Below are 95,393 nucleotides of genomic sequence, written 5' to 3' on the forward strand. Positions count from 1 at the left end.
GTCAAGGTAATCGGCCGCCTTGTTTTCAGCCGCCCTTTCGAGCAAGAGACGAAGGTCATGCCGGCTACCGAACGGGTAATCCCGATTGGATGGAACATGAAGCCGTGAGATCCGTTGCGTATGTCCATCTCTCTAGCGGAAGCTCCGATTGCTGTATCCAGCCGGCCGCCCAGTTCGGGACAACACTGAGAGACGAATGTCAGCTGCCGAAGTGCATCGGCCATATGAGCGTCCATTTGCTCAGGTAGAGGAATGACGGGAACTGGCAGGACACACCCATTGCGATCGGCGGAGGCCGCTCAAGTTGCGACGGCCGCCCGTTTGATCCTGTTCGTCTGCCGCCGGCTGGGTTGATCTCGGTTCGGTGGCGAGGTTGTCACCAATCAACGGGCGAAGCCGCGAGACGTTTGAAGGTGGCTCGCCGACGACGCCAAGGGGCCGCGCAAGACGACCTATATTCATTTGCCGAAGGCGGAGGTCATGCTCCATGTCGCGGAGCCTCAGAGCTCGGGCACCTACCAGGGTACGCGCTCCCGGCCGGTCAACCAGTCGCGCAACGAGGCGCCGGGTCTGTCGCGTGGTCAGCCCGAGCCGTTCCGCCGCCCGCCACGGCTCGAGCCTGCCGTCGGCAACATCCTGAATGACCTTGAACCTGTCGAGTTCGCGCATCGTCATCGTTATCCGTTCGGTCGCAGCCATCAATGCCTCCAGCGCCGGGGTACCGGCCGCTGGTCAGCATACGCACCGCGAAAGCGGACATTACTACTTGGGGCCTACAGCCAGACTGTTGATAATTTATATTATGTCAAACAACAAGCAATCGACGACACCATCACGCCAAACATCTGGCATGGAGGTGTGTTCACGCTTAGAGGGACACAGCGGTAAAGCGCAGACAATCGGCGTTTTTATGCGGCGATTCGGCCATCGAGCGACCGGTTCAAACCCTCAAATCAGCCAGAATCTGTTCAGCAAGAAAATCGCAGGGCGGTCGCCCAGACCGCGCACTGCGGGCCAAAACGACTTCGAGGTCATTCAATGCCGGCAACCCTTCGTTCTGCGATAGCTGAACGAGGTGCGCCGGTACGCTGCATCTTGCAAGAGGTGCGATCGCGAGCCCTGCTTCGACCATGCTGATAAGGCCCAACAAACTCGGGCTTTCGTAGGACATCCGGTATTTGATATTTTCGCGCTGGAGCGCGCTGATGGCGTGGGCACGCGCAGTACTGCCATGTGCGAAAACGGCAATCGAAAGCGGGCGCTCTTTCCACACTTTTCTTGCTGGCGACCCGACCCACACCATTGGCTCGAATCGGATGAATTCGCCCGCGACGCCCCTTGTTTTTGTGAAGCAAGCCAGGTCGAGCGTGTTGTCTTTGAGCAATGGAACAAGCTCACTGCTTGGCAAACCGATCACCCGAATTTCCACACGCGGATGAGCAACCGCGAACTTTGCCAGAACCTGCGGCAGCAACGATGAAGCGTAGTCGTCAGGAACACCGATGGTTACGCGGCCCTTCATCTCCGGGCGAACTACCGACGCCCATGCTTCCTCGCGCATCGCGAGCATTCGACGGCCATAGTCCAGGAGCGTCTTGCCCTCTGCGGTAATCGCTACGTTGCGGGTGCTTCGCACGAAGAGCGGTTTTCCCAGCGCTTTTTCAAGCGCCTTTATCTGCATGCTCACCGCCGACGGCGACCGACGCACGGACTCCGCACCTCGAACAAACGATCCTGTATCGGCGACCGCCACCAACATTTCAAGCACGTCCAGATCGAGTTTTTTCACTTTAGTCAGAAAATCTGAGTAATAGATTCAATTTAATGCGTTTTACTGGAGTATGCATCAAAGCGATACTACGACCGATGACCACTTGGGGGAGCCCGGGAAAATGCACGGTACGGTTTCGATTTACGGATTTCTGGCGGTCGGCGGAATGCTTGCTGTGACACCGGGGCCGAACATGATCTACGTGATGTCGCGCTCGATTGCGCAAGGACGCACGGCCGGGCTTATTTCGCTTGCGGGCGTCATGCTCGGATACCTCTTCTATATGTTTGGGGCAGCGTTCGGCATCACCGCCTTTTTCCTGAGCGTGCCTTATGCAGGCAGCGTTCTGGGCGCAGGGGGCGCTGCGTATCTGTTCTATCTGGCATGGCAGGCTGTGAAGCCTGGTGGCCGCTCTCCCCTGGAGGTTCGTGAGTTGCCTCGCGAACAACCTCGCCGGCTCTTCGCGATGGGCGCAACGACTAGTCTGCTGAATCCCAAGCTCGCGATGATCTTTCTGTCCCTGCTGCCGCAATTCATCAACTACCAGGACGGCAGCGTTCTCAGGCAATCGCTCGTGCTCGGTTCGTCGTTGATTGTCGCGTTCGCATCCGTCAATGGTTTCGTGGCGGTCTGCTCTGGGAGCATGGCGACGTTCCTCTCCAGTCGCCCGGGACTCCTGCAGGCTCAACGCTGGACTATGGGCGTTGTTCTGGTTGCCCTCGGCGCACATATGACCATCGATGCATTGAAGCTGGGCGGCATCATCTGATTGCTGCTCTCTGAATAGATTTGCCGCGAGCACGCGAGGTGGGGCATCTTCGATATAGAGCTACGCCTCGCGCCAGGTCGAGAGCGACCGCTACGCCCGGCTCTGTCACCGCCCTTCCCCGGCGACATATTGAACGCTGCGTCTGTATTGGCTGGGTGTCACGCCTTGCTGACGAACAAAGAAACGCGTGAAATTTCCCGGCGAGTCAAAGCCCAGATCGAGCGCGATATCCCGAAGTGCCATTTCCTGCTGCGAAACACTTTCGATCGACAGGTCCATCCTCAGCATGCTGCTGAAAGTCGCGGGCGTCATGCCTGTCTGCTTGTGGAATAGATGGAAGAAATGCGGACGCGATAGCCCAACCCGTTGTGCAAGATCGTCGAAGTCGGGTGTAAGGCCCATCGCCTGTTTCATTGCTTCGATCGCACGACGAATCCTGATGTCGTACGCGATACCGCCAACGAGTCCGGCTGCTGAAAGTACGTTCCCGTGGGGCGATTTGCCGACCAGTTCGCCTGTCATCTCGGCGATCAGCCCTTGGACCGCTTCAAGCGACCGGCCCTCACGGTCGGTCAGAATATCGAGCAGGTCAGAATGAAGGCGGCTGAGCTTCCCCTGCAACAGCACGGAAGAACTCGGAAAGAACCGGGGATGAATACTGTACGCGAAACGCCGGTCGACATCCCTCAACCAATCCGGCTCGAGATAAAGTGCGAGCAGCACCGTCGACTGCGATTGTGGGCGATGCTCATAGAAATGCGGCTCCCACGCATTCACGAGTAGCACGTTCTTGTCTGACAAAACATACTCACGATTGCGGACCCCGAACTGGATGTCAGGACCGCCTTCCTTGAAGATGACGTGGGAAACCCGATGTGCATGGAGGACCATGCTCTTGTCCAGCAGCAGCAACGCCACCCTTCCGAACGGCCCGTGAATGATTCGTAAAGGTTCCGACATGTAATGCCTCCTGCCGTCCTGATGAATTCAAAGCGTTCGCAGTGTCTCGGCCGCATCGCGCAAAAAAGTCACCATACGGAATGATAAATCGGCCTCGTCTGTGACAAGTCTGCATACGGCCGGAGCCACTGCAAGTGGGACATTCGCCTACTCTGCGTACAGGCCTTCCTGCACCGCAGCTATCGAAGTACGGCCTGACGGCCGACCAACACGTTTTGAAGTCCGAACGTGAATGGCGTTTGCTGCAATGCAGGATGCCTCTCGCTACATTCGCACACTCAAGGAGACGATCATGGCTGGTGTCGGCAGTGAAAAGGTATTTGAGAATGACAAAGTCATTGTATGGAACTTCGTTCTCGCTCCAGGCAAGGAAACGCCGGTACATACCCACACGCTTTCATACATGTGGTACGCGATCGAAGGTGCGCCCTTGCATATCTTTGACGAAAACGGCGGGGACCTCGGCATCTTCGAAGTGCCGACGGGCGCGATTTACTCACTCAAATGCGAGAACGGGTATCTGGAAGTGCTGTCCGAAATCGGCAAGGGCGCCAAGGTCCCCGCGACGCACAAGGCACGCAACGAGGGTAGCAACCCATACCGCGAAGTGCTGGTCGAGTATAAATAGCAGTACACCTGACTGAGTCTGTCTTGGCAGTATTCCCGAACGCCCCTTGATGCGAGGCGGCGTTCGGGCGATGCTGCAACTCCGCAGAAAACGCCATGCAAGCTTCACGCGCCGCTCGATGACGCGATATGGAAAACCGGTGGCTCCAGATCGGACAATGACTTAAGCGCGATGCTGCAGCAATGCGGTTATGTTGCGAGTCTCGAGTTCCGTGAACTGCTCCACGGCCTCGGCACCCGCCAGCGACAGATCCGGGTCGAGCCCGTCTGCCAGACGCTCAAGCTGCATGTTATTCCATGGCAGAAGATGAAACGGATGGAGCGCAGCCTCGGGACTAAGCGCACGATCAACTTCACCAGCGAGAATGCGTTTCGGAATCTCAGGATCGGCAATGATCGGACGGCCGAGCCCGATGACATCCAGTTCACCACGCTCCAGCGATTCGATCATGGCTGCCGTCGTGCGAAATCCGCCGACCACCATCACGGGCATCTTCGCTGCGGCACGAACGGAGGCGGCAAAATCCACGAAAAAGGCTTCACGCTTGACGGTGCTTTCGCGCGGTGCGTCTTCCCCCTCGTCCATTAGCGTAAGGCCCGCGATCTTCGGCTGCTCAAGCGAACCGCCCGATAGCTCGAGCAGATCGAGCGAAGAATCGTTGAGCTTCTTCACGAGTTCGATGCACTCGGCGTTGGTGAACCCGCCCTTCTGAAAATCAGATGAATTGAGCTTCAGCGCAACCGGAAAGTCCGGACCAACGGCGGAGCGAACCGCAGCCAGCACCTCGAGCACGAAACGGGAGCGGTTTTCAAGCGAACCTCCCCAGCGGTCCGTGCGCTTGTTGGCGAGCGGGCTAAGGAACTGCGAAATCAGGTAGCCGTGCGCCCCATGCAACGAGACACCGGTGAAACCCGCCTCGCGCACTTTCCTGGCTGCGAAGGCGAATTGCCCGATGGCCTGCTGAATCTGCTCTTCCGTCATTTCGCGCGGCGTGGCGAACGAAAAGCCGGCGCCCCGCATCACGTCGATATCCACTGAAGAAGGCGCAAGGGGTGACGTGTTGATCGCGTCTTGCACCTGCCGTCCGGTATGACTGAGTTGAGCCCAGAAATGCGCGCCTTCCGACGTCCCCGCAGCGGCGAGCCGTGCGAGTTGTTCCTGTCCACTGTCATCGTCGATCACGATATTGCCCGGGCGCTCGAGATGCCACCGGTCCACCTGAATATTGCCGGACAGAAGCAGCCCGGCGCCAGAACGCGCCCAGCGCCTATACAACGCTTCAAGGCGCGGCGTGGAATGATTGTTAGCGTCGGCCATGCCTTCGCTCATGGCCGCCTTGACGAGGCGGTTTGCGAGAATCGCGCCGCTGGGCAGCCGCAACGATTGTGAAAGAGGATTACTCATCTGAATGTCCATCGGGAAACGGTCACATGTAAGCCGAGCCCTTGCCCAGAAAGGCAAAGTTGACCCGGCACAGTAACGACAGCGATCGCTGTCGTTTGTTGTATAGTGATCGCTGTCGTATCATTCGTCAAGCAGATAAAAGAGGGACACTTATGGTCAAGACCTGGTCGGACGACAATCCGAAAGCCGCGCTGATGTCGCGCAAGCGAACGATGATCGTCGACGCTGCGCTGCGGGCCTTCCTTGAAAGCGGCTATGCCGAAAGCTCGGTCAACCGCATTGCCGCGGACGCCGGTGTGTCCATCAAGACGCTATATCGTCACTTCGAGAGCAAGGACGATCTGTTCAGTGCAGTGATGCAGGCGGCCTGCTCGCCTTCCGGCGCTCAATCGGCTGACGCGTCGGAACCCGCAGAACCGGGCGAACCAACCTGGTTTAGCGAACCTCCGGCCGTCGCATTGCCAATTGCGGGCAGCGATTATTTACGACACGCTCTTTCGAAAGAGCAGTTGGACCTTTATCGCGTCGTCACGCGGGACGCACCTCGCTTCCCCGAACTGGCGCGCCGCTATCGCGAGGAGGTGACGGGCACGCGCGACGCATTGTTCACGAGCTATCTTGATCGATGGCTGCCTGTCACGGGCTGGGAAGTAAGAGATAAGTACGGCGCCGGCGCAACCTTCGCGGCACTCCTGAAAGCCACGCTTTTCGACGATGCATTGCTTGGTTTAAAAAGCCCCAGCGAAGAAGATATCGCCGAATGTGCGGGTGATGCGGCCGTCCAGATGCTCGCGCTCATGGAAGCCGGTCGGCTCTAGCCTAGTAATCCGCCCAACCGTCCTCACCAATTAGCGGCACGAAGCTCACTTCGCCCAACCAGCACTCGTGATAATCCTGTTCGCCGTGACGCACCAGTTTGATCAATCGTTGATGATGACGCTCGCGCCCTACCGGCATCACGATCCGGCCACCAATCGACAGTTGCAAACACCACGTCCGCGGGATACGCGGGCCGCCAGCCCCGGCAATAATCGCGTCATACGGCGCATAGTCACTCAAACCGACCGTGCCGTCGCCAAGATGAACGGTCACGTTAGAAATGCCCAACCGCGCGAGCGTCTCGCGAGCGGAGTCGGCGAGCACCGGATCGCGTTCAACGGAATGGACGTGCTCCACGATTGCCGCCGCAATTGCGGCGGCATACCCCGACCCCGTGCCGACGTCGAGAACCCGGTCGCGCGGACCCAGTTCGGCCGCCTCCATCATCTGCGCGACGATTGCGGGCTGCGAAATCGCTTGCTGGCTCGCGATAGGCAACGCGCTATCGTCGTACGCGAATTCACGGAGTTGCGCAGGTACGAACTCCTCGCGCGGCACACTGCGCATCGCGGATAGCACGTTGGAATCGCGGATGCCCCGCCCTGCGATTTGCCGTACAACCATCCGCTCCCGGGCTTCCCTGAAATCGATCATTGTGGCCTCCGTCTGAGGGTCGACGCAGACTTTGCAGCAGGCTGCGCATAGCTTCCACCGGACGATTCAATTTTGCGCCTCGTTCGACGTTGGCGAACGCGCATCGGCCTTGCGTTCAACGCGGCCAGACGAATCACGTATTCGATGGCCACGCGCCTAAGGGTCCGCACTGATGGCGTCGTATGGCACACCGGTCCGTTTTCGCCAATAATGGCCCCACATCCACTACTGGACGAGGGCGGCCATGCATTACAGCCCCGACGCCATCCGCACCATCGCTCTGGTCGGCCATGCCGGATGTGGCAAGACATCGCTTGTCGAAGCCCTGCTCCACCAGGGTGGTGAGTTACGCGCCCCCGGCAGCGTGGAACGCGGCAACACGGTCTGCGATTTCGACCCGCTCGAACGCAAATATCACCACTCCCTTAACTCCGCCGTCGCCCATCTGCACTACCGGGATACCCGCATCTATCTGCTGGATACGCCCGGCTATCCGGACTTTTCCGGGCTGTCGATCAGCGCCCTGCCCGCTGTAGAAACCGTCGCCATTGTCATCAACGCGCAGACCGGCATCGAAATGACCACCCGGCGCATGATGGCGTGGGCGGAAAAACGCAAGCTCTGCAGAATGATCATTGTGAATGGTATCGATCGCGAAAAGGTCGATCTTCCGGGGCTTCTGACGCATATCCAGGAGGCCTTCGGCAAGGAATGCCTGCCGATCAACCTGCCGGCGCAAAGCGGCGGCCAAGTGGTGGATTGCTTTTTCAACCCCGCCGGCGAGGCCGACTTCCTGTCTGTTGCGGCGGCGCACAATGCGCTGGTCGATCAAGTGGTCGAGATCGATCCTGCTTTGATGGAGCTTTACCTGGAACAAGGCGAAGCCATCAGCCCGGAGCAGTTGCATGAGCCCTTCGAGCGGGCGCTGCGCGAAGCTCATCTGGTGCCGATCTGCTTCACGTCAGCGGCCAACGGTGCCGGCATCGCGGAATTGCTCGACGTGTTCGTCCGGCTTCTGCCCAATCCCATGGAAGGCAACCCGCCCCTCTTCTACCGCGATGCCCGCGGCCGCCAGGAAGTCGTGCGTGCCGAACCGGTCGCCGACAAGCATGTATTGGCCCACGCCTTCAAGATCGTCATGGACCCTTACATCGGCAAGATGGCCGTGTTTCGCGTCCATCAGGGCACGATCAGGCGGGATAGCCAGCTCTATATCGGTGACGCGCGGCAATCGTTCAAAGTCGCCCATCTGATGATGCTGCAGGGCAAGGAACACGTGGATGTTCCACAAGCCGGCCCAGGCGATATCTGCGCCACGGCCAAGATCGACGAGATCGGCTTCGATGCCGTCCTGCACGACGCCCCTGAGGACGGCAACATCCACCTGACCCCGCTCGACTTCCCCACGCCGATCTATGGACTGGCGATCGAGCCTGCGCGCCGAGGCAACGAGCAGCGCCTCTGGGAGATTCTGCAAAAGCTGAGTGCGGAGGACCCATGTCTGCGCATCGACCACCCGGTCGGCACCAACGAGACGGTGGTGCGCGGTCTGGGCGAGTTGCACCTGCGCCTCATGCTGGAGCGACTATCCGAGCAGTACAAGCTCGAGGTCGTGACGCGGCCACCTAAGATCGCCTATCGGGAAACCATCGGCGCCAAAGCCGAGGGACACCATCGCCACAAGAAGCAAACCGGCGGTGCCGGTCAATTCGGCGAAGTGATGCTGCGCGTGGAGCCACTGCCGCGCGGTACGGGTTTCGAGTTCGTCGACGCCGTCAAGGGTGGCGCCATCCCCGGCCAGTTCATGCCCGCCGTGGAAAAAGGCATCCTTCAGGTTATCGACAGTGGGCCGCTGGCCGGCTTTCCGATGCAGGATGTGCGCGTCACTGTCTTCGACGGCAAGAGCCATTCAGTCGACTCCAAGGAAGTGGCATTCATTTCCGCCGGCCGCAAGGCCTTCATCGACGCGGTGCTGAAAGCTCAGCCCGTCCTGCTCGAACCTATCGTGGACATCGAGGTGATGACGCCGGAAGCCGCGATGGGTGACATTATCGGCGACCTGTCCGCGAAGCGCGGGCAAGTCCATGGCACACGCTCGGCCGCGGGCAACACCGTAGTCGTCGCAGGCCAGGTGCCGTTGTCCGAACTCAACGACTATCAGTCGCGGCTGAACGCCATCGCGGGCGGGCACGGTAACTACAGCATCCAGCTCAGCCACTACGATCCGGTACCTCCCGCCCAGCAGGAGCGGATGGCGTCGCAACACAAGAAACAGGGTGACGGCGCGGCGCAGTGACCGGGCGCGCGTGCCCTTCCCCATGCTTCTGCACGACAACAGAAGGTCCGCAGGTGGCCGACCTGAACATGTGGAATCTGCACAACCCGCGCGAGCGCATGTGGGCCTCGCGCACGCGTCAGTTGCAGCAAGCGCACGCGCCAGTCACAGCGCAAACAACCTCCCGCGCTGAGGTTCGCGGTCTTCCACGCCCGCGAGTCGCAACGCGTGCCAGGCCATCGCGAAGTTGCTCGATATCACCGGCTTGCCGATCCTCGTTTCAAGTTCTGGAACGAGTTCGGCGATCCGCAAGCTCGTGCACGACACGAAAACGGCGTCCACGTCCGCGTGCCGTGCAAGGCGCTCGACAGCAGATTGCAGAGACGCAGTGTCGATCCGTGCCACTTCGTTATCGTTTGCATGCTCGAACGACGCCATGCGCGTAATGCCGACGCCGCGCGCCTCGATGTAGTCGCGCATATAGTCGTTGATCGAACGCACATAGGGCGTCAACAGTGCCGCGCGCTGGGCACCCAGCGCGCGTAGCGCAGCAAGCGCAGCGGTAATCGGCGTGGTGCACGCCACGCCCGGGCGCGCTTCGCGGATGCGCGCGAACACGTTTTCCTCGCCGATCACCATCGAGGCCGACGTGCAGCCAAACGCCACGACATCGATCCGCTCCGCCGGACGAATCAGCGCGACCGCCGAAGCGATGCGCGCATCCATTTCCGCAAGGCGTTCGGGCGTGATGTCCGGCGAGTTGAGCACGCGGCTCTCATAGAAAGCCACCCCATCCTGAGTCAGCAGCTTGCGCCACTCGTGTTCGATCGTATGATCGGTGGCGAGCACCACCAGTCCAATCGCGGCGCGCCGGCAGATGCCGTCGTCCAGCGCGAATTCGAGCCTGACGTAGGCATCGTCCTGCAGTGGATTCGTGCTCATTTCAGTGTCATCCCTGTCATGTCGAGTTCGGGCTGGCGACCGGCCATGATGTCGGCCAGCAGTTTTGCAGTGCCGCACGACATCGTCCATCCCATGTGCCCGTGGCCGGTGTTCAGGTACAGGTTCCGGTGACGCGTGCGGCCGATCAGCGGTGTCCCTTCGGGGGTCATCGGGCGCAGACCGGCCCAGTAGGACGCGCGGCTGTAGTCGGCGCCGTCGGGGAACAACTCGCGGGCCGCCTGCAGCATCTGCGTGAAATCAGCGGGCGTGTGGCGAGTGTCGTAGCCGGCGAACTCGGCGGTCGCGGTAAAGCGCAGCCGTTGGCCAAAACGCGCCCACGCCACGAGATTGTTTTCGTCGACGCCTCCCAGATCCGGCGGACGATGCTCGGGTCCGACAGGAAACGTGGCGGAATAGCCCTTTACCGGGTACACCGGCAACCGGTAGCCCAGGCGGCGCGCCAGGAAGGGCGACCAGGAACCGAGTGCGAGGACGAACTCGTCGCCCTGGATGAGGCCCGTCGGCGTGTGCACGCCAACGACCCGATCGCCGGACGCTTCGATCGCGCTAATGGGTGTATCGAATTCGAAACGCACGCCGACACGCTCACACGCCGCCTTCAGCTCGCGGGTGAACAAATGCGCATCGCCGCTTTCATCGGTTGGACAATAAATCGCGCCCGCGATCCTGTCACGGGCATGCGCGAGCGCCGGCTCGCGCGCGGCCACCTGCGCCGCATCGAGCGTTTTGAGCGGCAGCCCGTTGTCCGCCAGGATCGACATGTTCTGCGTGCCTCGCGCGAAAGAAGCTTCGTCGCGATACAGGTACAACAGGCCGCGACTGATGCGATCGTATTGCAGGTGTTCGGCCGCAGTCAGTTGCTGCAGTTGACTCTGTGCGTAGCGGCACAGCTGCACCTTACGCGTGGTGTTCTGACGTGAACGCTCCGCCGTGCAATTGCGCAGGAACTGAAAGCACCAGGCCCACATGTGAGGGTCCGCGTTCAGCTTCAGGCGCAGCGCCTGCCCGTCGACGAAGAGCGATTTCAGCAGAATTTTCGGCGCCCGCGGAGAAGCCCACGTGTACGAATGTCCGGGCGCGACCAGCCCGGCGTTGGCAAAGCTGGTTTCGAGCGCGACGCCCGGCTGGCGGTCGATCACCGTCACCTCGCGGCCCTCCCTGGCGAGGTACCAGGCGGCCGTGACGCCCGCAATTCCGCCCCCCAGCACAACGGTTTTCATGGCTGACTCAAGCCCCATGCAGAGCACTTACTCAATATAACGTGGTCGCTACGTTTTTGTACGGTGTCCTATACGCGGATACCCTATACCAGCGAAAGGTGCGGCGAGTTCTATCATGAAAAAACACGCTTTCATGGTAGCGCTGCGATGAGACCGCGAGTCGGGCCGTTGAACTGGCAGATTACAACTTGCATGCGACGTACGTTTCCATCCGTTTTCTGATGCCACCGGGATAGCCGTGTGGTGGATCGCTCCGATCCCTTTCACAATAAGGAGTTTCCAACATGATTGCTCAGAAGAATGGCAGGCCGGCCGCAAGTCGCGTCCTGCGCCAAACGACAATCGCGGCATCGGTGGCTCTGGCCGCGCTCGCCGGCATGGCCCCCAGTCCGGCACAAAGCCAGACCATCAAGATCGGCGTGCCCGTGCCGCTATCGGGCAGTTCCGCCAATGCCGGCACGGACATTCTCAACGGCGCCAAGCTTGCCGCCGCCAAGGTCAATGCCGCGGGTGGCGTGCTCGGCAAGCAGATCGAACTGGTGCCCGAGGACGACGCCTGCGACGCGCAGACTGCCGTGCAGGCGGCACAGAAGCTCGTGGACGCGGGCGTCGTTGCAGTGGCTGGCGGGTACTGCTCCAGTGCGGCGCTGCCGGAACTGACGACCTTTCATCGCGCCGGAATTCCCTATGTGCTGGACGCGTCGACCAATCCCAAGCTGACCGAGATGGGCTACGACAACGTGTTCCGCACGATTGGCCGAGACGACGAACAGGGGCCGTTTGCAGCCAGTTTCATGAAAAACTCGCTACACGCGAAACGCGCGGCCGTGATCAACGACAACACGACCTATGCCAAGGGCCTCGCCGACAACACCGTGGCCGCCCTGAAAAAGGACGGTGTCGAGGTCGTCTACGACGACGCCATCACGCCCGGTCAGATGGACTACTCGCCAACGCTGACCCATGTCGCCTCACTGAAGCCGGACGTGATCTACTACACCGGCTATTTCTCCGAAGCTGGCCTGCTCGTGAAAGAGGCTCGGCAACTCGGCCTGAAGATGACCTTGATGGGCGGCGACGGCACCAACGACCCAACGCTGATGAAGACAGCCGGCCCCGCGGCCAATGACATGATCATCACCACGGCGCCGCTGGCGCAGTTCCTGAGCGGCGCGCACAGCTTCGTCGACGACTATACAAAGGCCTACGGGCAAGGGCCTGGACCGTATTCGGTCTACGAATACGATGCCGTCGGCGTCACGGCGAAGGCGATCGCAGACGCAAAGTCGGCGACGCCCGCCGCGATCACGGCCGCCCTGCACAAGATCTCGAACTACCAGGGCGCAACTGGGACGATCGGCTTTAATCCGAAGGGCGACCGCAGCGTGGCGGTGTACATCACCATCATCGTTCGCGGCGACAATTTCGCCCCCTACCAGAAGCAGGATGCCGCGGGGCACTGGATGGCGATGAAATAGGCCCCGTCGCGCCGCGCGCCTCGCCATGAGCAACTTCTTCCAGTTCGTCATCGAAGGGCTGACGATCGGCTCGTTCTATGCGCTCGTCGCCCTCGGCTACACGATGGTCTACGGGATTATCCGGCTGATCAACTTCGCTCACGGCGACTTGTTCATGGTGGGTGCGTTCATCGGTTGGACCGGTCTGACGGTGCTTGCCGCAGCACACCTGCCGCTCGCGCTGGCGCTGCTGATCGCCCTTGTGGCCGCGATGACGGTCACGGGCGCACTCGGCCTCGCCATCGAACGCGTGGCCTACCAGCCGCTGTTGCGCGCGCCGCGGCTATCCATTCTGATCACCGCACTCGGCGTCTCGCTGGCACTGGAAAACGGCGTGCTGCTGCTTTACGGCGCCGGTTTCAACACCTATCCCCATGTGCTCAGCCAGGCAGGACTCGAATTCCAGGGCGTACAGATCACGTTCGCCCAGGTCAGCATCATCGTCGCCAGCTTTGCGTTGATGCTCGCGTTGTATTTCTTCGTTCACCGCACCTTCGTCGGCACCGCGATGCGCGCGCTGGCGATCGATCAGGACGCGGCGCGTCTGATGGGTATCAATGTCGAGCGACTGATCCAGTTGACCTTCTTCCTGGGCTCGGCGCTGGCCGCCGTGGCCGGCGTCATGGAAGGGCTCTACTACACGCAGATCAATTTCTTCATGGGCTTCGTGCTGGGCCTGCGCGCCTTCACCGCTGCCGTGCTTGGCGGCATCGGCAATATCCCGGGCGCAATGGCGGGCGGCATCCTGATTGGCCTGCTGGAGTCCTTTAGCGCGGGCTATGTCTCATCGCGGTGGACCGATGTGCTCGTGTTCGGCGTCCTGATCGCCGTGCTCGTGATCAAACCGACGGGTTTGTTCGGCGAGCGCGTCGTCGAGAGAATGTAGCGCTATGAGCGCCATGCAGGGGTTATCGCATCGAGCTCGTCCTGCCGGCGTCGCGCTGCTTATCGCCGCGATGGCGCTACCCGCTGTCGCCAGCAACTATATCGTCGATGTCGGCCTAACCATCGCCACCTATTCGATCCTGGGCCTCGGGCTGAACATCGTGGTGGGGTATGCCGGCTTGCTGGATCTGGGCTATGCCGCCTTCTTCGCCATCGGCGCCTACACGACGGCGCTGCTGGAAACGCTGTTGCACTTCTCGTTCTGGGAAACGCTGCCGTTCAGCCTCATATTTGCCGGTGCTTCCGGCATCGTCATCGGCTACCCTACCCTGCGCCTGCGCAGCGACTATCTGGCCATCGTCACGCTCGGGTTCGGCGAGATCACGCGCATCGTTGCCACCAATCTCAACATCACGGGCGGCCCAAACGGGATCTACGGCATCGCCAGCCCCAGCCTGTTCGGTTATGAAATCAGCTCGCCGGCTGCGGTCTACGAACTGGGCATCGCGTTCCTCGTGTTGGTGCTCGTGTTTGCGATCCGGCTTGGCCAGTCGCGGCTCGGGCGCGCCTGGACGAGTATCCGCGAGGATGAGGCGGCTGCCGAGGCCGTCGGCGTGCCGACACTGCGCGTCAAAATGCTGGCGTACATCCTCGGCGCGTTGATCGGCGGCCTCGCCGGAAGCCTGTTCTCCGCACGCTTCGGGACCATCGACCCGACCGGCTTCACTTATCTGCAGTCCGTGACGATCCTGATCGTCGTCGTGCTGGGCGGCCGGGGAAGCATTCCGGGCGTGATACTCGGTGCAGTCATCGTCGCCGGCCTACCCGAGGTGCTGCGTTTCCTCAACCTCTGGCGCATCTTCGGTTTTGCGATCGGGCTCGTGATCCTGATGCTGCTCAGGCCGCAAGGGCTATGGCCGGCACCGCTGCGCCGGGTGGCGGCACCGCGCGCGAGTACGGGCGATCCCGAAGCCCTGCCGCCCCGGGAAAAGGTCACCGATGAAATCCTGCTCGAGGTGCGCAACATGCAGCGCCGCTTCGGCGGCGTGCAGGCGGTCGGCGGTATCAGCTTCACCGTGCGCAACGGGGAAATTCTTAGCCTTATCGGCCCTAACGGTGCGGGCAAGACGACGGTGTTCAACTGCCTGACCGGTGTGATCCGCCCGACCGGCGGCCAGGTGCTTTGGCGCGGGGCCTCGCTGGCAGGCGGCGCGCCGCATCGCATCGTCCACGCCGGGATGGCGCGCACCTTCCAGGGCATCCGTCTGTTTGCCAACATGACGGCCTTCGAGAACGTGCTGATCGGCATGGATCATCGCCTTCATACGCCGCTCGTCGCCGAATTGCTGGCGTTGCCCTCCGCTCGCGCCGAAGAAGCGGATCATGCGGCAGAAGGCCTGCGCTGGCTCACGTTTGTCGGGCTCGAGGCGCGCGCGGGCGAACGCGCGGCCGACCTGCCCTATGGCGATCAACGCCGGCTGGAGATCGCCCGCGCCCTTGCCAGCAACCCGCACCTGCTGCTACTGGACGAGCCGGCAGCGGGGATGAACCCGACCGAGAAGCACGCGCTGATGGAATTGATCCGGCGGATCCGGGATTTCGGCGTGACTGTGCTACTGATCGAACACGACATGATGCTGGTGATGAGCGTGTCAGACCGGATCATCGTCATGGACCACGGCGTCATCATCGCCGAGGGGACGCCATCCGAGATCCAGGCCGACCCGCGCGTGATCGACGCCTATCTCGGCACGGCCGAAGCCGACGAAGCAGCCGACGATGCCGCCGGGGAGAAATCGCTGTGGGACTCCTAGAAATACGCGATCTGCACGTGGGCTATGGGAACGTGGAGGTTCTCCATGGCATCTCGCTGGACGTCGGAGAAGGCGAGATCGTGGCATTGCTCGGCAGCAACGGGGCGGGAAAGACCACGACACTGCGCGCCATTTCCGGCCTGATTCGCCCCCGTGCGGGACAGATTGTGATGGCCGGGCACGCTCTTGCCGGACTGCGCGCACACCAGATCGTGGCGCTCGGTCTTGGTCATGTGCCGGAAGGCCGCCGCATGTTCGGGGCACTGACGGTGGAGGAAAATCTGCGGCTCGGAGGCTATCTGATCCGGCGCGACAGCGCGGTACTCGAGCAGCGAATAATGGACGTGTATCAGACGTTCCCGCGGCTTGGCGAGCGGCGCAGCCAGCTTGCGGGGACGCTGAGCGGCGGCGAGCAACAGATGCTGGCGATCGCCCGTGCACTGATGCTGCGGCCACGCATCATCGTGCTCGACGAACCGTCCATGGGGCTGGCGCCGAAGCTGGTTCGAGCGATTTTCGGCATGATCGCCGACATCTGCAAGGAAGGCACGTCGATCCTTCTTGTCGAACAGAACGCGCGCCAGGCGCTGCGCATCGCGCAGCGGGCCTACGTGCTGGAAAGCGGCCGCATCGCCCTCGCCGGCCCGGCCCACGAATTGGCACAGGACAACCGGGTTCGCGCAGCCTATCTGGGCGGCAGCGCTGTCGCCACGGAGTGACGCCGGCGCTGATGGGGTGTTGCTCCGAGATCCACAGCGCCTGGCTGGCACTTGAGTGCCAGCCCCACCGCAGATGCGTCAGAACGAATGCCGCATCCCGATCCGCACATCGGACTGCGTATTCGACGACGACGGCGCGAAGCTATAGCCGATCACCGCGTTCACGCCATTCGACGCACGCAGATAGTCGCCGGAAATATACACATCGGTCCGTTTGGACAACAGGTAGTGCAGTCCGAGCGAGCCCTGGTTCCAGTGATTGCCTTCGAAGCTCGTGTGCTGATAGCCGCCATACAGCGAAAGCGCAGGCGTGAAGTTATACGACGCGCCCCCTTCATAAACCTGCATGTGCGAAGTCTGTCCGAAGCCCTTGATCGTCGTGTAGGTGAAATCGCCGGTGAGCATCAGGTCGCCGATCGTGTAGGCGGCGCCGACCGCAAACGCGCCTTGCTTGTCCACCGGGAATGCCGACGAGCTAAACAGATCCGTCACCGCGCCAGTGGCCGGATCGACGGAAACGGTCGGCTGGCCGAGGAAGGTGCGCGTGCCGATCATCGCGTACGGGTCGAACGCATAGATGCCGAACGGATTGTTCAACTGGGTATACGCCAAGCCCATGTTGAACGGACCGTGGTCATAATGCGCGCCCACGCTCCATGCGCTCTTCTGATGGAAGTTGCCGGCGGTGTTGCCGAACGAGTACATGCCGCCGAAGGTGAAGCCGGCGAAATCATTGGACAGGAACTTCACCGAGTTCGGCAGACGGTCGCCGTTCATCCGGTCGAAGTCGCCCTGGTGAATCGCGTAGCCGCTCGCCCATGCGGAGATGTTGTACAGATAGACGAACTCTTCGGTCATATCGAGCTGGTTACCGAACGAGAATGTCCCCCACGAGTTCTTGATGCCGACATAGGCCTGACGTCCGAATTCAGCACCGCCGAATCCCAATTGCCCATTGCCCAGGTGGAAACCCGATTCGAGTACGAAAACCGCTTGCAGGCCGCCGCCGAGATCTTCCACGCCTTTGAAGCCGATCCGGTTGCCGTACGAAATGCCGTCGTCGAATTTGAACTGGTGTGCGCCACCGGCATTGTTCACGTAGGTGATACCGGCGTCCAGAATCCCGTACAGGGTGACGCTGCTTTGCGCATGGACCGCCGTCGGTGCGCATACCGCGCTTGCCGCGAGGGCGAGTCCCGAAAGACTAACGGCATTTCTCTTCTTCATCTAATTCTCCCCTGCTCTTTGCCTGCGTATTTCGTTAGATAAAGCGATCCCTGCTGCGTGCTGTCTTCCAACGCGCGGCGCTTCTCGCATGACGGGCAGTTCGAAATCGGCTGAGACTGATTGAAACGATTGAAGCTCACTAACGCTGACCAGGCCGGCCGAAACTGACTCAGCCGGCCAGGCTGATTGAAGCTATCGGCACTGCATACGATCATCTGCATGCCTGCATCGACGGGTCAAGAATAAGTGTCCAGATTTAAGAGGATTCGACCGGATGCGACATGAATCTGTCGAGTAGCGACCTCGTAGTCGGGAATGCCGGGGTTATTTCACACCGAGTGCGGTTTGCACCGCTTGCAAGCCATTGGCGCCGCTGGCGGTGTTCACGCCGTCGAGCCATGACTTCAGCAATTCGGGGTGGCGCTTGAGCGCTTCGGTGGCGGCCGTGTCGACACCGGTCTTCTTCTCGAGCACCTCGGTGATCACGCCGTTTTCCAGATCGACATTGAATGTGAGTTGCCTGAACAGGCGGCCGACATTCGGACACTGCTCGGCGTACCCGCTACGCGCAACGGTATTGACCGTGGCGCCGCCGTAGTTCGGCCCGAAGTACCTGTCACCGCCGTCGAGGTAAGTCAGCTTGAACTTCGTGTTCATCAGATGCGGCTCCCATGCAAGGAACACGATCCATTTCTTCTCACGCACCGCGCGGTCGACCTGCGTGAGCATGCCGGTCTCGCTCGATTCGACGAGCTTCCAGCTACCGAGCCCGTATGCCTTGTCGTCGACCATCTTCTTGATGTTCTGATTGGCCGGCGCCCCCGGTTCGATGCCATAGATCTTGCTGTCGAACTTGTCGGCGTTCTTCGCAAGGTCCGCGAAGGAATGCACGCCCGCGGCCGCCACGTAGTCCGGCACCGCGAGCGTGAACTTCGCGTTGCTCAGATTCGGATGCACGACCTCAATCGATTTTTCATCCTCGAACGGCTTCACGACCGGTGCTTGCGCCGGCATCCAGTTGCCGAGAAACACGTCGATCTGCCCTTTCTTCAGGCCTTGATAGGTGATCGGCACCGACAGGTTCGACACGTTCTGATGGTAGCCGAGCGCCTTCAACAGCACACCGGTCATCGCATTGGTCGCGTCGATGTCGGTCCAGCCGGGCCCCGCCATGTTGACCTGCGTACAGGACTGCGGTTCGGCGGCCGCGGCAAAGGTGGCTGCCGCGCACAGCAGCGCAACGCCGGATACAGCCTGTTTGAAGAGCTTTTTCATCGTGTCGGCTTCCTGTAGATGGGTTGAATCGTGAGCGGAGACATCAGCGCGTTACAGCGGGAAAACGCGCCATCGCTTCGAGCGTGTCGAGGTCGATGTGATTGCGCATGTAGCGCTGGCTCGCATCGACATGCGGCTGCCAGTCCCATGACGCGACCGTGCCCTGCGTCGTGGCCTCGAAATGGAAGCGGCGGCGGTGCTGGCTTTTCAGTACGTCGTTGTGCAGCGCGGCGAGGTTCCAGCGTTGTGCGATCTCCTCACGAAATGCTGAGACCTGTGATGCATATTCGGCGCGCGCGGCGAGGTTCTCGCGTTCGAGCGGGTCCGTTGCCACGTCGTACAGTTGGTCAGGATCGGCAGGTGTGTGAATGAATTTGAAGCGCCCGCGTCGCAGCATCACGATCGGCGCTATAGCGCCTTCCGCCAGGTATTCACCGATCGCTTCGTCGTGGCCGCCGTGGGTGCCTTGTGTGCCACGCAGATGCGGTACGAGACTTTGACCATCGAGCGAATCCGGCCAGACTTTTGGCTGTTCGCCGCGCGCCAATTCCACTAACGTGGGCAGCAGATCGAGATGCGAGACCGACTCGTGCACACGATGCGCGTCGAAACGCTGCGGCGCATGAACGATCAAGGGTACGCGGCAGCCGCCTTCGAAGAACGTCATCTTGTACCAGAGCCCGCGCTCGCCGAGCATCTCACCGTGGTCGGACGTCACCACGATAACGGTGTCTTTCGCGAGCCCTGACTGTTCGAGCGCCTCGAGGATCGCACCGAACTGGTCATCGACGTAAGAGATCGCACCGTAGTAAGCGCGTCTTGCATTGCGGATCTGCTGGTCGGTCGGGGGCGTGCGGTCGGTTTCGCACACGTGGCGCAGGCGCTTCGAATGCGGATCGACTTCATCGAGCGAGTCGCGATGCGCGGGCAGATCGATGTCTTCATCCGCATACATGTCCCAGTACTTCCGCGGAATCGCGTATGGGTCATGCGGATGCGTCAGCGAGGCGACCATGCAGAACGGCCGTGCATCTTTGCCGGCATGCCGCTCACGTGCGATATCGAAGAGCTTCTGCCGCGTGGTGAAAGTGACTTCATCGTCGAAGTCGAGTTGATTCGTGCGCACGCATGGGCCCGCGTCGATCACCGAACTCATGTTGTGGTACCACGTGGGGCGCGTTTCGAAATCGTCCCAGTTCGGCGTCCAGCCGAAATCTGCTGGATAAATGTCTGTGGTGAGCCGCTCTTCAAATCCGTGCAATTGATCGGCGCCGCAGAAATGCATTTTGCCGGACAGGATCGTGCGATACCCGTCGGCGCGAAGATAATGCGCGAACGTCAGCGTTTGCGACGGAAATTCTGCTGCATTGTCATAGGCGCCGATCGCGGACGGCAGCTTGCCCGATAGAAAAGAAAAGCGCGACGGCGCACACAGCGGACTGGCGCAGTACGCCGAGTCGAATACCACGCCCTGCTTCGCGAGGCGATCGAGATTGGGAGTCTTCGTTAGACGATGTCCGTATGCGGCAAGCGCAAACGGCGTCATCTGGTCGGCCATCAGAATAAGGATATTCTGTTTCGTGTCATGCATTGGAGCGTGCCTCGAATAGAATCGCAAATAGAGGTGCGGGTGTCGCCGCAAGCGGGAAACCGGTGTGCCGGTCCCCGCGTGAACACCACTATTGCCGTCCAATTCGCCGCTGTGAAGACGGCAAATCGTTATGTGCCTATAAGGGGGCCTTATGTCGAGGCAGGATCGCTTGCCGCCGATGCAGGCGTTGACGATGTTCGAATCCGCAGCGCGTCTCGCGAGCTTCACAGCGGCTGCACGCGAGCTGGGCTCGACGCAGCCAGCGGTTAGTCAGCGTGTGGTGCAACTCGAAGAAGCACTCGGTGTACCGCTGTTCGAACGCGGCCATCGCGGCGTCACGCTGACGGAAGACGGTGTGCGCCTCTTCGAAGCGGTGCGCAATGCCCTCGACACCATCCGCGTCGCCACCGCCGAGATTCGCGCTCGGCGCACGCCGCAAACTCTCACGCTCTCCACCGACTTCGGTTTCGCGACCTACTGGCTGATGCCGCGCCTGTCTCAGTTCAAGGCGCTGATGCCGGACGTCGACGTCAAGATCATCACATCGCAGAGCGTATTCGATCCATCGCACGATCAGGCGGACATTGCGATTGCGTTCGGCGATGAAGATGCGGACCTGAGCGCGCGAGGCGCGCTCAAACTATTTCCTGAGCGTGTCACGCCGGTGTGCAGTCCGGTTTTTCTCGCGGCGCATCCGCAATTGCGCACGCCGTCGGACCTGTTGAGCTTGCCGCTGCTGCATCTCGAACCTACCCAGCCGGCGCGCTGGCTGTCGTGGGCCGACTGGTTCGCCGCGCAGGGTCTCGATGCGCCGGCCGCACATCGCGGCATCACGTTCAACAGCTTTACGCTCGTGGCCCACGCGGCGATCATGGGCCAAGGCGTCGCGCTTGGTTGGGCGCCACTGGTCGACGAGCTTCTTGCCACGGGGCAACTCGTAGAACTATTCGACACGCCGGTGGTGACTGAGCGGGGTTATCTGCTCGTCACCCAGCGCGCGGCGACACTCGCCGTCAGCGCATTTCGTCAATGGTTGCTCTGCGAATGTGGGCGCGATGCCGAATGAGCACGGCAAGCCGTCAATGCCGCCCGCCGTGCGCCATCGCCCCGCACCAACCGCCCCTGACGCTCCCATTCCAGCGCGACGGCGGTTAGCTTCTATCCCCCTGTACCGCTGATTTGCTCTACTGCGATGATGCATGCCGCGTCCCGCGGCGTTGCCCTATTGCCTAAGTGGAGAGCGCATGTCCGCCGATTCCCGTCCCGATCAACTGGTTCTCACGGTCGCCTGTCCGAGCGCGGCGGGCCAGGTTGCCGCCGTCGTCGGCTTTCTCGACCGGCATCATTGCTATATCGACGAACTGACCGTTTTCGACGACGACCTCAGCGAGCACTTTTTCGTACGCTGCGTGTTTCATGGCGTCGACACCAATGAGACCCTGCACATCGCTGCACTCAGGCGCGAATTCAAATCGATCGCCGAGCGCTTTCGGATGACATGGGCGATGCATGACGTCGGCACGCGGCCGAAAGTGCTGATCATGGTGTCGAAACTCGAACACTGTCTTGCCGATCTGCTGTTCCGCTGGCGCATGGGTGAGTTGAAGATGGATATTGTCGGCATCGGCTCGAATCATCGCGATCTCGAACCGCTCGCGCAGCAGCACGGCTTGCCGTTCCATCATCTGCCGATCAGTGCCGATACGAAGCCGCAACAGGAAGCGCGCTTGCTCGAGCTGTTCGAAACGTCAGGCGCTGAATTGATGATCCTTGCGCGCTACATGCAGATTCTTTCCGGCGAAACGAGCCGTGCACTCGCGGCACGTGCGATCAACATCCACCATTCGTTTCTGCCCGGCTTCAAAGGCGCGAAGCCTTATCACCAGGCGCATACGCGCGGCGTGAAACTGATCGGCGCAACGGCGCACTTCGTCACCGACGATCTCGACGAAGGTCCCATCATCGAGCAGGTTGTGGAGCGCGTCGATCATTCATACAGCCCGGAGCGACTGCTGGCGACGGGACGCGACGTCGAATGCATCACGCTTGCGCGGGCCGTGAAGGCGTTTATCGAGCGACGGGTATTCATCAACGGTGATCGGACTGTCGTGCTGCAATAAACAGAAACGCCGCTCGAGAGCGGCGTTTTTTTGCAGGGGTTGCCGCTCAAAACAAGCGGCAATTCACTCACCTGAAATACGAAATCACTTCACCCAGCTATCCACACGATCTCCGTGCGCACTAATCCACGCATCGGCAGCAGCCGTCGGCTTCTCGCCGTTTTGCGTCGCCAGCATCACGCTGTCGATCTCGCCCGGTTTCCATTGGAACTTCTTGAGGAACGCGACGACCGTCGGCGCCTTCGTCTCTAGTCCAGGATTGACGACGCTATCCACGTGCTCCGCTTCGCCGAACACCTTCTTCGGATCGTCGAGGAATTTGAGCTTGTACTTCGCGAACATCCAGTGCGGCTTCCAGCCGGTGACGATGATCGGCTTGCTTGCCGCTTCCGAACGCGCCAGTTCCGCAGTCATCGCGCTGCCCGAGCTCGGCATCAGTTGATAGTCGAGCCCGTATGCCTTGATCGCTTCGCTGGTTTTCTGCATCACACCCGCGCCGGCATCGATACCGACAATGCGTGAGCCGAATTCCGTCTTCTTCGCCTCCAGATCGCCAACGCTCTTCACGTCAACGTTATCCGGCACGATCAGACCGATCTTTGCATCGTTGAAATTGGCACCCAGGTCGACGACTTTATCCTTGAAGTTGTTCCAGTACGCGCCATGCGTGACCGGCAGCCATGCGGACAGCGTCGCGTCGAGGTCGCCGCGCGCCACGCCTTGCCACATCACACCGGCCGCGACCGGCACGAGCTGCACCTGATAGCCGAGGCGCTTTTCGATCACGCGCGCGGCGACATTTGTGGTTGCAACGCTGTCGTCCCAACCCTCCACATAGCCGATCTTGATGGTCGGCTTGGAATCGGCCGACACACTCACGCTGCTTGCCGCCAGCGCAGCACTCAACGCGCTCAACACGAATATCTTTCTGATCAGTCTCATCACCGTTCTCCCGTTCGCCATCCAAACTACCCATTGAGCATTTAGAATCGCCAACCAGAATTGCCGGGTAGCGTTGTTTTCCGACATCCAGTTGTCCGCAGGCGACTTCGACCGCGACCGCGAGTCCGGGTCCCGCTCTTGTCTTACTTATCGACGACGAGATCGCTCAACGGCTTGCTGCAGCACAGCAGCACCATGCCCTGATCGACTTCGCGCTGACGAATCCCGCCGGCGTGTTTCATTGCGACTTCGCCGGACACCAGCTTCACCTTGCAGGTACCGCACATACCCTGCGTGCACGAGGACGGAAGCCGTATGCCGGCCTTCTTCGCCGCGTCGAGTACATGCTGGCCGCTGCCGCATTCGATCTCGCGGTTGCTTTTGGCGAAACTCACCTTGAACGTCGTTTCTATTTCCACCGGCGTGACCGGCACCTGCGCGGGTGCAAATCCAGCCGCGTGTTCACGCGCTTCGACAAAGCTCTCCGCGCTAGCTGTGGGTGCCTGCAATACATCGCCGACATGCGCAGTCGTCAATTGCGCGGCCACTTCGCTGATCGTCTCGAACGAGAAGCTTTCCTCGTGGTAATGGCTGCGATCGAAGCCGCCTTCGTCCAGGAGATGACGGACTGCCTGCATGTACGGCGCCGGACCGCAGGTGAAAATCTCGCGTTCAAGAAAATCCGGCGCGATGAGTTTAAGCAGCGGCAAGGTCAGAAAACCGGTGACGCCTGGCCAATTCGTGCGCGCACCAAGCCGCTCACAGACAAACGCCGTGCGAAAATTGGCCTGATTCGATGCAATCAGATCGAGTTCACGCGCGAAGATGATGTCGTCCGGCGTGCGGGCGCTGTGCACGAACACGATGTCGCTATCTTCGCCGAGTTCGTGATGTGCGCGACTCATCGACATCAGCGGCGTAACGCCGGAACCCGCCGACAAGAATAGAAACTTACGCGCCGGATGCCGCGCACAGGTGAACTCGCCGGACGGCCCCAGCACACGAACCTCCATACCCGCGTGCAGATTGTCGTGCAGCCAGTTCGACACCTTTCCGCCCGGCACGCGCTTCACGGTGATGGAGATGGTGTGCGGACGCGTGGGCGGCGAGGAGATCGTATAGCAGCGATTCACCGCCTCGCCGTCTATCTCCAACTCCAGCGTGATGAACTGCCCCGGCTCGAACACGAACGCCCGCTCGGACGGTGCGCGAAAGAACAAGCTCTTGACGTCGTGCGTTTCCTGACGGACCTGGCAGCACACCAGCGTCTCGTCGGTATCGCTGTTCCAACGTGCCGGCAACGTCTCCCAGAACCGCGGCCGCGTGACCCGGCTTGAAGTTCCGCGGCTTGAAGCCTCATGGTTCGGAGCCGGCTCGGGGCTGAGCTGAAGCGTCGCCTGATCGCGCATCATTATTTTCTCCCGCTCCTGGTTGCGGTATCGCGCTCAGCGCATGAAAGACACGACTTTTTCGCCGTGCGACACCGGCGTATCGCCGGCATCATGGGTTTGGGGCGCATTGCTGTACTCCGCAATACGGCCGATGTACCACTCGCAGAACTTCTCGACGAGGCCTTCGGTGAACGGCGAGTACGGACCCGGTTCGTAGGCGCTGCTGGTTGCGCCGCGTTGCGAGTACTCCACAAGCGCGCGGTCCTGGTCATTGGTGGCGCGCCACACGGCCGTGAGATTGTTCACGTCGTAATCGATGCCTTCGCGTGCATCCTTGTGGACAAGCCACTTGGTGCGCACCAGCGTTTTTCCTGCCGACAGCGGAATCACCGAAAAGCTGACGATATGGTCGCTCATGAAGTGATGCCACGAATTCGGTTGCGTCCAGAACGAGAGGCCACCGAGGTCGGCCTGCTCGAAACCGCCGAGCAACTTCTTCGAGGCCACCTTCGCGTCCATGGTCTGCGATTCGCCGTCGCGATCGAGCGGCAGGCGTTGCGTGCGGAAACCCGTCACCAGATCCGCCAGACGGTCGATTTCCGCCGACGGCAGTTTCATCGCCTCCCATTGCGCGGTACGGCGCGCCACGGTCTCTTCGAACGCGGCCATGCCTTCTTCGTTGGCGGGCGTGCGCTGATACCCAAAACCGTATTCGTAAAGCGAAATCGTCAGCTCGGGATGATTCGCGACGCAGTGGTAGCACTCGCGATTGTTCTCCATCGTGAGCTTCCAGTTGCCCTCTTCGATGATATCGATCGTCGCTGCGACCTTGCAGCCGGCGAGATCGTGCGGCAGCAGGTACGGTTCCATCGCGGCGCGCATCACGGCGAAGTCGGCGGGTGGCTCATCCGCGAGACAGATGAAGATCAGACCGGCGAGATTCTGGAGGTGCACCGCTTTCAGGCTGTGCTTGCAGCGGTCGAACTGATCGCCCATATGCTCGGCGAACATCAGATCGCCGTTCAGGTTGTAGGTCCAACTGTGATACGGGCAAACGATATTGCCGAGCGAACCCTTGTCCGTATTGCACAAACGCGCGCCACGATGGCGGCAAACGTTGTGGAACGCCCGCACCTCCATGTCGTCGTCGCGTACGATCAGAATCGAATCGTTACCGATTTCCACCGTGATGTAGTCGCCCGGTTCCGGGACATCCGGTTCCACCGCGACCTGAATCCAGTGCTTGCGGAAGATCGCCTCCATGTCGAGCGCGAAAATCTCGTCGCCCGTATAGAACGGCGCTTCCAGCGTGTGATTCTTTTTGCGGCGTTCGATCATTGCGCGAACGTCTGCCGAAACTTTCATTGTGTGCTCCGTTGCATGTCACGTCTGGCGCTGCGCCAGGCCCTCCTGGTCGCATGCTGGCCCGAACCGGAAATCAGTAATCCACAAGTTGATGCTCGCGCAAATACGCGAGGATCACTTGTGCTTTTTCGACGGAACTCCCTTCAATTACGACGCTGCCACCGCGGCTTTCGGTCGTCGTCGCCGAGAGCATGCGGGCATGACCCGAGCGCTTCTCGGCGGCGGCGAGACGCACCGGTTTGGCGGTCGCGGGACGGATTGTCCAGGCGGGTTCGTCGGGGTTGGCTGAGGCCGCGCGTCCGGACGCATCTGTCGCGACTGGACGGATCGTGCCTTCGCGCAACCTTGCATAGGCGTAGCTCGGCGCCGTGTTGGCCATCGGATGCACGGCGATCAAGGCCGGCAGCCGCACTTCGACGCGGCGGCGCAAGCCTTTCGGCATGAATTGCCGGACTTCGGCGCAGCCGTCGCGAATCGTCAGATCAACCGCTGCGCCGACCAACGGCAACTCAAGCGCACTGGCGACGCGATACGGCAGCATGCCGCTATCGAAGGCGCCTTCGGCACGGGTGCCGGTCAATACGAGGTCGTAGCCGCGTAGACGTGCGGCGAGCGGTGCTAGCGCATCGCCTCGCCATTCAGGCGTTGCCGGCACTTCCAGCACCTCGACAGTGCGCGCGCCGAGTGCCAGATATTCCTTGAGCGCCGGATTCGACGGATCGCCCGCGTGCAATACGTCGAGCGTCGCGCCGTGCGTTTTGGCGAGCGAGAGCGCTATCGTCAGCGCGGCGGCGTCGTTGCGGCTGTAGCGCGCGGTGCCGCTGACCGGGTGCCGCCCCACAGAAACCAGTACGGCGATTTTCATGCAAGCGCTCCTTCCGCAACAGCCGTTGAATTCAATAGCGCAGCCCCCGTGCCGCGTGCCGTGCGTGCAGCCGCCGCGGCTTCATTCAGCGCCGCGATGGTTTCTTGCGCGTCGGCGATGACGGTCAGATTGGCGCGTTTGGCGATTGGCGCGCTGGCGTCAAGATTCACCGCGATCACGTGCCGGCAATCCTTGATGCCCTGCAGGTGCTGAACCGCGCCGGAAATGCCGAACGCGATATAGACGCTCGCTTCGACGGTCTTGCCGGTGGCGCCAATCTGCTTGTCGCGGGTGAACTTGCCGTCGTCCACGGCGACGCGGCTTGCGCCGATCGCAGCGCCTAATGTGGCCGCGAGGCTCTCGAACGCGTGCACATCGCTGACGCCGTTGCCTGCCGAGACGATGAAATCCGCCTCTTCGAGCGCGAGCTGGGCGGCGTCGATCTCCTCGATGCCAAGATCGCGCACGATGCCTTTGGACGACGCCGGCTCGCCATCGAAACGCCACACCACTCGCTCACCCGCACCGACAAATGGCAACTTCGGATCGACCGCGTTCGGTGCGAGCAAAACGACCTCAGGAAGCGCGCGTGAGGCGAACGTCGTATTCGTCTGAATATAAGCCGCGACATGTGCTGCATCGATTTCGACGACATGTGTCGCGACGCTTGCGTTCGCGGCGGCCGCATAACGGCGGCCGAGATCGCCATCGCCAGTGGCGTTGTCGGGCAGAAAAATGTGCGCCGGCGCATAGGCCGCGACGCACGCGGCCAGTGCGTTCAGCTCGTCGAGCGGCGCGAAAACGCGGCGGTCGAACATCGGCAACTCGATCAGCTTGTCGGCACCGAGCGCGGCGGCGTCGCCGCTGAACTCACCGAATACGAGCAGTACGACTTCGGTTGTCGCGTCCGCGATCAGCGCAGCGGCGGCCAGGGTCTGGCGCGCGTGATCGTCCAGCGCGCCGCGGTCCGCGTGGGCAGCCACCAGCAGCACACGCTGCGCTGCAGCCGTCGTGCGGCGCGGTTTTGCGTGCTCGCGATGCGCCGACCCCGTCGAGCCATGCGCCACGAGTTCCGTCGAGCCGGCAACAGCCGTCATGCCAAGCGTAATGCGCCTGAGCCCATCGGCCGTAATCGTGAACGGCCGGCGCGGATCGATTCGTTTGAGATTGTTCATGGCGTTACTCCAGCGCCGCTGCAACCAGTTCGGCGACGTCCAGCACTTCCGGACGCGGGCCGACCACGCCTTCGAGCATCGCCGTGCAATTCGGGCAACCCACCGCGACGATCTCCGCGTTTATCGCGCGGGCGTCGTCGATACGGATGTCCGGAATGCGTTTTTTCCCGGGGATGTCAGTCAACGGTGCACCACCGCCGCCTCCGCAGCAACGTCCGCGCATACCATTGCGTTCCATCTCGACCACCTTGATGCCGATGGATTTCAGCAAACGGCGCGGCGCTTCCGTCTCACCGTTATAGCGGCCCAGATAGCACGGATCGTGATACGTGATCTTGCGGTCCGCGAACGCAGCGACCGCCTTCGGCGACAGCTTGCCGCTCGATACCAGTTCTTCGATCAGTGCCGTGTGATGCTGGACCTCGTAGAAACCGCCGAGTGCGCGATATTCGTTGCGCAGGCTGTGCAGTACGTGGGGATCGGCGGTAACGATCTTGCGGAACGAGTACTGCGAGAGCGTGCCGATCAGCCGTTGAGCGAGTTGCTGGAAGGTCGCTTCGTCGCCGAGACGCCGTGCCGTGTCGCCAGTATCGGTTTCGACGCCGCCGAGCACCGCGTAGTCGACCCCCGCCCGGTTCAGCACTTTGATCAGCGCCCGCAGCGTGCGCTGATAGCGCATATCGAACGCGCCTTCGCCGGCGATCAACAGCACGTCCACCTGCCGTCCCGGTTGCGCGACCTGTACTTGCAGATCGACAGCCCAGTCGTAACGCGCTCCGATGTCATAACCGTTCGAACTGCCGGTCTCGCGCAGATTGGCGAGCGTAATCGGACCTTTGCCAGGTACGCTGCCTTCAACCAACGTCTGGTTGCGGCGCATATCCACGATCGCGTCGACGTGCTCGATCAGCATCGGGCACTCCTGCACACAGGCACGGCAAGTGGTGCACGACCACAGCGTGTCCGCTTCGATCAGGCTCGATACGAGCGGCTTGCCCGGCGCGCCGCCGTGTTTGCCGATCGGAATGCCGGGCGTCGGGCTGCCGGCATAAGCTTCGTCCGTGCCACCGACCATGCCCGTGACGAGATCCTGAATCAGCTTCTTCGGATTAAGCGGCTGCCCGGCGGCAAACGCGGGGCACGCCGCTTCGCACTTGCCGCATTGCACGCAGGCGTCGAAGCTCAGCAACTGGTTCCAGCGGAACTCGACCGGCTTGCCGACGCCGTATTCCTTCGTGTCGAGCAGCGGCGCCTTCAATGCGGTCGGCGGCACGACATCGTTATCGTTGCGCTCGGCAAAACGCTCCTGACGCGGGTGAAAGGCAAGATGCAGCAGCCCGGCGAGCGCATGTTTCATCGGACCACCGCGAGCCGCTCCGAAGGTCATCGTGAACGCGCCGACTGCGATCAGCAACGCGACGATAATCGCGAAAGCACCCGACATCGCCGCAGCCGGCAACGCGATGAACAGCGCCAAACCGAGTGCGAATGATCCAAGCAGCAGCGGCAGATGATCCCAAGGCCCACGCGAGAGCCGTGCCGGAACCGCCTTCGCGCCATGCCGCCGGCGCCAGACGAACACCGCGCCGACCAGCATCACCAGCGCGGCCAGAAAGATCAGCTTGTCGAGCCACGGCGAGTAGATCGCGAGACCGTAGTTGACGAACACCAGCGCCATCGCGAGGATCGCCCCGCCCGCCGTCGCGACGTGCGTCTTCGCGATATACGGGTCTCGCGCGACCACATGGTGGAGGTCGACGAAATAGCGCTTCGGGATCGCCAGCAGATTGGTCCAGCCGTACGCGCCCGCTGGCGTGGCGCGGCCTTCGCGCCAGTAGGCAGCGCGTTTGGCGAGCGCGAACGCGAGACCCGCTACCGACAACCACAGCAGGACGGTGATGACAAACACGGGGCTCATCGTCAGAAATCCTTGCAAAGGCGCAGCGCGTCGTAGATAGCGCCGTGAATGTTATGCATGGAAATGCAGTCGCCGACGCGGAACAGCAGGAAGCGGCCGTTGCCGATTTCTTCGCTGAGCGACGGTTGCGGCTCCGACGCGAAGAGCTTGTGCACGTCCACCTGGCCGCGATTCACCGACTCGGGCTTGAGCGTCCAGTAGAGCTGGTCGTTCGGCGTGCTGCCGTTCTCGATCACCACCTGATCGACCGCGCGCTCTTCCTGCTCTTCCGTGTACTCGTTGCGGATCACGGCGATCTTCTTGCCGTCTTCCTCGTACACCTTGTCGAGCCAGTAGTTCGGCGTATGAATCACACCTTGCGCATAGAGACGCCGATAGAAAATCGGGAACGTGGTGCCGCCGACATCGTCGGCCACCTTCACGTCAGGCGTCACGATCTCGACATTCGAGCCGCGGCTCGACATGAAATCCGCTACGCCCGCGCCGGCGTGCGTGCTGACGCCGTCATAAACCAGCACGTTCTTGCCTGGCTCAACCTTGCCCGACAGCACATCCCAAGAACTGACCGCAAGCCCTTCTTCGACGCCCCACGCCGCCACTGGCGACGTGAACGACGAACCGCCCGTGGCCAGCACGACGATGTCCGGCTTCTCCGCCATGATGGTTTTTTCGTCGGCGGCGACGCCGAGACGTCGATCGACACCGAGGCGTTTCGTTTCCATATCGAACCAGCGCACGATGCCCGCCATCTGCTCGCGCTGCGGCGCTTTCGCGGCCAGCATGATCTGACCGCCGACGTAGTCGTTCTTCTCGAACAGCACCACGTCATGACCGCGCGACTTCGCCACGCGCGCCGCTTCCAGTCCAGCCGGACCCGCACCGACCACGACCACCTTGCGCTTCGGCCCACTTGTCTTCGCGATCACGTGCGGCATGGTTTCTTCACGCGACGTCGCGGCGTTCTGCACGCACAGTACATCCAGCCCGTTGTACTGGCGGTCGATGCAATAGTTTGCGCCGACGCATTGTTTGATCTCGTCCTCGCGGCCGTCGCGGATCTTGATGACCATATGCGGATCGGCGATCTGCGCGCGCGTCATGCCGACCAGATCGACCATGCCGCTTGCGAGCAGACGTTCCGCCTGGCCCGCGTCGCGGATGCTTTGCGCATGCATCACAGGCAGCTTCACCACCGACTTGATCCCGGCCGCGAGATGCACGAACGGCTCGGGCGGCAGCGCCATCGGCGGCATGCAGTTCGCCAGCGTGTTGTGCGTATCCGCGCCGGAACCGATCACGCCGAGGTAGTCGATCAGACCGCTTTCGCTCATCGCCTGGGCGATCTCTTTCAGTTGTTCGTGATCGAGACCGTCTTCATGGAATTCATCGCCACACATGCGCAAACCGACGCAGAAATCCGCGCCTACCGCTTCGCGCACCGCCTTCAACACTTCCGTGCCAAAGCGCAGGCGGTTTTCGAGCGAGCCGCCCCATTCGTCGGTACGGAAATTCGTGCGCGGGCTCCAGAACTGATCGATCAGGTGCTGGTGGGCCGCAGAAATCTCGATGCCGTCCATGCCGGCATCTTTCACACGCTTGGCAGCCGCGGCAAAGTCCGTGATGATGCGGCGAATCTCTTCCACTTCGATGATCTTCGCATTGCCGCGGTGTACCGGCTCACGCACGCCGGATGGCGACATCAAATGCGGCCAATGCTCGCCATGAAACGCCGAGCGGCGGCCCATATGCGTGGCCTGAATCATGATCTTTGCGCCGTGCTGATGCATGGCTTCGGCGAGCCGGGCGAGCGGATCGATGATCTTGTCGGTCGAGAGATTCACCGACTTCCACCAGCCTTGCGGACTGTCGATCGACACCGGGCTCGAGCCGCCGCACACGGCGAGGCCGACGCCGCCCTTGGCCTTCTCTTCGTAGTAACGGATATAACGATCGCCGGGCAGACCGCCCGGCTCCGCATACACCTCGGCGTGCGCGGTGCTGACGATGCGGTTGCGCAAAGTCAGTTTGTTCAGCGTGAGAGGCTTGAAAAGGTTCGGGTAACGCATCGCGATCGACCTCGGAATGAATAGGCTGTGTGCGTTGTTGTTACGACGCGAGCGGCGACACTTCGAACACGCAGTGATCGTGGCCTTCGGCCGCGCAGCGCGCTTCCTTCGAATGGGACGGCGGACCCTTGCGCTGTCCATCCGGCGCGGTGTCGTTGACCCAGTCCATCGCGCCCGCGAACCAGCCGGCGAACATGTAGCAAAGCTTGCCTTCCTTGCCCGGCTGCGCAAGCACGAACGACGAGTGGTGCAATTCAATGCGGGCGCGCGAGCTGGACGGATCGGCTTCCGTAATCGTGAAGAGGCCCCAACCGCGTTGCGACAGGCGGTTCAGGTAATGCTCGAACACCGCCATACCCGCAATGCCGTGCTGTTTCGCTTCCTTGTCGCACCAGAAATACGCGGACTTGTAGCCGGCCTTGTAGAGAATCTCGGCATACGTGTCGATGCCGAGCGCTTCCTCGACAGCCGTGTGGTTATTCGTGAAGAAGTGGCGCGGCACGTAAAGCATCGGCAGCGCGTCGGTGGTCCAGACGCCGGTGTTCGGATCGACGTCGATAGGCAGTTGGGGTTGCATGTGGGGCTCCGTTTTTATAGGTTCAGGTTCTGTGAATGGCGAATCAGACCTTCCAGACTTCGCCGAACACGCGCACCCAGTTTTCACCCATGATCTTCTTGATGCGCGTCTCGCTCCAGCCTGCGCGTTCCATCGCGGCCGTCAGGTTCGGAAACTCGCCGATCGTGCGAATGCCTTCCGGATTCACCACTTTGCCGAAGTTCGTCAACTGGCGATAACGGCCCTTGTCGTGCGTGATCCAGTCGAAGAACTCAGTGCTATAGCCTTGCGTGAAGTCCGTACCAATGCCGACCTGGTCTTCGCCGATCAGGTTCACCACGTATTCGATTGCTTCGATATAGTCTTCGACGGTCGCGTCCGGGCCGCGCTTCAGGAACGGCGCAAACATCGTCACACCAACGAAACCGCCTGCATCGGCGATCTCTTTGAGTTGCTCGTCGCTCTTGTTGCGCGGATGCTCTTTCAGGCCCGACGGGCAGCAATGCGAGTAGCACACCGGCTTGTTCGAGGCCGCGATCGCTTCGGACGACGTCTTGCCGCCCACATGCGAGAGGTCGACCATGATGCCGACGCGATTCATCTCCTGAATCACTTCACGGCCATAGCCCGACAGACCGCCGTCGCGTTCATAGCAGCCCGTGCCGACCAGATTCTGCGTGTTGTAGCAAAGCTGGACCACGTTCACGCCGAGGTCCTTGAAGGCCTCGATATAGCCGAGGTTGTCTTCGAACGCATGCGCGTTCTGGAAACCAAAAATGATGCCGGTCTTGTTCTCTTTCTTCGCACGCAAGATGTCGTCGGTGGTGCGCACGAGGGTCAGGATCTCGCCGTATTCGCGGATCTGCTGCTTCATCTCGGCGATGTTGTCGACGGTTTTCTGGAAGCTTTCCCAGACCGACACTGTGCAGTTCACTGCGGTTACGCCGCCCTTGCGCATGTCCTCGAACACCGAACGCTCGAACTTCGAAATGTTCAGGCCGTCGATGATGATGCTGTTGTCGTGCAGAGTGCTCATCGTTTGCTCCAGGCGTGCTTAGTAGATGGGAAAGCGTTCGCACAGCGCGAAAATCTCGCGGCGCACGCGTTGTTCTGTTGCGGCATGGCCTTCCGGGTGATCACGCAGCGCGTCGAGCACCTCGACGATCAGCCGCCCGACTTCGCGGAACTCACTCACGCCAAAGCCGCGCGTCGTGCCCGCCGGGGTGCCGAGGCGAACGCCGGAAGTGACAGTCGGCTTCTCGGTGTCGAAAGGAATGCCGTTCTTATTGCAGGTGATGCCTGCGCGTTCCAGCGCCTGTTCGACCTGATTGCCTTTGAGGCCCTTCGGGCGCAGATCGACCAGCAGCAGATGGTTGTCCGTGCCGCCCGTGACCAGATCGACGCCACCCGCCTTCAACACTTCGCCGAGTGCCTGCGCATTCGCGAGCACGTTATCGATGTAGGTTTTGAAACCCGGTTGCAGCGCCTCGCCGAACGCCACCGCCTTGCCGGCGATCACATGCATCAGCGGGCCACCCTGCAAGCCCGGGAACACGGCAGAGTTGATCTTCTTGGCGATGTCTTCGTCATTCGTCAGAACAAAGCCGCCGCGCGGCCCGCGCAACGTCTTGTGCGTGGTCGACGTGACGACATGCGCGTGCTCGACCGGATTCTGGTGGCGGCCGGCCGCGATAATCCCGGCGATGTGCGCCATATCCACCATCAGCTTCGCGCCCACGCCATCGGCGATCGCGCGCAACCGTGCGAAATCCAATGCGCGCGGATAAGCCGAAAAGCCCGCGATCAGCAGCGCCGGTTTGTGCTGCTGCGCGAGTTCCTCGATCTGCTCGTAATCGATCAGCATCGTGTCGCGATTCACGCCGTATTGGACCGCGTTGAACCACTTACCCGACATTGCCGGCTTGGCGCCGTGGGTCAGGTGGCCGCCCGCGTCGAGCGACATGCCGAGCACCGTGTCGCCCGGCTTCACCAAGGCGAGCATCACGGCGCCGTTGGCCTGCGCGCCGGAATGCGGCTGCACGTTGGCGAATTTCGCGTTGAAAATCTGCTTGATGCGATCGAGCGCCAGCGTTTCGACCACGTCGGCGTATTCGCACCCGCCGTAATAGCGCTTGCCCGGATATCCTTCCGCGTATTTGTTGGTCAGCACCGAGCCCTGCGCTTCGAGCACCGCGCGCGACACGATGTTTTCCGACGCGATCAATTCGACTTGCGACTGCTGGCGCTCCAGCTCTTTCAAAATGGCGCCGCGCACCGCCGCGTCACGCGTGGCCAGCGATTCTTCGAAGAAAGGATTCGGGTTCGACATGGAAAGTCCGTGGGGTGGTTGGCGAAGGACCGGAAGCGGCTGTGAAGCCTGGCTATGAAGCGGGCTGCTGATCGGGCTGTGAAGCCCTGCTGCCACCGGTCTGCATTGGGTCTATTCTTGACTCTCGCCCCGCGCGCCAATTTACGAATTCAGACGCGTTCTTTGCCTTTTCCGCCATGAGCGACCTTTTTCGACAAGTCACGATGGCAGGTTTCGAACGATCGTTAGCTGTTCGCGCTTTTGCTGCACTGCAGCTGATCGTTGTGCGCAGTTCGGGTGCGCGTGTGGACTCAGGTAGCTCCGTTCTGGTGCCGTTCGTGTAGCGATCCGACTGTATTGATGCGCAACCGAGGGTTTAGCCTGATGGCACGTTAGTTGCGCTCGTCCTCAAAATTGCAGGAGTCGCCGCCCCCCACGGCGACGCGACATTACAGATTCGAAGGATTCATTTCCCCCATGTCCACCGATCGCACGGCGTCGCTGTCGCACTTTGCATTCATGCCGGTGCCGAACTTCACGATGATCGCGTTCACCAACGCGATCGAAGTTCTCCGCATGGCGAACTACCTGACTGGACAAACGCTTTACCGCTGGTCGATTGTGAGTCCCGAAGGCGGCCCGGTGATGGCGAGCAACGGCCTCTCGGTCGATACCGGTCCGGTCGAGTGTGTCGGTCAGCCGGATATCGTGTTCGTGGTCGGCGGTATCGACGTGCAGCGCGCCACCACCCCTGCCCACCTCGTCGCGCTGCGCCGCTTCGCCCGCATGGGCAGCGTGCTCGGCAGCCTGTGCACCGGCACCTATGCGCTGGCGCGTGCCGGCTTGCTGGCCGGTTACGCGTGTGCGATTCACTGGGAGAACATGTCGGCGCTCAAGGAAGAGTTTCCCGACACGCGCTTTCTGAAAGAACTGTTCGTGATCGATCGCGATCGCGTCACGTGCACGGGTGGCGTGGCGCCGCTCGACATGATGCTCAACCTGATCACGCCGCGGGTCGGTACAGCGCGCGTCACACAGATCGCGGAGCAGTTCATCGTCGAACACGTGCGCGATAACAGCGCCCAACAGAAAATGCCGCTGGTGGCGCGACTTGGATCGGCCAACAAGTCGCTCTTCGAAGTGATCTCGCTGATGGAAAACAACATCGAAGAGCCGCTTTCGCGCGAAGAACTCGCACGACTCGCCGGCATGTCACAGCGGCAATTGCAGCGCCTGTTCCGCGAACATCTCGGGATGACGCCGACGCATTACTATCTGACGCTGCGCTTGCGGCGCGCCCGCGAGTTGCTGCTGCAGACCGACATGTCGATCATGCACATCACGATGGCTTGCGGCTTCCAGTCGGCTTGCCACTTCTCGAAGAGCTATCGCGACGCGTTCGGCACCGCGCCGACGCGCGAACGGCGCAAGCAGGCGCCGTCGCTGGCGGCAGCGCCCGTCATGGCGGCTTGAGTCGATTGCCTCACTGATTGATAACTTCACCGCCTGAGAACACAACACATGCGTCGAACGGGAACCCGCTCAGCGCATGCGTCGTGATCACGCTGTTCTGCCTTGCGTGACAAAGTCTCAGGCAGGACCGCGAAGGCGGTCCCTTTCCGCCCTTAAGCCGCTTTCAACAGCCCGTGCGGGTCGATCACAAACTTCTTCGGCGCGCCGCCATCGAACTGCCGGTAACCGTCCGGGGCCTGGTCGAGCGAGACAACCGTCACGTTCACGATATCCGCAATCGGCAAGCGGTCCCACAGGATCGCCTGCATCAGATTGTGGTTGTACTTCATCACCGGCGTCTGCCCGGTGTGGAACGAGTGCGACTTGGCCCAGCCGAGGCCGAAACGGATGCTCAGGCTGCCTTTGCGGGCGGCGGCATCGGTGGCGCCCGGATCGTCCGTTACATACAGACCCGGAATGCCGATCGCGCCCGCAGCTCGCGTGATTTCCATCAGCGAATTGAGCACCGTGGCCGGCGCTTCCTCATGCGAACCGCTGCTGCCATGACCATGCGCCTCGAAACCGACGCAGTCCACCGCGCAATCCACTTCGGGCTTGCCAAGAATCTGTTCGATCTGCTCGCCGAGCGTCGCGTCCTTCGAAAGGTCGATGGTCTGGAAACCCATCTTGCGAGCATGCGCCAGACGCGCCTCATTCATATCGCCGACGATCGTGCAGGCCGCGCCCAGCAAGCGCGCCGAAGCGGCGGCGGCCATTCCCACCGGCCCCGCGCCTGCAATGTAGACCGTAGCGCCGGGCTTCACACCCGCCATCACCGCGCCGTGATAGCCGGTCGGCAGAATGTCGGACAGGCACGTCAGGTCGCGGATCTTCGACATTGCCTGAGCGTGGTCGGGGAATTTCAGCAGATTGAAGTCGGCGTACGGCACCAGCACGTACTCGGCCTGGCCGCCGATCCAGCCGCCCATGTCGACGTAGCCATAAGCGCCACCCGCCCGCGACGGATTCACGTTCAGGCACACGCCGGTGTGCTGCGCCTTGCAAGTCGGACAGCGTCCGCAAGCGACGTTGAACGGCACCGACACCAGGTCGCCGACCTTCAACGTTTCAACGTCGCGGCCCACCTCGATCACCTCGCCGGTGATCTCGTGACCGAGTACGAGGCCGACCTCGGCGGTCGTGCGGCCGCGCACCATGTGCTGATCGGAGCCGCAAATATTCGTGCTGACCACCTTCAGGATCACGCCGTGACCGATTGACCGGCCACGCGGATCGACCATCTTCGGGAAGTCGATCGACTGAACTTCCACCTTGCCCTGCCCTAGATACACGACGCCGCGATTGCTGCTCATTTGTCTGTCTCCATGTCTCGTGAGCGGCGCGCCTGACTCTACGTGACGCGCCGTTCAACGAGCGTAGCGCCCGCTGAAACAAAGGACATGTACCGAACACGACACCGGTTTGGCAGGAACCGACACGCCGGGCGCAACCCATGCCCACGCTGATGCAACCCGGTTTTTATTGATTGACCGTTCAATATAAAAAAACTAGTATTCCCCATCGAACACTTGGGCGGCCGGCCTGCGCCTGCCGCCTCCAGCACCATGCCCAAACTTGGAATGCGCGAAATCCGCCGCGCCCAACTGATCGACGCAACCCTGCTGACCATCGACCAGACGGGCCTCGCCGGTGCGACGCTCGCTTCGGTCGCGCAGCGCGCGAGCATTTCCACCGGCATCGTCAGTCACTATTTCGGCGACAAGGACGGTTTGCTCGAAGCCACCATGCGCCATGTGCTGCGCGATCTGTGGCAAGCCACGTCAAGACGTCGCCGTGCAGCGAAGGCGGATCCGCGCTCGAAATTGCGCGCGGTCGTTGCGGCGAATTTCGACGCCGAGCAGACCAGCGGCCCGGTCATGAAAACGTGGCTCGCTTTCTGGTCCGAGAGCATGCATAAGCCGCAATTGCGGCGGCTTCAATACGTGAACACGCGGCGTTTGAACTCGAACCTGTGTGCGGATTTTTCTAAAGCGCTGCCGCGTCCGGCGGCGCGCCGTGCGGCGAGCGGCCTCGCGGCGTTGATCGACGGGCTGTGGCTGCGCGGTGCTTTGTCCGGTGAGCCGTTCGATACCAAGGCGGCGCTGCGCGTCGCGAACGAATACATCGATCTGGTGCTGGAAGCACGCAGCTAGACCGGTGACATTTACAGAAAAGGAGCAACTCATGGCGGTATTCGAAACGCAACGTCTCTACATAGGCGGCGCCTACGTCAACGCGACCAGTGGCGAGACCTTCGACACGCTCGACCCCGCCACGGGCGAAACGCTCGCCGCCGTGCAACAAGCCTCAGCGGCCGACGTGGATCGCGCGGTGCAATCCGCACGCGACGGCCAACGCGAGTGGGCCGCGCTCACGGCGATGCAGCGCTCGCGCATCTTGCGCCGCGCGGTCGAGATCCTTCGTGAACGCAATGACGAACTCGCCGCACTCGAAACACGCGACACCGGCAAGGCGATTGCGGAGACCCGGGCGGTCGATATCGTCACCGGCGCGGACGTGATCGAGTACTACGCAGGGTTGGCGACCGCCATCGAAGGTCAGCAGATTCCGCTGCGGCCTTCGTCGTTTGTCTATACGCGGCGTGAACCGCTGGGTGTGTGTGCTGGAATTGGTGCATGGAATTATCCGATCCAGATTGCGTGCTGGAAATCGGCGCCCGCCCTGGCAGCCGGCAACGCGATGATCTTCAAGCCGAGCGAGATCACGCCGCTGTCCGCGTTGAAACTCGCCGAGATTTATACCGAAGCCGGTGTACCGGCCGGCGTGTTCAACGTCGTGCAAGGCGACGGCCGCGTGGGGGCGATGCTCGCCGCGCATCCGGACATCGAAAAGATTTCATTCACCGGTGGCGTTGAAACGGGCAAGAAGGTGATGTCGCTGGCGGGCGCCTCGTCGCTGAAAGAAGTGACGATGGAACTGGGCGGCAAGTCCCCCCTGCTCGTCTTCGACGACGCCAACCTCGAACGGGCCGCCGACATCGCGATGAGCGCCAACTTCTTCAGCTCCGGCCAGGTCTGCACGAACGGTACACGTGTATTCGTGCAGCGTAGCGTGCTGGAACGGTTCGAAGCGCTGGCGCTGGAACGTGTAAAGCGAATTCGCGTCGGCGCGCCCACGGACGTCGACACCAACTTCGGCCCGCTGGTCAGCGCCTCGCAATTGCAGAAAGTGCTCGGCTACATCGAGAGCGGCGTGCAGGAAGGCGCGCGGCTCATTGCCGGCGGCAAGCGGCTGACGGAAGGCCATTTCGGCAACGGCCAGTACGTCGAACCGACGGTTTTCACCGGCTGCCATGACGACATGCGGATCGTGCGCGAAGAAATCTTCGGCCCGGTGATGAGCATCCTCGTTTTCAACGACGAAGACGAAGTGATCTCGCGGGCCAATAACACCGCTTACGGTCTTGCTGCGGGCGTTGTCACCGAGAATCTGGCGCGTGCGCATCGCGTGATCCATCGACTCGAAGCGGGTATCTGCTGGATCAACACCTGGGGCGAGTCGCCCGCGGAAATGCCGGTGGGCGGCTACAAGCAATCGGGCGTCGGCCGTGAGAACGGCATCACCACGCTCGAACACTACACGCGCATCAAGTCCGTGCAGGTCGAACTCGGCCCGTATCAACCGGTGTTCTAAGGAGTGTTGGGGATGGCTTCGAACGAATACGACTACATCATCGTCGGCGCGGGTTCAGCGGGCAACGTGCTCGCCTCTCGCCTGACCGAAGACGCGGATGTGACCGTGCTGCTCCTCGAAGCAGGCGGCCCCGACTACCGCTTTGATTTCCGCACGCAGATGCCCGCGGCCCTCGCCTATCCGTTGCAAGGTCGGCGCTATAACTGGGCGTATGAAACCGACCCCGAGCCGCATATGAACAACCGTCGCATGGAGTGCGGACGCGGCAAAGGGCTCGGCGGTTCGTCGCTGATCAACGGTATGTGCTATATCCGCGGCAACGCGCTCGATTACGACGGGTGGGCCGGCCGCCCCGGGCTGGAAAACTGGACCTATCTGGATTGCCTGCCGTACTTCCGCAAAGCCGAGACACGCGATGTCGGCGCGAACGCGTATCACGGCGGCGACGGCCCGGTCCATGTGACGACGAGCAAGCCCGGCAACAATCCCTTGTTCGCGGCAATGGTCGAGGCCGGCGTGCAGGCGGGTTTTCCGCGTACCGACGACCTCAACGGCTATCAGCAGGAAGGCTTCGGCCCGATGGATCGCACGGTCACAGCGAACGGCCGACGCGCCAGCACCGCGCGCGGCTATCTGGATCGCGCCAAGACGCGCCCGAATCTCACCATCGTGACGCATGCCATGACCGATCGCGTGCTGTTCCTGGGCAAGCGCGCGATCGGCGTCACGTATCTGCGTCACGGCAATGCCGAGACAGCGCATGCACGCCGCGAAGTGCTGGTGTGCAGCGGCGCGATTGCCTCGCCGCAATTGTTGCAGCGCTCGGGCGTAGGCCGTTCGACGTGGCTGCGCGAGCTCGACGTGCCGCTCGTGCACGATCTGCCAGGCGTCGGCGAAAACCTGCAGGACCATCTGGAGATGTACATCCAGTACGAATGCAAGGAGCCGGTTTCGCTGTATCCCGCGTTGCAATGGTGGAATCAGCCGGCCATCGGACTTGAATGGATGCTTAACGGCACGGGTATTGGCGCGAGCAATCAGTTCGAAGCGGGCGGCTTCATCCGTACCCGCGATGAGGATCTGTGGCCGAACATCCAGTATCACTTCCTGCCCGTCGCGATCAACTACAACGGTTCCAACGCGATCAAGATGCACGGTTTCCAGGCGCATGTCGGCTCGATGCGTTCGCCAAGCCGTGGTCGTGTGAAGCTCACGTCACGCGATCCTGCCGCGCATCCGAGCATCCTGTTCAATTACATGGCCGATCCGCTCGACTGGCGGGAATTCCGTGACGGGATCCGTATTACGCGCGAGATCATGCGGCAGCCGGCTTTGGATCGCTATCGCGGCCGGGAGTTGAATCCGGGCGCGGAGTTGACTACCGATGAGCAACTCGATGCTTTCGTGCGCATGCGTGCGGAGACCGCATTTCATCCGTCGTGCTCGTGCAAGATGGGTTATGACGATATGGCTGTGGTGGATAACGAGGGACGCGTGCATGGGCTCGATGCGTTGCGAGTGGTCGATGCGTCGATCATGCCGCAGATCACAACCGGCAATCTGAACGCGCCGACGATCATGCTTGCGGAGAAGATCGCAGATCAGATTCGCGGACGGAAGACTCTGGCGCGGGTGGAGACGCCTTACTTCGTGGCGAATGGGATGGCTTCGCGGAAGCGTGACGTAGCGGCGGTTTAATCCGCGTCGACACTAACCGTCGAACCTGGCGCCAGTAAAAAGACCGCGAATATTTCGCGGCCTTTTTTTGGGGTTCGGTCAGAGGACAAGCGGTCATTCTCGAACGGGACAGGACACTCGGCAAGCGTCACTCCCGCGCAGGACTCAACACTCCCTGCGCGTCCGACTCAACTGCTCCAGACACCAAAGTCTCCAGCGCCAGCCCACGCGTCTCGATCCCCATAGTCCATACAGCTGCAGCAGCGATCACAAAACACATCGCGCCAAGCGAAAACACGCCACCCTGCCCGAACATCGGCAGCACCACGCCGACCACATAAGGGCCGATCAACGACCCCACGCGGCCAATCGCCGATGCAAACCCTGACCCCGTAGCCCGCGCTCCCGTGCCATAAAGCTCAGGCGTATAGGTGTAAAGCACCGCCCACATCGCAAACAAAAAAAACTGCATCGCAAGTCCGGCGCAGATCAGCAGCGTCGGCGTTTGCGCGTGCAGCGCGGTTTGTCCGTAGACATAGGCCATCACTGCGCTGCCGGTCAACGACGCGATACAGGTCGGCTTACGTCCCCAGCGTTCGACCAGCCACGCTGCGCAGATGAAACCCGGAATCCCGCCGAGCGAAATCAGCACCGTGTACAGCACCGACTTCGTCACCGCAAAGCCCGCTTGTTGCATCAGCGCGCCGAGCCACGACGTCAGCCCATAAAATCCCAACAACGCGAAGAACCACAACGTCCACACCATGATCGTGCGACGGCGGTAAGCCACGCTCCAGATCTCGCGGAACGCACTCGTGCCCTTCGCTGCCGGCGGTTCCTGCAGCATCACCGGTGCGCGCAACTGGCTCAGTCCGGTCGCTTTCATCACCTTCACTTCGACTTCGGCGAGGATTTTGTCCGCCTCGGCGAGGCGTCCCCGATGTTCCAGCCAGCGCGGCGATTCCGGCACGACACGGCGCACGATCAGCACGAACACGGCGGGAATCGCCAGCAGCGCGAACTCGGTGCGCCACCCGAACGTCGGCAACACGAAATACGACACCACGCCCGCCGTGATAAATCCGAGCGGCCAGAAGCCATCCATCAACGCGATCAGTCGTCCACGTGACCTGGCAGGTACGAATTCGGACAAGAGCGTCTGCGCGATGGGAAACTCCATGCCCATGCCGAAACCGAGCAGCACGCGATAGAAAATCAGCGCCTCGACGCTCTGTGCGGTCGAGCACAGATACGACGCGAGCCCCCACAGCACCATGCTCCACTGAAACACGGGGCGCCGTCCGAAGCGATCGGCCAGCAATCCGGCAACCGCTGCGCCGATCACCATGCCGAAGAAGCTCGCACTCGCGACCAACCCCGCCGTCGCGCTCGACAAATGAAATTCGCTCTTGATCGAACCGAGCACGAAGGTCATCGTGCCGAGATCGACCGAGTCGAAAAAGAACGCGATCGCGATGATGATGAAAATGGTCCGGTGATATCCGGAGAACGGCAGGCGTTCGAGTCTGGCGGCTGCGCTCGCGCGAGGCTGAAAAACGGTAGACATGTCATGCCCTCGTTGATGCGGCGGCTGCCGCGTGGACGTTCCGATCAGTGCGTATTCAGTAGACGCCGACATAAATCGGCCACATAGAAGGAATACGTCATCGGGATGGAACGAGGGCGTCGTTAGGGTCGCAACCGCGCCCGCGCAGCGCCGGCAATCCGCGCAAGCGCATCCGCACTCAAGCGAGCGGCAATCTTCTCAACGTATTCGTGATGCCGCGACTGCAGCGGTGCGCCCAACTGCTGCGCGAGGAGATAGCGGATCAGCGCGATACGCCGGTGCCGCAGTACGATGCTTTGATCGAGCAGAGCGAGCGCGGCATGGGCATCGCCCTGTCGGCACGCGCGTTCGGTTAGACGCGCGGTGGCTAGACGTGTCGACGTCATGTCAGTCGGTGGTCGGGAGAGCCGCGAGCGGTGCCTCACCAGCAAGACACCGCCCGCCGCACTTCACGACATCAGCGGCTCAGCCGCATCGAGCATGATCTTCACGAAGTAGTCCGCAAAGCTGCGGCGCACGACGATATCGAAGCTGTCCGTGCCGGTGGGCAACAGCGTCATCGATGCCTTGAAGTAGTGACTCTGTGCGCACTGCCCTTCGCCGAACAGTTTCGGATGCAGGTCGAGCGGGCAACCGCGCGCCAGCACTTCACGCGTACGCGTGCCGCTGATTTCGAGCACCGTATAGCCGCTGCCGATATCCAACGCAGACGCGAACACGCCCACAAATGCCGCGCCGAGTTTCGCCTGCAACGGCGCGGTACGCGTCGCGTCGTGCGCCATGGCCGAGCGGACCAGCCACTCGTCGGGGCCGAGCCACAGCATGTCGTAGCCATTGCCGCGCACAATGGTGTTCGCCTTCTCGGGCGGCCGGCAGCCGATCACGCTTTCCACCGCGCTCACGAACGCCGCGTCACGCGTGTCGCCACGCACGTTCACCAGTTCCAGAAACGGCCGCTCGCTCAAACGGAACGCCGCCGACGCCGTCGCTTGATGCTTCTTCAGCAGCGCATCCGCGCCCACCAACGGCGACTCCTGCCACACGCCCGTTTGCTGGCCGACAGCGCGATCCACTGCCGACACCGTCCCTCTTGTTTCATTCCACATGTTGACGTGCTCCTTCGCTGTCGTAGAACACCGAGCTGGTGACCTTGGCCGCAATCTGCCTGCCGCTCGCGAGCGGAATCGTGACCGTTTCGCCGATCTTGTCGAGGCCGCCCTTCACCACCGCCATTGCAATCGAGCGCTTCAGGATCGGGCTGTAATAGCTCGACGTGACGTGACCGAGCATCGGCGCGGTATCGCCCTGGAACGGACCCGCGACGATCTGCGAGCCTTCAGGGATCACGAACGACGGATCGTCCGCGAGCAGTCCGACCAGTTGCTTACGCCCCGCCTTCGCCGTATCCGAGCGCGTCAATGAACGCTTGCCGAGGAAGTCTTTCGACTTCGCGACCAGCCCGCCCATGCCGAGATCGTACGGTGTCATCGACCCATCCGTGTCCTGGCCGACGATGATGTAGCCCTTCTCCGCACGCAGCACGTGCATGGTTTCGGTGCCATACGGCGTGATGTCGAATTCCGCGCCTGCGGCCATCAGCGCCTCCCACACCGCGCGACCAACGTTCGCAGGAACGTTCACTTCATAAGCCAGTTCGCCCGAGAAGCTGATCCGCATCACGCGCGATGCCGCACCCGCCACGGTGCCTTCGCGATAGCTCATGAACGGGAACGCCGCGTTCGCAAAGTCGATGTCGTGGCAGACCTTCTGCAAGACCTTGCGGCTGTTCGGGCCGACCACGGCAAACGTCGCCCAATGATCCGTCACGGAAGCGAGCCGCACGCGCATGTCCGGCCACTCGGTTTGCAGCCAGCGTTCGAGCCACGTCAGCACGCGTGCCGCGCCGCCTGTGGTGGTCGTCATCATGTAGTGCTGGTCGGCGAGACGCACGGTCACGCCGTCGTCGAAGATCATGCCGTTTTCGTCGAGCATCAGGCCATAGCGGCATTTGCCGACTTCCAGTTTGCTCCACGGATTCGTGTAGACCCAGTTCAGCAGCTTCGCCGCATCGGGGCCCTGGATGTCGATCTTGCCGAGCGTCGAAGCGTCGAGAATGCCGACGCTCGTGCGCACCGCGAGCGACTCGCGCGCCACTGCGGCATGCATGTCCTCGCCGGCCTTCGCGAAGTACCAGGGACGCTTCCAGTTGCCGACGTCCTCGAACGCCGCGCCGTTTTCCACGTGCCATTCGTGCACCGCGGTCTTACGCACCGGATCGAGAAACTCACCCAGCTCGCGGCCTGCAAACGTGCCGAACGTAACCGGCGTGTAGTTCGGGCGGAACGTCGTCGTGCCGGTTTCGGGAATCGTCTTGCCGAGTGCCTGCGCGAGAATCGCCATGCCGTTGATGTTGCCGAGCTTGCCCTGATCGGTGCCGAAGCCCATCGCCGTATAGCGCTTCACGTGTTCGACCGATTCGAAACCTTCGCGCGCCGCGAGGAAAATATCGGCTGCCGACACGTCGTTCTGGAAGTCGACGAACTGCTTAGGCCCGCGCGTTGCGAGTTCGCGGCCACCGACGAGCCACAGCGGTTGCATCTTCGTTTCGGTAACCTCGGCCACGTGCACCGGGTTCGGCCGCGCAACGATGTGACCCGCCGCACCCGCCGCCTCGACACCGGCATCGACCGCGAAGCGAATCCCCTGTCCCAGCGTGAAATCACCGGCACACGCACCAACGCTGGTCTCCGCCTGCATCGCTTTGCCCGGCACGAAGCACGCCTTGTCGTCATGCCAGTGCGCCTTGCCGCCCGATTGCGCGAACAGATGCAGCACCGGACTCCAGCCACCGGACATCGCGAGCAGCTCGCAGGGCAGCTCGCCCTGCTTCGCCCCGACCTGTCCGTTCGAATACGACGCGACTTCGACCGAGGCAACCCGCAGCTTGCCGTGCGCCGCTGTCACAGCCACACCGTTCATTACCTTGACACCATAGCGCCGTGCGAGCGCGGGCAGCGTGCCCTTCGATTCGGCCGCGCGCGGATCGACGACCGTCACCTGGGCACCGGCCGCTTTCAGATCGAGCGCGCATTGATAGCCGTCGTCGTTGTTCGTGAACACCACGGCATTGCGGCCCGGCAGCACCGCATAGCGATGCAGATAGGTCGACACAGCCGAGGCCAGCATCACGCCCGGCAGATCGTTGTTGCCGAACACGATCGGCCGCTCATGCGCGCCTGTTGCGAGAATCACGCGTTTCGCACGGATCTTCCACATCAGTTCGCGCGTACCCTTTCTCTGCGACACCGGCAGATGCTCGGTGAGCCGCTGCGTGACGGTGATGAGGTTATGGTCCTGGTAACCGAATGCGGTGCTGCGGCACAGGATCTTCACATCGGGCATCTGCCGCAACTCGTCCTCGATCTTGTGGACCCATTGCAGCGCCGGTTTGCCGTCGATCTCCGCACGGCACGACAGCAGCGAGCCGCCGAGTTCCGGCTGATCGTCGATCAGCGTCACGCGTGCGCCGGACAATGCCGCCGCATGCGCAGCCGCCAGCCCCGTCGGACCACCGCCGACCACCAACACGTCGCAATGCGCAAAGCACTTGTCGTAGCGGTCCGCATCGGTTTGCTCAGGCGCCTTGCCGAGACCGGCTGCATCGCGAATCACTTCCTCATATTTCGGCCAGAATTTGCGCGGCCACATGAAGGTCTTGTAGTAGAAGCCCGCCGGAATGAAGCGTGCGAACTTCTGGTTGATCGCCATGCGGTCTTTCTCGATGCTCGGCTGCGCGTTCACGCTGGTCGCGACGAGTCCCTGATACAACTCCACTTCAGTCGCGCGCGCGTTCGGCACCGTGTATGCCCCGGTTTCGAGCTGCACGACCGCATTCGGCTCTTCCACACCCGCCGTCACGATGCCGCGCGGCCGGTGGTACTTCCAGCTACGCGCCACGAAGTGTTCGCCGTTCGCGAGCAGCGCGGACGCGAGCGTGTCGCCCTGATAGCCCTGATACTTGCGCCCGTTGAACGTGAAGTTCAGTACGATCGCGCGGTTGATGCGCCCGCCGCTGGGGAGTCGGTCTTTCTGGCTCATGGTGCCTTGCCCTCGTGTGCCTTGTCTTGTGCGTTAGCCTCGTTGCTGTCCATCGCGAGCAGCGGACGTTCGAACGTCTCGTAGCCCTGAATCTCGTAGCTCACGGTGTCGCGCTGGGCCTTGAACCAGCGGCGGCATCCTTGCGTGTGCATCCATTGCTCGCGATGCACGCCGCGCGAATTCTTGCGCATGAACAGGTAGTCGCCCCATTCCTTGTCGGTGAGCTTGTCGGTGTCGAGCGGACGCGCAATATCGGCTTCGCCGCCGCAGGAAAATTCGGTTTCGGCGCGTGGTCCGCACCAAGGGCATTCGATCAGCAGCATCTGGTTCTCCTGTGTCGACCGGAGTTGGCGCTTTAGCGCTTACTCCGGTCCCAAGCAATTCATTGCAAAGTCAGTGGGCAACAGCGGCAGCGCCGTGCTCGTCGATCAGATGACCGGTGTAAAAACGATCCAGCGAAAACGGCGCGTTCAGCGGATGCGGCTCGTCCTTCGCGATCGTGTGTGCATAGGCCCAACCCGAACCAGGCGTCGCCTTGAAGCCGCCCGTGCCCCAGCCGCAATTGAAATAAAGCCCCTTCACGTCGGTCTTGCTGATGATCGGGCACGCATCCGGCGACACGTCCACGATGCCGCCCCACTGGCGGTTCATCCGCACACGCGAAAACACCGGGAACATTTCAACGATCGCTTCGAGCGTGCCTTCGATGATCTGAAAGCTGCCGCGCTGACCGAAGCCAGTGTACTGATCGACGCCCGCACCGATCACCAGATCGCCCTTGTCTGACTGGCTGATGTACGCGTGCACCGCGTTCGACATCACCACCGTATTGACGACCGGTTTGATCGGCTCCGAGACCAAAGCCTGCAAAGGATGGCTCTCCAGAGGCAAGCGGATACCCGCCATATCGGCGAGCGACGACGTATTACCCGCCGCAACCACCGCAACCTTCTTCGCCTTGATGAAACCCTTGGTGGTATCCACGCCGACCACCTGGCTGCCGTCGCGGCGAATCCCCGTGACCTGGCAGTTCTGCACGATATCGACACCATGCTGATCCGCCCCGCGTGCGAAGCCCCACGCCACCGCATCGTGGCGCGCTACACCGCCACGGCGTTGAATCGACGCGCCGAGCACCGGATAGCGGCTGTTCAGATTGATGGTCGGCTCGATTTCCTTGATCTGCTCCGGCGTGAGGAATTCGGCATCCACGCCGTTCAGCCGGTTTGCATTCACGCGGCGCTCGGTGTCGCGCACGTCCTGCAATGTGTGCGCGAGGTTCATCACGCCGCGCTGGCTGAACATCACGTTGTAGTTCAGGTCTTGCGACAGACCTTCCCACAGCTTCATCGCCTTCTCGTAGAGCGCGGCCGATTCGTCCCACAGGTAATTCGAGCGCACGATGGTCGTATTGCGCGCGGTATTGCCGCCACCGATCCAGCCTTTCTCCAGCACGGCGATATTGCGCACGCCATGCTCCTTCGCGAGGTAATAGGCAGTGGCGAGGCCATGCCCGCCGCCGCCGACGATCACGACGTCGTATTCACGCTTGGGCTCCGGGCTCTTCCACTGACGCTCCCAGTTCTCGTGATACGACATCCCGTTGCGCAACAGGCTGAATATCGAATAGCGGCTCATTGTTGGTCCTTTGGGTCCTGTTGTTACTCTTTGATTCTTAACTTGTTCAACACTCGATGACGTTCACGGCGAGTCCACCGCGCGACGTCTCCTTGTATTTGGTCTTCATGTCCGCGCCGGTTTCACGCATCGTCTTGATCACGTTATCGAGCGACACGTAGTGCTGGCCGTCGCCCTTCATCGCCATGCGCGCCGCGTTGAGCGCCTTGATCGCGCCCATCGCGTTACGTTCGATACAGGGAATCTGCACGAGCCCGCCAACCGGGTCGCAGGTCATGCCGAGGTTGTGTTCCATGCCGATCTCGGCGGCGTTTTCCACTTGCGTCGGCGTGCCGCCCATCACGGCGGCCAGCGCCGCGGCGGCCATCGAGCACGCAACGCCGACCTCGCCCTGGCAGCCCACCTCGGCGCCCGAGATCGAAGCGGTTTCCTTGTAGATGATGCCGATTGCCGCAGCGGTCAGCAGGAAGGTGACGATGCCTTCGTCGTTCGACGCATGCATGAACTTCACGTAGTAATGCAGCACTGCGGGAATCACGCCGGCCGCGCCGTTGGTCGGCGCCGTGACGACGCGCCCGCCCGCGGCGTTTTCTTCGTTCACGGCCATGGCGTAGAGATTGACCCAGTCGAGCATCGACAGCGGATCGCGCAGCGATTCTTCCGAACGGAAACGCAATTGCGCGCACAGGTCGGCCGCGCGGCGCTTCACGTGCATCGGGCCGGGCAACTCGCCACGCACCTTGCAGCCACGTTCGACACAGGCGGACATGACGCGCCAGATCGTCAGCAGCCCTTCGCGCACTTCCTGTTCGGTGCGCGAAGCGCATTCGTTGCGCAGCGTGACCTCGGCGATCGACAAACCGGTTTCGCGGCACACACGCATCAGATCGTCGCCGGTCCGGAACGGGAACGGCACTTCGGCGCCAGCGCGCAGGCCATTGACGCGGTCGCCTTCGCGATTGATCACAAAGCCGCCGCCGATCGAGTAATACTCTTTCTCCACCAGCAACTGGCCGTTTTCGTCGAAGGCCTGAAAACGCATGCCGTTCGGATGCACGATGCTCGAGCCCGGCGCGCCCGGCATCAGCTTGCGGAAGAAGCCGAGCTGCTCGCGCTCGTCGAATTTGACCGGATGCTTGCCGAGCAGCACCAGTTGCTTCGTTTCGCGAATCGCCTGCAGGCGCGGTTCGATCACGTCCGGGTCGATCAGATCGGGCAGATTGCCTTCGAGGCCGAGCAGCACCGCCTTGTCCGTGCCATGCCCTTTCCCGGTCGCACCGAGCGAGCCGAACAGCTCGACCTTGACGCGACGCACGAAGCTCAGCAGATTGGCGTCTTCGATATGCGAGGCGAAGCGGCACGCAGCGATCATCGGCCCGACCGTGTGCGAGCTTGAGGGACCGATGCCGATCTTGAACAGATCGAAGACGCTGACGTTCATGGCGTGCCTTATACGTTGCGATACTTAGGGTGCCGGGTTTGGCTTGAACTAGCCCCTATTGCACCGCACGTCAAATTGGACCGATAGAATAAAAACGGCATGACAGTGGGATAGTGGCGTCAAGCGGGCCGCCGGCCAAGCGCTGCGGCGGATTTGCGATGACTTCTGACGCATTTGCGACAGGGGCAGCTTAAGCGCCCCTGTCCCCGGTGCTATGCTTGTTTCAACCCTTTTCCCTTGCCGGCTGCACGCATGAATTCCGCTGAACCGCTTCCCCTTCAATCGATCGACGGCACCTCGAAGCAACGCATCCGCTTCGGCATCATCCTGCTGCCGAACTTCACGCTGACGGCGTTCTCGGGTTTCGTCGACCTGTTGCGCCTGTCTGCGGACGAAGGCGACTTCAGCAAGCCCGTGCGCTGCTCGTGGAGCGTGATAGGGGAAACCCTCGCTCCGGTGCGTGCGAGTTGCGGGATCCAGATCACGCCGTGGGAGACGTTCGACAACGCCGAGCCCTTCGATTACGTCGTCGTGGTGGGCGGCCTGCTGCATTCGGGGCCGGCCGCGAACGATGCGACGCTGGCCTTCATCCGCCGCGCCGCCGCCACCGATGCGACGCTCGTCGGCATGTGCACCGGCGTGTTCTCACTGATGCGCGCAGGCGTGCTGGAAGGCCACCGCATCTGCGTGAGCTGGTTTCACTACTGGGATTTCATCGAACGCTTTCCGGCGGTCAACGAGGAGGCGTTGGTGGCGGATCGGCTATTTGTGATCGACCGCCGGCGCATTACGTGCTCCGGTGGGCGGGCGTCGATCGACGTGGCGGCCGCGATTCTGCTGCGCCACTTTGAAACGGCCACGGTGCAGAAGGCGTTGCGGATTCTCCTGGTGGACGACATGCAGAAGGGTAATGCGCCGCAGCCGCATCCGCCGGGGTTGGCGCCCGCCGCGCATCCGAAGGTAAAGCGCGCGATTCTGCTGATGGAGCAGCATGTGGGGCGATCGTTATCGCTCGACGAACTGGCGCGCAAACTCGATCTGTCGCCGCGTCAGCTCGAACGGCTCTTCAAGGCGCAAACCGGTAAGGCGCCGCAGGCCTATGCGAAGCAGGTGCGTTTGCGCACTGCAGCCTGGCTGCTGACGAGTTCGGATAAAACAGTGGCGGATATCGCGTCGAGTTGCGGCTTTTCCGACGCCTCGCATCTGGGCCGCGAATTCCGCAAGCAGTTCGGTTTGCCGCCGATGATGTACCGCGAGCAACGCGGTACGGCGGCTGAAGTCGATGACGGCTCAGGCTATGACGAAACTTTCCCGGGGCGGGCTCAGGCAATTTGAGGGTGGTATTTATTGTCTGGCATGGTTGCACCCGGTTCAACTACGCGGCGTGCGGCAAGCGTGACGCGCGCACCGACGTCGTGTTCGTGTCGCTTACACCTCGGCGGAAGAAACCTCTGAAATGGATTCGAGCAGCGCGAGCCGCAGACTTTCGCCCGCATAACGGGTGCGAAACTTCAGGTAACCGCCGCTTTCCCACGGCCCATTGCGCGAAAGAGCGCGGCCAGGCCAGTTGTCGAATGGTTTGAAGCCTGCGAAAGAGTCGTGACAGTATTCGCTGAAGAAGTCGAGTTCGACCGGGCTGAGCTTGCGGGTCCTGACCAGTTCGTAAATGTGCCGTCTATCACGCGGGATGCTGGCGTGCGCTTCATGCGCCTGGGTCAGATGATTTTCAGCAGCCGATTGCCGGAAGATTTGTCCGCTCAGGGAGAGTTTCGACGTGGCGACGCCTTCGCGTGCGTAATAGACCCGGTGCTCGGCATCGTCGATCTCGCGGATGTCCTTCAGGAACACATTGTGCGCGCCGAGCAGGTCGCTTTGCTCGGTTTGCGTTGCTTGCTGAACGAACGGCAATGTTCCGTAGCTGTCGCGGAAGCGGAAGCGCCACGCGAGGATGTCGATAAGGCAGTCGGCGATTTGGCGGGTGGTGGTGCCGTTGGCCCTCATGAAGGAGAGATAGGCCGACCTGAGCGTGTCACTGATCAGAAACGGATCCCACCGGTCGCTTCGCGAAAACGCTATGTCCATTTCCAGCGGCACACCCGCGGCACGGCCCGCGTCATACATCATATTCAACGGTACCTGCGAAAGCTTGCTGTCATCCGCACGCTTGTTCTTGCCCTGCTCGTCCGGAAGATAGCCACCACCCAAGTCCGAGTGCATGCCCGGGAAACGGAATTGTCGGCAGTTCGGAGGCATCGCATCACCAGGCGCCTGCACATCCTCAAGTGGGAACGATTCACGCTGCTCGTGCATGGCGGCGTAATGCTCACAGTGACGAACCCGCGGCGAAATCCGCAGATTTTTGGGCTCTCCCCAAGCATTGTGGCCGTTGGCCCATCTGCCGGCGGCAGGCCCCAGTCCAACGGCGGCCACCGTGTCGAAAATGCCGAGAAAGCGGATATGGGAGGTCACGCCCGCCAGTGTGTCACCCTCGAAGCATTCGTCCAGCCAATTACAGAACACGCGTGCTTGCGCTGCACCGCGGCTGAAGCCGAACACGTCGATGAAGACCTCAACCAGTTTCGGGTGCTGAGTGTCACTGATTTTCTGTGCGAGTTGGACGAACTGTGCCTTGAGAAACTTCGTGCGATACGTGAAGCCATTCATCGTCAGCAGACCACCCTGATCTTTCATGCCGACCTGGTCAAGCGCGAACTGGTCGGACGGAGATAACGGGTTGGCGTTCTCTCCATTGCCCGTCTGCTGCGGTAGCCAGTTGTTTCTGGACAGCGCCTTGACGCTTTCTGCGGAAATCATTGGCCGATTGCCGCTGTCGATTGAACCGTGCAGCGTGTTTAATACCGACAGCAGTGCAAACACAATGCGCGCATCGCCTCCAGCGCCGAAACCCATGCCCCACGTGCTGGATGAATCTTCACCAATTTTGTCGAATGGTGTGCCGACGCCGGGTATGTAGTGTCGGTAGTATCCCTCCAAAGCGGTGTCCGGATAAGCACGAAACAGGCGTGCCACGTTGCTGTCCTTGTGGCGTTCCAGTTGGCTGCCTCCCGTCCCCGGTTCAACCCAATCCTGATTGTTACCGGTACCGTCGAAAAACAAACCGATATGCAGTGAGAATTCGCACTTCTCCGCATGGCACCGCATGGTCGGCGCGGTCGCTTGCACGCCAGTTGTAGTCATGGGATGCGCTGCGGCGCGCAGCAGACTTACACTATCTGTCATCAATACGGTTCCTTACTAACCTCTACTTACCTTCAGGGCTGGCGGGAGTTTGCGGTTTTGGTTGCATATCCATATTTTTAAGGCGTTCGGATACTGATCGACGGTCCACCCAAGATTGCGGAAAGTCATTCCACGGTTGTTTCTGCGGAATCGGATCGTGCGGACCAGGGTACTTCGGACTCCAGGGGTAATAGTTCGACACTACGACGCGGACGTTGCCATTGGCCAGAAAATGCACGTAGACGTTCCCAGGTTCGGCGTATGGGTCGACTGGCACGTCAGCTTCATAATTACTGCCACCACCGTGCCTCCAGTCGCTGATTGTCCATTTCACGTGGACAGTCAGCCCCGGCTGCCACTTGCGGGGCATCGACGGGCCGGGGACGCTAACGTTCCCGTCAGCCGCCTGGAAACCCGCCGCGCCGTTAACTGAAAAATTCGACACGCTCAGGTAATCTGGCAGATGGTCGATGCCACCCATCGACGCAGAAACCGAGGAGGCCATAAGCACGATGGCGACAATGAATCCGAACCTCACGACGCGCCGCCACCGTCTGATTTTTTTCATCCTTAGCTCCAAGCCCAGTCTTTCTGAACAGCACGCCACGTAATCCGTTCGTGCGGTTCTAACGACAGTGGCGGACAATTCCGTACAGCCACATGCTCGGTACGGTCTCACCGCACCATCGGTATTCATCGAATGTTCTGCGGCGCATGGCAGGCCTTTGTTGTCAGTCATGGTCAGAGTCCTGCTAACGCAGGTTGTACTTTTCGACTTCGTCTTCCGAGAATGTCGGTCCCTTACGAGTAGGCGGCGGGTACTGCTTCCACGGATATTTCTGCGGAATCGGGTCGTGCGGCCCGGGATAGTCAGGCGCATACGGCCCGAAATCTGACACCACGATCCGCACCGAACCATCGGCGAGGAAATGGACCCACATATGACCCAGCCTTGAGTACTGGTCGACCGGCACGTCAGCCTCATGGAAATCACCGCCACCGTGCTTCCAGTCGCTTACGCTCCACTTCACATGGGCCTTTAAGCCGGGATGCCACTTCTCCGGAATGACAGCGCAACAAGTCGTACTTCCTCCCTTGCCTGCCTGAGCGCCCCATGCGCCATTTACCGAAAAATCAGACACGCTAAGGTAATCGGCCAGATGATCAATTCCGGTCAGGTCTGCCCCGAAAGTCGGCTCCTTGCCCGGCGACTGGCAGGCAGCAAGCGCACTCATCAAGGCCAGCCCGAATGCGACCGCAGAGCCGCGAAAAAAACGTTTCATCATCTTCAATTCTTGGCTCAGTTCTTAAATACCGCGGCTCACTCTGCACCCTCACTGGCCGGCTCAACCAGGCTGGGACGCTTCTTGACCCAAGATTGCGGATAGTCATCCCACGGATGTTTCTGCGGAATCAGATCGTGCGGCCCGGGATAATCAGTTGCATACGGGCCGATATCGGACACCACGACCCGCACCGAACCATCGGCGAGGAAATGCACCCACATATGGCCCAGCTTCGAGTACTGGTCGACCGGCACGTCGGCCTCATGGGCGTCGCCACCACCGTGCTTCCAGTCGCTTACGCTCCACTTCACATGCGCCTTTAAGCCCGGATGCCATTTCTCTGGAATGACAGCGCAACAAGTCGTACGTCCCCCCTTACCTGCCTGAGCGCCCCATGCGCCATTCACCGAAAAATCAGACACGCTAAGGTAATCAGCCAGATGATCGATGCCGGTCAGGTCTGCCCCAAAAGTCGGCTCCTTGCCCGGCGACTGGCAGGCAGCAAGCGCACTCATCAAGGCCAGCCCGAATGCGCCTACCACGCTTCGGCAAAAACGTTTTCTCATCCTCAACTCCAAGCCCAGGCTTTCTAAACACCGCGCCACTTCATCAATTCGTGCCAACGCCCTGAAGTACGCGCCGACCTGACCGCCTCCAGAAATCGCGCATCCGTCAGCAGTGCGCCACCGGTCTTCACAGCGACAGCAGCAACATGCCGCTGCACTTCGAACGGTTCGATACCCTGCTCCAGGACGAACAACGCGGCCACCTCAATCTGCTGGTATTGCGCGGCAACGAGATGTGGGGCAAGATCGCCGCCGCTACTCGCGTGCACATCGTCAGCCAGCGCCTGAGCGAACTGCAGTTCGAGCAGACGCTCGCCCTGCGCCTCCGACAACACGATCATGTTTTGACGACGCGGTTCGCTCGTCACCGCTTCGCCGAACTCCCGCTCCGCGTCAAATCGGTCCAGGTACCACCAATGGGCAACCGGTCCTTTCAACTGCCGTGTCTGTCCGGATGTCAGCACCCGCTCCAACGTGGCAAGCGCGCGCGTGTCGGCAAATCTCAAGTAGTAGCGGTCACCGGCAGCCATCGCGATAGTGCGTTGCGATTCGAAGTGCGCGACGAGCTCACTCAGGTCTGCCCCAGTGGTCAATCGACTGATGCCGTATCGCCACGGCACCGCGAGCGATGTATTCGCTGGCACGATCGCATCAAAAGTGCTGCCCTCGAGCAGCCACGGACCGAACCGGTGCGAATCGTATGAAGACAAATCACCGTACAGGGAGACCGCAGCTCGACAGCGAATCAATGCGTCGAAGTGCGCCGATGCTTGCAGGATTGCGGCATCGAACAGGACAAATTCGCGGATAGAGTCGTTCATGGCGGGCGCTCGTATCACTGCGGCACGATCGCACTACCCGATCGCGCGGCGATCAGGAAGCAGCGCTCGCAGAATCGTTCGGGACGCCCCGGAAAGACGATGGGTTTTGTCATCGGCCCCACACAAGCGTGGCTGGCCGCATGCACCAGTGACCGGCCCTCGGTAGAGCCGACAATGCCGTTCCGCGTGATCTCCACTTCCGAACCGCCACCGTTGATGCGGATGCCCCGTTTCGCCTTCAACTCGATCCAGCCGTCCGTACTCATGATCTCGACCGCCCGTTGGGCAATGATTTCGACGCGGTCGTTCTGCGCCTCGACACGCACCTTCCCTGACGCGGCGACGAGCCTGATACCGAGCTTGTGCACAAACAGCGAGAAAGCATTCGCAACGCTCGCAAAAAACGATGTACCAGCTACCACGGCGACATGGCCTCCGGTCGTCAGCGCGAGGTTCTCATCGCTCGCGAGGTGCGTGCTGCCTGCCGTGGTGGTCTGGATGCCCGCGGGGCTCGAGAGCGTCAGATGCGGTTCCGCAAACTCGGGGAATGGGCTGTCACTCGTCGGTGCGGCACCGCGGAGCCCATCGTTCTGTGTCTTGATCGCCTTGGTGAGCGCGCTCTGGTCAGCGCCCTGCTGCTGTGCGCCATGCTCCTGCACGAGTCCAGTCAAGCCTTCGTGGAGTCTATGGGCCTGCTCGAGCCGCGCCATCGTTTCGCTCATGTCCTTGACGTAGGATCGTGCGTTGGGTCGTGCCTCCGTCGTTATGAGCATCCCTTTCGCGGCGCGCAGCACGCCCCAAAAATCCGTACGCAGTTCATAGCCTTCGCCACGCGCGTCCTGCCGCCCCTTGTTGCCGAGAACGCGCCGCAGGAAGCCGAGGCTCAGTTGCGAGGCGCCGTGATCGCTGGACAGTTGTGTCTGGATTTCGCCCGAGGTATCGTCCTGCACAAAGTGATTCGCTCGGCCACCACCAAGCTCGCGGCTGCGAAACCCGGACAGCGCCTGGTTGTCCGGCAGTTTCCATGCCGGTAGCTGGAACGCGTTGGCGACGCGGCCTGTCACGATCGGCAGGTCAGGATCACCGTTAAGGTGATCGACGAGCACTTCCTCACCGATACGAGGCAGATGCGTCGCGCCGAACTGGTTGCCCTGCCACGGTGACGACACGCGCACCCAGCAACTCGAACGCTGGTCGTGCAAGCCCCGCCGGTCCCAGTTAAATTGCACCTTCACCCGGCCATAGGCATCAGTCCAGATTTCCTGGTTCTCAGGACCGACCACCATGGCGCTTTGTGGACCAGACGTGCGCGGTTTCTCAATAGTCCTGGCGAGCCGGAATGTCTCGCTAGCCGGCTCAATCTCGAAGTCCGTCGTGCAACGGTAGCGCTGCCCCGTACCGCTTGCCTCGCCGGTCTCCTCGATATCGAGCGTCGCGGAAACCACAAGGTATTCACGGTTTGCGGCCGTCTGCGGATAATGCGTCAGCGCGAAGGTCCGGCCGACCACGAGGCTGCGCAAGTTGCCCTGGCCCTTCGCCCGCAATCCGCCGCAGCGAAACGCCTGCAATCGCACTCTCGATAGATGTTCAGCTTCGCGCTGTGGCTGGTTATGCTCGCCCGTAAGCCCCGTTGCACCCGCCTGCGGCTGCGCAAAATCGCCCCACGCGTAAATTGCCTGCCGTGCCTGCGCGGTGTCGCGCGGGTCTTCGTATCTAGCCGTCAAGTCCGCGTGGGGCCGCGTGTAATCGTAGTCGACGCTCGAGACGGATCCAGCCGTCAGACTGTTTTGCACCGCAAGTGCGTGGACGTGCTCCTTATCGAGCCGCTGACCCGTAGGCCCTTGATAACGGATCGTGCGATACCCCTCGTCTTGCGGATGGTTCGCGGCCATCGCGTCGGCAAGCACCAGGCGGTGTTTGCCGTCGCCATGTTCGAACCAGTAATAGATGCCCCACTCCTCCCAGAGCCGTTGAAGAAACGTCCAGTCGCTTTCCCAGTGCTGGCACTGGATATCACGCCTGGGGTACGGCGTGCGTGGACCGGGTCCGAACAGACGTTTCTCGACGGGGAACGTATAGGCTGACAGCACCGCATCCGTGATTTCCACGACGTCGAGGTCCTGGAACAACCGGCAATTCTGGTTCTTCGTGGCAAGCCAGAGCCACGGGCGCAGCACCAATTCGCAAACGATCGAGCGGCCTTCCTCGCGCACAATGCGCGCGGACGTAACGACGCCGGTGATTTCTCGAGTCTGCGCACCGGCATTCCCCGAGTCAGTTTGCCCCGATATGTCTTGAACGAACCGGCCGTTGCCTTCGAGCTCGATCGCCACAGTAACCTCGGTGCCGATCAGCCTGTCGAGTTCGATGTTCGCTGCAACACTCGGAGCAAAGGCTAGCGCGTCTGCCGTCTTCAATACGAGCGTGTACTCGAACAGTTCGCCGAGCGTTTCGGTGCCGCGTAGGCGCACCGGACAGAGGACCGGCAAACCATCGAGGCCACGGGTGGGCAACGCGGAACCCGAAACCGCCAAAGTGCGGGACTGGATAGGAATGGACATGATCTTGAGTCATACGTCGTCGCACCAAGGCCGGCTCGGGCGGACGGTTCATGCGTTACAAGCAGGAAAAGGATCGTCTGCTCGCCCCATGGCTAACCCGAGCTGGGTCAGGGGCGTGACGAAAAAAGGGAAATGGCGTGGCAGCCGGGCCTCAGCCCTATCACGATAAGTCGTTCGGTCTCTGACATCACGAGTAGTCCTTTTTGTTGTCTCGTGATGAAATTAACGGAAGACGAAGAAAACTGCTATGAGAGCAGTCTGCTTTTGTCCTATTTTTACAAAACTTCACAGCCTTTATGGTTTTCACCGAAATCGGGACGTAACCTTGCGTCACGGTCCGTTCGGCGTCATCCGGCGTGTTGACACGTCGTGTCGGCGCGTGCGTCCGGTCGAGCCAAACCGTGTGGTTTGGCGGCCGGAGCACACGCCAGTGTCAAACGCAATTGTTGCCGGTGCCGAGCTTGAGTTTCGGGCGGTGGGTCCGGCGTTCAGTCAACCCCTTCACTTCCCCGCAACGTAGGCCTTCACCGCCGGCAACCCATCCTTCCCGTCAAAGGTCTTCACGCCGGCAAGCCACTTGTCGAGCACAGCCGGATTCGCCTTCAGCCAGTCCTTCGCCGCTTTGTTCGGATCCGTCTTGTTCGTGATCGGCAGCATCACGTGGTTCTCGATATCCGTCGTGAACTGCAGGTTCGACACGAGCTTCGCGACGTTCGGACAACGCGCCGAGTAATCGTTCGGTGTGACCGTCAGCACTCTGGCTTCGCCGTAGTTCGGGCCGAACACGTCGTCACCGCCGGACAGGTAATCGATCTTCATCTGCACGTTCATCGGATGCGGTTCCCAGCCGAGGAACACGATCGGCTTCTTGTCGCGAACCGCGCGATTCACTTCGACCAGCATGCCCGCCTCGCTCGACTCCACCAGCTTGAACTTGCCAAGACCGTACTGGTTGCTGTCGATCATCTTCTTGATCAGCGCATTGCCGTCGTTACCCGGTTCTATGCCATAAATCTTGCCGTCGAGCTTGTCGTAGTTCTTCGCGATGTCGGCGAAGGTTTTGATGCCCGCCTGATACGCGTAGTCCGGCACGGCCAGCGTGTATTTCGCTCCAGTCAGGTTCGGCGTAGGCAGCACGGTGAGCTGGCCGGCCTTCTTGAACGGATCGATCATCGGGTCCATGGTCGGCGACCAGTAGCCGAGGAACACATCGATCTGCTTGCTCTTCACCCCCGCAAAGGTGATCGGCACCGAAGCGATGGTTTTGGTCGGCTTGTAGCCGAGCCCTTCCAGCACGGTCGAAGCGAGACCGGTCGTCGCCGCGATATCGGTCCAGCCGACGTCGGCGAACCGGACGTCCCGGCAGGTGGCAGGTTCCGCGGCAAGGACAGATGACACCGACAGCGCGCACAACGACGCAGCCCACAAACGTTTCATGGCGTTCCCTTTGGGTGATTGATGCTTCACTGGTTTTAATAATCGGATTTTCAAAGTGCGACTTCTTGCGTCGACTTCATTGACGTCAACTCACTCATGCAGACTCATCTACGCAGACAACCGTCTCTCTACACTCGGCGCGTGACCAAACTGCGCGCGATAGGCCTTACTGAAATGGCACGGCGAATGAAAACCGCACACAGCCGTTACCCGCGCGATCGACGCATCCGTATTGCGCAACAGTTCACGCGCACGACGCAAACGCAGCGTCAGGTAATAGTGCGTCGGCGATACGCTCAGAAACATCTTGAACATCCGCTGCAAATGGCGTTGCGACAGATGCACGAGCCGCGCGAGTTCGTCGAGCGACAACGGCTCTTCGATATTCGCTTCCATCAAGCGCACGACTTCGATCAATTCCGCTCGCGAGAAGCCGACCCGCGCGTCGACGGGAATATGCTGATAATCCGTCGACCCGCGAATCCGCTCGACGATGAACTGCTCTGACACTTGCGCGGCGACGGCATGGCCAAGGCGCATGCCGACCAGGTTCAGCATCAGATCGAGTGGCGCGGTGCCGCCGGTGCAGGTCATCCGGTCACGGTCGATCACGAACAGTTCATCGGCAAAACGCACGTGCGGGTAACTCTTGTGCAACGGGGACATGTCTTCCCAATGCACGGTACAGCGATAACCGTCGAGCAGATTCGCAGCCAGCAGCGCGTACGGTCCCGTGCAAATACCGCCAAGCGGAATGCCCTTCGACGCAACATCTTGCAGCAAGGCGATGATCGTCTCGTCCACGTAGTCGCGCACATGCCAGCCGGCACAGACGATCAGCACATCGGGCATGCCCGCTTCGACCAGCGTCGTGGTCGGCTTCACGGTGATGCCGTTACTCGCCCGCGCCGGTTCGCCGTCCGGCGTAATCACCGACCATGTGTAGTGCTGCGCGCGACCCACGTAGTTGGCCATGCGCAGCACCTCGACCGCGCTCGTGAACGCGATCATCGAAAAGTTCGGCAGCGTCAGAAAGCCGAAGTGCGCGAGCCCGGACAGCGGCGAGTCTGATGGAGCCTCAACAACAGGAGAGATCGCGTCGCGCTTCATAGGCGGCTCAGCCGTGCTGTGCCGCCGGCGCCCGGCGCACCTTCATGACGCTGCGCAAGCCCGACAACAGAGGCGCCCGCGCCGTGCCAGGCGAGCGGCCGAAGCTTTCCGTGATGCGGTCGAGAATGATCGCCAGCATCACCACCGAGAGACCGCTTTCGAAACCAAGGCCGATATCGAGCCGCTGAATACTCGCCAGCACGTCGTTGCCGAGACCGCCCGCGCCGACCATCGAGGCGATGATCACCATCGAGAGCGCCATCATGATGGTCTGGTTCACGCCGGTCATGATCGACGGCAGTGCGTTCGGAAACTGCACCTTGTAGAGCAATTGCAGGGGCGTGCAGCCGAACGCCTGCCCTGCTTCGACGATTTCGCGATTCACATGCTTGATGCCGAGCGACGTGAGACGCACAGCAGGCGGCATGGCGAAGATCACCGTGGAAAGAATCCCCGGCACGCGGCCGAGACCGAACAGCATGGCCGCCGGAATCAGGTAGACGAACGCGGGCATGGTCTGCATCAGATCGAGCACGGGGCGCACCATCATTTCGACGGTGCGGCTCTTCGCGGTCCAGATGCCGAGCGGCACGCCGAGCAACAGGCTGATCAAGGTCGACGAGAGCGTGAGACCGAGCGTGATCACCATCTGATCCCAGAAGCCGGTGCCGTAGATCAGCAGCATCGCCAGCAACGTGAACAGCGCGAAACGCCAGCCCACCCGCCACAAGCCGACACCGACGAAAAACGCCATCAGCGCCCACATCGGCACCGCTTGCAGGCCGTGCTCGATCAGCGCGGCAAAACTCTCGATGACCTTGCCGATGGAATCGAAGGTTTTTGCGTCGTGGTCGAGCAGGTAGTGAACGCCGTGATCGACCCAGGCGCCAAGTGGAATGACTTCAGACATGGGAACCTCGATGGCGCGTGAGAACGTTCAGCACGTTCGTCTTGTTGACCGAACCGCAGTAGGAGCCGTCCGCTTCGACGACCGGCAGCGGCGCACGGCTTGCCACCACGCGTTCGACGACGTCGTCTAACGGCGTGGTGCGGCGGATGCACTCGATGTGATTGAGCTGCGGCGACGCGCTGCCCATCGCATCGCGGCACACGAAGCCGCGGAACTTGCGCTCGCTGTCGAGCACGAAGGCGTATTCGGCGCTGCCGTTGAGCGTCGCGGCCACGCTCGAGGCGTCGATCTGCGGCGAATGCTGCATGAGCGGCACGGCGTCGGTCTGCATCAGGTCGCCGGCCGTCAGATAGCGGCTGGTGTCGATGCCTTCGAAGAACGCCCGCACATAGTCGTCGGCGGGATTGGTGATGATTTGCTGGGGCGTGCCGACCTGTACGACCTTGCCGCCTTCCATGATCGCGATCCGGGTGCCGATGCGCATCGCCTCTTCCAGATCGTGCGAGACGAACAGGATGGTGCGCTGCTGCTCGCGTTGCAGATCGAGCAGCACGTTCTGCATTTCCTTGCGTTTGAGCGGATCGAGCGCGGAGAACGCCTCGTCCATGATCATCAGCGACGGGTTGACTGCCAACGCCCGCGCCAGACCCACGCGTTGCTGCATGCCGCCGGACAACTGGGCCGGCAACTTTTCCGCGAACGGTGCGAGGCCGACCTGTTCGAGCACCGTCATGGCGCGTTTTTCGCGCTCCTTCTTGCCGACGCCTGCCACTTCCAGCCCGAACGCCGCGTTGGACAGCACCGTGCGTTGCGGCATCAGCGCGAAGGACTGGAACACCATGCTCATGTCCTTGCGGCGCAGCGCCGTCAGTTCCGAGCGCGGCACGCTGGCCACGTCGCGGCCGTCGATCAGCACCTTGCCGGCCGTCGGCTCGACGAGACGGTTGATCAGGCGAATCAGCGTCGACTTGCCGGAGCCGGACAGGCCCATCAGCACGAAGATCTCGCCTTCCTTGACTTCGAACGATACGTTATGGACGCCGACTATCTGACCGGTGCGCGCGAAGACTTCTTCTTTGGTTGCGCCGCCTGCCAGCATGCCGATCGCCTGTTTCGGGTTGGTGCCGAACACCTTGCACAGCCCTTCGACCACGACCTTGGGGGAATTCATTGAATGCTCTCCTCGCTTGGCGGACGTCCGTCCGCGCTGTGCATACATAGTTGCCAGAAAAAAGTACGCCTAGCCGACTATTTGCGACAACCACATGTGGAAATGCGACACCGCCGTCGCGCGGGCGCCGGCTGGCGGCGGGCAAAGCCCCGTTGGGTAAGGGTCTGCGAGGTGTTGGAGGGGATAGCCGGCCGTGTCGCGCCAGAGCAAGTGAGGGTGGTCTGGAGGAAAAAACGGCTGTGCGGACGACGTGGCAGGCGCATTTTGCCGCGACGCAGCAAGCCCGCCGTTGCTCAGCGGGCGTCGTTGCGCGCCCGCGAGGTGGGCGCCATGATCAATGATCGAGGCTCAATGACGGGCGCGAACCACTTGTAGCAGACGGTCCGCCCGCGAAAAATACCAGATCGCAAGGCCGCCCAGCACCGGGTACATGCAATACAGGCGCGCGAGCGCCCAAACCTCAGCAGAAAAGCCCATTGCGATTCCCCGCCCATCGTGGATGCCATTCGGCAAAATTTGAAACGGCGCGACCTGGCTATTGATTGCCGGTTCGAGCCGAAAACAGCGCCGCTGGTTGCACGCAGGGAAGGAAAGCCGGAGGTCTGGCCGGTTCATCGTGCACGGAAATCATTAGGGCAACCTTAAGGCTGCGTGCCGTTACTCCGTGTTACGAATCTCGCATCCCTCTTGCACCTGCAAACCGCGGCCCTGCCTACACTGCGCACCATCTCCACTGTCATCGCCAGCAACCATCAGGCGAAAAGAAAAACATGCGCAAGAACCTATTATCAGTGTTTCTCGGCGGCGCGATATTAGTGGCTTCCACAGTCGCTTCCGCGCACGTCGACGTGGGCATCGGCATCGGCATTCCCGGGCCGGTTTTCGTGCCTGCGGAACCGGCCTACATTGCGCCTCCGCCGGTCGTTTATGCGCCCCCGCCGGTGGTGGAATATGGCTACGGCTACGGCGACGACTGGCGCGCCCGCGAGTGGCATGAGCGTCAGGAGTGGCGCGAACGACGGTGGCGCCACCACGAGCATGAGGAGCACGAGCGCGAATGGCGCGAGCGCCATGGTTGGGGGGATGGGGATTGAGGCCAACGAAGTGGCGGCGCATGGCCGGTAAAGGGCTTGTTGTGCGGCCGGCCGCCTCAGGAAACTCGCTGAGGCGTGCCTTGCCTGCTACTTACTGCGCGACGAAGAGCATGCCGTGCGGATCCTGCAGCGCGGATGCACTACCGATACCCGCCACCACCGGCGTGAGGTGACCGGACTTCACGTCGAGTTGCATCACCTGCCCCTGACCCGCGCTGTACGCATCACCCTGCTTGAACGGCGCATCGACACGGTACGTCGTGTTGTTTGCGTCGGTGAACAGCATGAATGTCTTACCCGTCGAACCCGGCGCCGGGACAAAGCGCGTATCGTCCACCGGGTAGATCGGACCATCCTTATCGCTGTACAGCGTGAGCGTCAGGACACTGACGCTCTGACTTGGCCCGGGATTGCTGATGAACACGAGTTTGCCGTCCGCCTGGCTATCCAGCACGAGTTTCCCCGACGGGTCGATGGCCAGCGAATCCGGATCGGTCAGGGTCAGCGTCACCGGATGATTGAACGTAGGGTTCGCCGCGCCCCCCACAGATGGCGTCACGTCGATAGCCTGGGCGTTGCCGGCCAGCACCGGCGTCACGTCGAAGGTGGAACCATTGGCGTTCAGCGTGAGCGCAACGACGGTCGGACCCACGCCCGGCGTCGTGGGCGCCGAAGCACTCACATACACGACACCGTTGATGAGTTGCATATCGTCATAGCCGCCGCCGTGCACGGTGGGATTGACCGTCGCCTGATAGGTTTTCTGTGCGCCCGTGGCGAGGTCGATGATCGTCAACTCGGGATTGCCGTCTTCATTCGCCATTGCCCATAGCGTGTTCGTGTCGCTGCGCGCCATCAGGCCGTCTACGTGGCCCGGCACCGTGAACGTTTTCTGGGCGTTGCCGCTCAGGTCGTATTGCACGACCTGGTTGGTGATACCGGGCACCGAGCCGTCCTTCACTTCGCCGGCGTTCTGATAGCCGATGAATATGCTGGAACCCATCTGCACGATCGAATCGGGCTTCTGGGTTGCCGAGGGTGCTTTTGCGAATACCGCGAGCGAGTAGCCGGTGGCGGTTGCCGTGTTCGGAACTGGCGCCGCCGCTGCCGTTGTTGCCGCCGGGCTCGGATTGTCAACGCCTCCGCCACACGCCGAAAGCGCCATCACAGCCGAAATCATCAAAACAATGGAAGTCTTTTTCATTTTAAAGGTGTCCTGATTAAATGCATTTTTTCTTCGTCAAGGAAACGACATCCCTCTACCACACCAGTACAGTAAAAAACCGTATAAGCCGGCGGTTTCACTTTAACGGCAGATAATGTCAATCGAATGACGTAGCGAAATACAGGTGCACCTTGAAAAAACTTTCTTATTGACCGAATCGCAGGATTTTTTCTTCTCGATAGCGCAAAGAAAACTACCTGCTCACCGCTTAAGAGACGCTTAAGTGAGTGCGTTTTCGAGGTGCAAAAAAAGCCGCTATTGAAAGCGGCGTGTACTCATAGGATCGCTTAATAATTAAATGACGTAGTCGATGTAAGAATCACATCGACGAAAGCGGCTGAGAGTAGCCTTCGGCAAGCAAGTTGAAAACAAACCGTAATGCCTCGCTGCCAGAGAGGTAAATGAATTGAAAGAATAGGCGAGAATCAGCGCAACACGATCGCGTTCATCAGGAAATCGATACCCCCAACAGCTTCCCAACGCCGAACGTGAAGCCTGCGGCCACGAGACCGATGACGACCTGCCGCATGGCGGAGAACCCTGCGCTGCGCCCGTTGAATAGCGAGGTAAAGACCCCAATGGATGCGAGTGCAAGCATGCTGAGTACGATGCATTGCACGATCGCACTAAGCCCGTGCGTCCACAGGAACGGCATCACCGGAAAAATTGCGCCGACCGAGAACAGGCAAAACGAGACACCTGCAGCGGACCAGGGATTGCCGCCCAACTCCGAGGGATCGAGTCCGAGTTCCTCGCGCGTCAGGGTATCGAGCGCCTTGTCCTTGTCACGCATCATCTGTGACGCCACCCGTTTGGCCTCGACCGCGTCCAGACCCTTGGCGCGATAGATCAGCGCCAGCTCGTGCTCCTCGGCTTCCGGAGACACCTCCAGTTCCTCCGCTTCTTTAGCAATCTGGGTACTGGCCAGCTCGCGCGCATTGGTCACCGACAGCCATTCACCCAACGCCATTGAACACGCGCCGGCGATCAGGCCGGCAAGCCCCGTGAGTAGGATCGCTTTGTTGCCGGTTCCCGCGCCGGCCACGCCCATGATCAGGCAGAAATTCGAAACGAGGCCGTCGTTCGCACCGAGCACGGCTGCACGCAGATCGTTACCCGACGAAACGCCCTTATGCCACGACTCCGCAGCGGCGATGCGCGCCCCTTGCGACAGGGCCGGGTCGCCCCCGCCGTGAGCCAGGGTCTGGACTACCGCCGCGTGGTGATGCTCGTCGGCCGACATACTGCCCGCGTCCGGTTGCCCGTGGTATTTGTTACGGTCAGCGTATTCAGCCGCGGCAAGCGTGGGTAGCACGAAACCCGCGCCGAACATGCGTACCAGTGCTTTCATCAGGCGCGTTTTCACGGCCTGGCCGGTGCCCTTCGGCTGGATGCCGTTAGCTCTCAGCTTATCGGCCCATACCTGCGCATGATCGTGCTCCGATTTTGCGAGGTCGCTGTAGACCTGCTTGCGCGTGTCGTCCTTCTCGACTTTCGCGAGCGTTTCATAGAGCGCGGCGCTGTGGAGCTCGTCGGAGAGATTGGCTCTGTACCGCTTGACTTCATGTTTGGATGCCATGGGAATGTGCCTGCATATCGGTTCGATAACAACGAAGCGTAATCGATTCAGGCACGGAAATCATAAAGCCCCTAAAGCGCATGTTGAGCGAGAACACCAACAGTTCTCATCCCCATTTGGTTCCGCACGATTTTTTCTTAAGACATGCTTATGCGTGTCCTCATCAAGCACAGGTTCTCGCCACTATCGTCCAGTATTTCCGCGCTTCGAAATACGGAAGAAAGTAATTTGGCCTCGCCTAAGGAGAAATTAAGGAACGCTGCTTATTCTGTGAGTACGCATCGACCGGAATGGTCGGCGCGGCACCATCACACTATTGGAGAACTATCATGAAAGCACTCAAACACATCATGCTCGTTGCGTCGATCGTCGCCATCCCGACTCTGTCGTTTGCCCAGCAGATGAACACACCGATGAACGACACAACGACGGCACCCACCGTCTCGATGCACGACACGCAGAACAATCAGCCGGGTACGCAATATCAGCAGCCCTCACACAAGATGTCGGGATCTGGTGACAGCTCAGGTTACGGTGCACCCGCGACAAGCTTTTCGCAATCTTCGACGATGCATTTCGAGGGTAAGAATTCGGGATTGTTCAAGCATTGAATACGCGCGATGATGCCTTGCACTTCCTCGCTGTCTCCGCGCTAGCCACTATTTGCGGCAAGTCAGCGGGCAACAATCAGCGCGGGAGTGAGGCACATCTTCAATCAGAAAGCCGATCAAAAACCAGCGAGATCATTGCGGCGCAGGAGCCGCCCGATATCCTCGCCGGCCGATAGCCAACGTGAGCACGGCGGAAACCGCAAGACTCGCCGCAACCACATAGAGCCCGGCAGCATATCCACCCGTCACGCTCTTCAGCCAGCCGATTGCAAACGGACCGACGAAACCGCCGAGATTGCCGATCGAGTTGATCATGGCGATACCGGCCGCGGCGCCAGCGCCAGAGAGAAAGGTACTCGGCATGGCCCACAGCGGCGCCTTGGCCGCGCTGATGCCCACGTTCACGAGAATCAGCGCGAACACCGCTGCAACAACTGTATCCGCAAAGCCTGCCCATGCGAGCCCGATGCCGGCTGCGACGCACGGAATCACCACATGCCACGTGCGCTCGCCAGTGCGATCCGAATGGCGCGCCCACAGCACCATGCCGATCACGGCCAGCACGCTGGGAATCGCGTTCAACGCGCCGGTACCCAGCGCGCTAAAACCGAATTGGCGAATGATCAGCGGCGCCCACAGTCCGAGCGTATAAAGCCCCGCCGAGGTGCCGAAGTAAATCATCGACATGATCCACACGCGCGGGTCGCGCAGCGCGGCGAGCGCACCTGCCGCGTGTCCCGCCTGCGATTCACGTCCCGCGCGTTCTTCGCGTAGGGTCGCGACGAGCCACGCTTTCTCATCCGCGGCAAGCCACGCCGCCTTTTCTGGCGAATCGGTGAGCGCTTTCAAAACCACGAACCCGAGAACAACCGCAGGAATCGCTTCGATGAGGAAAAGCCATTGCCAGTCTTTCAAGCCGAACAGGGCCGGCATCTGCATGATGGCGCCTGAAATGGGCGATCCGATTGCCGTCGACAAAGGTGCGGCCGCCATGAACGCGGCCGCCGCGACTGCTCGTTGCCGCGCGGGAAACCACTGGCTGAGATAAAGAATGATGCCGGGGAAGAAACCGGCTTCGGCCACGCCGAGCAAGAAGCGCAGCGTATAGAACGAATTCGGCCCGACGACAAACGCGGAAGCCGCCGACACCAGCCCCCACGTCACCATCACACGCGCGATCCAGATGCGCGCACCGACCTTGTTCAGAATGAGGTTCGAGGGCACTTCGAACAGAAAGTACCCAAGAAAGAAGATGCCGCCGCCGAGTCCGAACATGGTCGGCGAGAGGCCGAGGTCCTTGTTCATCGTGAGCGCCGCGAAGCCGACGTTCACACGATCGAGAAAGCTCACAAAATAAAGCAGCATGACGAAGGGCAAAATACGCCACGTCAGCTTGCGAACCACACGGGCTTGCAATTCATTGGCCATGCCAGTCTCCAGTCTTTAAATCGCCCGTGACGTATTCGTCCGGGCGTTTTGTTTTTGTCTAATGCGCGTTGCGTATTGCATGCGGCCAGTTCAGGCTACCTTGAACGCCGCCGATTCCGCTGCGAGGATCGCGCAGACCGCGTCGGTCACCTGCGCTGTTGTGGCCGTACCGCCGAGGTCACCCGTGTGCAACGCCGGGGCAGCCGTGATGCGTTCGATCGCGCTCATCAACTGCTGGGCAGCGGCCATTTCGCCGAGATGCTCGAGCATCATCACAACCGACCAGAACGTGCCGACCGGATTGGCGAGACCCTTGCCCATGATGTCGAATGCGGAACCGTGAATCGGCTCGAACATCGAGGGATAGCGGCGCTCGGGGTCGAGATTCGCGGTCGGCGCGATGCCGAGGCTGCCGGCCAGTGCCGCGGCCAGATCGCTGAGAATGTCCGCGTGAAGGTTCGTCGCGACGATCGTGTCGAGCGTGGCGGGACGGTTGACCATGCGTGCGGTGGCGGCGTCGACGAGTTCCTTGTCCCACTTGACGCCAGGAAATTCCTTCGAGACTTCGAGCGCAATCTCGTCCCACATGACCATGGCGTGACGTTGCGCATTGCTCTTGGTGATCACCGTCAGCAGCTTGCGCGGTCGCGACTGGGCGAGGCGGAACGCGAATCGAAGAATGCGTTCGACGCCCGCGCGGGTCATCATCGAAACGTCCGTTGCCACTTCGATCGGATGGCCCTGGTGTGCGCGTCCACCTACGCCGGAATACTCGCCCTCCGAGTTCTCGCGAACGATGACCCAGTCGAGATCCTTCGGCCCACAGCGCTTCAACGGTGCGTCGATGCCAGGAAGGATGCGAGTGGGACGCACGTTCGCGTACTGATCGAAGCCCTGACAGATCTTCAGGCGCAATCCCCAAAGCGTCACGTGATCGGGAATATGCGGATCACCCGCCGAGCCGAACAGAATCGCATCCTTGTTGCGGATGGCATCCAGCCCATCGGCCGGCATCATCACCCCGTGCTGGCGGTAGAAATCGCCGCCCCAATCGAAATTCTCGAACTCGAACCGGAAGGCGTCGCTACGCGCAGCGATGGCTTCGAGAACCCGTTGGCCCGCGGGCACGACTTCCTTGCCGATGCCGTCGCCGGGAATGGTTGCGATGCGATAGGTCTTCACTGGCGTCTCCTTGGTGTTGAACGTATGGCTGCATCCTAGTATGGCGACCGCACGCGAAAACGCTGCTAGACTCAAAGCATCCTTAACCTGCAGTTAATAATAGGCTGTTCATCGGCCTGCTCATCGACCCACTCAACATGACTTCGTCGATACAACCGGAAGACCTCGCCTTCTTCTCCAAGCTCGCCGCAAGCGGCAGTCTGACCGCGACTGCGCGCGAACTCGGCTTGAGCACGGCAGCCGTGAGCAAGCATCTGGCGCAAATGGAATCGCGCGCGGGCGTGTCGCTCGTGAATCGCACGACCCGGCGTATGAGCCTTACGCCGGAGGGCGAACTCTACCTGACTCGCGCCAGACGCATCCTGAGCGAAATGGACGACCTGGCCCAGTTGCTCGGCGGCTCGCAAGCGGCCCCGAAAGGCCTGTTGCGCGTGAACGCGACGCTCGGTTTCGGCCGCAGTCACGTGGCGCCGCTCATTTCCCGATTTGTGCGGCGCTTTCCCGAGGTGGACGTGCAATTGCAACTCTCCGTCGACCCGCCACCGATTAGCGACGACGCCTTCGACGTGTGCGTGCGTTTCGGCGAACCGCCGGATGCGCGCGTGATTGCGCGCCGGGTCGCGCCGAACCGGCGATTGCTTTGCGCATCGCCAACGTATTTCGCCAAACGGCGCGCGCCGCGCAGTCCGGCGGAGTTATCGCAACACAATTGCATCGGCATTCGTCAGGGCGACGATGGCTATGGGCTCTGGCGCTTGACCAGCGGACGCGGTTCGACCGAAAAGACCGAGACCGTACGCGTGCGCGGCAACCTCACCACCAACGACGGCGAGATCGCGGTGAAGTGGGCGCTCGACGGTCACGGCATTCTGATGCGGGCGGAATGGGATATCGCGGAGTATCTCGCCGATGGCCGCCTGATCCACGTATTGCCGGAATACCGCACGCCGGGTGCCGATATTTATGCGGTGTACCCGCAACAGTTGCAGATGACGGCGCGGGTCAAGGCTTTCGTCGACATGCTGATAGAGACGTTCGGCACACGCTGAGTCCGTTCTTTGATAGTTCTGCAATGCAGAACCACCGCATCAGCCGTCTTTCTCGCAATTCAAACCGGATAATTCCGGCAATCTCCTTGTATTACATAGCCTTACGGCACACTTCAAGCGCGCCTTCAGTGCCAGGTGTTTTCCCTATTTTGGCCTGCATTGCAGGCCAAACGAGCGGTTTCCCCCGTTGACACAGAACGAACGGTCGTGCCAAATTGCGCCTGCATCCTGTGCGCAAGCACGCGATCGATGAACTCATAGCAGCGCCGGGCCGCCCCTGCACCCAGGAGACAAGCCAGCCGGCAACCGGACTCGAAACGCATACCAGCACACCCACTATTTCGCATCCCTTATCAGATCGCGAGGGCCCGCTATTGTCGCTATTGCCTGTTGAGATCGTATCGCGCAACAGATCGCCAGAATCTTGCAGCACAAGCAATACTTCGCCAGTTCAATTGATTCCAATAAACAAGGAGACACGAAGCATGCCGGCAAGTCATCGCAATCGAGTTGGAGCCATTCTTGGATTAGTTGGAGCATGCGCCCTGGGCACGGCCCAGAGCGCCCATGCACAAAGCAGTGTCACGCTGTACGGCATCGTCGACGGCTCGATCCTCTACACCAGCAAAACGCTTAACGCGGCCACAGGTCAGAGCGCCGGCCATCAATACTCGTTCACCGACAGCGGCCTCTCCGGCTCGCGCTTCGGCATGCGTGGCGCCGAAGATCTCGGCGGCAGCATGCGTGCGATCTTCGAACTCGAAAGCGGCATCAGCATTGCCAACGGCGCGTTCAGCAATTCGAACGGCAACGAGTTCGGGCGGCAGGCGTGGGTCGGCGTGGACAGCCGCTACGGCACGGTCAAGGCCGGCTTGCAGTTCTCGCCCTTCTTCCTCGCGGTGTACGACTTCGATCCGCGCGAGATGTCGTACTTCGGCAGCGGTCTCATCACCTATCTCAACAACGTCTATGTGACTGGCCTGTTCAATCCGAACGGCATTTCGTACACGTCGCCGGAAATCGCCGGCTTGCAAGCCAGCGCGATGATGGCGCTGGGCGGCACGGCCGGGAACTTTCAGGCGGGCCGCCAGTACTCGGCGAGCCTGCGCTACCACCTCGGCACGCTGACCGTCGATGCCGCGCTCTACAGCGGCAACGCCGGCGGCAGCGCTGCATCGATCGCGATTCCGAGCGTGGTCGAATTCGACGGCCGTGCGCTCGGCGCCAGCTATGTGTTCAACAACCTGACAGTGAAGGCCTCCTACGTGCAGTACAAGGTGGCAGGCTCGTTCAACGATCGTGTCTATTCAGGCGGCGCCAGCTATCGCATCACACCGGCGCTGAACGTCGACGCGGGTGTGTGGGTCACGCGCGACGGAAACAACTCGTCGAACAATTCGATACTGGCGTCCACCGGCGTCGACTATTCCCTGTCGAAGGCCACCGTGGTGTATGGACAAGCTGGCTTCGTGACCAACCACGGTGCCATGCACACTGGACTGTCCGTCAACAACGCACTGAACGAAGCGACCGGCACGACGGCCGGCGTGAATATCGGCATGCGGCACATGTTCTAGCCGGCGCAGAACGCGAGATACCGGCGTGCCGCGCAGGCGGTGCGCCGGATCATGCGAACGGGCGACTTGATGCGCGTCATCTAAGTGACTTCCCTAATAATCTGCAATGCAGAACAATCAAATGGAAAAACCTGTTGACGGAAAGTGAACGCCCGTGCCAAATTTCTCTAGCACCGCCACACATCGCCATTTCCAGTTCGCGCCGATGCGTGCGTGTTTCAAGCGTCGACAACCGTCGATAACGGTCGCCGGATTCGAGAGAGCGGCTGTTGTCCCGTCCGTAGTCAGGTGTGCGGCGATGCGTCCCCTGCAGCAAGGGTAACGATTGCACAGCGTGCTTCCGTTGGAGGGTGTCAAAGCGTGGACATGTTTTTGCAGCAGCTTCTCAACGGCTTGACGCTGGGCGGCATCTACAGCCTCGTCGCACTCGGACTCACGCTGGTCTACGGCATTCTCGCAGTGCCGAATTTCGCGCACGGCGCGTTCTACATGGTCGGCGCGTTCGTCTCGTTCTACCTGATGAGCCGGCTCGGCTGGAACTACTGGCTCGCGATGATCGGCTCCGGCCTCGCGGTCGCAGTACTCGCGATGCTCGCCGAGCGGCTGGTGTTCCATCCGCTGCGCAAATCTTCCGAATTGCATCCCATGATCGCCGCGATCGGCCTCCTGCTGTTTCTCGAAGCCGGTGCGCAGGCGATCTGGGGCGCGGACTTTCATCGTATGGCCACGCCCTACGCCGGGATCGTCGATCTGGGCGGCGTGACCGCGCCCGTGCAACGCCTGCTGATCATCGGCGCAGCGTTCGCGTTGGTTGTGCTGCTGCAACTCTTCCTCAAATACACGGTGATCGGCTCGAGCATCATCGCGATGGCGCAGGACCGCGAAGGCGCCTCGCTGATGGGCATCGACGCCAACAAGGTGACGATGCTGACTTTCGGCATCTCGGGCCTTCTCGCCGCCGTGGCCGCCACGCTGTACGCGCCGATCAACCTCGTCTATCCGGCGATGGGCCAACTGGTGATCCTGAAGGCCTTCGTGATCATCATTCTCGGCGGCATGGGCAGCGTGCCGGGCGCGATCGTCGGCGGATTGATCATCGGCATGGCGGAGAGCTTCGGCGCTTTCTACATTTCGACCGACTACAAGGACATCATCGCCTTCGTGCTGCTGGTGGTGATTCTGTCGGTTCGTCCTCAAGGTCTGTTCACCAAGGAACTGCGCGCATCGTGAAACCGGTCATGAAATTATTCGAGGGCAAGCTGGGGTGGACACTGCTGTTCGTGCTCGGTCTCGTGTTTCCGTTTCTGGCCACCAACGACTACATGCTCACCGTGATGTCCACCGCGTACGTCTTCGCGCTGGCCACCGTCGGGCTGAATCTGATCACCGGCTATACGGGGCAGTTCAATCTCGCGCACGGCAGCTTCATGGCGGTGGGCGCGTACACGGTGGGCATTCTCACGGTCGATCATCAGGTGCCGTTCTGGATCGCGTTCATTGCGTCAGGCGTTGTCGTCGCGATACTGGGGGCGCTGGTCGGCCTTGTTTCGCTGCGTCTGCGCGGCCACTACTTTTCTATTTTTACGCTGTGCGTCGGCTACATCATGTTTCTCGTCATCGAGAAATGGGACAGCCTCACGCATGGTGTCTCAGACATTGTCGGCATCCCTGCGCCTTCGGGCTTCGGCATCGTCTCTTTTGAAAATCCGCGGCCGCTCTATTACCTGGTGTTCGCCTTTCTGGTGCTCGGCGTGTGGCTGATGCATCGCATCGTCGACTCGCTGCTTGGCCGGACCTTCATGGCGATCCGCAATAGCGACGGTCTCGCACAGTCGCTCGGTATCAACCTGATGCGCAACAAGGTGCTGGCCTTCGTGCTGTCGGTCGTCTATGCCGGGCTCGCGGGCGGCCTCTATGCGGGCTCCGTGCGTTTTCTCGGACCAGATCTGGCCGGCGTCGAGCATACTTTCGACATGACCATGTATATGCTGGTGGGTGGCATCGGCACCCTCGCCGGCCCGCTGCTCGGCGCGCTCGCCATACCGTGGCTCACGCAGTATCTGCAGTTCTTGCAGGCGTACCGTTTCGTCGTGTTCGGCCCGATCCTGATTCTGCTGGTGATCTTTCTGCCGAACGGTATCGTCGGTTTGTATCGGGCAAGAACGAGCCGGCGCGCGAAACTGGCAACGGCGAAAAGCGGCGGCGTCGCGCTCCAATCGCAGCCCACGCGCGGAGACCGCCATGCTTGAAATCGACTCGCTCAGCAAACGCTTCGGCGGTCTCGTCGCGGTCGACGACGTCAGCACGCATATCGAAGCCGGCAAGATCAATGCAATCATCGGGCCGAACGGCGCGGGCAAGACCACCTTCTTCAATCTGATCAGCGGCGCCCATCTACCGAGCTCGGGACGCATCCGCTTCAAAGGCCAGGACGTGACAAAGCTGGCTGCCGATCAGATGGCGCGTCTCGGCATCGCCCGCACGTTTCAATCCACCGCGCTGTTCGACCGGGCGAGCGTGCTCGACAACCTGATCGTCGGCCACCGGCTGCGCACGCGCTCGGGGCTGTGGGACGTGTTGACACATTCTGCGCGGCTCAAACAGGAAGAACGCATCTGCCGCGAGAAGGCGCGCGAGGCCCTGGATTTCGTCGGGCTGTCGGCAATTGCGGAACGGATGGCCGGCGACATCTCGCAGGAAGAGCGCAAGCGTGCAGCCGTGGCGCTCGCACTCGCCACCGAACCGAGCCTGATGCTGCTCGACGAACCCGCCGGCGGCGTCAATCCCGAAGAGACCGAAGGCCTCGCCGAACTGATCCGCAAGCTGGTGAAACACGGCGTGACGGTGTGCCTGGTGGAACACAAGATGAACATGATCATGAAGCTCGCCGATCGCATCATGGTGCTGAACTACGGCAAGAAAATCGCCGAGGGCACGCCTGCCGAGATTCGCGCCAACCCGGCCGTGATCGATGCCTATCTTGGGAGCGAACATGCTGAAGTTTGAGAACGTCGCGCTCGATTACGGCAGTTTCCGCGCGCTGGACGGCATTACGCTGCACGCGGACGACGGCGAACTGGTCGTGCTGCTCGGCGCTAACGGTGCGGGCAAGAGTTCGATCTTTCTCGCAACGAGCGGCCTGCGCCGCGCTGCGAGCGGCAGCCTGCGCCTCGGAACGCGCGAGCTGCTCGGCATGACGCCCGCGCAGATCGTGCGCAACGGCGTGATTCATTGCCCCGAGGGCCGCAAGCTGTTCCCGGGCATGTCGGTGTTGAAGAACCTCACGCTCGGTGCCTATGTGCATCGCGGTGACAAGGCCGGCAATCAGCGCAATCTCGATCAGGTGTTCGCACTCTTTCCGCTTCTCGCCGAACGCAAGGATCATGCGGCCGGCTCGTTGTCCGGCGGGCAGCAGCAGATGGTGGCGATCGGCCGCGCGATGATGGCCCGGCCCAAGGTGTTGCTGCTCGACGAACCGTCGCTCGGTCTCGCGCCGCTCGTGGTCAAGCAGGTGTTCGAGGTGATCCAGCAGATCAATCGCGCGGGCACGACGGTGCTGCTAGCCGAACAGAACGCGTTTGCGGCGTTGAAGATCGCGCACCGCGCCTACGTGATCGAGAACGGCCGCATCGTGCTCGAAGGCGATCACACGAGTCTGATGAACAACGAAGCGATCCGGCGCGCTTACGTCGGCGGCTGAACGCATTTGATGCACAGCCTGACGCCTGACGCTTAAGCGCCGGGCCATTCGAACAATCCCAAAGGAGACACGTATGACGATCAAACGCTTGTGCGGACGCGCTGGAGTAGTTGCGGCTGTCGCCACAACGGCGCTGCTGGGCACGGGCGCCGCGATGGCGCAGCAGGTGGTGCATATCGGCTACTCCGGTCCGTTGAGCGGTGGCGCGGCGAAGTACGGCCAGGAAGTGCTCGAAGGCATGCAGATGGCGGCCGCCGACGTCAATCAGGCCGGCATCGAAGTGGCCGGCAAGAAGATCAAGCTCGAAATCGTGCCGCTCGACGATAAGTACAACCCCGCCGAAACCGCGATCAACGCGCGTCGTCTTGCGCAGGAACAGCAGGCGGCTGTGGTGCTCGTGCCGCATTCGGGCGGTGGCTTCGCCGTGCAGACCAGCAACGAACAACAGAAACTGCTGCTGCTCTCGTACACCAGCGTGCCGCAGATCAGCGAGCGCGGCAACAAGCTCACGGTGCGCATTCCTCCCGCGTTCACCTCGTATCTGAACTCGTTCATCAAGTACGAAATGGCGACGTACGGCAAGAAGGTTGCACTCGTCGCCACCGATACCGACTACGGCAAGGTCTGGGTCGCCGCATTCAAGCCCGCGTGGGAAGCAGCCGGCGGCACGATCGTCGCGGACAATTCGATGTCGTATAACCGCGCCACCGATTTCTACAGCGGCGTGAGCCGTGTGCTGGCAGCCAAACCGGACGTGATGTTTATCGGCGGCCCGTCCGAGCCGACCGGCCTGATTGCGCAGCAGGCGCGCGAACTGGGCTTCAAGGGCGGCTTTATCGTGATGGACCAGGCCAAGCTCGACGAAGTGGCCAAGGTGACCGGCGGCTATGCACCGCTGAACGGCGCGATCGGAGTATTGCCGCTGGCCAACGATGAAACGCCGAACGCCAAAATGTTTGTGGAGCGCTTCCGCAAGAGTCACGGTGGCCGTGATCCGAGCCAGGAAGTATCGCTGAACTACACCGCGGTCTACGCAACGGCACTCGCGATGAAGCTGGCCGGCAGCGTCAACGACGCGACCGCGATCCGCAATCAGTTCGATAAAGCCGTGAAGGCGCTGCCGCCACAGGCTAATCCGCAAAGCGTGACGGGCGTCGACGATCACGGCGGCTTCGTGATCGGCAAACCGCTTGCGGCGGTGGTTCAGGGCGGACAGTTGAAATCGGCGGACTTGAGTTCGCTGGCAGCGGCGAAGTGATGACGTGATGCGGGAGGCTTCCGGCGCTAGTTCGAGGACAAACTCCAGCACGCGCATGAGGCGCTCGAGCACTACCGCGCCGCCCGCAGGGAGCCGCGCGAACAGCAAGCGCACCGGTCATTCCGGTGCGCTGCTTCCTGTCCATAACGCTTGTCGCCCAAAGCCCACTTACACGGGACCGAATGTCATCGACCTGCTAATACTCATACCGCAGCCCCAACCCACCGTTCACGCCTTTCCCGATCCCGCCCAGTTGCGCCCCGACCTTCAACCACGTGCGCCAGCGCGCATTGAACTGGCCGTTCAGACCGATGTTGACCTCGGCGAGGTTCCTCGCCCCGTCCGCCGACACCATGCGCCCGTTCATCGCCAGCTCCGATTGCCCGTATTCGTAGCGCCAGACCGTTTCGATGAACGGCTGCAGTCTCGTCGTCGCCGACGTCTCGATCGTGCCATTGACACGCACACCGAGCCGCGTCGTCATCCCGTTCGGGCGGACGAAATCAACTGTCGTTCCGGTCGCGGATTCGAACACCGTATGGTCGAAGTAGCCGTTCCAGATGACCTGCGCGAGCGGCGTCACCACGATGCCGTAACGACCGACGGGTCCGAACGCATAGCCGCCTTCAAGTGATGCGCTGGCGATCTGCGAGTGATAGGACTGTGCAGGCAGTCCTTCGCCGCTCACGCTACTGTTCTGCCAGCCATACATCAACCAGCTATCGACGTACGTCCTCAGGCGCTGAACGTCGTCCTGAAACCAGGTGCCGTAGATCCCCGCCGCGTAACTGTCCACGCTGCCGGACGCACGGTTCGGATTGTCGGCGGCCGTCGCGCTGGTATCGACGTGCCCATACGCGGCCATCACGCCTACATGTAATCGGTCGCCACTCCCTGTCAGCGGCCATGCCCCGACGTCGGTGCCCATGTGCAGCAGCCATCGCGTGTTGTGCATGGCGCCCCGGCCGTCCGCGAAGCTCGCGTGCCCGCCCGCACCCTCGACTCTCGCCCACGCGCTCGAACCGAAGGCGGACTGGGGCTGGGTCGACTGATAGTCGCCGCTCGTAGCGCCGAGACGATCGCGCAGCTCGTGATTGAACAAGGTCGCCGAAGCATAGACATTCGCCAGATAGGCGCCGATCTCCGGCCGGTAGCGAGGCACGGGCGTCGGAGTCGGAGTCGGAGTCGGAGTCGGAGTCGGAGTCGGAGTCGGTGTCGGTGTCGGTGTCGGTGTCGGTGTCGGCGTCGGTGTCGGTGTCGGCGTCGGTTGCACCGAGGAGCCTAAATACCACTGCCCGCTGGCGGGATCCTGGCTGATTTCATACTCATAGAGACCAGCAACCACACGACCTGCGAGCGTAAAAGCGGTCGAGGCCGACGCTGCGCCGTTCGTCAGCGCCACCACGCGGATGCCGGTCTGCGTGAGCGCGCCCAAGCCTCCGGCATTCGTAATGCCGATGGCCGTGCTGCCAGTGACGGCAGCTCCGCCGTTCGCGCCGTCGATAACGAGCTGGTCCGTCGGTGACCCGTCTCCCCCGAGCTGCGTGTTCAGACGCAACGCGCCCTGCCCACCGTAGTTACCGAGGACGTGAAGCTGATTCCCCGGCACGGCGCCGCGCAGATCGATGGTGCCATCGTTCTGGATCTGGCCGATGAGCGTGAGCGTACCGAGGCCTTGCCCCTGCAACTGCGGTGCGGCATCCGCTGCCGTGAGCATCCCGCGATTGAGCACGTTTGCATTCACGATCCCATATCCTCCCAGCGTTCCGTCGACCGTCACGCCTCCAACGCTCGAGAGTGTCGCGGCACGGTGCGCGGCGTCGCCGACGAGAAGCGTGGCGCCCTGGTCCACCTCGGTGCCGCCCGGGTCCGTGAGGATGCCTGTCAATCGAAGTACGCCCTGCCGGACCGACAGCGCGCTAGCCGTCGCTCCGGTGAGGTTGACTTGCCCCGACAGCGTCCAGTCGACGCCCTGCATCGTGAGCGAGTCGAATCCTTTGATGGCGACGCCCGTGCTGCCGCTATCCGTCAACACAACGGCGTTGTTCGCACCGTTGCTGACGACGTCGCCTCCGAGCACCGACCCTGGGCCGTCCACCACGAGCGAGATCGCTGGGAACTCAGCATGCGTGCCGAGAATCATTGTGTTGTTGTCGCCGTCGAACCGCACGGCTGTGGCCGCCCCCGTTATCGTGCCGAGGTTGTACACGCGGTTGCCGTCGCCGGTCAGGTCGATGGCGGGACCGCGGCTCGCTCCGGCCTGAAGGGTGCCGGCGTTGATCAACACGTTGTCGTCGGCCTTTGACCGCATGACCGCACCGCTCATGTTGCGGATCGTGCCGTAGTTGAGCAACTGGCTTTGCGCTGCGCCTTCGAAGTCCACGGCCGGTGCGTTGCTGTCGCCGCCCTGGATCACACCCGACGCCTCATTGATGACCGAGTAGAGTCCGCTGCCGAAGAACCACAGTGCATAGTTGCTGGCCGAAATGAGTCCGGCATTCGTCACGGTCACGTTATACGCGCCGTTCGAGACGACACCATACTTACCGCTGATCGTGCCCGTCGACGAGTTGTCGACCAGCGCGCCTCGCCCCGTATAGACTCCTGAACTCACGGTGCCGACGATCTGTCCGTCGTTGTAGACCGCCATGGACGCACGGTCGGTATGCACGCCGTCGGGACCTGAAATGGTGCCCCCGGCGTAGTTATAGACGGTTCCGCCATTGGTGAACTGTACGCCTGAAGGTCCGTTCTGCTGGGTCGCGAGCGACTTGATCAGGCCATAGTTGTCCACCCGGTCGGCCCTGGCGCTGGCGCTGCCGAGCTTGAGCGCCGCTGCGGCAGTCGTGGCCGATCCGCCCTGCAAGGTGCCGAGGTTGGTGAACTGCCAGTTCTGCGCGCTGCCGCCGGTTACTGCGGCGCCCGTGTTGACGATCGACCCGCCTTGGGGCAGCACGAAGACGGACTCACCGGGATAGTTGGTATCGAGCGCGATGGTCTGACCGTTCGAACTGGGTAGCGTCACATCCGCATGCGCCGGCACGCAAACAGGCAACGTCAGGAGGCAAATGCGATACCACGCAGGCACTGCGACGCCGGGGGGCGAACGGCGTCCGGTCGACCTGAACTGACGATCTCGAAAGCACGCATAGGGCACCGTATTATCGTTTTGTGATCGACCTCGAACCCGCGTTCGGCCATTTTCTCTTCGAGGTTGCGCAGGCTCAGCGAATACGCCACGTACGATCGCACACACGGCAGCATCATGTCCACTGGGTAGTGCACCCGTTTCAGCACCTTCGCGATCCAACTCGGATTACCCCTTCAACGCTTCGATAATCTGAACACGCACATCAGGCCGCTCGGCAAACGGATCAGTCGGATTACGCGGCGTCACGATATCCTCAGCGCGCGTTTTCACTGCGGCAAGCGCGTGCGGATGCGAGAAGATATAGAACTGCTCTTTGCGGATCGCATCGAACACCATACCCGCGACCTCTTGCGCACTCACCTTCCCCGAACTCACCGCCTTTTCGCTCATCACTCGCGACACGCGTTGCGATAAGGTCAGTGGCGTGTCGTTGTCCAGTTCGGACGGACGATTGCGATGCGCCTTCGCAATCCCCGTCAGTACGAAGTACGGGCACAGCACCGAGCACGCCGCCGAAGGCGTCGAGCGTGGCGCGGGCCAGTGAGTCGATTTCCTCGCCCTTCGCGACATCGACGCGGCGCGCGATGGCCTGCGCGCCGGCCGCGCTCACCTCGGCGAAGGTTTCATCGAGTGCGTCCTGTTGTACGTCGGCGAGTACCAGCAGCATGCCCAGCTTGGTGCCAAGCCGTGCGAACTCACGGCCGAATCCGGAGCCCGCGCCGGTGATTACCGCAACCTTGCCTTCAAAATTGTCCATGCCTTGTCCCATTGCCAGTTGGTGTATTTAGCCAGGTGTATTCAGGCGTCTCGATCCGCGGTGCTAACGCGCGGCGGGATAGTACTGCTCGCGCAATTCCCGTTTCAGCACCTTGCCGATCGGACTGCGCGGCAACGCATCGACAAAGGTCAGCGCGGAGAGCCGCTGCATCTTGCCGAGCCGTGCGTTGACCCAGCTCAGCAGCGTGTCGGCGTCGATCGGTGCAGCCGGGCGACGCACCACGAACGCAACCGGCGTCTCGCCCCACTGCTCCGACTGCGCGCCCACTACGGCCACATCCGCGACATCCGGGTGCGAGCACAGTTCAGCCTCGAGATCACTCGGATAAACGTTGAAGCCGCCCGAAATGATCATGTCCTTCTTGCGATCGAGGAGAGTCAAAAACCCGTCTGCATCGAAACGGCCCATGTCGCCCGTGCGGATGAAACGCTTTCCGCTCAGGTCGTACCACTCCGCCTCGGCAGTCTTGTCCGGTTGACGGTAGTAGCCGGTCATCATCGCGGGCGAATGGCCGACGATTTCGCCGACCTCGCCCGCTGCGACCTCGTTGCCGAGTTCGTCGATCAGACGGATGTCGTGACCTTCAACCGGTTTGCCGACCGTATGCAGCTTGGTGGGATATTCGTCGGCCTCCAACTGACACGAGCCGCCGCCTTCGGTCATGCCGTAGTACTCGGTGAGCTTGCCCGGCCAGCGGCGCACCACATCCGCCTTCACGCTCGCCGCGAACGGCGCGCTGGTGCAGAACTTGGCCTGGAAGCTGGAGAGGTCGTAAAGATCGAAGTCCGGATGCGCCATCAAGCGTTGATACTGGACCGGCACCAGCATGGTGTGCGTGACGCGGTACTGTTGCGCCAGCTCGAGATAGCGTGTGGCGTCGAATTTCGGCATCAACACGACTGTGCCGCCGAATGTCAGCGTCGGCATGAAACTCACGAGCGTCGTGTTCGAATACAACGGTGTGGAGATCAGCGTCGTGGCGTCTGGGCCATAGCCGCGTTGGATGCTGCGCACCGCATAAGCCCAGCGCATGCCGTGCGATTGCACGATGCCTTTCGGCGTACCCGTGGTGCCTGACGAATAGATGATGTTGAACGGCCACGCCGGATCGATCGTCACGGCTTCAGGCGTTGCGCCCTTGGGCGCGAGCCACGCTTCAAGCGCCATGCTGCCTGCGTGCGCATCCAGCGCGACGGGGATTGCGCTGATCTCTGCGGCCACCGGTTCGAGGAGACGCTTGACGTCGGCATCGAGGAACAGCAATCGCGCACCCGAGTTGCCGATCATGCTGACAAGACTCCCCGCGCTCGACGACGGCGCGAGCGGCGCAACCGCCGCCCCTGCCCGCAGCCCGCCGAGAAACACCACGGTGTATTCCACCGAGGCGGCCGCGCATAACGCAATCGCGTCGCTAGGCTTGATACCGTCGCGCTGCAATGCGGCGGCAAAGCGATCGACTCGTGCGTCAAGCGCGGCATAAGTCACGATCTCGCCGTCGCAGATCAATGCCGCGTGCTCACCACGTTCTTTGGCGAAGCGGCGGAGCATGTCGGTGATGCAGACGAACGGTTCGTCCAGTAAGGCTTCGAGCCATGTCATGACGAGGCGCCTCCTGTGCTGCCAGTGCTGCCGTTGCTACCGTTGTTCTCACTGGCCGCGGCCGTGCGTGCCGCATCCTCTTCCTGCAACTTGCGCCACAGAATCTTGCCGCTGCCAGACTTAGGCAGCGACGTCACGAACTCGACAATGCGCGGCGCCTTGTAAGACGCCATCTGTTCATGCGCCCAGTCGATGATCTCCTGCTCGGTGATCGTGCCGGCATGCGCCGCTGCGGGCACCACCAGCGCCTTGACGGTTTCGCCGCGCTTCACGTCCTTCACGCCGATCACGCACACCTCGTGGATCGCGGGATGCCGGTACATGAGCGCCTCGACTTCCGCGGGCCACACCTTGTAACCCGAAGCATTGATCATGCGCTTGAGGCGATCGGTCATGAAGAAATACCCGTCCTCGTCGATATGACCGAGGTCGCCGGTACGCAGAAAACGCTTGCCGTCGAGTTCGATAAACGCTTCTTCAGTCGCTTTGGGATTGCGCCAGTAGCCTTGCATCACCTGCGGCGCGTTCACGATAATCTCGCCGGTTTCGCCTTGCGGTAGTTCCTGCAACGTGACCGGATCGATCACGCGCGAGTCCACATCGAATACGGGAATGCCCAGGCACTGCGGCTTCGGCCGATGCGGGGGATTGATGTGCGTGCCGGCGATCGTCTCCGACATGCCGTAGCCTTCGACGTAATCGAGCCCCGTCAACGACTTCAGCTTTCTGGCAATCGCGTCCGGCATCGCTGCGCCGCCGCCGCGTGCGCCCGTCAGGCTCGACAGATCGTATTCGCCGAGCTTCGGGTTCGACAGAAAATCGACCATCATCGCCGTGATCGACTGCCACGCGGTCACGCGATATTTCTGCATGCATAGCGCCGCCGCTTCCCGATCCCAGCGCGGCAACACGATAATCGTGGCGCCGGAGAAGACCGCGCTGTTCATGCCGCCTTGCATGCCGGTCACGTGAAAGAACGGCAATATCGATAGATACACACCGTCCGGCGGTGCCGAGAACCAGACGCAGCCGCCGAGCAGCGTGCTCATCACGCTGCGGTGGGTATGCATGCAGCCCTTGGGCTTGCCGGTGGTGCCGGACGTGTACGGCATCACGCACAGATCGTCTGGACCGGTGGTGAGCGGACCCGGCGCGATATGCCGTTCGAGCACCTCGCGCCAGGGCGTGACGCCGGGGATATTGAAGGTCTTGCGCGGCGCCGCCACGAATTCCGGCACGGGAATCGGCGATGGCCGCTTCAGATAATCGCTGTACGTCGCGACGACTACGTGCTCGATGCCCTTCCCCGGCCCCCTGCCGATCAGCGGCTCGACGTTCGCGAACAGGCATTGCGGCGCGATGATCGTGGTCGCCTCGCTGTCCTCGACGTAATGCGCCAGTTCGCCGCTCATGTTCATCGGATTGACCGGCACCACAACGGAGTTCGCACGCAGGATCCCGTAGTAAGCGATGATCCATTGCGGGCTGTTCTGCATGTAAAGCAGCACGCGGTCGCCCGCTTTGACATGACATTCCTGCAGGAGAAATCCCGCGATACGCTCGGTTTCGTCCTTGAACTCGCCGAAGGTAACCGGCGTGTCGTAGAAGACGATGAACGGCTTGTTGGGAAAACGCGCCGCCGACACCTCGGCGTTATAGAAAATGTTGGTCTCGGGCAGCGTCAGATGCTTTGGCACTTGCGGCGGCCAATTCGGGTGATGGCGTTCGTTCATCGGCGTCTCCTGCCTTACTGTCTGTGCGCGTTTCACACGGATGGTGCGCGCTTCGTTCACATCCGCCGCGTGACGGTCGCGGCTGGCTAATGAATCAGGGAAATCAGTTGAATCAGCGGCTTCAAGAACGACCGAGGTGGCGCCCAAGCTCCATCTTCGCAATGGCGTTACGGTGCACTTCGTCAGGGCCGTCCGCAAAACGCAGCGTATGCGAGACCTCTCAATCAAACAATGATCGAGCCGCCATCCACCGCGAAATACTGGCCCGTGATATGACGCGACGCTTCACTCGCGAGGAACACGATCGGACCTTTGAGGTCCTCGTCGCCGCCGAGACGCTGCAACGGCGTGCGCGAGACGATGTTGTCTTCGAGTTTGTCGAGCAAGCCCGCCGACATCTTCGACGGGAAAAATCCCGGGCAAATCGCGTTGACGTTGATGTTGTACTTGCCCCATTCCGCGGCGAGCGCACGCGTGAAGTTAATCGCCGCGGCCTTGGAGGTGTTGTACGCAATCGTGTTCATGCCGGGTGGCGAACCCTTCAGCCCCGCCACCGACGCGATGTTGATGATCTTGCCCGCACGACGCGGGATCATGCTGCGCTTGCCGACTTCACGAGCGACAAAAAACGGCGCATGGACATTCAGATTCATCACCTTGTGCCACGCTTCGTCGGGATAGTCCTCGGCAGGTGCGCCCCATGTCGCGCCCGCGTTGTTCACGAGAATGTCGATGCTGCCATGCAGGCCGAGCACTTCGTCCACGAGACCGGGGATACCCTCGAAGCGCTGCAGATCGTTGACGATGGTCTGTACTTCGATACCCCGGCTTTGCAGATGCATTTTTGCTTCGGCGAGTTCATCGGCCTTACGCGCGGTGATCGCCACGCGACAGCCCATTTCTCCGAGTGCTTCAGCCATTTGCAGGCCTAGCCCGCGCGAGCCTCCGGTGATCAGTGCAACCTTGCCGTCCAGTTGAAACAGGTCTTTCACAGACATTACGACGCTCCTCCAGGTTGTTCTGCAATGCAGACTTTCATTCCAGATTTTCCAACCATCATACGTGCCGAAATTCAGCCTGTAAATAAAAGCACGATCATTCACTTTTGATTTAAACTGACATGCATCGACGATGGGCGGGTCACCGGGACTTACCCGAATACCGCACTTTTTAATCGAGCCGCGTCTATGCGATTTCGTGGGTTTCCGCGCTTGTCGCGTAGTTGTTCTGCATAGCGGCTTACCTTTGGACGGGTCTTCTCCCATGCAAGATGCGCTGATCATCAACTCGCGTGATCTGGAATTCCAGTTGTTCGAGGTGCTCGAGGCCGAGACGCTCACTCAGCGCGCGCGCCACGCCGACCACACTCGTGAGACTTTCAACGCGGCGCTCGAAACCGCTCATGCGGTCGCCGCCGAAAAGTTCGCACCGCACAACCGTCTTTCGGACGAGCACGAACCGCAATTCGACGGTCAACGCGTCACGATGCCCGCCGAGGTCAAAGACGCACTCGACGCGTTCCGCTCCGCCGGTTTCCTTGCGGCAGGCAAAGACTACGAATGGGGCGGCATGCAGTTGCCCTCGGTGATTGCCTTTGCGTGCCTGTCGCTCTTCAAGAGCGCCAACATCGCCACCTCGTCTTACGCGATGCTGACCACGGCGAATGCGAACGTGATCGAGCGTTTCGGCAGCGCCGCGCAGAAACGCAAGTATCTGCAGGCCTTATTCGAAGGCCGCGCGTTCGGGACAATGGCGCTGACCGAGCCGCAAGCGGGCTCGAGCCTCTCGGACCTCGTCGCCAGTGCAACGCCTAACGAAGACGGCACCTATTCGATCCGCGGCAACAAGATTTTCATTTCGGGCGGCGATCACGAGTTGAGCGAGAACATCGTTCACCTGGTGCTGGCGCGCATTCCCGGCGGGCCGCCGGGCGTCAAAGGCATCTCGCTCTTCACGGTGCCGAAATTCCATGTGAATGACGACGGCAGCCGCGGTGCGCGCAACGACGTCGCGCTCGCGGGTTTGATTCACAAGATGGGCTGGCGCGGCACCACGTCGACGATGCTGTCGTTCGGCGAGCGCGGCGAATGCATCGGCGAGCTGGTGGGCGAACCGCATCACGGTCTCGCGTATATGTTCCACATGATGAACGAGGCACGCATCGGCGTCGGCCTCGGTGCAGTCATGCTCGGCTATCGCGGCTATCTGGCATCGCTCGATTACGCGCGCGAACGGCCGCAAGGACGTCGCCCGGATAACAAGAATCCGCTCGATCCGCAATTGCCGTTGATCGAACACGCTGACGTGCGCCGCATGCTGCTCGCACAAAAAGCTTATGTGGAAGGCGCGTACGCGCTGTGCCTGTACGCGGCGCGCCTCGTCGATGAACAGAACACCGGCGAGAGCGACACCGCACGCGCCGAAGCGGGCCTGCTGCTCGATCTGCTGACGCCGGTGGTGAAGTCGTGGCCCTCGCAGTGGTGCCTCGAAGCGAATAGTCTGGCGATCCAGATTCACGGCGACTATGGCTATACGCGTGAATATCCGGTCGAGCAGTTCTACCGCGACAATCGCCTGAACTTGATTCACGAAGGCACGCACGGTATCCAGGCGATCGATCTGCTCGGCCGCAAAGTCGTGATGAAACAGGGCGCGGCGCTGAAGCTGTTGGGGCGTGAAATACAGCGCAGCGTCGACTCGGCTCGCGTTCATCCGGCACTGCAAGCGTATGCCGATTCACTCAGCCAGGCATGGAGCGAATTGGCCAGCACGGTCGAAGCGTTATTGCCCACGCTCGCCAGCGAAAGCGAACGCGCGCTCGCCAACGCGAATGCTTTTCTCGAAGCGTTCGGTCATATCGTGATTGCGTGGACGTGGTTGCGCCAGGCGATCGTTGCAAGCGCCGCGCTACCTGAGGCGAAGAGCCAGGCCGACGGTGACTTCTATCGCGGCAAGCTGCATGCTTGCCAATGGTTCTTCCATTGGGAATTGCCGCGCGTCTCGCTGATGCTCGCCACGTTGCGCAGTCTCGACGATACGACGTTCAGCATGGCGCCTCAGTGGTTCTAAGCGCTACCGCTCAATGCGGCTTTCGATGCCGCTTGATACCGCCAGACACTGCTCAATGCGACAGCGCGACTTCCAACTGCGTCACCACGTCGATCAGACGTGGCCGCACTTCTTCGAGCAGGAATTCCTTCGAGAGCCTGAACGAAGGTCCGCCAACATTGATCGCCATGATCGGCAACTCACCACCCGGCTGGAACGCACGCGCGATGCCGTTCACCTCTTTCTGCCAGTCCCCGAAAGAAGTCGTCACGCCGAGCGTGCGGTAATCTTCGAGCGCATTCTCGATGCCGCGGCGGGTTTTCGGCCACTGGACGTGATCGAGCTCACGCACCTGCTCCATGAAGCTGAGACGATCGTGTTCAGGGATCGCCGCGAGCCACGCCCGGCCAATCGCGGACGTGGCGACCGGAATACGCGAACCGACTTCCAGCGTCAGCGTGAGCGCAACTGAGGCCCGGCAATTTTCCACATAGATCATCGAGAGCCGGTCGCGCGTACCCAACGACACGGTTGCGCCGATGACATCAGCCAATTCCTGCATCACCGGCCGGGCGATCTTGCGGACATCGAGCCGGGCCAGCATCGCGCTGCCCAGCGCGAGCGAAGCCGTGCCAAGCCGGTATTTGCCGCTCTCTTTCAAATGAATCAGATAGCCGAGCAGCGTCAGCGTGTGGGTCAGACGCGATACCGTCGATTTCGGCAGCTTGCAGCGCAATGCGAGTTCCTGATTGCTCAGCGATTTGTCGCCTGAGCGAAAACACGCCAGCACCTCGAGCCCGCGCGCGAGTGCCGTGACGAAATGCCGGTCGTCCTTGTGCGCCTCGTGCGCCGTCCGGCTCGCGAGAACCGAATTTGCGCTAACGGATGCAGCGGGTGTCTGCTCACCGTCTCCCGCGCTCGGGTCCTCAACCGGGTTATCGATCGGGCTTTGATTGGTTTTGCTCAAAATGAAACGCGCTCCCGCGAAACGGTACCATCCGAAGGACAAACCATAGCCCGGATAGAGAGTGTTCCGGGCTGCGGAATTATAGACAAACGCAAAAAACCGCTCAGACTTCTTCGGTCGGCGCGGATACCACTGGACTGAAAAAGTAAACGACCGCGCCGATCGCAAGCGGCACGACCGTCACGGCAAACAACGCCGAATAGATCCCCGCGTTCGATAGATGCGCCCGTTTGGCGACACCCGCGATCCAGCCGAAACAACTGCTGGTCAGCGCCACGCCGAGAAAAACGAGGCTGTTGAGCAGGCCCAGACCGAGGCCGAGCCGGCGCGGTGCAATGATGGCACGCGCTTGCGACATCACGAGCGGATGGATCGAGCCGACCGAGAACAACACGCAGATCAACGCGACACTGACGCCCCAGTTTCCGTCCGGACTGACCGCGAGCACCAGTGCCGCCAGCACGCCGGCAATCAGCCACAGCAACGAAATAAGCTTGGGTGCACAGAACCGCACGACCACCGGAATACAGAAGGATGCGGCGATCCCGATCACGCTGGTGATGGTCATTGCATTGCCGCGCGCGATAACGTCGAAGCCGTAGACGTCGGCGAGATACGGCCCACCCCATGACGTACGGAACGTGCTGCCGACCGAGAGCGCGAGGCAGGCCGGCATCAAGGTCCAGAAGCCGGTGCGCCGTTTCACCGCGCTTGCCGCATGTTGCGATGCAGCGAGGCTCTGTTCATGCACGGCTGCATCGCGCCGGCGCACGAAGCATACGACGCCAAGCGTCGCGCATAGCATGGCTAACGAAGCGGTAACCATGACCGGACGCCAGCCGAAGCTGGCCGTCGCACGGCTCAGAGGAAATGCGGCCAGCAATGCGCCCGCCATGCCGATCGCGCTCGCGGTCGTGACAGCGCGTACATTGCGCGTGCCGTGGCCGGTATGGAGCACGTAGTTGAGCAGCCCCATAAAGATCGGCGCGCAACCCAGTCCGATGCCGGCTTGCGCCATAAGCGCCACTGTTGCGCTCGTCGTCATCGAAAGGATGCCGGCACACACGGCGCCGATGCCCATCAAAAGCGCGGTCGGTCCGCGCACGCCGTAGCGGTCGAACATGACGCCGACCGGCAGTTGCGCGATGGCGAACACGAGGAAGAACGAGCCCGCGAACCAGCCGAACATTTGCGGAGAGAAATGAAAATCACCGATCAACTGGGTGGAAATCACAGCGATATAACTACGGAAAAACTGACTCAGTACGTAGCTGAAGGTCAGTGCCCACAAGCCATAATCGATCGACGATGCAGCGGCATCCGTGCGCGGTTCGAGTAGTTGTTGCTGTACGCCATCAGACATCTGCGGTTCGCCCCGGATGATCGAAGCCGTCATGATAGGCGAATCGGGCGACGGGCGGCCAGGTCAGTTTTTTCAACGCTCGCGCGTTTGCTGGAGTATTGTTTAAGCGCGCCGGGAGCTTCACGACGTCACTCTTCTACAAGACCGGAGGCTCCATGCGGGCTGCAAAGTGCTTGCAGGCGCGTGTTTTTTGCATGCAACGATGCGAAATCAACTTTTCGAGGAATGGAGAAAACGTGAAAACAGTCAATCTTTTGAAGGCGCTCGGCATCGCATTGTGTGTGGCGACTGCGTCCAGCGCCTATGCCCAGTCGAGCGACGCGATGGCGTCGGGCAGCATGATGGCACCGGCTCCGAATTCGAAAGCGATGAAGAGCACGGACCGCAAGTTGGGTCTGGCCGTGCGCAAAGCTTTGGGCAAAGCGCAGGGTTTTGATGTGTCGAACGTGTTTGTCAAGGCGCGCAGCGGTGCGGTGACGTTGACTGGAACGGTGCCCGATGGCGCGCAAATCCCACAAGCTGAGGAAGTGGCCAAGGGCGTTGCAGGCGTGACGTCGGTGAACAACAAGCTGACGCTCGGCACGCAGGGCGGCGGCGGTGGGGGTTGATCGCGTCTGACGATTGACGAACGACGACCAGTTACGACAGGTAGCGCCGCAAGAGCCAATTTGCGGCGCTGCCTGTCGTTCTGGCGGTTTTCAGCTTATGCGCGCACGAGCCCTGTGATCGGGCGCATGGCCCCGGTCTGGCCGAACAATGTGGCGGCCGTACGCTGCGGATCGAGTCCGAGGCTTTCGCTTGCGGCGCCGGCGAGCAACGCATCCAGCGACATTGTCGGCTTGAGGTCGCGCGCTTCGTATAGGTCGCCCGGTTTCAGGCCAGGCCAGTCGGCGAGCACACGTCCGCCCGCCACCGCGCCGCCCAGCATCATCGCCACCGAGCCGGTGCCATGATCGGTGCCCCCCGTGCCGTTGGCGGCGGCGGTTCTGCCGAACTCGGTTGCCACCACCACGGTGGTCTTGCTCCACAACGGCCCCATGCCGTCGCGCAACGCCGCCAGCATCGTGTCGAGCGCTTTCAACTGATTGGCGAGGCGTGCGTTCTGCGCAGTGTGCGTGTCCCAGCCACCGGTTTCGATCATCGCAATGCGCGGGCCATCGTCGCGTGACAGAAAACCAGCGGCGAGCTTACCGAGGCTCACCGGGTCCTGACGCGCTCCGGCGTCGCCCGCGAGTCCGCGTGCGGTCATGGCCGACTCCCATAGCGGGCGCAATTGCGCATCCTGGTCGTACAACTGCGAGACCCGCATGAGCAGATCGTCAGGCGCCTGCGGCAACCCCGAGGGCGCGTACGAGGTCACCGGCGCGTTGCCGCGCAGCGCCATCGGCACGGTCGGCGCGAAGGCGATCGCATTCTCGCGCGTAGCGGGCATCGATGCGACGAGCCGGTTCAGCCAGCCGTCCTTCATCTGATACGGCGAGGTGCCGCCGGTCTCCAGCACGTTCTGCCCGTCGAAGTGCGAGCGGTCGCGATACGGCGACGCTACCGCGTGCACGAACAGCGCTTGACGATCCGCATACATCGCGGCGGTCTGCACCAGCGAGGGATGCAGCGCGAAGGTGCCGTCGAGCCGGGTCGCCTTGGATGCATCGATCGCAAGCGCACCGCGCAGTGTCGCGTAGGCGGGTTCGGCGTACGGCACGACGATGTTCAGGCCATCGGCCGCACCGCGCTGGATCACGAACACGAAGCGGCGATCCGTGGCGACGCTGGCAAACGCGATCCGTGGCGATACGAGAATCGCGCCCGCGCCGGCAGCGGCCACGCTGAGAAATTTGCGGCGTGAAAACATGGCGTTCATCTCCGTTGAAAATCCGGCGAGACCAGCAACAGGGCGATCGCCGTCGATGCGCTTTCGGCACGCGACACGGCCGCGGCAGTCGGCGCACTGAGCGAGCCGGCCAGCAAAGTCTGGCCGAGCGAGCGCGCATCGAGCCGGTCGCCGACCCGCGACGCGAAACGCTGTGCCACTTCGACCCGGCGCACCAGCGCATCGGGCGCCGCCCAGCTCGCGGCAATGTCGTCGTAGCCCGCAGGCGAACCCGGCCGCCATACCGGCTGACCGAGTTGCGTCAGGATGGGCGCGGCCTGCATGTTGCCGATGTCCTGCCAGCCGAGCCCGCGCATCGAAGAAATGGTCCATTCCCACGGCGTCTTGAACTTCACCGCGGCCGGCGACCACGCCTGCGGCATGTCGAGCAGCGTCCGATACACGGTCGGCAGATCGCCGCCGCTGCGCGCGAACGCATTCGCCAATCGCTCGCTTACGTCCGGCGGCGGATTGTCCGCGACGAAGTGACGGGCAAGCTTGCCGCCGATGTGCTGCGCCGTCGCGGGCGCGCTCGCGAGGTCGTGCAGGATCGCCAGCGCCTGCTTTTCTCCCGGCTGGTCGTAGCGGCGGCCCATGATGGTTCGCGAACCCGGTTCGTGCAGCGCGACGCGAAACACAAACGTGCCTGGAGCGGCGTTCGTCTGCAGACCCTGCCCGCGCGGGTTGCCGGCATTGCCAGGATTGCCCGGATTGCCGGCAAGGCTCCAGCCGGTCAGCGCGCGGGCGAATTCGGTGACGTCGTCCTGGCTATAGCCGCTGCGCACGCCGAGCGTGTGCAACTCCATAATTTCGCGCGCCAGGTTCTCATTCAGACCGCGTTTGACGTTCGGATTGCGCTCCGCGGCGCGCATGGCCGCCATGCTGTCCGGCCCAACCGAACGCGTCTGATCGAGAAACAACTGCATGGCCGGATGACGTTCGACGGCGACCAGCATGTCTTCGAAACGGCCAAGCACGTGCGGGCGGATCGCTTCCGCTTCGAATGAACCGGCCAGTGCCGCGACGGCGGGCTTTTCCGTCGACACCGCGAAGTGATTCGCCCAAAAATGAACCAGCCGCTCGATGAAAGGCGTCTCTGTGGTCAGCGCGCTAGCAACCCGCGCGTTCACCGAGGAACGGTACATGTCGAGAATTTCCCCGCGCAGCGCTTTTCGTTCGGCTTGCTTAGCAGTTTGTGCGGCGGTTTCTGATGCGCTTTGCCCGGTGGTTTGCGGGTTGGTTTGCGGGTTGGTTTGCGCATTCGTCTGGCTGGCGGCTGCGCCTTCGTTGGCGTTCTGTTGGGTCTGCCGGTTCAGTTGATTCAACTGCATGCGCTGCTGTGCCAGTTCGCCGGACAGTGCCACCGAATCAGGCTGGCTCGCCCACGCGGCAGGCCGCGGCTGATATTGCTCGAACTGCGCGAGCAGCCATCCCTTCGGGTCGGCGGGCGGCGTATCGTCGGCACGCGCGCCGAGGCCGAAGCGGTTCAGCGCAATCGCCGCGGCATTCATGTTCGGTGATGTGGCCATACCATCCTCTTGGGCGTTGGATATTTCTTTAAACGACCGCCACGCTCAAATCCGTCGCGGCCGTTCAGAATTTTTTATTCGCCCGACGATTCACTCGAAGATTCACTTGCGGCCGGCTTCGGTGGTTTGTTCGCGTTGGCGGCCTGCTGCGGTTCACGCCACTGTCCGCGCAGCTTCAGGCTGTCGGCGAATTGGATGCGCTCCTCAGGCGACAGCGTCGCCGCAAAATCCGCCACACTGCCCTCCACTTGCGCGCGCAAGCTGCTGTCGGCCTCACGCGTGCGGGCCAACGCTGCGTCCAGTGCCGCGCGATCGAACTGCGGCGCGGCGAGCAAACGCAACACTTCGTGACGTCCCTCACGGCCCTCGCGGGCAAACTGCTTGCCCTCGCGGCGCGCATTCTTCAGGCCGTCGATAAAAGCCTTCTGACGCTCGGCCGGCAGCGTTTCGGCAGCAAAGCGCAACGCCGTGCGCTGCTGCGCCAGCACCGTGGTAGTCGCGCCATGCGCCGCAAACCATTGATAAGCACCCCCGACAATCGCGCCCAGCAGAAACACGTTGAGCACCAGCGAAGCCACCAGCACGATTTTCCATGACCGGCCGTTCATTCGCCGCTCCAATCGGCGGACGAACCACCGAAACTCGAAGTTAAATAAGAGGACTCATGCATTTGCGGAACCGTCCCCGTCAACACAAAGAACGAGACCGCGAAGGCGCCGGCCACTCCGCCCAGCACGCCGACGCCTGCCACCGCCGCACCCGACCA

The 95,393-nt window shown here is 61.6% G+C and carries 78 protein-coding genes and 3 pseudogenes; 28 read left to right on the forward strand and 53 right to left on the reverse strand.

The window, feature by feature from the left end; genetic code table 11:
- Nucleotides 1-480: 480 nt before the first annotated feature.
- Nucleotides 481-888, forward strand: a complete 408-nt coding sequence (locus FSO04_RS48725) for a hypothetical protein (protein WP_154560673.1) — start codon at nt 481-483, stop codon at nt 886-888.
- A 52-nt stretch (nt 889-940) separates the two neighbouring features.
- On the opposite strand, the gene FSO04_RS16355 is transcribed toward FSO04_RS48725, so the two are convergent.
- The gene (locus tag FSO04_RS16355) at nt 941-1,789 is read right to left on the reverse strand and encodes a LysR substrate-binding domain-containing protein (RefSeq protein ID WP_168435707.1); all 849 of its coding nucleotides are present in this window, start codon (nt 1,787-1,789) and stop codon (nt 941-943) included.
- Between the two features lie 103 nt (nt 1,790-1,892).
- On the opposite strand from FSO04_RS16355, the gene FSO04_RS16360 reads away from it, so the two are divergent.
- Nucleotides 1,893-2,540, forward strand: coding sequence for a LysE family translocator (locus FSO04_RS16360; RefSeq protein WP_154560674.1), 648 nt, complete (start codon nt 1,893-1,895; stop codon nt 2,538-2,540).
- A 105-nt stretch (nt 2,541-2,645) separates the two neighbouring features.
- Here FSO04_RS16360 and FSO04_RS16365 read toward each other — a convergent pair whose 3' ends face one another.
- A complete protein-coding gene (locus FSO04_RS16365; RefSeq protein ID WP_166618194.1) occupies nt 2,646-3,452 on the reverse strand; it encodes an AraC family transcriptional regulator in 807 nt (268 codons plus the stop codon).
- 280 nt (nt 3,453-3,732) lie between these two features.
- On the opposite strand from FSO04_RS16365, the gene FSO04_RS16370 reads away from it, so the two are divergent.
- A complete protein-coding gene (locus FSO04_RS16370; RefSeq protein WP_233464872.1) occupies nt 3,733-4,128 on the forward strand; it encodes a cupin domain-containing protein in 396 nt (131 codons plus the stop codon).
- Between the two features lie 162 nt (nt 4,129-4,290).
- Here the strand turns inward: FSO04_RS16370 and FSO04_RS16375 are convergent, their stop codons facing one another.
- A complete protein-coding gene (locus tag FSO04_RS16375) occupies nt 4,291-5,532 on the reverse strand; it encodes an NADH:flavin oxidoreductase/NADH oxidase family protein (RefSeq protein WP_154560676.1) in 1,242 nt (413 codons plus the stop codon).
- Nucleotides 5,533-5,573: 41 nt separating this feature from the next.
- On the opposite strand from FSO04_RS16375, the gene FSO04_RS16380 reads away from it, so the two are divergent.
- A complete protein-coding gene (locus FSO04_RS16380; protein ID WP_154560677.1) occupies nt 5,574-6,350 on the forward strand; it encodes a TetR/AcrR family transcriptional regulator in 777 nt (258 codons plus the stop codon).
- A 1-nt stretch (nt 6,351) separates the two neighbouring features.
- On the opposite strand, the gene FSO04_RS16385 is transcribed toward FSO04_RS16380, so the two are convergent.
- A complete protein-coding gene (locus FSO04_RS16385) occupies nt 6,352-7,005 on the reverse strand; it encodes a protein-L-isoaspartate(D-aspartate) O-methyltransferase (RefSeq protein WP_154560678.1) in 654 nt (217 codons plus the stop codon).
- A 244-nt stretch (nt 7,006-7,249) separates the two neighbouring features.
- Here FSO04_RS16385 and fusA point away from each other — a divergent pair, with 244 nt between their 5' ends.
- Nucleotides 7,250-9,301 carry an elongation factor G gene (gene fusA, locus FSO04_RS16390; protein WP_154560679.1) on the forward strand — a complete coding sequence of 684 codons (2,052 nt, stop codon included), beginning with the start codon at nt 7,250-7,252 and terminating at the stop codon, nt 9,299-9,301.
- Between the two features lie 35 nt (nt 9,302-9,336).
- Nucleotides 9,337-9,438 (forward strand): annotated as a pseudogene (locus FSO04_RS16395) (DUF1989 domain-containing protein); the annotation flags it as partial.
- A gap of 7 nt (nt 9,439-9,445) precedes the next feature.
- Here FSO04_RS16395 and FSO04_RS16400 read toward each other — a convergent pair.
- Together FSO04_RS16400 and FSO04_RS16405 are read right to left on the reverse strand one after the other, a co-directional pair.
- On the reverse strand, nt 9,446-10,222 hold the full coding sequence (locus tag FSO04_RS16400; RefSeq protein ID WP_154560680.1) for a maleate cis-trans isomerase family protein: 777 nt from the start codon (nt 10,220-10,222) through the stop codon (nt 9,446-9,448).
- A complete protein-coding gene (locus FSO04_RS16405; RefSeq protein ID WP_154560681.1) occupies nt 10,219-11,463 on the reverse strand; it encodes a D-amino acid dehydrogenase in 1,245 nt (414 codons plus the stop codon). Before FSO04_RS16405 ends, FSO04_RS16400 begins: the two co-directional genes overlap by 4 nt.
- A gap of 284 nt (nt 11,464-11,747) precedes the next feature.
- Here FSO04_RS16405 and FSO04_RS16410 point away from each other — a divergent pair, with 284 nt between their 5' ends.
- From FSO04_RS16410 to FSO04_RS16425, 4 genes are read left to right on the forward strand one after another with little or no spacing between them, the layout of a single operon-like run.
- The gene (locus FSO04_RS16410; RefSeq protein WP_154560682.1) at nt 11,748-12,941 is read left to right on the forward strand and encodes a branched-chain amino acid ABC transporter substrate-binding protein; all 1,194 of its coding nucleotides are present in this window, start codon (nt 11,748-11,750) and stop codon (nt 12,939-12,941) included.
- A gap of 25 nt (nt 12,942-12,966) precedes the next feature.
- Nucleotides 12,967-13,866, forward strand: a complete 900-nt coding sequence (locus FSO04_RS16415) for a branched-chain amino acid ABC transporter permease (RefSeq protein WP_154560683.1) — start codon at nt 12,967-12,969, stop codon at nt 13,864-13,866.
- Between the two features lie 4 nt (nt 13,867-13,870).
- Nucleotides 13,871-15,679, forward strand: coding sequence for a branched-chain amino acid ABC transporter ATP-binding protein/permease (locus tag FSO04_RS16420; protein WP_154560684.1), 1,809 nt, complete (start codon nt 13,871-13,873; stop codon nt 15,677-15,679).
- Nucleotides 15,667-16,398, forward strand: coding sequence for an ABC transporter ATP-binding protein (locus FSO04_RS16425; protein ID WP_168435708.1), 732 nt, complete (start codon nt 15,667-15,669; stop codon nt 16,396-16,398). The genes FSO04_RS16420 and FSO04_RS16425 overlap by 13 nt, the downstream gene beginning before the upstream one ends.
- Nucleotides 16,399-16,476: 78 nt before the next feature.
- On the opposite strand, the gene FSO04_RS16430 is transcribed toward FSO04_RS16425, so the two are convergent.
- From FSO04_RS16430 to betC, 3 genes are all read right to left on the reverse strand, one after another.
- Complete coding sequence (locus FSO04_RS16430) at nt 16,477-17,625, reverse strand: porin (RefSeq protein WP_154560685.1); 1,149 nt, start codon at nt 17,623-17,625, stop codon at nt 16,477-16,479.
- 324 nt (nt 17,626-17,949) lie between these two features.
- Nucleotides 17,950-18,900, reverse strand: a complete 951-nt coding sequence (locus FSO04_RS16435; protein ID WP_154560686.1) for a choline ABC transporter substrate-binding protein — start codon at nt 18,898-18,900, stop codon at nt 17,950-17,952.
- 43 nt (nt 18,901-18,943) lie between these two features.
- Complete coding sequence (betC, locus tag FSO04_RS16440) at nt 18,944-20,491, reverse strand: choline-sulfatase (protein ID WP_154560687.1); 1,548 nt, start codon at nt 20,489-20,491, stop codon at nt 18,944-18,946.
- 151 nt (nt 20,492-20,642) lie between these two features.
- On the opposite strand from betC, the gene FSO04_RS16445 reads away from it, so the two are divergent.
- Both FSO04_RS16445 and purU read left to right on the forward strand, forming a co-directional pair.
- Nucleotides 20,643-21,557 carry a choline sulfate utilization transcriptional regulator gene (locus FSO04_RS16445; protein ID WP_154560688.1) on the forward strand — a complete coding sequence of 305 codons (915 nt, stop codon included), beginning with the start codon at nt 20,643-20,645 and terminating at the stop codon, nt 21,555-21,557.
- 178 nt (nt 21,558-21,735) lie between these two features.
- Nucleotides 21,736-22,611: a formyltetrahydrofolate deformylase gene (purU, locus tag FSO04_RS16450; RefSeq protein ID WP_154560689.1), complete on the forward strand. Its 876-nt coding sequence runs from the start codon at nt 21,736-21,738 to the stop codon at nt 22,609-22,611.
- Nucleotides 22,612-22,695: 84 nt separating this feature from the next.
- On the opposite strand, the gene FSO04_RS16455 is transcribed toward purU, so the two are convergent.
- The 10 genes from FSO04_RS16455 to FSO04_RS16500 form a co-directional block, all read right to left on the reverse strand.
- On the reverse strand, nt 22,696-23,553 hold the full coding sequence (locus FSO04_RS16455; RefSeq protein WP_154560690.1) for a glycine betaine ABC transporter substrate-binding protein: 858 nt from the start codon (nt 23,551-23,553) through the stop codon (nt 22,696-22,698).
- Between the two features lie 143 nt (nt 23,554-23,696).
- Nucleotides 23,697-24,965: an FAD-binding oxidoreductase gene (locus FSO04_RS16460; protein WP_372342761.1), complete on the reverse strand. Its 1,269-nt coding sequence runs from the start codon at nt 24,963-24,965 to the stop codon at nt 23,697-23,699.
- Between the two features lie 33 nt (nt 24,966-24,998).
- Complete coding sequence (locus FSO04_RS16465) at nt 24,999-26,309, reverse strand: aromatic ring-hydroxylating oxygenase subunit alpha (protein WP_154560691.1); 1,311 nt, start codon at nt 26,307-26,309, stop codon at nt 24,999-25,001.
- A 73-nt stretch (nt 26,310-26,382) separates the two neighbouring features.
- Nucleotides 26,383-27,174 carry an electron transfer flavoprotein subunit beta/FixA family protein gene (locus FSO04_RS16470; RefSeq protein WP_154560692.1) on the reverse strand — a complete coding sequence of 264 codons (792 nt, stop codon included), beginning with the start codon at nt 27,172-27,174 and terminating at the stop codon, nt 26,383-26,385.
- Nucleotides 27,171-28,349 carry an electron transfer flavoprotein subunit alpha/FixB family protein gene (locus FSO04_RS16475; RefSeq protein WP_154560693.1) on the reverse strand — a complete coding sequence of 393 codons (1,179 nt, stop codon included), beginning with the start codon at nt 28,347-28,349 and terminating at the stop codon, nt 27,171-27,173. Before FSO04_RS16475 ends, FSO04_RS16470 begins: the two co-directional genes overlap by 4 nt.
- A 4-nt stretch (nt 28,350-28,353) precedes the next feature.
- A complete protein-coding gene (locus FSO04_RS16480) occupies nt 28,354-30,267 on the reverse strand; it encodes a (Fe-S)-binding protein (protein WP_154560694.1) in 1,914 nt (637 codons plus the stop codon).
- A 2-nt stretch (nt 30,268-30,269) separates the two neighbouring features.
- Entirely contained in the window at nt 30,270-32,333 is a 2,064-nt protein-coding gene (locus FSO04_RS16485; RefSeq protein ID WP_154560695.1) for an NADH:flavin oxidoreductase, read from the reverse strand.
- A gap of 40 nt (nt 32,334-32,373) precedes the next feature.
- Nucleotides 32,374-32,910, reverse strand: coding sequence for a DUF5943 domain-containing protein (locus FSO04_RS16490; protein WP_154560696.1), 537 nt, complete (start codon nt 32,908-32,910; stop codon nt 32,374-32,376).
- A 43-nt stretch (nt 32,911-32,953) separates the two neighbouring features.
- Nucleotides 32,954-33,925, reverse strand: coding sequence for a dipeptidase (locus tag FSO04_RS16495; RefSeq protein ID WP_007177107.1), 972 nt, complete (start codon nt 33,923-33,925; stop codon nt 32,954-32,956).
- Between the two features lie 18 nt (nt 33,926-33,943).
- A complete protein-coding gene (locus tag FSO04_RS16500; protein WP_154560697.1) occupies nt 33,944-35,218 on the reverse strand; it encodes a serine hydroxymethyltransferase in 1,275 nt (424 codons plus the stop codon).
- 456 nt (nt 35,219-35,674) lie between these two features.
- Between FSO04_RS16500 and FSO04_RS16505 the strand changes: the two genes are divergently transcribed.
- Nucleotides 35,675-36,670, forward strand: a complete 996-nt coding sequence (locus tag FSO04_RS16505) for a GlxA family transcriptional regulator (protein WP_154560698.1) — start codon at nt 35,675-35,677, stop codon at nt 36,668-36,670.
- A gap of 152 nt (nt 36,671-36,822) precedes the next feature.
- On the opposite strand, the gene fdhA is transcribed toward FSO04_RS16505, so the two are convergent.
- Nucleotides 36,823-38,022, reverse strand: coding sequence for a formaldehyde dehydrogenase, glutathione-independent (fdhA, locus tag FSO04_RS16510; protein WP_154560699.1), 1,200 nt, complete (start codon nt 38,020-38,022; stop codon nt 36,823-36,825).
- 252 nt (nt 38,023-38,274) lie between these two features.
- On the opposite strand from fdhA, the gene betI reads away from it, so the two are divergent.
- The 3 genes from betI to betA are packed head-to-tail and all read left to right on the forward strand — an operon-like array spanning nt 38,275 to nt 42,061.
- Nucleotides 38,275-38,862 carry a transcriptional regulator BetI gene (gene betI / locus FSO04_RS16515; protein WP_154560700.1) on the forward strand — a complete coding sequence of 196 codons (588 nt, stop codon included), beginning with the start codon at nt 38,275-38,277 and terminating at the stop codon, nt 38,860-38,862.
- A 31-nt stretch (nt 38,863-38,893) separates the two neighbouring features.
- On the forward strand, nt 38,894-40,363 hold the full coding sequence (gene betB / locus FSO04_RS16520) for a betaine-aldehyde dehydrogenase (protein ID WP_154560701.1): 1,470 nt from the start codon (nt 38,894-38,896) through the stop codon (nt 40,361-40,363).
- A gap of 12 nt (nt 40,364-40,375) precedes the next feature.
- Nucleotides 40,376-42,061: a choline dehydrogenase gene (gene betA, locus FSO04_RS16525; RefSeq protein WP_154560702.1), complete on the forward strand. Its 1,686-nt coding sequence runs from the start codon at nt 40,376-40,378 to the stop codon at nt 42,059-42,061.
- Between the two features lie 127 nt (nt 42,062-42,188).
- On the opposite strand, the gene FSO04_RS16530 is transcribed toward betA, so the two are convergent.
- The 7 genes from FSO04_RS16530 to FSO04_RS16560 all read right to left on the reverse strand — a co-directional run bounded on the left by FSO04_RS16530 (nt 42,189) and on the right by FSO04_RS16560 (nt 50,784).
- On the reverse strand, nt 42,189-43,607 hold the full coding sequence (locus tag FSO04_RS16530; RefSeq protein WP_154560703.1) for an MFS transporter: 1,419 nt from the start codon (nt 43,605-43,607) through the stop codon (nt 42,189-42,191).
- Between the two features lie 122 nt (nt 43,608-43,729).
- On the reverse strand, nt 43,730-43,993 hold the full coding sequence (locus FSO04_RS16535; protein WP_154560704.1) for an SET domain-containing protein: 264 nt from the start codon (nt 43,991-43,993) through the stop codon (nt 43,730-43,732).
- A gap of 63 nt (nt 43,994-44,056) precedes the next feature.
- A complete protein-coding gene (locus tag FSO04_RS16540; RefSeq protein ID WP_154560705.1) occupies nt 44,057-44,713 on the reverse strand; it encodes a sarcosine oxidase subunit gamma in 657 nt (218 codons plus the stop codon).
- The gene (locus FSO04_RS16545; RefSeq protein ID WP_154560706.1) at nt 44,703-47,705 is read right to left on the reverse strand and encodes a sarcosine oxidase subunit alpha family protein; all 3,003 of its coding nucleotides are present in this window, start codon (nt 47,703-47,705) and stop codon (nt 44,703-44,705) included. Before FSO04_RS16545 ends, FSO04_RS16540 begins: the two co-directional genes overlap by 11 nt.
- The gene (locus FSO04_RS16550; protein WP_154560707.1) at nt 47,702-48,028 is read right to left on the reverse strand and encodes a sarcosine oxidase subunit delta; all 327 of its coding nucleotides are present in this window, start codon (nt 48,026-48,028) and stop codon (nt 47,702-47,704) included. The genes FSO04_RS16545 and FSO04_RS16550 overlap by 4 nt, the downstream gene beginning before the upstream one ends.
- A 70-nt stretch (nt 48,029-48,098) precedes the next feature.
- The gene (locus FSO04_RS16555; protein WP_054038698.1) at nt 48,099-49,343 is read right to left on the reverse strand and encodes a sarcosine oxidase subunit beta family protein; all 1,245 of its coding nucleotides are present in this window, start codon (nt 49,341-49,343) and stop codon (nt 48,099-48,101) included.
- A gap of 46 nt (nt 49,344-49,389) precedes the next feature.
- Entirely contained in the window at nt 49,390-50,784 is a 1,395-nt protein-coding gene (locus FSO04_RS16560; RefSeq protein WP_154560708.1) for an L-serine ammonia-lyase, read from the reverse strand.
- Between the two features lie 252 nt (nt 50,785-51,036).
- On the opposite strand from FSO04_RS16560, the gene FSO04_RS16565 reads away from it, so the two are divergent.
- Nucleotides 51,037-52,119 (forward strand): GlxA family transcriptional regulator, encoded by a 1,083-nt coding sequence (locus FSO04_RS16565; RefSeq protein ID WP_093644465.1) that lies wholly within the window; start codon nt 51,037-51,039, stop codon nt 52,117-52,119.
- A gap of 93 nt (nt 52,120-52,212) precedes the next feature.
- On the opposite strand, the gene FSO04_RS16570 is transcribed toward FSO04_RS16565, so the two are convergent.
- The 11 genes from FSO04_RS16570 to FSO04_RS16620 all read right to left on the reverse strand — a co-directional run bounded on the left by FSO04_RS16570 (nt 52,213) and on the right by FSO04_RS16620 (nt 64,501).
- Entirely contained in the window at nt 52,213-54,024 is a 1,812-nt protein-coding gene (locus FSO04_RS16570; protein ID WP_154560709.1) for a T6SS phospholipase effector Tle1-like catalytic domain-containing protein, read from the reverse strand.
- Nucleotides 54,025-54,046: 22 nt separating this feature from the next.
- A complete protein-coding gene (locus tag FSO04_RS46390; RefSeq protein ID WP_166618195.1) occupies nt 54,047-54,592 on the reverse strand; it encodes a DUF3304 domain-containing protein in 546 nt (181 codons plus the stop codon).
- 184 nt (nt 54,593-54,776) lie between these two features.
- Complete coding sequence (locus tag FSO04_RS16580; protein ID WP_154560711.1) at nt 54,777-55,310, reverse strand: DUF3304 domain-containing protein; 534 nt, start codon at nt 55,308-55,310, stop codon at nt 54,777-54,779.
- 35 nt (nt 55,311-55,345) lie between these two features.
- Nucleotides 55,346-55,876, reverse strand: a complete 531-nt coding sequence (locus FSO04_RS16585; protein ID WP_233464873.1) for a DUF3304 domain-containing protein — start codon at nt 55,874-55,876, stop codon at nt 55,346-55,348.
- 23 nt (nt 55,877-55,899) lie between these two features.
- Nucleotides 55,900-56,697 (reverse strand): DUF4123 domain-containing protein, encoded by a 798-nt coding sequence (locus FSO04_RS16590; RefSeq protein WP_154560712.1) that lies wholly within the window; start codon nt 56,695-56,697, stop codon nt 55,900-55,902.
- A 14-nt stretch (nt 56,698-56,711) separates the two neighbouring features.
- Nucleotides 56,712-59,258: a type VI secretion system Vgr family protein gene (locus tag FSO04_RS16595; RefSeq protein ID WP_154560713.1), complete on the reverse strand. Its 2,547-nt coding sequence runs from the start codon at nt 59,256-59,258 to the stop codon at nt 56,712-56,714.
- 501 nt (nt 59,259-59,759) lie between these two features.
- Nucleotides 59,760-60,695 (reverse strand): choline ABC transporter substrate-binding protein, encoded by a 936-nt coding sequence (locus FSO04_RS16600; protein WP_154560714.1) that lies wholly within the window; start codon nt 60,693-60,695, stop codon nt 59,760-59,762.
- 108 nt (nt 60,696-60,803) lie between these two features.
- Nucleotides 60,804-61,805, reverse strand: coding sequence for a GlxA family transcriptional regulator (locus FSO04_RS16605; protein WP_154560715.1), 1,002 nt, complete (start codon nt 61,803-61,805; stop codon nt 60,804-60,806).
- 7 nt (nt 61,806-61,812) lie between these two features.
- Nucleotides 61,813-62,715, reverse strand: a complete 903-nt coding sequence (gene choW, locus FSO04_RS16610) for a choline ABC transporter permease subunit (protein WP_093644471.1) — start codon at nt 62,713-62,715, stop codon at nt 61,813-61,815.
- Nucleotides 62,708-63,886, reverse strand: a complete 1,179-nt coding sequence (locus tag FSO04_RS16615) for a quaternary amine ABC transporter ATP-binding protein (RefSeq protein WP_154560716.1) — start codon at nt 63,884-63,886, stop codon at nt 62,708-62,710. The genes choW and FSO04_RS16615 overlap by 8 nt, the downstream gene beginning before the upstream one ends.
- A 348-nt stretch (nt 63,887-64,234) precedes the next feature.
- Nucleotides 64,235-64,501, reverse strand: coding sequence for a hypothetical protein (locus FSO04_RS16620; protein ID WP_154560717.1), 267 nt, complete (start codon nt 64,499-64,501; stop codon nt 64,235-64,237).
- A gap of 155 nt (nt 64,502-64,656) precedes the next feature.
- Here FSO04_RS16620 and FSO04_RS16625 point away from each other — a divergent pair, with 155 nt between their 5' ends.
- Nucleotides 64,657-64,980: a hypothetical protein gene (locus tag FSO04_RS16625; RefSeq protein WP_154560718.1), complete on the forward strand. Its 324-nt coding sequence runs from the start codon at nt 64,657-64,659 to the stop codon at nt 64,978-64,980.
- A 91-nt stretch (nt 64,981-65,071) separates the two neighbouring features.
- On the opposite strand, the gene FSO04_RS16630 is transcribed toward FSO04_RS16625, so the two are convergent.
- Nucleotides 65,072-66,184: a hypothetical protein gene (locus FSO04_RS16630; RefSeq protein ID WP_154560719.1), complete on the reverse strand. Its 1,113-nt coding sequence runs from the start codon at nt 66,182-66,184 to the stop codon at nt 65,072-65,074.
- 469 nt (nt 66,185-66,653) lie between these two features.
- On the reverse strand, nt 66,654-67,784 hold the full coding sequence (locus FSO04_RS16635; protein WP_154560720.1) for a VIT1/CCC1 transporter family protein: 1,131 nt from the start codon (nt 67,782-67,784) through the stop codon (nt 66,654-66,656).
- Nucleotides 67,785-68,113: 329 nt separating this feature from the next.
- Between FSO04_RS16635 and FSO04_RS16640 the strand changes: the two genes are divergently transcribed.
- Nucleotides 68,114-68,395, forward strand: a complete 282-nt coding sequence (locus tag FSO04_RS16640; protein WP_154560721.1) for a hypothetical protein — start codon at nt 68,114-68,116, stop codon at nt 68,393-68,395.
- A 132-nt stretch (nt 68,396-68,527) separates the two neighbouring features.
- On the opposite strand, the gene FSO04_RS16645 is transcribed toward FSO04_RS16640, so the two are convergent.
- Both FSO04_RS16645 and FSO04_RS16650 read right to left on the reverse strand, forming a co-directional pair.
- The gene (locus FSO04_RS16645; protein WP_154560722.1) at nt 68,528-69,823 is read right to left on the reverse strand and encodes an MFS transporter; all 1,296 of its coding nucleotides are present in this window, start codon (nt 69,821-69,823) and stop codon (nt 68,528-68,530) included.
- Nucleotides 69,824-69,913: 90 nt separating this feature from the next.
- Nucleotides 69,914-71,005: a tartrate dehydrogenase gene (locus FSO04_RS16650; protein WP_168435709.1), complete on the reverse strand. Its 1,092-nt coding sequence runs from the start codon at nt 71,003-71,005 to the stop codon at nt 69,914-69,916.
- A gap of 137 nt (nt 71,006-71,142) precedes the next feature.
- Here FSO04_RS16650 and FSO04_RS16655 point away from each other — a divergent pair, with 137 nt between their 5' ends.
- The 7 genes from FSO04_RS16655 to FSO04_RS16685 all read left to right on the forward strand — a co-directional run bounded on the left by FSO04_RS16655 (nt 71,143) and on the right by FSO04_RS16685 (nt 78,589).
- The gene (locus FSO04_RS16655; RefSeq protein ID WP_154560723.1) at nt 71,143-72,054 is read left to right on the forward strand and encodes a LysR family transcriptional regulator; all 912 of its coding nucleotides are present in this window, start codon (nt 71,143-71,145) and stop codon (nt 72,052-72,054) included.
- Nucleotides 72,055-72,539: 485 nt separating this feature from the next.
- The gene (locus tag FSO04_RS16660; protein ID WP_154560724.1) at nt 72,540-73,631 is read left to right on the forward strand and encodes a porin; all 1,092 of its coding nucleotides are present in this window, start codon (nt 72,540-72,542) and stop codon (nt 73,629-73,631) included.
- A 366-nt stretch (nt 73,632-73,997) separates the two neighbouring features.
- Nucleotides 73,998-74,861, forward strand: coding sequence for a branched-chain amino acid ABC transporter permease (locus FSO04_RS16665; RefSeq protein WP_154560745.1), 864 nt, complete (start codon nt 73,998-74,000; stop codon nt 74,859-74,861).
- An 8-nt stretch (nt 74,862-74,869) separates the two neighbouring features.
- Entirely contained in the window at nt 74,870-75,880 is a 1,011-nt protein-coding gene (locus FSO04_RS16670) for a branched-chain amino acid ABC transporter permease (RefSeq protein WP_154560725.1), read from the forward strand.
- Nucleotides 75,873-76,637, forward strand: a complete 765-nt coding sequence (locus FSO04_RS16675) for an ABC transporter ATP-binding protein (RefSeq protein WP_154560726.1) — start codon at nt 75,873-75,875, stop codon at nt 76,635-76,637. Before FSO04_RS16670 ends, FSO04_RS16675 begins: the two co-directional genes overlap by 8 nt.
- A complete protein-coding gene (locus tag FSO04_RS16680; protein WP_154560727.1) occupies nt 76,624-77,331 on the forward strand; it encodes an ABC transporter ATP-binding protein in 708 nt (235 codons plus the stop codon). Before FSO04_RS16675 ends, FSO04_RS16680 begins: the two co-directional genes overlap by 14 nt.
- 73 nt (nt 77,332-77,404) lie before the next feature.
- Nucleotides 77,405-78,589, forward strand: a complete 1,185-nt coding sequence (locus FSO04_RS16685) for an ABC transporter substrate-binding protein (protein ID WP_154560728.1) — start codon at nt 77,405-77,407, stop codon at nt 78,587-78,589.
- Between the two features lie 196 nt (nt 78,590-78,785).
- Here FSO04_RS16685 and FSO04_RS16690 read toward each other — a convergent pair whose 3' ends face one another.
- From FSO04_RS16690 to FSO04_RS16715, 6 genes and pseudogenes are all read right to left on the reverse strand, one after another.
- Complete coding sequence (locus FSO04_RS16690; protein ID WP_199203037.1) at nt 78,786-81,677, reverse strand: autotransporter family protein; 2,892 nt, start codon at nt 81,675-81,677, stop codon at nt 78,786-78,788.
- A 74-nt stretch (nt 81,678-81,751) separates the two neighbouring features.
- Nucleotides 81,752-81,856, reverse strand: a pseudogene (locus FSO04_RS16695) (IS6 family transposase); the annotation flags it as partial.
- Nucleotides 81,857-81,905: 49 nt separating this feature from the next.
- Nucleotides 81,906-82,497: pseudogene (locus FSO04_RS16700) on the reverse strand (SDR family NAD(P)-dependent oxidoreductase).
- Nucleotides 82,498-82,560: 63 nt separating this feature from the next.
- The gene (locus tag FSO04_RS16705; RefSeq protein WP_154560730.1) at nt 82,561-84,117 is read right to left on the reverse strand and encodes a class I adenylate-forming enzyme family protein; all 1,557 of its coding nucleotides are present in this window, start codon (nt 84,115-84,117) and stop codon (nt 82,561-82,563) included.
- Nucleotides 84,114-85,850 (reverse strand): long-chain fatty acid--CoA ligase, encoded by a 1,737-nt coding sequence (locus FSO04_RS16710; RefSeq protein ID WP_154560731.1) that lies wholly within the window; start codon nt 85,848-85,850, stop codon nt 84,114-84,116. The genes FSO04_RS16705 and FSO04_RS16710 overlap by 4 nt, the downstream gene beginning before the upstream one ends.
- Before the next feature lie 224 nt (nt 85,851-86,074).
- Nucleotides 86,075-86,848: an SDR family oxidoreductase gene (locus FSO04_RS16715; protein WP_154560732.1), complete on the reverse strand. Its 774-nt coding sequence runs from the start codon at nt 86,846-86,848 to the stop codon at nt 86,075-86,077.
- Nucleotides 86,849-87,113: 265 nt separating this feature from the next.
- On the opposite strand from FSO04_RS16715, the gene FSO04_RS16720 reads away from it, so the two are divergent.
- Nucleotides 87,114-88,919 (forward strand): acyl-CoA dehydrogenase, encoded by a 1,806-nt coding sequence (locus tag FSO04_RS16720; protein ID WP_154560733.1) that lies wholly within the window; start codon nt 87,114-87,116, stop codon nt 88,917-88,919.
- 52 nt (nt 88,920-88,971) lie between these two features.
- Here FSO04_RS16720 and FSO04_RS16725 read toward each other — a convergent pair whose 3' ends face one another.
- Both FSO04_RS16725 and FSO04_RS16730 read right to left on the reverse strand, forming a co-directional pair.
- Nucleotides 88,972-89,865 carry an IclR family transcriptional regulator gene (locus tag FSO04_RS16725; protein WP_154560734.1) on the reverse strand — a complete coding sequence of 298 codons (894 nt, stop codon included), beginning with the start codon at nt 89,863-89,865 and terminating at the stop codon, nt 88,972-88,974.
- A 103-nt stretch (nt 89,866-89,968) separates the two neighbouring features.
- A complete protein-coding gene (locus FSO04_RS16730) occupies nt 89,969-91,261 on the reverse strand; it encodes an MFS transporter (RefSeq protein ID WP_154560735.1) in 1,293 nt (430 codons plus the stop codon).
- Nucleotides 91,262-91,464: 203 nt separating this feature from the next.
- Between FSO04_RS16730 and FSO04_RS16735 the strand changes: the two genes are divergently transcribed.
- Nucleotides 91,465-91,836, forward strand: a complete 372-nt coding sequence (locus FSO04_RS16735) for a BON domain-containing protein (RefSeq protein WP_168435711.1) — start codon at nt 91,465-91,467, stop codon at nt 91,834-91,836.
- Nucleotides 91,837-91,931: 95 nt separating this feature from the next.
- Here FSO04_RS16735 and FSO04_RS16740 read toward each other — a convergent pair whose 3' ends face one another.
- From FSO04_RS16740 to FSO04_RS16750, 3 genes are all read right to left on the reverse strand, one after another.
- Nucleotides 91,932-93,080: a DUF1501 domain-containing protein gene (locus tag FSO04_RS16740; protein ID WP_154560737.1), complete on the reverse strand. Its 1,149-nt coding sequence runs from the start codon at nt 93,078-93,080 to the stop codon at nt 91,932-91,934.
- Nucleotides 93,081-93,085: 5 nt separating this feature from the next.
- Nucleotides 93,086-94,627, reverse strand: a complete 1,542-nt coding sequence (locus FSO04_RS16745) for a DUF1800 family protein (RefSeq protein ID WP_154560738.1) — start codon at nt 94,625-94,627, stop codon at nt 93,086-93,088.
- 74 nt (nt 94,628-94,701) lie between these two features.
- Nucleotides 94,702-95,235 carry a periplasmic heavy metal sensor gene (locus tag FSO04_RS16750; RefSeq protein ID WP_154560739.1) on the reverse strand — a complete coding sequence of 178 codons (534 nt, stop codon included), beginning with the start codon at nt 95,233-95,235 and terminating at the stop codon, nt 94,702-94,704.
- Nucleotides 95,236-95,393 lie beyond the last annotated feature (158 nt).

It is taken from the genome of Paraburkholderia madseniana, assembly GCF_009690905.1.
GTDB classification, from domain to species: Bacteria; Pseudomonadota; Gammaproteobacteria; order Burkholderiales; family Burkholderiaceae; genus Paraburkholderia; species Paraburkholderia madseniana.

Coding starts and splice junctions, on each gene's coding strand:
- FSO04_RS48725 (WP_154560673.1), top strand. CDS start 481: ATGCTCCATGTCGCGGAGCCTCAGAGCTCGGGCACCTACCAGGGTACG.
- FSO04_RS16360 (WP_154560674.1), top strand. CDS start 1,893: ATGCACGGTACGGTTTCGATTTACGGATTTCTGGCGGTCGGCGGAATG.
- FSO04_RS16370 (WP_233464872.1), top strand. CDS start 3,733: ATGGCGTTTGCTGCAATGCAGGATGCCTCTCGCTACATTCGCACACTC.
- FSO04_RS16375 (WP_154560676.1), bottom strand. CDS start 5,532: ATGAGTAATCCTCTTTCACAATCGTTGCGGCTGCCCAGCGGCGCGATT.
- FSO04_RS16385 (WP_154560678.1), bottom strand. CDS start 7,005: ATGATCGATTTCAGGGAAGCCCGGGAGCGGATGGTTGTACGGCAAATC.
- fusA (WP_154560679.1), top strand. CDS start 7,250: ATGCATTACAGCCCCGACGCCATCCGCACCATCGCTCTGGTCGGCCAT.
- FSO04_RS16400 (WP_154560680.1), bottom strand. CDS start 10,222: ATGAGCACGAATCCACTGCAGGACGATGCCTACGTCAGGCTCGAATTC.
- FSO04_RS16405 (WP_154560681.1), bottom strand. CDS start 11,463: ATGAAAACCGTTGTGCTGGGGGGCGGAATTGCGGGCGTCACGGCCGCC.
- FSO04_RS16410 (WP_154560682.1), top strand. CDS start 11,748: ATGATTGCTCAGAAGAATGGCAGGCCGGCCGCAAGTCGCGTCCTGCGC.
- FSO04_RS16415 (WP_154560683.1), top strand. CDS start 12,967: ATGAGCAACTTCTTCCAGTTCGTCATCGAAGGGCTGACGATCGGCTCG.
- FSO04_RS16420 (WP_154560684.1), top strand. CDS start 13,871: ATGAGCGCCATGCAGGGGTTATCGCATCGAGCTCGTCCTGCCGGCGTC.
- FSO04_RS16430 (WP_154560685.1), bottom strand. CDS start 17,625: ATGAAGAAGAGAAATGCCGTTAGTCTTTCGGGACTCGCCCTCGCGGCA.
- FSO04_RS16435 (WP_154560686.1), bottom strand. CDS start 18,900: ATGAAAAAGCTCTTCAAACAGGCTGTATCCGGCGTTGCGCTGCTGTGC.
- betC (WP_154560687.1), bottom strand. CDS start 20,491: ATGCATGACACGAAACAGAATATCCTTATTCTGATGGCCGACCAGATG.
- FSO04_RS16445 (WP_154560688.1), top strand. CDS start 20,643: ATGTCGAGGCAGGATCGCTTGCCGCCGATGCAGGCGTTGACGATGTTC.
- purU (WP_154560689.1), top strand. CDS start 21,736: ATGTCCGCCGATTCCCGTCCCGATCAACTGGTTCTCACGGTCGCCTGT.
- FSO04_RS16455 (WP_154560690.1), bottom strand. CDS start 23,553: ATGAGACTGATCAGAAAGATATTCGTGTTGAGCGCGTTGAGTGCTGCG.
- FSO04_RS16460 (WP_372342761.1), bottom strand. CDS start 24,965: ATGATGCGCGATCAGGCGACGCTTCAGCTCAGCCCCGAGCCGGCTCCG.
- FSO04_RS16465 (WP_154560691.1), bottom strand. CDS start 26,309: ATGAAAGTTTCGGCAGACGTTCGCGCAATGATCGAACGCCGCAAAAAG.
- FSO04_RS16470 (WP_154560692.1), bottom strand. CDS start 27,174: ATGAAAATCGCCGTACTGGTTTCTGTGGGGCGGCACCCGGTCAGCGGC.
- FSO04_RS16475 (WP_154560693.1), bottom strand. CDS start 28,349: ATGAACAATCTCAAACGAATCGATCCGCGCCGGCCGTTCACGATTACG.
- FSO04_RS16480 (WP_154560694.1), bottom strand. CDS start 30,267: ATGAGCCCCGTGTTTGTCATCACCGTCCTGCTGTGGTTGTCGGTAGCG.
- FSO04_RS16485 (WP_154560695.1), bottom strand. CDS start 32,333: ATGCGTTACCCGAACCTTTTCAAGCCTCTCACGCTGAACAAACTGACT.
- FSO04_RS16490 (WP_154560696.1), bottom strand. CDS start 32,910: ATGCAACCCCAACTGCCTATCGACGTCGATCCGAACACCGGCGTCTGG.
- FSO04_RS16495 (WP_007177107.1), bottom strand. CDS start 33,925: ATGAGCACTCTGCACGACAACAGCATCATCATCGACGGCCTGAACATT.
- FSO04_RS16500 (WP_154560697.1), bottom strand. CDS start 35,218: ATGTCGAACCCGAATCCTTTCTTCGAAGAATCGCTGGCCACGCGTGAC.
- FSO04_RS16505 (WP_154560698.1), top strand. CDS start 35,675: ATGTCCACCGATCGCACGGCGTCGCTGTCGCACTTTGCATTCATGCCG.
- fdhA (WP_154560699.1), bottom strand. CDS start 38,022: ATGAGCAGCAATCGCGGCGTCGTGTATCTAGGGCAGGGCAAGGTGGAA.
- betI (WP_154560700.1), top strand. CDS start 38,275: ATGCCCAAACTTGGAATGCGCGAAATCCGCCGCGCCCAACTGATCGAC.
- betB (WP_154560701.1), top strand. CDS start 38,894: ATGGCGGTATTCGAAACGCAACGTCTCTACATAGGCGGCGCCTACGTC.
- betA (WP_154560702.1), top strand. CDS start 40,376: ATGGCTTCGAACGAATACGACTACATCATCGTCGGCGCGGGTTCAGCG.
- FSO04_RS16530 (WP_154560703.1), bottom strand. CDS start 43,607: ATGTCTACCGTTTTTCAGCCTCGCGCGAGCGCAGCCGCCAGACTCGAA.
- FSO04_RS16535 (WP_154560704.1), bottom strand. CDS start 43,993: ATGACGTCGACACGTCTAGCCACCGCGCGTCTAACCGAACGCGCGTGC.
- FSO04_RS16540 (WP_154560705.1), bottom strand. CDS start 44,713: ATGTGGAATGAAACAAGAGGGACGGTGTCGGCAGTGGATCGCGCTGTC.
- FSO04_RS16545 (WP_154560706.1), bottom strand. CDS start 47,705: ATGAGCCAGAAAGACCGACTCCCCAGCGGCGGGCGCATCAACCGCGCG.
- FSO04_RS16550 (WP_154560707.1), bottom strand. CDS start 48,028: ATGCTGCTGATCGAATGCCCTTGGTGCGGACCACGCGCCGAAACCGAA.
- FSO04_RS16555 (WP_054038698.1), bottom strand. CDS start 49,343: ATGAGCCGCTATTCGATATTCAGCCTGTTGCGCAACGGGATGTCGTAT.
- FSO04_RS16560 (WP_154560708.1), bottom strand. CDS start 50,784: ATGAACGTCAGCGTCTTCGATCTGTTCAAGATCGGCATCGGTCCCTCA.
- FSO04_RS16565 (WP_093644465.1), top strand. CDS start 51,037: ATGAATTCCGCTGAACCGCTTCCCCTTCAATCGATCGACGGCACCTCG.
- FSO04_RS16570 (WP_154560709.1), bottom strand. CDS start 54,024: ATGACAGATAGTGTAAGTCTGCTGCGCGCCGCAGCGCATCCCATGACT.
- FSO04_RS46390 (WP_166618195.1), bottom strand. CDS start 54,592: ATGAAAAAAATCAGACGGTGGCGGCGCGTCGTGAGGTTCGGATTCATT.
- FSO04_RS16580 (WP_154560711.1), bottom strand. CDS start 55,310: ATGATGAAACGTTTTTTTCGCGGCTCTGCGGTCGCATTCGGGCTGGCC.
- FSO04_RS16585 (WP_233464873.1), bottom strand. CDS start 55,876: ATGAGAAAACGTTTTTGCCGAAGCGTGGTAGGCGCATTCGGGCTGGCC.
- FSO04_RS16590 (WP_154560712.1), bottom strand. CDS start 56,697: ATGAACGACTCTATCCGCGAATTTGTCCTGTTCGATGCCGCAATCCTG.
- FSO04_RS16595 (WP_154560713.1), bottom strand. CDS start 59,258: ATGTCCATTCCTATCCAGTCCCGCACTTTGGCGGTTTCGGGTTCCGCG.
- FSO04_RS16600 (WP_154560714.1), bottom strand. CDS start 60,695: ATGAAACGTTTGTGGGCTGCGTCGTTGTGCGCGCTGTCGGTGTCATCT.
- FSO04_RS16605 (WP_154560715.1), bottom strand. CDS start 61,805: ATGAAGCGCGACGCGATCTCTCCTGTTGTTGAGGCTCCATCAGACTCG.
- choW (WP_093644471.1), bottom strand. CDS start 62,715: ATGTCTGAAGTCATTCCACTTGGCGCCTGGGTCGATCACGGCGTTCAC.
- FSO04_RS16615 (WP_154560716.1), bottom strand. CDS start 63,886: ATGAATTCCCCCAAGGTCGTGGTCGAAGGGCTGTGCAAGGTGTTCGGC.
- FSO04_RS16620 (WP_154560717.1), bottom strand. CDS start 64,501: ATGAACCGGCCAGACCTCCGGCTTTCCTTCCCTGCGTGCAACCAGCGG.
- FSO04_RS16625 (WP_154560718.1), top strand. CDS start 64,657: ATGCGCAAGAACCTATTATCAGTGTTTCTCGGCGGCGCGATATTAGTG.
- FSO04_RS16630 (WP_154560719.1), bottom strand. CDS start 66,184: ATGAAAAAGACTTCCATTGTTTTGATGATTTCGGCTGTGATGGCGCTT.
- FSO04_RS16635 (WP_154560720.1), bottom strand. CDS start 67,784: ATGGCATCCAAACATGAAGTCAAGCGGTACAGAGCCAATCTCTCCGAC.
- FSO04_RS16640 (WP_154560721.1), top strand. CDS start 68,114: ATGAAAGCACTCAAACACATCATGCTCGTTGCGTCGATCGTCGCCATC.
- FSO04_RS16645 (WP_154560722.1), bottom strand. CDS start 69,823: ATGGCCAATGAATTGCAAGCCCGTGTGGTTCGCAAGCTGACGTGGCGT.
- FSO04_RS16655 (WP_154560723.1), top strand. CDS start 71,143: ATGACTTCGTCGATACAACCGGAAGACCTCGCCTTCTTCTCCAAGCTC.
- FSO04_RS16660 (WP_154560724.1), top strand. CDS start 72,540: ATGCCGGCAAGTCATCGCAATCGAGTTGGAGCCATTCTTGGATTAGTT.
- FSO04_RS16665 (WP_154560745.1), top strand. CDS start 73,998: ATGTTTTTGCAGCAGCTTCTCAACGGCTTGACGCTGGGCGGCATCTAC.
- FSO04_RS16670 (WP_154560725.1), top strand. CDS start 74,870: ATGAAATTATTCGAGGGCAAGCTGGGGTGGACACTGCTGTTCGTGCTC.
- FSO04_RS16675 (WP_154560726.1), top strand. CDS start 75,873: ATGCTTGAAATCGACTCGCTCAGCAAACGCTTCGGCGGTCTCGTCGCG.
- FSO04_RS16680 (WP_154560727.1), top strand. CDS start 76,624: ATGCTGAAGTTTGAGAACGTCGCGCTCGATTACGGCAGTTTCCGCGCG.
- FSO04_RS16685 (WP_154560728.1), top strand. CDS start 77,405: ATGACGATCAAACGCTTGTGCGGACGCGCTGGAGTAGTTGCGGCTGTC.
- FSO04_RS16705 (WP_154560730.1), bottom strand. CDS start 84,117: ATGACATGGCTCGAAGCCTTACTGGACGAACCGTTCGTCTGCATCACC.
- FSO04_RS16710 (WP_154560731.1), bottom strand. CDS start 85,850: ATGAACGAACGCCATCACCCGAATTGGCCGCCGCAAGTGCCAAAGCAT.
- FSO04_RS16715 (WP_154560732.1), bottom strand. CDS start 86,848: ATGTCTGTGAAAGACCTGTTTCAACTGGACGGCAAGGTTGCACTGATC.
- FSO04_RS16720 (WP_154560733.1), top strand. CDS start 87,114: ATGCAAGATGCGCTGATCATCAACTCGCGTGATCTGGAATTCCAGTTG.
- FSO04_RS16730 (WP_154560735.1), bottom strand. CDS start 91,261: ATGACGGCTTCGATCATCCGGGGCGAACCGCAGATGTCTGATGGCGTA.
- FSO04_RS16740 (WP_154560737.1), bottom strand. CDS start 93,080: ATGTTTTCACGCCGCAAATTTCTCAGCGTGGCCGCTGCCGGCGCGGGC.
- FSO04_RS16745 (WP_154560738.1), bottom strand. CDS start 94,627: ATGGCCACATCACCGAACATGAATGCCGCGGCGATTGCGCTGAACCGC.
- FSO04_RS16750 (WP_154560739.1), bottom strand. CDS start 95,235: ATGAACGGCCGGTCATGGAAAATCGTGCTGGTGGCTTCGCTGGTGCTC.